This is a genomic window from Alteromonas sp. G4i35 (genome assembly GCF_054960375.1).
Map to the genome: position 1 here is coordinate 115,343 of NZ_JBHNZD010000001.1, position 115,343 is coordinate 230,685.

A 115,343-nucleotide genomic window follows, 5' to 3' on the forward strand; every position below is an offset into this window, starting at 1 on the left:
ACCTCAATTGGGCCTACCTGAAGTTAGCAGTATTGCAGACGCCAAACAGCAGTTAACGGATAAAGGGGTGACTTACCTTGATTTGTCTTATTTGCTGCCTGCGCTCGACACAATTATTAAGCTTCGTGAAGTGTTTGGTCTGCGCTCATGCGCAAACACCCTCGCAAGGTTGTTGAACCCTACTGCCGCACAATATTGTGTACAAGGTGTTTATCATATGCATCTTGACCACAAACACTGCCGCGTTAATGAAAATTATCCATCTATAGATGCGCTTTGCTTTCGTGGTGATGGCGGAGATCCTGAAGTTAATGGTGAACGGGAAACTGAGCTATTTATTACCCGAAATGGTGAGACCGAAGAAGTAATAATGCCGGTGGTTGCTGACAAATGGGCGCTTAAAGATAAAGACATGAACGTTAACGACATGCTTAATGTCTGGGCGGGTAACGCGAATAGCCTTTACGGTGAACAAGCCATCTTAAGCACACTTGCCAGCTATTTGGTACTGCTACAAAAGTGTGATGTTGCAGATGCCCTGTCCCAGGCAAGGCAGCTTTGGGCACAGCGCGATAAAAGCGCAACGCCGTTTTAATCGTTTGGTGCAATAACCGTTTAACTCCGTCAAAGATCACACGTCTCTTGTATTGGTCAGATAGCCCGTGTTAGCTGTCTAATAAATAGAAGCTTAACTGCGGGGCGCGTAAAACCCTCTTGATAGAGGAAAAATAGTCAATCGTCGCATTGACTTAATCATTGCTATACTTGTTAATAGTATTAACAAGTTTTCCTTAAGTGGTGTTATGCGAATCACCCAATGGCTTGTATTTTTAGCTAGCCTGTCGCTCTTATTTCGAGCAGGTTACGCTGTATCTGAAAATCGAGAACAGGTTACAACCTCTAGGGTAACTTTCGTTCTAACCGCAGATATGCCTAATATAAGTGATTCCCGCACAGGGCGTTAAGCAAATCTACAGACCCTCGTAAAACAGCAGCGGCAAAATAGTGATACCGTGTTTTTCATTTTCGGCGGCGGTTCAATTGGACCGAGCGCGCTATCCTCGTTTGACCGTGGCTCCCACATTATTGATATTCTCAATTCCCTTGAGCCAGATGTGATGGGGGTCACAAAAAGAGAATTTAGTTTCTATGAAGATGAACTGTCTCTTCGTTCTTATGAGGCTGCCTTTCCATTGGTCGCCAGCAACGTGATAGATAACCGGATGGGGCGCTCCCCTGACGGCCTGCACACTTCTGTGAGTGTAGAAAAAAGAAGAATTAACTCTTGGTGTTATATCAGTTCTACATGAGAGAGTGATAGAAGAGTACCAATTATCTGATACTGTTATAACGCCTCCTCAAAAGGCCATCATGGAGGAGTCTTAAAGATTGCGACAGCAAGGCGCAGATATTATTTTGCTGCACTATTCCTACCCGTTCCCTTTTATTAATACCATGCTGAACAAACGTATTATTCTGCGTTTAATTGCTTTAACCAACTTGGTTGAAAAAAATAGTGAAGAAGTAGCAAGCTTTGAAGGCAGTGACGAGATATCTCGCCTGGCTAAAACCTTCGCACTGTATTTTGAGAGAGTAAAGAGCCAAGAAACCGAATTGATTCGTTTGTCACTTAGCGATCCCCTTACTAATATTCCAAATCGACGGGCGTTCAAAATGGAAATGGAAAAAGCGATAGCCATGTCAAAACGGTATGACTGGCCGTTGACGGTAGTTATCTTGGATGTCGATAGTTTCAAACTTTACAATGACAACTATGGTCACCCTAAAGGGGATGAATGCCTGAAAAACGTCGCTATTGGGCTTAATGAAGTCATTACCCGTAACACTGATTTTTGTGCTCGATACGGTGGTGAGGAGTTCGTAGCGATTTTGCCCAATACCGATGAGAAAGGCGCGAAGGTGAAAGCTGAAGAGATTCGAGATGCGATAGAATCATTAGGGATAGAGCACAGCAAGAGCACAGTTTCACCCGTAATTACCGCAAGTTTGGGCGTTGCAACGGTCAATTTCGTTAATCACCACAACTGGACGTTAACTTCGATCCTGAATACCGCTGATAAAGCTTTGTACGGCGCCAAAACGGGCGGCCGGAATCGCTGCGTGTTTTCATCGCTGCCTTGAGTATTTTTGTATAGCAAAAAGAAGCGCGTTTATGCCAATCCCCAAACTGGGCTATCTTTAATCTTTATTGAACAAAAAAACTTCAGTTTTATTTGTGTGAAACATCAATAAACTTCATTTCCTCTGCTATCTTTAATCAAAACCAATAAAAACTAGCTTATCGTTTCAGACAACTAACCGTATTTCAGTGTGATACGCCAGTGCCTATTTTGTCAGGGGGGCTTCGTTATGAGCTAAGTCGGCTGATAAATAATGCGTGAAACGAAGTTAATTAGGAGCGCAGGATGTTTTTCAAAAATAAAGAGTTGATAGCCGAAAACCAACGTTTGGAAAAGGAACTGGCGGCATATCAAACGGTTAAGGAAGAGCTTCGTGAAGAAATGTTGTACATTGAGTTGAATGCAGACGGACGTATACATGCAATTAATGATCTATGTACTCAAGCAACAGGATTTAAGATTTCAGAGCTAGAAGGGAAGTCCCTTGAAAGCCTAATGGACCCGAAATCGCTTAAGAAATCGGACGTTCAAGATATGCTAGGCGCTGTTAAAAATCATCGTCATTGGCATGGCGCAGTTAGCTTCAATAATGCAAAAGGCCATGAGATTTGGGTAAGAGGCATCGTACAGCCCATCGACGACGCTTATGGAAACGTAAAATGCATTGCTTTCTATATGGCTGAGCAAACCCGCAATATTTCCTATAGCAACGAACTTAGAGACATGCTTGCCGGACTTAATCGCTCTTCCGCAGTCATAGAGTTCAATCTAGATGGGAGCATAATTAAAGCCAATGAAAACTTTTTGAAAGCAATGGGCTATAAGTTGGAGCAAATAGTTGGAAAGCATCATAGGATCTTTTGCACGGAACAAGAAGCGAACTCTGAAGAGTACAAGCAGTTTTGGCGTGGACTAGCGCAAGGACAATTAGAGTCGGGGCGTTATAAGCGTATCGACAGTCGAGGGAACGAAGTTTGGCTTGAAGCGTCGTATAACCCCATACGAAATGAGGATGGCAACCTTTATAAAGTGGTTAAGTTTGCAACCGTAATCACTGAGCAAATGAAGCGGGAGTTCGCCATTTCCGAAGCCGCCAACGTTGCATTCAACATTTCGCAAGAAACTGGAGAGCAAGCTCGTAAGGGAAATCAAGTGCTCGATTCTACGGTTAAGGCGATGAACGAATTAACGAAACAGATGGGCAATGCGAGTGAAGGTATAAAGGACCTAGATGAGCAATCCCAAAAAGTTGCGGACTTGGTTAAAAGTATTAGCGGAATTGCCGATCAAACTAATTTATTGGCGCTTAACGCTGCTATTGAAGCTGCACGTGCAGGCGATCAAGGGCGTGGTTTCGCGGTGGTTGCCGATGAAGTCAGGCAGCTAGCGTCGCGAACCAGTAGCGCAACTGAAGAAATCGTAAACGTCGTCGTAGAAAACAGAAAGTTAACAGAAAATGCAGTTCAGTTAATTGAAGCGGGTCAGGAAAAAGCGCGCGAAGCCTTAGAGTATTCAACGCAGTCAGGCAAAGCAATGAGCGAAATCCAAAGCGGTGCCAATGAAGTGGTAAACGCTATCGGGCAATTTACTAAACGCCTCTAGAAAATTAGCGACACAATCAGACGGCTTTAGTCATTGGCCATATTTGTTCAACCTTGGTATCTGCTTTCGCGCACCAAGGTTGAACACCCCCCCTGTTTTGGTGCACCAAAACGAATTCATTCTCACTTTTCTCTTACCTCAATAGTGTAAATGTTCATAAATTTTAATGGCTTACATTTCTGGCACGATGGGTGCTAATTAATCCGTGCAACAGCAACGTTGCTGTACAAAGCAACGGGTGCAAACACAAATGCGATGGCAGAGTGGAGTGCACAACACTTACCATAGGGTAAACAAATAGGATTCAGCGGAGAACGGTAAGGAAGCATCATCATCTCCGGCATTTATGGCAAGTGCATAATAATAAAAAATAAAGATGGTTTTATAAGCTAAAGCTTTTAATAAACCTCCCTTAAAGATGAGGTGTGTGAGCGGGAATTCCTGACTTACCATTAACAACTTGATGCGTTTGTAAGAACTCCGATATTACAAACACGGCAACGAAGCCCACCATGCTCGACGGTTAAACGTCGTACGCTGGTGGGTTTTTTTTTGGCTACGAGGAACACGTATGACTGGGTTAAAGACAACATCACTGCTAAAACGCTTTCGAACGGCGAGTGCTGGAGTATGTGCAGCACTTGCCGTCTCTGTAGCAAGTTTTTCTGCGAGTGTGGCAGCACAAGCGCCAGCGGTAGGCTGGCCTGAGAAGGAAGAACTTAAGTTTGGTTTTATCAAGCTCACTGATATGGCACCGCTTGCTGTGGCGTACGAAAAAGGCTTTTTTGAAGATGAGGGCCTCTACGTTACATTGGAAGCGCAAGCTAACTGGAAAGTGCTGCTTGATCGCGTAATCGACGGCCAATTAGATGGCGCTCATATGCTGGCTGGCCAGCCCCTTGGTGCAACCATTGGCTTCGGCACGGAATCGCATGTGGTAACAGCGTTCAGTATGGATCTCAATGGTAATGGAATTACCGTTTCTAATGAAATTTGGGACAAAATGAAGGCCCATATTCCACAGGAAAATGGCAAGCCAGTTCATCCTATTAAAGCTGATTATTTAAAGCCAGTGGTTGATGAATACCGCAATGCTGGAAAGCCGTTCAACATGGGAATGGTATTTCCAGTTTCTACACACAACTACGAGTTACGCTATTGGCTTGCAGCAGGTGGAATTCACCCTGGATATTATGCGCCGCATAAAGGTGATACTGCGGGCCAAATAGACGCTCAGGCACTGCTGTCAGTCACCCCCCCACCGCAAATGCCAGCGACGATGGAAGCCGGCACCATCTATGGCTACTGCGTAGGCGAGCCATGGAATCAACAGGCTGTGTTTAAAGGTATTGGTGTACCTGTGATCACCGACTACGAAATTTGGAAAAATAACCCTGAAAAAGTGTTCGGCGTAAGCCAAGGCTGGGCTGACAAATACCCAAATACGCACATTCGCGTGGTTAAAGCCCTCATTCGTGCGGCAATGTGGCTGGATGAGAATGACAATGCTAACCGCCCTGAAGCGGTAAAGATTCTTGCCAAGAGTAACTACGTAGGTGCGGATGAAAACGTACTGGCTAACAGCATGACAGGTACTTTCGAATACGAGAAAGGTGACAAGCGCGACGTACCCGACTTTAATGTGTTCTTCCGCTACAACGCTACCTACCCCTATTACAGCGACGCTATCTGGTATCTCACACAAATGCGCCGCTGGGGCCAGATTTCAGAAGCAAAGTCTGACGATTGGTATAAAGAAACAGCTAAAAAAGTCTACAAACCTGAGGTTTATGCTCAGGCAGCTAAAGCACTAATTGCCGAAGGTAAAGCTAAAGCGTCTGATTTCCCTGAGTTTGGAACGGAAACAGGCTACAAACCGCCTCAGAGCGAATTCATTGATGGCGTGACGTTTGATGGAAGCAAGCCTAACGCTTATTTAGAGCAATTTAAGATAGGACTTAAGGGCGACACTGTACTGTAAGTGTCAGGTTCAATGGCCCCGACTTCAGTTCTAACTAGGGCGGGGCATAAACCGCGCAATAGCGCACATCATGTGTCAGGAGCAAGCAATGAGCAAGATGACAACCATTCTTCGCCTTCCATCGTCGCCGTCAAACGCCAACTCTTTGTTGAGCCGTTTATATCAATCCACGCCTGCGTTGCTGTTGCCTGTTATCGGCTTGCTAATGTTCTTGGCGATTTGGAATGGTGTTGCAAAAAGTATCGACACGTCGCTGGGGCAGTTCCCAGGGCCAGCACAAGTTTTTGAGCAGGCCGGTGCGTTAATTGACGAGCATATTGCACAGCGTGAAAAGGCGGATGCATTCTATCAACGTCAAGAAGCAAGAAATGCAGCGCGTGTAGCGCAAGACCCCACTTATCAGCCAAAAATCAGAGAGTTCACCGGTGCGCCCACCTTCTTTGACCAAATTTGGACAAGCCTTTACACCGTCATGGTGGGGTTCCTTATTGCATCGGTTATAGCGGTTCCTGTGGGAATATTATGTGGTTTAAGTAAATCTGCCTACACTGCAATAAATCCGCTCATCCAGTTGTTCAAGCCAGTTTCACCACTAGCGTGGCTGCCGCTGGTGACTATGGTAGTAAGTGCCCTTTATGTCAGCGATGACCCAGCGTTTTCTAAATCATTTGTCACCTCGGCCTTTACGGTTTCGCTTTGTTGTTTATGGCCAACTCTTATTAACACCGCTGTAGGCGTTTCTAATATTGATAAAGACCTAATCAACGTAAGTAAAGTATTGCGTCTTACGCCCTTTGCTCATCTCACCAAAATAGTACTTCCATCTTCTATTCCCATGATTTTTACGGGACTTAGATTGTCGCTGGGTATTGGCTGGATGGTACTGATTGCAGCAGAAATGCTTGCCCAAAACCCGGGTCTAGGAAAGTTTGTGTGGGATGAATTTCAAAACGGTAGTTCGGAGTCGCTAGCGAGGATCATGGTCGCAGTGCTCACTATTGGCGCTATTGGCTTTGTACTAGACCGCTTAATGTTATCAATTCAGCGCGCTGTAAGCTGGGACAAGTCGAGCGTACTACGCTAATTTTGAGGAGAATTTTATGCACACTAAACACTTAGAGTTAGAGCAGGTGGGTATCGACTTCCCCACACCGAAGGGGCCATTTACTGCGCTTCAAGATGTGAATCTTAAAATCAGTAAAGGTGAATTTGTGTCGTTAATTGGCCATTCGGGCTGCGGTAAATCAACGGTGTTGAATATCGTCGCAGGTCTACATCAAGCTACTACCGGCGGCGTAATTTTAGATGGCGCAGAAGTGAAGCAGCCTGGACCTGAGCGCGCAGTAGTCTTTCAAAACCACTCTTTATTACCTTGGCTTACGGTATACAAAAATGTTGAACTGGCCGTGAAATCCACCATGCGGGGCAAGAGTAAAACCGAGATGCGTGACTGGATCATGCACAACCTAGAGCTTGTGCACATGACCCACGCCCTTGATAAATTACCCAGTGAAATATCAGGTGGTATGAAACAGCGAGTAGGCATTGCGCGCGCATTGGCAATGGAACCAAAAGTGCTGCTAATGGACGAACCGTTCGGTGCGCTAGACGCCCTGACTCGCGCTCACCTTCAAGACTCGCTCATGGAAATTCACGCTGACTTGGGCAACACGGTTATTATGATTACCCACGATGTGGATGAGGCGGTATTGCTATCTGACCGCATTGTTATGATGAATAACGGCCCAGCGGCCACCATTGGCGAAATTCTAGATATTGAGTTGCCGCGTCCACGAGATAGATTAGCTCTTGCAGATAACAAGCAGTACAACCACTACAGACATGAAGTCTTAACCTTTCTTTACGACAAACAAAAGAAGGTTGAAACCGTTTCGTCACGCGCAAACCAAGCGCCAACTACTAACAAACAATCGCAACAACAAGCAAAACCCAGCGGGGTGTCATCTGAAAAAAAAGACGCTAAGAAATCAGATGCCGCCTAGCTTTATCGGCACCTGACTAGGGCGGAAGCCTTTTCCGCCACCAACCAAAACCAGTACTTTTCAACCGGCATTCTAATGCTGGCTGGGTAAGTGTTGACTAATAAAAACCAATACCGATAGGGAATACACATGAACACGTTACAAAACTTTGGCATCAAGATGCTGGCGGCTTCTGTTATGACAGTACTAGGCGGCAGCGTAATGGCTGCCGATATTCACGCCGCCCTTAGTGATTCAAAAGCATGGGCGGACCTGAATTTACGCTACGAATCTGTTGATCAAGACAATGCATTAGAAGATGCAAGTGCACTGACGTTGCGCACCCGTTTAGGATTTAGCTCGGGTAGTGTTAATGGCTTCTCGTTTACCGCCGAGGTTGAAGATAGCCGCATTGTATTGGGGCAAGATGAGTTTACCGTAGGGCCAACGGGCTTTAACGTGGGTGAGTACTCGGTCATTGCCGACCCTGAAACTACCGAAGTTGACCAAGCTTTTATTCAATATAAGACGGATAATTTTACCGCCAGAGTAGGACGCCAAGTAATTACACTTGATGACCATCGATTTGTAGGCCACGTTGGCTGGCGACAAGACCGCCAGACCTTCGATGCAGTAAGCGCAAAATATGCGGCGACCGACAATCTAGCGCTATTTTATAGCTATCTGTACAAACGCAACCGTATTTTCGCAGAAGCGGCAGATTTAGATTCTAAAGATCATATTCTTCATGCCACCTATACATCTAAAATCGGCAAATTTGTGGCTTATGCATACCTATTAGAGGTGGACAACGACACGGATAACGCGTTGGACACGTATGGCGTGAGCTACGATGGAAAGATGAAAGGTGAGAGCGTGAGTTGGGCTTACGGTGGTGAGTTTGCCACGCAATCAAGCGAAGCTGGCGCGGGCGAAACGGCCACCGACTTTGACGCCTCTTATTTAAATGCGTATGTCGCAGCCACGTTTTCTGGCGTGACGGCTAAGGTCGATTACGAAATACTAGGTTCTGACGATGGGTTGTACGGGTTTGCAACGCCGCTAGCTACGCTACACAAATTCAACGGTTGGACTGATCAGTTCTTGGGCACGCCAGCACAGGGCTTAAAAGATCTTAAGTTATCTCTATCAGGTGGGCTAGCCGGTGGTAAATGGCTTTTGGCTTACCACGATTTCAGCGCTGACGACAGCAGTAACGGTGCTGACGACTTAGGCAGCGAAATTAATGTACAGTATACGAAGAAGTTTGCAGGTAAGTACAATTTTGGCATTAAGTACGGTACTTACGATGCGGGAGATATAAAGGTGGATACCAATCGCTTCTGGATGTGGATTGGTACACGCTTCTAATTACAACGTCCTATTACACCGTTGTGGTGTGATAGATACCTTAGGTCTGGCTGAGTCGTTATTGACTTAGCCAGCCTTTTTCAACAGCCACATCAAGCTGCTGCATAACGTAGTCCCACAGCGCCGGTGCGCAAGACTTTAAGTGGGCATTACGCTTTTCAATTTTCTCTCTTGCAATACCGTGGCGTTTCCAGCTTCCCCCGTTGTCCTTCATATTTTGAAAAACGGGAAGTACGCGGTCCATTGATTTGGCAAATTCCGCATCAGCGGTTTCTGCAGCTTCAAATTCAAGCCATAGCTCGAGCATTTCATTATCAAGTGGACTCGGCAATAAACCAAAAATGCGCTTTGCAGCGGCTACTTCTTTTTCGGCTTGTGCGTCATGGTCGTTTGGATGATTGAAAGCAAACATATCGCCTGCATCGATCTCCACAATATCGTGAATAAGGATCATGCGAATGACGCGTGTCACATCGATGGGTTTTACCGCGTACTCGCTTAACATATTGGCCATTAGCGCAACATGCCAGCTGTGCTCTGCGGAGTTTTCTTGTCGATAGTTATCACAGGGAAGGGTGATTTGACGTTTTACCGCTTTTAGTTGGTCAAGTTCACAAATAAAGTCAGCGAACTCGCTTACAGCATACATTGGGGATTCTCCAAGGCGTAAAAATGGGCGCCTGAGCGCCCATTTAATTATTCAAAGTATAATGAGTGGCTAAATTATTAACCAAATTATTTCTGTTCAGATAACCACACGATTAGATCTGCGATATCGTCAAAGGTCATGTCAGCGGTAAATGTAGGTTGATATTTACCGTTGATGATGAAGCTTGGCACACCAGTTAAGTGCTCACGATACTCATCAATTTGCTGTTGATTCTTACGTACCATGCTATTTACGCCAAAGCTTTTAGCCATTTTATCAAACTCTTCACCGTCTACACCGTTCACAACGAAGATATTGCGAAGGTCTTTCAAACCGGTGATAGATGCACGTTGCTTGTGGATATAGTTAAAGATTGCTGCATTCATTGCGTCTTCTTGCTTCATCGCGCGAGCAATTAGCATGGCTTTAGTCGCATCGTCCTGAACTTCAGGTCCAGTGAAGCGCATAAAGTTAACGTGTACTTTATTGAATTTAGTACCGTCGCTTTTCTTTTCTTTAATTTGTGCAACGATTGGCTCGAACTGGAAGCAGTGAGGGCACCAAAATGAGAAATATTCTGTAATTACTGGCTTATCTGTAGCTTCTTTATCAAGCACAGTATAGTGAGTACCTTCTTTCCATTTGGACGCCGGCTCTTGAGCGCAGGCTGTTAGTGGCAAAAGCATTGCCATGACAAACATTACTGCAAACTTTTTCATGGAATATAATCCTATGTTCAAAAAACTATTATCGATAATGAGATTATCACAGGCTTGTTCGCTTAACTAGGACCTGTTCTACTTCAATGCCTTACTACGCGATAAGCTCACTAAAAAACACGATTCAATGGCAAGGTAACCCATCGTGTAAATGCAGTACTGTAAATACGGCATGATGAACAGAATCTGAATCAACAAACCCTAACAGAAGCCTAACAAAAAGGGCTATACCCATGTATAGCCCTTCATTGTTTGTTGATTGCACGTTGAGTTTTGCCTTTAAGCAACGCTCAACAGAAGGTTCATTAATGTTACATCACTTACATGCTGTAGTTAACAAGAAGCAGAGCTCGGCGCTCTTGACCAGCATAACCCACGATGTCTTCGTAATCGGTATCAAACACATTGTCGACTTTCAACGAAACCTGCCACTGCTTATCTATCTGATAGCCCAAATTAACGGTTGCAAGCGTATAGGCTGATAGCGCCAATGTCTGAGACGGTTCAGGGTAAGGAGAGAAGAAGGTGTCGTAATGGCTTCCTGTGTAAGCTAGCTTGGTATAGAAGCTGAACTTCTGGGTTCCAAAGTCAGTGTTATAGGTTAATGACCCTTGGTGTCGGGCACGACGCAGTTCAGTGGTGGTTATACCATTGTCGGTTTGTTCCGCATCAAGATAACTATACGCTGCGGTAAAATCGCCGTAGCCACTGTCCCAGCTAAGCTCCACATCAATACCTTCTCGAGAGCTGTCGCCATCAATATTGTCTGCGCTATACGCGCCCAAATCTGACACATAAACAAAGCCATTGATTTCGTCTTCAAGGTCGGTTGTGTAGGCACTGATTTGTGCTGACAGTGACTTCCAGTTTGCTTTAACGCCTACTTCCCACTCTTCACTGGTTTCAGGCTCTAAGTTTGGATTACCGATGAAGCTTGCAGGGAAGTAGCCAAAGCGCTCGGTGAAGGTGGGTGTTTTAACGGCTTTGCCATAGCTGGTAAAAACTGCGTAGTAATCGTTAAGCTGCCAAGTAAGGCCGCCGCGATAACTAACGGCATTGTCAAACTCACTGTTATTGTCGAATCGTGCGCTTAGTGTTGCGGTTAGTGATTCGGTTAACTGTCCGTTTGTTTCGGCAAATACACTATAAGTGTTGTCGTGCTGTTTCTGGTTCGGATCGCCAAACGCAATTGGACCACGTTGGTTAAAAAGGCGTTGGAGATATTCAACACCACCAGCGAAATCCCAGTTGTCGATAGTGTAGAAAGCTGTCCAGTTTAACTCTATACGTTCACCGGTAGTGCCACCTGTATCTGCACCAGACTCTGTGTTGTCGCTTTCGTCTTTACGATAATGCGCACTTAGCGCAGCGCGATAACCGGTATTTTCTGGGGCAAACTCCCATCTTAATTTAGCACTAAGTTGTGAGCCATCCGTCACGTTGTTTGAATCAGCGGGGAGGCCTGTCGTAACAAAGTCAGTGCCGTCGTAGTCATTCTCGTATTGAACCGTGCGAAGGTTAGCAATTAACGTATGTTCAGACGTTGCAGCATAATTAATATTAATGCCAGCGGTCATGTTGTCGTAGCCATCATCTTCGTTACCTACACGAGATACGTTGTCGCCGTCGGTGCGAATGTAGCTGGCGTATGCTGAAACACCCACGTTATCGCTTTGCGAACGCGCGTTCATGCTGCCCTGTAGCGTACCTTGTGTGCCAACGCCTGCAGAGAAGTCTACGTGTGATGCATTATCGGTAAACTGACCAGATTTGGTGGTAATGCTTAATACACCACCGATAGCACCACTGCCCCATCTAGCGCTTTGCGGGCCACGCAAAAGTTCAATGCGCACCACGTTGGCGCTAGTTAGATGAGCAAGGTCAACAAGGCTTCCTTGACCTACATCGTTGGCGACAACGCCATCAATTAAAACAAGCAGGTGGTTTGTTTCACCGCCGCGCACGCGCAGCTCTGTTAAGCCACCAGGGCTGCCTGACTGAGACAAGCTTACGCCAGGTAAGCCGCGAATTAAATCGGTAAGTTGAAGTGCGCCCGAAGCTTTAATGTCGCTTTCAGTTAGCACCGATACTGAGCCAGGAAGTTTAGTTAACGAAATAGGCAAACGCGTGCCTGTTACCGTTAAAGTTTCAATGTCTTGGTCAGAGTTTTGGGCAAAGGTAGCTGTGCTTATGCACGAGATAACTGCAGCGCTTAGGGCTGCTTTAGTAAAATGTGTACGCATGGTTTTTATGTTGTCTTTGATGCGCTCCACCCGAGCACATGATTAGGGAAAGTGTACGTTTTTTGCTTATTTTCGAATGTGAGTAAGCAAACGACACCATGAAGTACAGGCCGGTATCCGGGCTTACTCACCACTACCAAGTATGTAATGGCTCTTTTGCCTTCCCATCTATTGGTGTTTAGTTACGCAGGAGCGCGCATAAACGTATAAAAGACAGTGGCGTATGAAAAGAAAACGACAATGCGTTGAGTTTACCGTTGCGGGGGCAGCATCAGCTTTTCACTGATTTCCCGTTTAACCCTTGTCACCGTAGTTAATATGGCGTTAGACAAGAGCACCTACACGCCATCGATTATATCGAAGTTAAAAAGTGATAGCGAATACGGTTTCTTATACCTTACGCTTTTTCGTAGTTACTATATGGTTATCGAAATCGGTCATCGATGCCGATTGTGGAAAAAGCGTAAGGTTTTAGGTGTAGAGGTCGACTCAATAGCCCAATTTCAGTGGAGGCTCTTGAAGTGCAGACAGTTGCTCTTTTAAGGCAAGAATTTGACCTTCCCAGTATTTGTCTTCAGCAAACCAGGGGAATGCACGTGGAAAAGCAGGGTCTTCCCAACGGCGGGAAAGCCACGCCATATAGTGCACCATTCTCATTGCGCGAAGGGGTTCAATAAGCGGCAGTTGTGCAGTATCAAACGAGTGAAACTCCTCGTAAGCTTCAACCAGAGTATCGAGCTGTAATAGCTGTTGCTGACGGTCACCGCTTAACATCATCCACAAATCTTGAATAGCGGGCCCCATGCGGCAATCATCAAGATCAACGAAGGTCGGACCGTCGCGCCATAGTATATTGCCTGGGTGGCAGTCGCCGTGAAGTCGAATACTCGATGTTGGCTTGTAAGCTTTTTGGGTGGCTTCAATCACAGGATTAAGTATGGCGAAAAAAGCTGTTTTTAAATGCTCTGGCAATAGTGTGCTTTGAGCAAGAACTTGCTTTGGCTCGTTGAGATAACTTTCAATATCAATCGAAGGGCGGTGCGTAAAACCTTTCGCTGATGCAACGCGATGAATACGGCCAATAAAGCGTCCCATCCATTCAAGTTGATCAAGGTTGTCATTTTCGAATTGTCTGCCGCCGACCGACGGGAACAACGCAAATCGGTAGTCAGTCTCAGCTACGGTGTGATGGTGCAGCGTGTTACCGTTTATGACCATAGGGGCAGCCAACGGGATTTCGTTTTCAATTAGCTCGGCGGCAAATTCATGTTCCTCAAGAATTTGAGCATCTGTCCATCGCCCAGGACGATAGAATTTTGCCACATAGCGTTGACCGTCTTCAGCCAAAAATTGGTAAACGCGGTTTTCATAGCTATTCAAGGCAAGTAGACCGCTTTGAAGAAAAATGCCCTGGCTTTCCAGGGCATCTAATATGGTGTCTGGACTAAGCCCAGAGAAAGAAAAATCTGTCATCGATAAAGGAACTTGGTTGGTTCATCAACAGTAACCGTTTCTCCATCAATAGTGGTCGTTACGCTGATAAAAATATCGGTAACCGTATCTTCCAGATTATAGGCGTCGGTTGCAACCGAAATTGGTGTGCTGTATACCGCACCGCCTTCAACCGTCACTGTTTGTTCACCAATGTACTTGTAGTCAGGCAGACCTTTTACAGCAATTGTGTAGGTTTGTGCTTGCTGTGTTTTGTTAAGCACTTTTATCGTATAAACGTTCTCAATTAGGCCTTCGTTGGTTTCACGATACAGTGAGTTTCTATCGCGAATAATGTCTACTTCAGTGGGGCTGCGCATCCAAATATTGGCAAACAGTAAGCCAATCATGACCACTAAAACCACAAAGTAACCAATTAATTTTGGACGTAAAATGTGAGTCTTACCGCCAGCAAGTTCTTCTTCCGAAGTAAAGCTTATCAGGCCTTTAGGGTAACCCATCTTATCCATAACGCCGTTACAAGCATCAACACAGGCACCGCAGTTTATACATTCGTATTGTAAGCCGTTTCGAATGTCAATTCCGGTTGGGCATACCTGAACACATAAATTACAGTCGATGCAGTCGCCCAATCCCTTTTCCTGCACTTGTTCGTGACTGAGTTTACGCGGGCGTGGGCCGCGTTGTTCACCACGTTTTGCATCGTACGATACAGTAAAGGTGTCTTTGTCGAACATGGCAGACTGAAAGCGAGCATAGGGACAAATGTGCGTACACATGATTTCACGCATGTAGCCAGCGTTTCCGTAGGTACATACGGCAAAGAAAATCACAGAAAATCCTGCCCAGAAGCTGGTGTCGAATGTCACGAAATCAATAAACAGGGCATCAATGGGTGTGAAGTAACCAACAAAGGTTAAAGCGGTGAGCAGTGCTACCAATACCCACGCAGTGTGTTTAGCGGTCTTTCGCAGGAATTTATCTGCATCCATTTTACGTGCGTCTAGCGCTATACGTTTATTTCTGGGGCCTTCGAATTTCTCTTCGAACCACGTATAAATGTATACCCACGTTGTTTGAGGGCACATAAAGCCACACCACACACGACCTGCGAAAGTGGTGACAAAGAACAAAGCAAAGGCAGATACAATAAATATGTAAGCCAGCAGCGTAAGATCTTGAGGCCACAATGTCAGTGAGAAAATGGTGAATCGCTGTTCACCAATATCGAGTAACACCGCCTGATGGCCGTTGTACTGAATCCATGGAATGATGGCAAAGAGGCCCAAAAAGAAAAGGCCAAACATTCGCCTGAACGTCTCTAGAGGACCTTGCACAGCTCTCACATAAATACGGCTACGAGAGTCGTAGCGCTTACCCTCAGGACTGCCTTTGGGTTTATGTACTTTTACCGGCGTAACGGTCTTAACCGGTATTTGTTCATTCATAGCTTAACCTTATGTGACATTTCAAACTGCCTGTGCAGTATAACTGCGTTCAAAACGTCATATTTAATGTAGATCAATAATGCGGCGTATGGTGTATCTTTTTAAAGTTTCAGTCAATACTGAAACTTCAGAACATTAATTGTTTTTTGCTTTTTCCCCTTTATTTTAAGCAAGTCTGTAAATAGTTAAATACAGATACATGAATAACGAGGATTAGTATGACGGACACTTACTATTCGACGTTCAACAACGGTGATTAAGCTTTATCTACTATACATGAGTATAGTTTGCTGTATTTACAGATAAACTGAAATCACACTACTATCATCGATAATAATGTGGTCAATTGCCGTTTAAATCGTGTACAGTGAGCATTGTGAAAATGTAGATTGGCAACGGTAGTTGAGCACGTGCGGTAAAAGCGCTTAAACACTTGGCGCTATCTGTTGTAAACGTCTGTCGAAGTTAGCTGAGAAGTCATGTTAAGGTTTTTTATCATCGCTGCTGAAATTATTGTTCTGGTAATTGTGTTGCGATCTCCCTTTGTTCAGTATCTCTTTGAAGATATCCAAAACTCTGTGTCGGAATGGCTAGTTTCAATTGCAACCTTGCCCGAACGAGAAGAACTGAGTAGTTTACAAGACACAATTAATATTCAATTAAGCCCTTTAAAGCCTTACCAGCAGGCGTATGTTCAGCAAATCACCGCTGACAGTGCAAGCGTTAAACGTTTTTATCACACCTATTGTGAAAAGGACGATATAAACCCGAACTTTACGGGAACTAAACGCGCTCAACTATGCCTAATCATTAAGCAGTCGCCAGTTATGCAAATAGCAAGGCGAGACTAACCGATTCTATCTGATTAGGTTAAAGCTAAACGGTCGGTATTTGCCATACGCAATAGCGTTCCAATGTCTCGCAAAATCCACTGTTAAAACGGCTGTATTTAGGAGCATAAAAGTGAATAAATTACGTACTTTTTCTTGTTTAGGTTGTGCCACTGCGGTAGGACTTCTTGCTGTTTTCGCTCCCACCCACGCGGCAGAGGTAAAGATTACTTGGGAAGAACCTGAAACGTATAGCGATGTTAAGCCAACTAATGAGTCTCGCAAACGCTTTCGCGAACGTACATTAGAAGATCTGGAACAGCACATTGTCGAGTTAGCCAGTGATTTACCTGAATCACAAGTGCTTTCAATGACCGTAACTAATGTGGATTTGGCAGGGCAGGTATGGCCTAGTCAGTTTGTCGGGTTCGGATCAGGTGGTGGAAGTGATGTCCGCATTATCAAGCGCATCGATATTCCTCGAATGACGTTTAGTTACTCTTTGACCAACGCTGATGGACAAGTCATTTTAAGTGGCGAAGATGTAAAACTTAAAGATATGGACTTTATGGATTCGACAATTCGCCGCAACAGAACTGAGTCGCTGACTTATGAAAAGGCGATGTTGAACGATTGGTTTGCTGATACGTTTTCGGCGCAGGTAGCGGTGAACAATTAATGCCATTGTTCATGAAATACTAATAAAAAAGGTCACGTGTAGTGACCTTTTTTGTTTTAGCCCCACTGCTGTGGGCTGTGACGATGAATTACTTACAAGTAATCGAACTCGTTGCCTGATATAGCAAGGGTGCTTTCAGGGCCAGCTTTGTAAGCTGCTTTGTGTGCATCGCGACGCACTAGGATACGTTCGATGTAAAAGTCGCGTGTCTTCATCTTAGACGCTGCAAGTACTGCGTTACCTGAAGTTTGGGCTTTGTCAGCCATGCTATACCACAGTACCCCAATCAGTGAATAGGCGCTGTACGCCAAATAATCACAGGCAGCTGCCGCAGCAGTGGTTGCATCCATACCTAGACAGTCAGCTGAAGAGGCACGCCAGTCATCAAGAATACCCTGCGCCAGGCCTTTAGCTTCACCATCTTGAATGTCGCTAACTAAGGCGTTAAACGCATTGTACGTAGCTTCCATCATTTGTCCGCCATCACGGGTAAGCTTTCGGCCAATAAGGTCCAGCGCCTGAATGCCGTTGGTGCCTTCGTACAGCATGGCAATACGCACATCGCGCATTAGCTGTTCCATACCCCATTCGCGAATAAAGCCGTGACCGCCAAACACTTGCACGCCTAAGCTGGTGGTTTCAAGGCCCATATCAGTCATAAAGGCTTTGCAGATTGGGGTTAAAAACTGAAGTACCTTGTCGGCATCTTCTTTTTCTTGACCTTCACCTAGCTTCTCTACATCCATAAATTTGGCGTAGAAAAGCGAGAGTGCACGGCAGCCTTCAATCAATGATTTTTGCGTAAGTAACATACGCGCTACGTCAGGTTGAAATACAATTGGGTCTGCTTTGCCTTCAGGGTTTTGAATACCCTGAGGTGCGCGAGACTGAACGCGTTCACGAGCATAGGTCAGCGCGCCTTGGTAAGAGGCTTCTGCCGCTCCTAAACCTTGCAGGCCTACTTGGAAGCGTGCATCGTTCATCATGGTGAACATACATGCTAGGCCTTGATTTTCTTCACCTACGAGGTAACCCGTTGCGCCATCAAAATTCATCACACAAGTCGGGCTCGCTTTGATCCCCATTTTGTGTTCGATGCTTCCCACTGACAGACTGTTTGCCTCACCAGGCTCATTGTTGGCATCTGGAAGGAACTTAGGCACTAAGAATAAGCTTATTCCCTTCACGCCTTTAGGTGCATCTGGCAAGCGAGCTAGCACAAGGTGAATAACGTTCGAGCTCCAGTCCTGATCACCAGCGGTAATAAATATCTTGTTACCTGTTACTTTGTAACTACCGTCACCTTGTGGCTCTGCTTTGGTGCTAAGTAAGCTCAAATCGGTTCCCGCATGAGGTTCGGTCAGGTTCATAGTACCTGTCCACTCACCACTAATTAGCTTGGCAAGATAGATATCTTTTAATTCTTTACTGGCGTGCTTAGTAACCGCAAGTGTCGCGCTTTCTGTAAGCATGGTGGTTAAACGCCAGCTTAAGTTTGCCGCGTTTAGCATTTCGTGAACAGGCACAGCCATGGTATACGGCAAGTCTTGCCCGTCGTACTCGGCAGTACCTAACATCGCATTCCAGCCGTTTGCCACGTACTCCTGATAGGCATCAGCAAAGCCTTTAGGCGTGGTAATTTTGCCGTCTTTTAGCGTACAGCCTTCTTCATCACCTTCACGGTTAAGTGGTGCAACCACGTCCAGAGCAAACTTTGCGCCCTGTGCAATAATTTCATTAGCCAGTTCGCTATCAAAGTCGCTGATACCGAGCTTTTCGTAGTGAGCATCAAGTCCAAGCCAGTCTTTTAATAAAAACTGAAAATCAGTTGTAGGGGCGTGGTACAGAGGCATGGATGACTCCTTTTTCAAACAAGTGTTTTAATTTTGCCTATTATAGTCACAAAAAGCGTAGTCCGAATAGTCCGTTAAAGGAAAGTTAATAATAAATTTGGGTGATGTATTCACTGTAACTGGCTGGGAAAGGTGAGTGGGCTATTAGCTAAAAAGCGTGTGAGTGTGAAGCAAGTTCCTTGCAATTCAAATTCTCACTGGCATGCTTAGCCCTAAATGAGTTAACGCATAAACTAACGCTTTTATAGCGCGGTACCTAACAACATGAATTCAGATAGCTTAAATAATAACGACGGGGTCACAAGTGACAAAGCGCAGCGTCCAGTTTGCATTGTAACGGGCGGAAGCTTGGGCATTGGTTTTGCGGTTTGCAAGCTGTTCAGTCAAAACGGCTACCAAGTGGTTAATCTTGATATCAGAGACTTTGAAGAAGCCATTGATAATGCCGTCTGGAAGCCTTGCGATGTGAGTGTGGTAAAAAATATTGAGGCTGCGCTTAATGAGGTTGTAGCCTCATATCAAAGAATAGATGCTTTAGTGTGTAACGCGGGCATACACGTTTCAGCGACTATTGAAGATACCGATGAGGCGCTGCTTGATAAGGTTCTAAACCTGAACGTAAAAGGAGCGTATGGCGCAATAAAATCTTGCCTTCCAATCATGAAAGAGCAGGGTAGTGGTGCCATTGTGGTAATGGGCTCAGATCAGTCATTTATCGGTAAGCGCAATTCGTTTGCCTATGGTGTCAGCAAAGGTGCGTTGGCGTCTATGGCGAAAACTACCGCGCTTGATTACGCGCCCTATAATATCCGCGTTAATGCAGTTTGCCCCGGTACCATAGAAACGCCGTTATTTCATAATGCGATTGATAACTACGTTGCTCGCTCTGGGGCAGATAAAAGTGAAGTGGTTGCCGAAGAAGCCGCTGCACAACCTATCGGACGCCTTGGTCAGCCAGAAGACGTAGCTGAACTGACTTATTTCTTGTGCAGCAGCAAAGCGTCGTTCATCACGGGCAGCTTGTATGCGGTTGATGGGGGCTATACAGCGCAATAGATGGGTCTTAATAGATAAGCGCAATAGAGGACGCAATGGAAAGGCAGCCATAATTGCGCTATTCGCTGGTACATAAGTCAAGGTTCGACAAGTAAAAATGAAAAAATATTCAGGTGCTTGGATAGACTCTCATATTCATTTCTTTGCCTTAAGTGAAGGGCGTTACGATTGGCTAAAACCAGCCAATGCGCCTTTTTGGCCAGACAAAAAGGTGATTGCAAAACATACTACAGAGCACATGCTCTACCGCGCTTCATTAGGCCGGTTAGGTGGGTTTGTTCACGTTGAAGCGGGTTTCGATAACGAAAGACCATGGCGGGAAATTGCTTTCTTGGAGCGCCATTGTACGCTGCCATTTCGTTCAATTGGGTGTATCGACTTAACCGGAAATCATGTTGGCAGTCATATCGACAAGCTCAATAATTACCGTTCAGTACGGGGGCTTCGTCATATATTAGATGACGAGGCTGAAGCACTTTTACGTACCCCTAAGGTTAAATGGGGGCTACATCATATGGCGTCGCAAGGCTTATCTTTTGAGGCGCAGTTAAATCTTGCAGATAGCAATGCCGTACGTGCGCTGCTAACGGTATTAGAACAAACGCCTACGTTAAACGTAGCTATCAACCATGCCGCTATAGCGCCGATTGAGGTAAATAGTTTTGCGTTTAAAACATGGCGACAGAATATCTGCGATTTGAATGAAACTAAGCAAGTTACGTTTAAGTTTTCGGGATTAGAAATGCAAGACCGCTGTTGGCAGTGGCAGCGAGCGTCTTATATTTTCGAAGCCTTGACGGAATCAATTGGCGCAGATCGCATTATGTTTGCCAGCAATTACCCACTGTGTCAGTGGCGAATGCCTTATGCAGCACTGTGGCAAGGGTTCAGCAATATGATAACGCCGCTTTCTGAAGAACAAAAAGCGGCGCTGCTGTATGGTAATGCGAAGCAATGGTACGGCATCGCATAAAACGGGTTTAGCTTAAGGGGTTTATTGTTTTTCAATAAACCCCTTAAGCTTCTACATTATTTTAGTGCAGTGACCGTCATGTGTGGAGAGCGGTAAACCACCTCATCATTTAAATCGATACCAATCCCCGGTGTGTCAGGTGCTTCAATAAAGCCGTTTACCGGCTGAGGGTCTTGGATACAAAGTTCACGGTTCCAGTCTTTAATGGCGTAAGTGTGGTGCTCGTGAATTAAGAAGTTTGGAATGGCCGTTTCTAAATGTAGGCTTGCCGCTGTTGCAACAGGGCCACCGCAAACGTGAGCCTGAATACGTACATCGTAAATGTCGGCATAGTCACACACTTTTTTCGCTTCGGTGAAACCACCACAAAGGCCAACGTCAGGCTGAAGTACATCAATTGATTGGTCTTCAAGGTAAGGGCGCACATCCCAGCGGTGGTACAAGCGCTCACCACCCGCAATAGGCACGTTGACGTTTTTCGCCACTTTGTCATGAAGCTTCGAGTTAAGGTAGTTAACAGGCTCTTCATAATACAAGCAGCCGATTTCCTCAACGATGTCGCCCAATTGAATAGCCGTTGATGCACCTAATAAGCTGTGACATTCAAAGATTATGTCGCCGTCTTCGCCCATGGTGTCTCTAATTGCCTGAAGGCGGGCTTTGAACAGTTTAAGCTCTGGCTTAGTGAAGAGCTTGGTTCTGTCGAAGTGCGTGTTACCGTCTTTATCGTAAACGATAGGGTCAACTTTAACCGCATCGTAACCATCTTTAAGTGCTTTTTCAGTGGCGCGAGCATAGTCAGCGGGGTCGTTAAGCTTGGTTACTTCTTTGTCCCAGTCAAACTGTAGCTGACTAGCGTAGCTACGAAGCTTGCCATTGGTCTTGCCGCCAAGTAATTCGTACACAGGCAAACCAAGTGCTTTGCCTTTAATATCCCAAAGTGCAGTATCAATGGCGCTCATCGCTGCATAAATTACAGGGCCGCCGCCTAATCCCCAGAAACCTTCGCGCAGCATTCTCGACCAGAGCAGTTCCGTGTGGAAAGGGTTAAAGCCAATTAGCATGGCTTCGGCGATTTCTTTAATCATGTGAGCTGCAGCGCTATGGCCCCAGTCATAAGCAAGCCCTGCTTCACCTACTCCAGTAATGCCTTCATCGGTGTAAACGCGCACGAAAACAGGGTTCCACTGAGGGCGCTTAGGGCATTCGATATCGAAAATTTCTACTTTGGTGACTTTCATAATGTTTAAACAATTCCTGTTTGAAATAAGTTGGCGTTTAGCTGGCTAAGCTAAATTATTCGCAGAAGCCTGGGTCCAGATTGTAGGCTTTACGCAGCATGGCTGGCCAAGCTTTCTGGCCACCTGTTTCGCCGCTGTGAACAACGCTTGCTTGCGCGTATATGCCGTCAATAATACTCTGCGGTATTTCGATAACCTCTTCGTTAGACTGCATTAGGGCAAGCTGAATTTCGCACGCGCGCTGCAAATCGTAAAAGCGCATAAAGGCGTCGCCAACGGTTGGGCCAAGAGTTAGGCCCCCATGGTTAGGTAAAAGCATGTGGTTCGTGTCGCCAAGGTCATCTTGTAAGCGTTTCTTTTCACTATCATCAACGGCTAGACCTTCGTAGCTGTGATATGAAAGTGACGGTAATGAAAACATCGAATACTGGCTCCACGGCTTCAGCCCGCCTTTAACAGACGCGACTGAAATGGTGGCTAGGGTATGCAGGTGAATCACGCATTGGGCATCGTGGCGCACTTCGTGGATAGCACTGTGAATGGTAAAGCCGGCGGGGTTTATGCCGTAAGGCGTGTCATCAAGGATGTTTCCCTCTAAATCGACTTTTACCAGATTAGAGGCGGTAACCTCGTCAAATGTCAGGCCAAAGGCGTTAACCAGATAATGTTCAGTGCCTGGTACTTTGGCAGAAATATGCGTGTAAATAAGATCGCCCCATCGCATGTCTGCGACCAAGCGGTAGCACGCAGCTAAATCGACACGTGTTTGCCATTCTTGTTCAGATACTTTGCCTTTAAGACTTAAGGTTGGCAGTGAAAACAAGCCACTTCTCCTGTTTTTTTATTGGGGACAATTTACCAATACCCGCAACAATGAACAATGCTTTGTCAGGGCTGCTTTATAACGAATTGGGTAAAGCCATCGCGCAAGGGAATAAGATCGTCAGCGAAACGCATCGATTCGTGGTCGAGCTTAAATGGGTCAACTTTTACAAGTTTTATGACTTCCAGTTTTGCCCATGGGGGCGCATCAAAAGTGTCTGGCAGGGTCTCAACGCCAGCATCTAGATCACAGCCAAATATAACCAAACCATTGGGCGTGGTGGATAAATACTGCGTAACTTCAACATTAAACCCTGTTTCTTCCCATGTTTCTCTATGCGCAGTACACGCGACCGTTTCATTTTCCTGCAAGCCTCCTCCCGGGAAGTCTAACTTTCCAGAAAGTCGGTGTTTAACTAATAACACCTTATCGTTCGCTTTTATAAGGCAGGCGGCTGCAATGGGAGTGATTTTACCTTCTACATCAGACCCGACCTTTTGAGCTAAAAGCGCATCGGATACACGACACATTGGCGCGCTGGGTGAAGACTGTGAACATGCAAAAAGCGTTAAAACAGCGAATATAGCTGATAAGCGAAATAAGATGACCATCGATTTGGGTAAAATACTCAAGAAGCTGTTTGTGATTGTTGTAAAAATAATCAATATTAAGAGACAGACTCTACGCAAAAATAAAAATAACACAACTAATACCAGTCCGCGTAGATCATTACCCACTCAGCGAGAGTTAAAATGTTCGTAATCGCGGCGTGTTACCGCAGGTGTAGTGGCTCCACATCAAGGTGACACAACAAAGAGTACGGACATTTTAAACTTGCCTTCTGAGAGGGCAATGATCTGTGCGGATTGGTATAAAAATAATAACGCGGTACACAAACTTAACGTATAGCGGAGCTTGCGAAGAATCGTAAGCGGATTTTGTGTGCTTGGGTATCCTTTTTACAAGTTGATAATGCGCAATGGGATACTTTTTTACCTATAGGAAAGGTTATGTCTTCACGATTATCTTTATCGCCTTTGTTGCTTGGCGTAGTGTTACTCGCGGGCGTTGTCGTATATCTCAATATGCCGCAGGAAGAGAGCGCGAGTAACAGCAGTGTAAGAGCAACGCCGGTAAAAACCGCCATAGTATCATCACAGGTATTCCCCATTACGATTGAGTCGCTTGGTATGGCTATCGCCAATGAGTCGGTAAACATTACCGCACAGGTTACAGATGCTGTGAAAGCGATTAATTTTGAAGACGGCGATAAAGTCATAGAGGGTGAACTACTCGTTCAGTTAAATAACACAGAAGAACGTGCCAGAGTAGAAGAACTCAAGGCGAATATCGATGAGGCTAAACGCCAGTTTACGCGCATAGCAGACTTACGCCAGTCTAACGCTACTTCTGAACAACTGCTGGACGAACAGCAAGCACGGGTAAAAGCCTTGCAGGCACAGCTAGATATTGCCCTGGCACAGCTTAATGACTTACAGATTCGCGCGCCATTTAGCGGGTTGTTAGGCAACCGTGAAATCAGTATTGGCTCGCTGGTTCAGCCTGGTGACACTATTACTACCTTAGATGACATTAGCCTAATCAAAGTTGACTTCAGTATTGCTGAAAATCACCTTGCAAGCGTGGCGAAAGGGCAGACATTAAGTGCATCATCGGTGGCTTACCCTGGAGAAGAATTCACAGGGAAAATTACCAACATTGATACGCGCCTTGACCCAATTAGCCGCTCTATTCGTGTGCGTGCCACAATTGACAATAAAGACAATCGCCTGCGCCCCGGTATGCTGCTTACTGTGGTGGTAGAAAAGCGCGTGCTTAACACCTTAGTGCTTCCGGAAAAGGCACTGGTACCTGTACAAGACAAACAATACGTGTATGTGGTTAACGATAACGTTGCACAGCAAACCGAAGTGGTGATTGGAGAGCGTCGTCCTGGGCTAGTACAAATTGTGAGTGGGCTAAACGAAGGCGACGAAGTCATTACCGAAGGCACACTTCGGGTGCGCGACCAATCTCCGGTTAATGTGTTAAACCGCTAAGGGAGCTTACCGTCATGTTACTGTCAGACGTTTCTGTAAAGCGCCCCGTTTTTGCAACGGTTATCAATTTACTGCTGATCATTTTTGGCGTTGTCGCTTTCACCATGTTGAGTTTGCGAGAATACCCAGATATCGACCCACCTATTGTCTCGGTAAGTACCACCTACACAGGTGCATCTGCGAATATAGTGGAAACCCGAATTACCCAGCTATTAGAAGATAGAATATCCGGTATCGAGGGCATAAAAAACGTAACCTCGACCTCCCGCAATGGTCGTTCCGATATAACCATTGAGTTTAAGCTTTCTCGCGATATTGACGCCGCGGCGAATGACGTACGCGAACGAGTAAGTCGCGCGCTCAATAACTTGCCCGACCAAGCTGATCCACCTGAAGTGTCTAAAGCGAACTCAGATGAAAGCGCCGTGGTGTGGTACAACCTTCGAAGCAGTAACCTTAATACTATGGAATTGACCGACTACGCCGAGCGTGTATTAGTGGATAGGCTTTCAATTGTCGATGGTGTTGCCCGAGTCCAAATCGGTGGCGGAAGACGATATGCCATGAAGGTATTCTTAGACCGCAATGCAATGGCGGCAAGAGGCATTACGGTTAACGATGTCGAGCAAGTTATTCGCGCCGAGAATGTGGAATTACCGGCTGGTGAAGTGGAAAGTACTGACCGTAACTTTGAAGTACGCGTTGCGCGAACCTTTCTTACGCCTGACGATTTTGCCGCACTAACAGTCGCGATTGGAGACAACGGCTACCTTGTACGCCTTGGTGAAATCGCTCATGTTGAGTTAACCGCCGAAGATGACGAAACCGAGTTTCGTGGCGATGGCGTGAACATGATTGGACTGGGTATCGTTAAACAGTCCAAAGCCAATACGCTCGACGTTGCCCGTGCAGCAAAAGCGCAAATTGAAAAAATAGAAGCCACCCTTCCTGACAATATCTTTATTGTACCCAGCTACGATTCATCGGTGTTTATCGAAGCGTCGATTGATGAAGTGTATGAAACATTGGGGATCGCCATGCTAATGGTGGTGATCGTTATTTACCTTTTCCTCGGAAATATTCGCGCCACGTTGATTCCGGCAGTTACCGTACCCGTCTCTATTATTGCCGCTTTCATTGTGATGTATGCGCTGGGCTTCTCAATCAACTTACTCACGCTACTCGCTATGGTGTTAGCCATTGGCCTAGTGGTGGACGACGCTATTGTTGTGCTGGAGAACATCTATCGACGCATAGAGATGGGCGAACCGCCTATTTTGGCCGCCTACCGCGGCGCGAAAGAAGTCGGGTTTGCAGTTATTGCAACCACGCTGGTGCTAATTTCTGTATTTGTACCGCTGGTTTTCCTTGAGGGAAACATCGGAAGGTTATTCACTGAATTCGCGCTGGCTATTGCCGCAGCTGTAGCATTCTCAAGCTTCACCGCGTTAACGTTGTCGCCCATGATGGCGTCAAAAATTCTTAAGAAACGCACCCGCTCATCTGGCTTCGGAGGCTGGATGGATAAGCAATTCTCAAAACTGGAAAACGGTTATTTCAATACGCTAGGTAAAACTCTGCACCAGCCTATTCTTATGCTGTTAATGCTTATTATTGCTGTGGTTGCACTGGTGCAGCTTTCTGAGAAAGTACCAAGCGAGTTTGTACCTAAAGAAGACAGAGGTAACTTCTTTATATTGATGAACGCGCAGGAAGGGGCGAGCTTTGAAAGTAATGCGAAGAACCTTGAAAAGATCGAAAGTATCTTAATGCCCTACCGTGAAAGTGGTGAAATCAATCGTCTTCTAGTTCGAACACCTGGTTTCGGAGGTAATGCAGGTATTGCTATCGTGGGCTCCGCTGACTGGGACGAGCGAGATTTCAGCACGTTTTCACTAATGGATGAAATCAGCGCGAAATTAAACAATGTACCTGACGTACGTGCTTTTGCCATTATGCGCAGCGGTATCTCTGGCGGAGGGCTGGGTCGTCCTGTTCAGTTTGTATTACAAGGCGATACTTATGAAAACCTTGTTGAATGGCGTGACATCGTTTTACAAAAAGCGGCGCAGAACCCAAGGTTAATTCGCTTAGATTCAGATTATAAAGAAACCTCGCCACAGTTACTGGTAAATATTAATCGCGATAGGGCGGCAGATCTTGGCGTGTCCATCAGCGATATTGGCGGCACGTTGGAAGTAATGTTAGGACAGCGCAGAGTGTCGACTTTCCTTGATAGGGGCGAAGAATACGATGTCATTATGGAAGGCAAAGAGGAAGACTTTAGAAGTCCTAACAGCATAGAAAATTTATATGTACGCTCGTCTCGTACGGGCGAACTCATTCCGATGGACAATTTACTAACCTTTGAAGAACAAGCCACATCGGCACAGCTTAACCGCTACAACAGAATGCGCGCTGTGACTATTTCTGCCAATTTAGCGGATGGCTATACACTGGGGCAAGCGCTTGAATATTTGGAAAATATTGTTAAAACGGAGCTGCCTGACAACGTATCGATAGACTATAAAGGCGAGTCTCAGTTGTATCAAGAAGCGGGCAACTCATTTGTGTATGTATTTATGCTGGCACTTGCCGTGACTTACCTAATATTGGCTGCACAATTTGAAAGCTGGGTACACCCGCTTGTGATTATGCTTACCGTGCCGCTGGCTCTCGTTGGTGCTTTTATCGGGCTGTTCTTTAGCGATATGACGATCAATATATACAGTCAAATTGGTCTGGTAATGCTAATTGGGCTTGCTGCTAAAAACGGTATTTTAATTGTTGAGTTTGCCAACCAGTTACGCGATGCCGGTATGGAGTTTGAGTATGCACTTAAACGTGCAGCTGCTCAGCGATTGCGTCCTATCGTAATGACGGGCTTCACTACCGTATTTAGCTCACTGCCACTTGTGTTAGCGTCTGGACCTGGGGCGGAAAGCAGGATGGTCATTGGTATGGTCATTTTCTCTGGCGTACTTGTGTCTGCTTTTATGACGCTTTACGTGGTTCCCACTGCATATAGCTGGCTAGCGAGAAACACTGGCTCTCCACTTCAGCGAACCATGGAAATAGAAAAGCTGGAGCAGGCTATTCCCTACAAAAAAGGCGAATCGTAATATTAAGCGGGGCTAACGCCCCGCTAGCCTTTTGTTCCTTTCGTAATAAACCTTTAGGACGCTGTTTGCCTGCGATTTCCATGGCGTTGTCCGCTTTCTCTCTAAAACCCTAATAGATTCTCAAACAGAATATTGAGCTTAAATCACACTTAAGCTGCTGTAAAAATGTACAAAAGAGCGTTGAGTATCGGAACATTTTCGTATGTTTTTATATACGTTAATATTGGCGTTCATTACTAATTAATTTACTGCGTGATTATTTAACTAATTGAAATGTTTGAATTAATATTCATTTTCATGCTTTCATCACATTTTGTTATCGGCAGCTATAAAGTGCAAAGGTATGTATTAGACATTTGTATAGTTGCTTAAGTTATAACTTCATCTACACTTCGCGACAAATTCAAACGCTTGTATAAGTCATTAATTTTTAAACGCTAAAATTTTTACGCTTAAATTGGCGAATATGGTAATTGTGACCAATACTTACCCCGTTGTAATGAGTATGAGCACACAAGCACGTGTTTGTCTCAAACCGTTTAAAAGCTCCACTTACTGTGCCAAACGGGTTAGCAAGAAAGTTAAAAACGAAGAGCAAGCATTCAACAGACTCTAGAGGACATATCATGAAGAAATGGATACTTGCAGCAGGATTGTGCTGTAACGTAGCTTTTGCCGATGTAGCAGTTATTGTTCATCCAAGTAACGCTGACACCCTCGACAAAGAAAGCATTAGCCGTTTGTTTCTTAACAAAGCAAAGGCGTTTCCTAGCGGCACACAGGCAGAACCTGTTGCGCTAGCAGAAGGGCAAGCCGCCACTGATGAATTTAACGGAAAAGTATTAAACAAAACTGCAGCACAGCTTACTGCGTTTTGGTCAAAGCTCGTATTTACCGGTAAAGGTCAACCACCAAAAGCATTAGGTAGCGACGCAGAAGTGATATCTGCTGTAGCAGGTAATCCTGGCGCTATTGGTTACGTCGACGCAGGCGCTGTTAACGACAGCGTACGAGTAGTCGCTACCTTTTAACTGACCGTTTATACAAAGAATTTAAGGAACACGCATGAAAACCAAACTTGCTATCTTATCTATAGCCGGCCTGTTAGCTACTCCGGCACTGGCTGATATTCAAATTAACGGCTTTGCAAATCTTATTGGTGGTATGACACTAGACGATGACGAGTCAGTATACGACTACGACAGCGACTTTAACTTCGACCCTGCTAGTGTATTTGGACTTCAGGTGCGCGGCGATGTAAGCGACAAGCTTTCTGCTACTGCTCAGCTAGTTGGCCGTGGCAGTGAAGATTACGACGCTGATTTCGAATGGGCGTACATGACCTACGCGTTGAACAATAATTTCAACATTAGTGCGGGTCGTCTTCGTATGCCGCTATTTAAATACTCTGCGTCATTAGATATCGGTTATTCATACCACTGGCTAACACCTCCAGATGCTGTTTACGGTATTGACTTTAACAACATTGACGGTGTGCGCGTTGACTATATGAATTACTCAGGTGACTGGGAATACGGCGCACAGCTTACTGTAGGGCGTGTAGAGGCTGATACTACCATTTCTGGTACGCCAGCTGCGCTAGAGTTAGAGAACGTTGTTGCTGTTTCTTTCGAAGCCACGCGCGATTGGTTCAGTGCGCGTACTCTGTTAGGGCGTAGTAAAACCAGCGCTGCCAACGCTGACTTTGATAACTTCCTAGCTGGCATGGCGCAGTTCGGGCCTATCATTCCAACTGCAGCTTCAGTTGCTGACGATTTTAATGTAAACGAAGATACAGGTACTTTCTTTGAAGTAGCCGTTGATATCGACAAATATGATTGGTTTGTTGGTGCGGAGTTTACTCAAACAGAAGTAGATGGTTCTGTAATTGCTGATAACAAAGCGTGGTATGTAACTGCTGGTATGCGCTTTGGTAAGTTTACTCCACACATTACTTATGAAGTTGAAGAAGCAGATAACGCCACTCAATTAGGTCTGGTTGCTTCACTACCTTCATCAATCTCTACGGGTGATGCGGTAACGGATGGAACATGGGCTGCAATTTACCAAGGTGCTGCTGGTATCGCGGCGCAGCAGAAGCTAGATGTATCTGCAGTAACTGTTGGCCTTCGCTACGATGTTGAACCGGGCTTTGCTCTGAAAACAGATGTAACTTGGTACTCAGATGATCTAAATGATCTAAATGATGCAACACTGCTTAAAGTAGGCGTAAACTATACGTTCTAACTACCTGTTATGGCCTCGCACTAGGTGCGAGGCCATAATTTCATTAAAGATTTTCGCTATCAGGTAGATAAATTAGGATATGACGTGTTTTCAGGTAACACTGAAACGTAGTTAAGCGATTATAAAAAACAGTGGGATAGCTGATGAACTTTCTAAAAAAAATGCCAATTGCGACTAAGATTTTCCTTATACCAGGGATCGCAGCGCTAAGTTTTGTTATTTACTTGCTTATCACTGTTTATACCGCACTCAATAACGGTGCAACGCTAGAGAAAGTTCAGAAAGTTCAATTTCCAGCTCTTCAATTATCAGCATCAACGTTAGTTGATATGCAAAAGGTTCGCGATACCCTTGCAAGTGCAGTGACAACGGGCGATCAAGATACCCTGACTATGGCGCAAGAACTTGCTGAAGAAGCAAAAAGCGGCCTAAACCAAATTGCTTCTATTAGCCCGGATTTTCGTGGTGATATTTCTCGTATTTCTTCAGGGTTTGACAGTTACTTTGATGTTGCCTACGACGTTTCACAGTCTATGGTTAACGGCACTGCCGACTTTAGCCGTCTAGGCGAACTCTCTGCCAAAATGAATCAGTCTTATGACGGGGCTATCGCTTCAATGTCTCAATTTCGCGATGCTCAGCAAGCGGCGTTTGAGGAAGCATTCAAAAACACAGACAGTGCTAACACCTCGTTAATTAGCACGGGTGTAATTCTAGCCGTAGTTGTGACTATATTGCTGTTTGGAACCGCAGTTCCTATTGTTCGCGGCATTAAACAAAGCATTGATGACGTGGTTCGTTCGCTTAAAGATATTGCCCAAGAAAATGGCGACCTAACGGTTCGTATAGAAACCAAAAGCGAAGATGAAATTGGTGAATTGGTGTATTGGTTCAACCAATTCATGGACAAACTACAAGGCGTAGTGCGTGATGTGGTAGAAGCGAGTTTACCTTTGTCAAACTTGGCGCAGAATTTACGCGGGGTGACGGAAGAGACTCAGCGTACTATTGATGTTCAGCAAAAGTCTGCAACCAACGCAAAGCGTGCAGTAGACACCATGAGTGGTTCTGTTGATGGTGTTGCCCACAGCGCTGCACAGGCGGCAAGCGACGCAAACGAAGCCACTACAGCGGCGAGTGAAGGTCGTCAAATCGTACAGCAAACGGTTACGAGTATTCAGCAGCTTGCTGAGAACGTACGTGAAACCGCTGACGTTATAGCTCGTCTAGAGTCTGACTCTAATAAAGTTGGCTCGGTGCTAGATGTGATTAAAGGCATTGCAGAGCAAACTAACTTATTGGCACTTAACGCCGCTATCGAGGCTGCAAGGGCGGGTGAACAAGGTAGAGGCTTTGCAGTGGTAGCTGATGAAGTAAGAACGCTAGCGTCGCGCACACAGCAGTCTACGGAAGAAATTCAAAGCACTATCGAACAGCTTCAGAACGCAGCACATTCAGCGGTAGAGGTGATGTCTAGAGGTACTGAACAGGCAACAAACAGTGTGGAAACGGCCAATAAAGCGGGAAGTAGCTTAGAAACCATCACCAGTACTATTGGACGTATTAATCAAATGAACGAGCAAATTGCTCACAATACCGAAGACCAGCGCACTGTAGCGGTTGATATTGTACGTCACGTTGATGAAATTCATCAGCGCACCGAGCAGACAGCTAGCCGTTCGGGTGAACTAGGCAGCATGTGTAATGAGCTTGCAGACCTTGCACAACACCTAGAATCAATTGCGAAGCAATTTAGAGTGTAACCGATAGCTTATCAATAAACATGAATTGAAAGCCTCCGTATGGAGGCTTTTTTGTGGGTTTAGCTAACAGATCAAAGGCTGTGTTTTCTGTTACCTAAAGATAAAAGAAAGGCAAAAAAAAATCCCCAGCTAAGGCCGGGGATTTTAATTTAAAGTAATGCTTTTTCTATTCGTCTAAAAAGCTACGTAGCTGCTCAGAACGGCTAGGGTGGCGAAGTTTGCGAAGTGCTTTCGCTTCAATCTGACGAATACGCTCACGGGTTACGTCAAACTGCTTGCCTACTTCTTCAAGCGTGTGGTCAGTATTCATGTCGATACCGAAACGCATGCGAAGTACCTTTGCTTCACGTGCTGTTAGGCCTGCTAATACTTCCTGCGTTGCATCTTTCAAGCTACCGCCAGTTGCTGAATCGAGGGGCTGAATAATCGTGCTGTCCTCGATAAAGTCGCCAAGATGTGAATCTTCATCATCACCGATGGGCGTTTCCATCGAGATTGGCTCTTTAGCAATTTTAAGTACCTTACGAATTTTGTCTTCAGGCATTAACATGCGCTCTGACAACTCTTCAGGTGTAGGCTCACGCCCCATTTCCTGAAGCATTTGACGAGAGATACGGTTAAGCTTGTTGATCGTCTCAATCATGTGAACAGGGATACGGATAGTACGCGCTTGGTCAGCAATTGAGCGGGTAATTGCCTGACGAATCCACCACGTTGCATAAGTTGAGAACTTATAACCACGACGGTATTCGAACTTATCCACCGCCTTCATTAGACCAATGTTACCTTCTTGGATAAGGTCAAGGAATTGAAGACCACGGTTGGTGTACTTCTTAGCAATTGAGATAACAAGACGTAGGTTAGCTTCAACCATTTCTTTCTTCGCACGGCGTGCTTTCGCTTCACCGATTGACATACGACGGTTGATGTCTTTGATATCTGCGATTACCAAGCCAGTTTCCTGTTCAACTTGGTTCATCTTGCTAATGCAGCGCTCAATCTCTTCCTGATTTACAGCAAGGTCAGCGGCGTATGGTGCACCTGATTTAACTACTTCATGTAACCATGCATTAGACGTTTCGTTACCTGCAAAAGCTTTAATAAAGTCTTTCTTAGGCATTTTGGCGTTAACCACGCAGAACTTCATCACAAGGCGCTCTTGAATACGCACTTTATCCATCATCTCACGCATGTTTTTAACCATGCGATCGAATTGCTTTGGAACCAGGCGGAATTCTTTGAACACATCGCTTAATGCGTTGATTTGTGCGCGAGAGTCAGCATGAGCACGACCTTTCTTCTCGATGACTTCACGAGTTTTTAGGTATTGTTCACGTAGCTCAGTGAAGCGTTCACGGGCAAGCTCTGGGTCTACACCGCTATCGTCTTCATCGCTGTCTTCATCATCTTCATCGTCGTCTTCATCATCTAATTCTTCTTCAGATAACTCAGAGCCAACGTGGGTAGCTGTTGGAGCAAGATCTTGGTCATCATTAGGATCAACAAAACCAGAGATGATGTCGCTTAAGCGAATCTCTTCTGCTTCGTAAAGATCCCACTGGTCTAATAGATAAGTGATGGCTTCTGGGTATTCAGCAACTGAACATTGTACCTGGTTGATACCATCTTCAATTCGCTTAGCGATTTCAATTTCGCCTTCACGAGTTAGAAGTTCAACCGTACCCATTTCACGCATATACATGCGAACCGGGTCAGTCGTACGGCCAATTTCACTTTCTACAGTAGCTAGTGCCTGAGCTGCCGCTTCTGCAGCATCTTCGTCAGCATTCGCTTCTTGCATGAGAAGTTCATCTGCATCAGGAGCTGATTCAGAAACTTGAATTCCCATGTCGTTAATCATGCGGATTATGTCTTCGATTTGATCAGAATCGACAATATCTTGCGGCAGGTGGTCGTTTACTTCTGCAAAGGTTAAGTAACCTTGCTCTTTACCTTTTGCAATCAGGAGTTTAATCTGAGACTGCTTGCTTTGCGCCATATAACCTACACTTCTCACATTCAATTAGTTTGCAATAGAAAAGACAACATACGACTAGGTATGTTCCCTGTTCTGCTGTAGTACTGCTTTTGTATCAAGGCCGTTAATGCTCGATGCCACGCTGGTCTTAACCATTATGTTGCGATGCACATCTGCTCGGGTTTGGATCTGCCCGTTATGTTCGGCTATATCTTTGCTACTCGTGCTGCTGCAATTTTGTTCACTTCAAAGTGAACGAAGCACTTATATCTGTGCCTGCAGCGAATTAGCCAGTATAGCAGATTTCGCGGTGGTTTTACCAGATTCACGGCCGATTTTTTAGCCAGTAATATTTACAAGAGCATTAGCCCCAACCATTGGAGGTTAGCGATGCTTAATAACTTCAGATCAGGTTAACTCTTCTGTCTTTCCTTCATAAGCAGATTCAGTTCCTGTTTTTCCGCTTGAGTTAGCGGCTGAACCCGCGAGCGTGAAATTAAGGTTTCAATGCGGCTATCGAAATGCCCGTCTAGTAAGCGAGCGAAGCAGTCGTTATAAACCCGTTCAGCATCCTCGTCTTTAACCAAGTGTTCTTGTAACAATAATTTCGCGATAGTAGAAGAATGGGGATGGTCGCGGAAATTTTCAACAAGCTGAGCGGTTTTTGCTTGAGGGTGACTTACGCAATAGCGATGAACATCGCGTAATAAATCCATGCCAGCAGCGTTGCTACCCGCAAAAATATCAATTTGAACGTCTTCACATAGTGTGGCTAGTTCAGGTTTATCTAACAGTAAACGAATTAACATGCGAAGTGGCGATAGCTTAGGCTTATTCACTTGGTTGCGATTCGGCGAGTAAGCCTGCTTCGAACCTTGATTGGCTTTGGTGATATCTAGCTGAAGTTTAAACCGATCGAACTCGCCAGTGTGCTTGGCTAATTCTTCCAGCAGCATTTGCTTTTGATCATCACCTAATGTGCTCTCGATAAGCGGCATTGCCGCTTTCTTAAAGGCAATTTTACCTTCCGGCGTGCCCACATTGTGCGTCTTTAATAAGTTTTCAAAGAAAAAGCGGGATAAAGGCATGGCGTCATTTAGCATCTCCATAAACGCATCTTTCCCCACCTGACGCACCATAGTGTCAGGGTCTTCGCCATCGGGTAAGAATAAAAACGAAATACGTACGCCGTCTTTTAATGCGGGTAGGGCGTTTTCTAAAGCGCGCCATGCGGCCTCACGTCCAGCGCGGTCACCGTCGTAACAACACACAATGTGAGAAGTGGCGCGAACCAGCATTTGAATATGTTCAGGCGTGGTGGCCGTACCTAACGCAGCAGTAGCAATATTAATATCGAACTGACTTAGTGCCACTACGTCCATGTAGCCCTCTACAATAACCACCGTATCTAGGCTACGGCTTTTTTGTCTGGCTGAGTAGAAACCGAAAAGCTCACTGCCTTTGTGGAAGATACGCGTTTCCGGCGAGTTTAAGTATTTAGGGCCGCCGTCATCTAATACTCGGCCACCAAAACCCACCACACGACCTCGTTTGTCCCGGATAGGAAACATAATGCGGTCGCGGAAGAAGTCGTAGGTACGTCCTTGGTCATTCTTATTTACCAGCTTTAAATCGACCAGCTGTTTGATGCGCTGTGGATCTTTGCCAAAGGTATTTAGCAGTGCGTCCCAGCTGTCTGGGGCGTAGCCAATTTCCCATTGCTTAACGATATCGCCGCTTAGCCCACGATTTTTCAAATAGTCGATGGCCTTTTTGCTGTTGCCGTTTTGACGTAACTGGTGCTGGAAGAAGCGCGCAACTTGCTCCATGACTGCATAATCGTCTTGCTGTTGCTGCTTTTTCTCTTCGCTCATGGCAGGGCGACTGCCCTTTTCACGGGGGACTTCAAGCCCGTGATAGCGCGCTAGCTCTTCTATCGCCTCGACAAATTCTAAGCGGTCGAATTCCATAATAAACGAGATTGCGTTACCGTGAGCGCCACAGCCGAAACAGTGGTAAAACTGTTTGTCTTGACTAACAGTGAAAGATGGCGACTTTTCGTTATGAAAAGGGCAGCACGCTTGGTAGTTTTTACCTGCTTTTTTAAGTTTAACTCGGCTATCTACCACTTCTACCACATCGGTACGTGACAGCAGGTCGTCTATAAAATCGCGAGGTATCTTTCCAGCCATGAGGGTACTTTCAAAAAGGGTTAGTTAAAAAAGATCTAGTTCAAAAAGAATGAGAAAAGCACAAGTCGTAACTGCGCTTCAAGCGACAGGCTACAACATTATGAAAACAGTAATCTACTTTAACAGGGAAGTGTAAAAATGAGAACAATGAAGGTGTGACAATGCACACCTTCTACACGCTTCTCTTTTACGAAAGGGCAGAGTTTAAGCGTTCAAACGCGCCTTAATTTTTGCACTCAAAGCACCCATGTCGGTGCGGCCTTGAACCTTAGGTTTCAAGGCGCCCATTACTTTACCCATATCCTGCATACCCGATGCGCCGGTCGCTGCCATGGTTTCGTCGATAAGTGCATTTAGCTCATCGTCAGTCAAAGGCTGGGGTAAGAAATCTTCAATGTACGTGATTTCTTCACGCTCTTTGCTAGCAAGGTCGTCGCGATTGGCTGCGTCGTATTGCGCGGCGGCGTCTTGGCGCTGCTTAACCATTTTGGTTAGTACCGCTAAGATTGCACTGTCGTCTAGTGTAATTTGCTCATCGATTTCTTTTTGTTTAATGGCAGCCATTGCCATACGAATAGTACCAAGACGTACTTTTTCTTTTGCACGCATCGCATCTTTTTGCGCAGCTTTTAAATCATCAATTAGTGCCATGATGTTTCCTGATTTTTTATTAGTAGAGTTTATACCAATCCGCATAGATCATTGCCCACTCAGAAGGCGCTGGCAAGTTTCCTAGCGAAGCGTGGGAATGCAGGAATGGCTGTTCCCTTTCAAATTCCCAGAATGAAGCTAGGAAGCTTGCCAGACCTTCCCGAAGGGCGAGTTTAAAATGTCCGTACTCTTTGTTGTGTCACCTTGATGTAGAACCACTATACCTGCGGTAACACGCCGCGATTACGAACATTTTAAATCTCGCTGAGTGGATAATCATCTATGCGGACTGGTATTATTAAGCCCCAGGTTGAAAATCAAATGCAACCATTTGAAAAGGAAAAAATGGAGTCGTTAAGAATAAGGCCAAAAAATAGAGGCCCAGAAACGCGAAAGGTGCTGCAATTGCAACACCTTTCAGACTCGTTACTTAACCCTATATTAGTAGAGTTTTACGCGACGTGCGTTTTCACGAGCTAGCTTCTTAAGATGACGCTTCTTAGCGGCAGCTTTCTTGCGCTTGCGTTCCCAAGTTGGCTTTTCGAAGAATTCACGACGACGAACTTCAGAAAGAACACCTGCTTTTTCACAAGAACGCTTAAAACGACGCAGCGCCACATCAAACGGCTCGTTTTCTCTAACTTTAACGATAGGCATTAAACACTCACCTCAAAACTTTTACTGTGTAAATCCGGGTAAAATTGTGCGCTAAAAAGGCCACCCGGGTTAAAAATGGTGCGAAATTCTAATCATATCTACAGAGAAAGTAAAGGATGAATTGCCAAAAAATAGCCAATATTGTGCATTTACCGTTCATTTACCTGTTCACTGGCATTTCATGAATGCAGGATTAAAGGTAAACTCTGCGCTCGTTAAGCACCGGGTTGTTTAACTCGGCTCGTAGTAAGCGCCCTTTTCAGAATGTTTTCTTGCTCAATTTCCTTTTGAAAGACGATTGTGATCAAAAGTGTGAAATTGGATGGTCCTGACTAGGGTAGTATTATGATCGCGGCGGGATCATAAAGATGATCGCGCCAGATCGCCAGAATTATTTACTCAGTTTTTGGTATTCGCGTTAACAATGTGGTTTGCAACAACGGTACGAAGACCTTTTGTATTAAGCAGACTGTAGCAAATCCAAAAACTAGGCATTGAAGTTAGTAGTAAAAGGGTTACTCCCCATGCGTATTTTAGGAATAGAAACATCTTGTGACGAAACTGGCATCGCGATTTATGACGATGAAAAGGGGTTGCTGTCGCACGAGCTATACAGCCAAGTTAAGCTGCACGCCGACTATGGTGGCGTAGTACCTGAACTTGCCTCACGGGATCACGTGAGAAAGATCATTCCTTTAATTAAAAAGGCTATGGAAGACGCCGACACACAACCGTCAGACATTGACGGTGTTGCTTTTACCCAAGGCCCAGGTTTAGTAGGGGCATTGTTAGTGGGTTCGTCTGTCGGGCGTTCATTGGCCTATGCGTGGAATGTGCCTGCGGTGGGTGTTCATCATATGGAAGGGCATTTGTTAGCGCCTATGCTTGAAGACGACGCACCTGAATTTCCTTTCGTTGCTTTATTGGTTTCAGGTGGCCACTCAATGCTGGTTAAGGTAGAAGGCATTGGTCAATATGAAGTACTTGGTGAGTCTATCGATGACGCTGCTGGTGAAGCCTTTGATAAAACCGCCAAATTACTTGGTCTTGATTATCCCGGTGGTCCTCTTTTAGCAAAATTGGCCGAAAAGGGAGAAGCGGGACACTATAAGTTTCCTCGCCCTATGACCGACAGACCAGGACTAGATTTTAGTTTCAGTGGTTTAAAGACCTTTGCGGCGAACACTATTCGCGATGCTGACCTAACCGGTGAAAATGCTGAGCAGATTAAAGCGAATATTGCGTATGCGTTCCAAGAAGCCGTCGTTGATACGCTTATTATAAAATGTAAGCGAGCATTAAAGCAGACTGGCATGAAACGCTTGGTTATTGCTGGCGGTGTAAGTGCGAATACTATGCTGCGCAGTGAGATGAAAGCCCTGATGAAAGAGCTAAAAGGAGAGGTGTTTTATCCTAGCTTAGCGTATTGTACAGACAATGGTGCCATGATTGCCTATGCGGGCATGCAGCGTTTGAAAGCTGGGGAAACCTTGGCCTTGTCTTCACAAGCCAAGCCGCGCTGGCCCCTTGATACTTTATCGGCGATTTAGGTATTCATAAAAAACCGGTAATTAGGCGCCACACCTCGTTGTAAACGCTACTATGTCTTCCCTAAGTTCACTGGGAAATATTGAGCATAGCAAGCAGGTAAAACAAAAAAGCATAAATAAAAGGCAATGGGAGCGCATTCCATTGCCTTTTGTTTTACTAAAATGAACATTGAGTAAGGACGTTAAACACCATGCGCTTAGCAACAGACGGAACAAAACAAAATGCACCGCTATTCTATTTAGCATTGTCGTTATTTATTTCGCTTACCTTTGCAGCGCTCACTGCGTCCAATGCATTTGCATCAAGCAAAGCACCCCTGAATGACTTTGTAAAAGGCCTGAAGCAAGAGCAGCAAGATCAGTATGTCGTGCTCATTTCTCTTGATGGATTTCGCCACGACTATATCGAATTACACAACGCGCAACACCTTGGTGCTATTGCAAAGAAAGGGGTAAGAGCGTCGTCTATGACCCCTGTTTATCCTTCAAATACCTTTCCCAACCATATTTCACTTATCACTGGGTTATTACCGAAACACCACGGCATCGTGAACAATCGATTTTTTGATAAGTCTCGCCCAACGAAAGAAGGCTACGCGCAGTACAAGCTGGGCTACGGCGGCATGGACAGCACGTGGATTACGGCAACGCCGCTATGGAACTTAGTGGAATATCATGGCATGAAGGCAGCTACCTTCTTCTGGCCAGAGTCTGATTCACGCATATCAGGTACCTTGCCTAGCTACTTCTATCACTACTCTAAATACGCCGATTACCAGCAGCGGGTAGATCAAATTATAACTTGGTTGAAACTGCCTGAGGTGTCGCGCCCTCGCTTTATTGCGGGTTATTTCTCGCTTACCGATTCGGTTGGACATGATGAAGGACCTTTTGCCGACAAAACCAATGATGCGGTGCAAGAAGTGGATGCGCTTATTGGTCAACTTTATGAACGCATTAACGCATTAGATTTGCCGGTAAACTTGGTAGTGGTGTCGGATCACGGCATGACACCCATTGATGAAAGTCAGCTTATAGAAGTTGAGTCTTTATCTATACCTGATAGCTTCATTATTGAAAATGAGGGAGCGCAAGTTCATCTTTACGCCAAAGTGGGCGTGAACGATAAACAAATCACCGAAGAAACAGAACGTCTTACCCATATAGCCGAAAACCGTTACATTGTGCTTAACGATACCCAGCGCTCTGAGCGACATATGGAAGTGGGAAATAGAACCGGCGATATTATTATTGAGATAGCCCCGCCAGCACGCTTTAAAAACGCCAACAGCATGCATATTAGTAAAGGTGGGCATGGCTACATGAACACGCTGCCTGATATGGGGGCGACGTTTGTAGCAGTGGGACCTGCGTTTAAAACGAATACCACCCTACCTGTGTTTAGCAACTTGGAGGTTTATCCTGCGTTGGCCAAAATACTTGGCATTGCGCCGGTTACGCCGATAGATGGTAAGTTAGATGTGCTGGAAAAGGCGCTTACTCTTTAACTTTTCCCTTATCCCATACTTTACTTTCATTGCCCGCTAAAAGACGGGCAATGTTGTCTTTGTGGCGTAGAATGATAAGCAGCGAAAGCATTGCCACGGGCACGGTATATAAAGGCTTAATCAAAAATGTAAATAACGGCGCAAGAGATACTGCGATAAGCGCGCCCAATGAAGAATAGCCCGTAAGAAACACCACTACTACCCAACTCAAAATAAGCAAACCTGCTAAATCGAGGCCTATTGGGAGCATAGCGCCAAACGCAGTGGCGACGGCTTTTCCACCTTTGAAACCAAAATAGAGCGGAAAGATATGCCCCAAGCACGCGAAAATAGCAATGACGCCTAACATGATTGGCTCTATGCCCAGAAAGTAACTGCCGTAAACGGGAATAGTGCCTTTTAGTATGTCCATGACAAGCACGAGGAGTGCTGGAACACGACCGCCCAGTCGATACACATTGGTAGCACCTGGGTTTTTAGAGCCGGCGGTTCGTGGGTCTGGTAAACCAAACAGCTGGCTTATAACCACAGCACTTGAAAGTGAACCGAAAAGATAGGCAACAGCGATCATCAAAAGAGTTAGCGAAATCATTTTGTCATTCTAATTATTAAAAATATTGCCTTTTATTACGTTAAATTTGGTGTGTGCAAGTTCAATGGGCTTTAGTCGTATTAAATTGTGAAACCTTGGTTGCTCCCAGTTGTCATACAGCGGTATAGTTGTGCCACACAAGCGTAAAGCTACTCCATCCAAACGCGATATACCACCGTTTACCAGCAATATGTGGGTGAAAGCGCAGTAGTAAGACCAGTAGTAGGGCTAATAAAAACGGCGATAAACTGGTTTGATAACAGTACAAGATGAAAAATTCCATGGGAAAAATTTATATAACAGGGCTTGAAGTAGACACCCTGATTGGTGTTTATGATTGGGAGCGAGTAAGAACCACCCAGCTACTTCTTGATGTAACACTTGATGTTGATTTAAGCGCTGCGATGCAAAGCGACGATGTTGCAGACACTGTAGACTATGCAAAAGTGGCAGAGTGTATTGTAGAAGTAGGCAAAGAAAGCACATTTGAGCTACTTGAAGCTCTAGGTAATAAAGTGATGGACGCCGTTCTTGATAATTTCACCGTTGCGTCAATAACGCTTAAAATTGTTAAGCCTAATATCCTTCCCAATGCGCAAACGGTCGCTGTTGAAATGCGTAAAGAGCGCAATTGATGTCACAACACACCATCTTAATCAGCATTGGCTCTAATATTGAGCGCGAGCATTACACTAAGCAATCTTTGGTTGCCCTGAAACAACACTTCTCTGATGTTACAGTGTCTTCGGTTTACGAAAGCGAAGCGGTGGGCTTTAACGGCAGCCCTTTTTATAATGCTGCTGCCCGTGCGACGACGTCAAAAAGTATTAAGGAAGTGTGCGCAATTCTTAAAGCCATTGAAAAAGACAATGGCAGGGTGCATACAGACAAAAAATTCTGTGCCAGAACCCTTGATCTCGACTTGCTTACCTATGATAGTAAGGTGACCACAACCCCTGTGGTTTTACCTCGCGAAGAGATTTGCTACAACGCGTTTGTGCTTTGGCCGTTAGCTGAACTTGTTCCCAACGACATTCACCCTGAAACGCAAGAAACCTATGCCAAAATGTGGCAAAACTTTGATAAACAGAAACAGCAATTATGGCCGATTGACTTTACTTGGAGTTAAGCAAAGGAATGACACTTTTTGAAATTATTATTTTAGCAATTATTCAGGGCGTTACTGAATTTCTTCCTATCAGTAGCTCTGGACACTTGTTGCTGCCCGCTGAACTTTTTGGTTGGGTAAGTCAGGGCTTAGCGTTTGATGTCGCCGTTCATGTGGGAAGCCTGCTTGCGGTTATGATCTATTTTCGTCAAGAAATCGCTCAGATGACCGTAGCTTGGGTAACACAAGGGTTTAGCAAGCAACAATCTACCGACAGTAAACTTGCTTGGTACGTAATTGTGGCAACTATTCCAGCGGTTATTATTGGCTTTTTAATGAAAGGCTGGATAGAAGAAAACGCACGTACGGCGCTGGTAATAGCAGGTACCACTATTATTTTTGGTTTGCTGCTATGGTACGCCGATGCCACTGCAAAACGCGAACAAGAGCTAGAAGGACTGACACTTAAGCAAGCCATCTATATCGGGTTAGCCCAAGTATTGGCACTCATTCCTGGTACATCTCGCTCAGGTATTACGATGACCGCAGGTTTGATGTTAGGCCTTAAGCGCGAAGCGTGTGCACGCTTTTCCTTTTTGCTGTCTATTCCAGTTATTTTAGGCGCGGGGCTTTTGGCCACTCTCGACCTGCTTAATGCCAACGAAGCGGTAGACTGGTATGCGCTGCTTTATGGCGCGGCGTTTTCATTCGTAAGCGCCTACCTTTGTATCTATTTGTTCCTAAGCTGGATATCGCGTATCGGCATGCTGCCTTTTGTTATCTATCGCTTGGCGTTGGGCGTAATACTACTGTGGTTTGTTTTCGCTTAAATAAAGAAAAAGGGCGCTATTCTTCGTATGAGGGGTCTTCGTATGAGGGGGCTATTCGCATGAGATGCCCCTGCGCCGCACAATAGCACTTAATTTTTAATTATGTTCGCAGGCAAATGTTTTAACACTGCTAACATAATTGGTAATCACCTAATTGGTAAGGGAAGTGAGATATGGCAGAAACAATATTTGATAAAATCATCAGCAAGGAAATTCCAGCGGACATATTGTACGAAGATGAATTGGCGCTGGCGTTTAAAGATATAAACCCTCAGGCACCGACTCACTTTCTGGTTATTCCAAAAAAGCAAATTGCAACGGTAAACGATATAGCCGAAGAAGATCGCGAAGTGGTGGGGCACTTGTCATTTGTTGCAGCAAAAATTGCAAAGGAGCAAGGGTTTGCTGACCAAGGCTTTCGTACGGTAATGAACTGTAATGAATACGGTGGTCAAACGGTGTATCACATTCATCTTCACGTGTTGGCAGGCAAACCGCTAGGCTGGCCTCCGTATACTGAAAATATGAAGCAACACGTAGAGTAGCGTGGAAAGATAAGAACACAAAAATGCCGCCCTTGATAGTTATCTCAGGGCGGCATTTTTATTTAATGAGTACAGTGCTTACTTAGTTAGCAAGCCCCAGTACTTTCTTACCTTGGTTGAAGTGAATATCAACTGGAATGCTCGCTGCCTCTAGGCGCGCTAAATCTGAAGCAAGATCGGGTTTTATTACACCCATAGTTTCTACTAGCTTCGCTACGCCATCGTAATCGCCGTCACCTTGTAATGTAAGGATTAGTTCAGATAGTGCTTCTACTGCGGCGCCCATCTTCTCCATATTTACGCGATACATGCCGTCTTCTGTTTTCTCGAAGGCGCCTTGCTGGGCAAAGAAGTTAAAGCGGATCATGTTCGCTTTTCCGTGTGCAGAACTTGCGCCGAAACGCACAGAACGGAAAATGCCAGCCATAAAGGTAACGTAATAATCTTCTAGTGTTCCTTCAGTGATTTCACCTTTTTCAAGAAGACTTTGTACCATGTACAAACCTAGAATATCCGCTTTGCCTTCTTCAAGAGCTGACGCATGCTCTTTAAGTGCTCCGCGCACAGTCCCTGAACCATCTAGAGTATTCTTAATCCCTAAACCGTGTGCCACTTCATGAAACATGGTGTTCGCGAAAAAGGCGTCAAACGTAATGTGTTCACGTTGCTCTGGTACAATTAACGTATCCGCAATAGGCACCAAAATAGTATCGAACTTTGCACGCATTGCGTTTTTAAGCTGCAGACGGCGGGTACCTTTTTCTAGCTGTACTCGCTCGTCATTGGGCAAGTTAATTGCAATGGTCTTACTGCCAGCATTAGAGTGGCCTGCATAATAAATAACATCATAAGCGTTAAGGTCTGCATCAGAACCTGGCATTTCCGCTTTATATGCCTCAGCAACCGGAAGACCTTGCTGTAATTCAGGTAAGAAGGCCGCGTATTTAGCTAGCTTTTCACTCCATGCTAAGTCTTTAATAAGTACATAGGCTTCAAACGCTGCGCGATAGCCAAAGAGTTGATCTTCGTAGCTTTCGATAGGTCCAATAACCAGCTCAACAGGATTGGTCTTCATATCCATCCACGCCATGTCAGAAGCCAGGTAGTCGTTTGATAGTAGGGCTTCAGAACGCAGCTGCAAATATTGTTTAAAGCTCTCATCTTCAGCAAGCTCTGACGCTTTTTTAAGTAAGTCAGACGCCTTCATTAATTCGCTTTTAAAGGCTTCAGAATAAGGCACCGAATAAAGGTTGCCCGCTTCATCGCGCTTCACCATGGAATAAAGGCCTTGTTTGTCGCCAAAATCTGCCGTGGCAAATTCCTCTTTTTCCATATCATGGGGGTAGAACTCAGCGCCCAGCGCTTTGTCTTCATAGCCACTTAAAAAAGGCGTATCGCCATTTAAGCGATCCCAAGGGCCATAGTTGATCGCTGCAAAGTGACGGACCTTTTCGTCGCTAATTGATGAAAGAAATGCATCTTTATCTTCAAAGAACGCTTGTTTCCAGAACAAGTCGTCCATGATTTTCGATGCATCAATTAACAGTGAAAGCATTTTGTGTTGATTGTCACTAAGGTGTGACAAATCGCTGGTAAGATCTACGCCGTGATAAATAGACAAGCGAGACTCATCAACAAGTAAGGTTTGCTCGGAAGCGGTTTCAGGCTTTGCTGTCTGAGTTGGTGTTGTATCGGCGCTTTTGCTGCACGCGGTCAGCATAAATAAACCCGCTACTGCAGCTGCAATAGGAGAATAAGTTGTAATTGTTTTTTTCATAATGACTCTTACCGTGTGGTTTAACCGCATTGATTTACAGTATGCGGGGCGGTGAATAGATAGCTCACTATAGCTATGCTTTTGATTTAATACAAAAGTATGAAAAATATTTGCTTAATATCAATAGTGGTTTGCTACCAGTTGACTATACTTTAAAAAAGCTCTGGTGGTTCTACCGTTGCTAATAATTCGCATCGACACTGTATTTTTTTAGTTGGTCGAAACTAAAGAGCTACTATAGTATGGTGATAGAAATACCATAATAAAACAATAAACGGTTTGTATTTTAGCGTGAAGCATAGAGGCCTATGTAAGTTAACGCACGGAATGCAACGCACAAACATCGAATCTATTTTAGTCATCAGTTTTGCTGGTGGTCGAGATGATTAACTGGTAAAGCAACCTATCGCCTTCACGAGGCTATTTGGAACTTTCTAAGGGTAGAAATATGTCTACACAGAACGCGCTTTCAACCATTTTGGTTGAAAAAATTAACAATGACACACTCGTCCTTCCCACGCTTCCTGCTATTGCATTGAAAGTCCGCAAAGCGGCAGACGATCCCGACATTAATTTAAACGCGATGGGAGATGTGATTGGTCAAGATCCATCACTTAGCGCAAGAATGATCAAAATTGCGAACAGTGCTTATATGGGACGTAGCGTAAAAGTTACTTCTATCAGCCAAGCGGTTACACGAATTGGTTTACGCCAAATTAAAAACATCTCTACTGCACTCGCTATGGAGCAATTATTCGTCTCTAAAAACGATGTAGTTGCACGCTATTTACAACAAGAGTGGGCAAATACAGTTAATATCGTGGCTAACTCTATGGCGGTGCTTCAGCTTTACATAGCGCGTACCAAAAAGCGTGAAATGAGCATGGATACCATGACACTAGCGGCACTGGTTCACAACATTGGTGTTCTGCCTATTTTGACCGAGGCTGAGCGTCACCCTGAAGTCTTTGCGAACCCTTCATTCCTTGAAGTGGCAATCGATAAATTAGCTGGCCGTATTGGTGCAAGCATTATGACAGAGTGGGGCTTCGGAGAAACCTTCGTTAATGTTTCAAAAAATTGGAAAGACCTAAGCTACATGCCAGAAGAGTTAACCTACATTGATTTCGTTCGTGTTGGCGCTGCAGTTTCAGGTGCGGTAGACAGTCAAAAAGATGCGATCTTAAACTTAGCTATTCAGCGCGGTGTGGTTGAAGATATGGGCGAGCTTCACTCTGATGAGTTTGAAGAGCTTGCAAGCGCAGCGAAGCAGATCTTCTTGTAAGTGTTTTAAGCGACAAAATACTGCAAAGGCCGGTACTGAAGCATAACTTCAGTACCGGCCTTTTCGTTATGGAAAGCTGACAATGAAACAGCACAAAGCAAACAAATGCCGCTACGCGCTAACAGGCTTCTTTTGAACGTAAAGCAGTAATAAACCTAACCCCAATCCCCACACCGCTGAAGTCATGGAATATAAACTAAATCCTGACGCTGTACACAGCATGGTAAGCAACGCAGGAGCCCTGTGGTGCTCTACTTCCATGGCGCGAACCACTGCTCCTTGCAGCGTAGCTAATAGGGCTAGTCCAGCAAGCAGATGAATAATGATACTGGGCATACTCACAAATAGCGCAACGACCACAGACGCTAATAATCCCATGAACAAATACGCCACCCCCGCTGCTATAGCGGCTTTATAGCGCTGCGACTTTTCATTATCCGCTTGCTCGCCCATGCATAGCGCTGCCGTTATCGCCGCTAAGTTAAAGGTAAAACCACCGAAAGGTGCTAATAAGGCTTGAACAATGGCAATGCCTGACAAAATGGGTTTGTGGTCGGGCGTATAGCCATGGGCGTGATGAATAGCTATGCCTGGCAAGTTTTGAGAAAGCGTGGTGATAAGAAAAAGGGGAAATGCTAATCCAATGGCAGCACTCAGTGAGAAAGTGGGCGTTACCCAAATAGGCTCGGGCAGGGTGATTATTGATGGCAGCCCTGGTGAGTCGCTTGATAGAGCAACCACACCATCTGCACTACTCATAAACAAGCTAATGGTCACCGACATGATCAGCAACAACAGCATAAGATAGCGGGGAAATAGTCGGCTTCCTACTAAATAAGCCGCGATAAATAACGCAACTAAGTACGGTGCGTCATTAACATCACTGAATATCGCAAGGCATATAGGTAAGAGAATGCCGGCCAAAAGCGCCGATGAGATTGCAGGGGGAATCCGACTTATTTGTTTAAGCAGGCTACGGCTTTGCGCAGTTACAAGAGAAAGCAAGGCACATAGTATAAATGCACCAATGGCTTCACTTAAACGGTAGTCACCGATACTGGTTAACAAAAAGGCCGCGCCAGGGGTAGACCAAGCGGTAACAACGGGCAGTTTGGATAGCCACGAGAACAGAATGCAGGTAATGCCCATACCGAGCCCAAGCGCCAACAACCAACTCACTACCATGTCGTCGCTGGCGCCGGCTTTACGCGCTACATCAATGATAATGACAACAGAACTACTGTAACCTACTGTAACCGCGGTTAGCCCTGCGCTGATATGACTTAACTTCCACTTGCTCATGAAAACCCTCGTGATGGAATTTCGATTTGGAATCGACCGAGCGATGAAACACGCTTTTAGCGTCTATCGAATGTGCTACTCTACCTTTTTGTGCGCTATAACGTACAATAGTTAACTTAACATCTGTGCGTTATAGCGCACAACTGCTTTATTAAACTCAGCGTCAAAATAAAAGGCCTTCATTACATGACAAAAGCAAATGCGCAGCCTTCTGCTATTTCAAGAGGTATTGCACACCACCTGCAGTCTGTTCGTAAAGCTCGGGGGCTTTCCCTTGATAAAACCGCGCAGTTGACGGGAGTGTCTAAAGCCATGTTGGGGCAAATAGAACGAGGCGAGTCTAGCCCCACAATCGCTACCTTGTGGAAGATAGCAACCGGTCTTGCGTGTTCTTTTTCTTCTTTCTTGTCAGGTGATGAAACCGCACCTACGTCCCAACATGCCGACAACAAGTTCGCTAACGACCCAAACGTAACCATAAAAACGCTATTTCCGTTTAACTCAGCCACCCAGTTTGAAATGTTTGAACTATGCTTAACGGACTTTCATGAGCAGCACTCTTCGGCGCATCAAATAGGCGTCACCGAACATATTCACGTACTACAAGGAAAGTTAGGGGTTTTGCAAGATGGTCAATGGCAAACTTATCAAGCGCAAGAGCAGTGTATATTACGCGCAGACCAGCCCCACGGTTATCGAGATGAAGTAGGAGAAACGCGCTTTATTGTGGTTATTCACTATCCAACTTAAAGCGGTTGGGCAACTTTCTTGCAAAAGCTAGGAAAAGGCTAGGAGAAAGGCTAGGAAAAAAGCTAAGAAGTATTTGCGCTAAATGACGGTTGCCAGTTCAAACAAGCAAGTTAATTAACAGGACCTAATAAAAAGCCTAACTACCCCAAGGTGATTAGGCTTTTCGATAGCGCTAGGCTATCTTTTTCATCGGCTTAATATTTATTTGCCATAAGTTTATAAACTATCGTCGTTAAGATTAAGCGCACCACGAAGGAAGTTAAGCAGTGTACAAATTTCGGCTGACATAAGCGCGAACTCTGCATCAAGGCGCGCTTCAACCTGATCTTTTGGCACATCGTCAGTTTCTTCTTTAATGCGATCGGTGAACTTAACACGTTTAATGGCGCCATCCTCACACATAATAGCCGTCAACGTCTCTGCATATTCGAATGCAACCTTTTGAACCAGCTTACCGGCATTCAAATGAATACTAATCTCTTCGCTGTCTAGCGGCTGGTTCTTACAACGAATAACGCTGCCAGTGTCATCGGTAGATTTAAGCTCAGCTTCTTCAAGTAGACCTACACCTTCTGGGGTTGACTCAGTAACCCAGTGCGTAAGCTCGCTTTGAAGGCTTCTGCGCGTAAATGGCACTACTGGAAGTGAGCCTATGGCTTTTCTTACCATGGCCAAAAAGGCTTCGGCTTTGCCATCAGATGATGCGTCAACTACGACTAAGTTGTCAGCAAGCGAAATAAAGCCGTGAGTGTAGGTGTTTTTTGTAAATGCCTGGGGCAACAAGCGGGTTTGAATTTCTTGTTTAAGATCTGCTTTGGCTTTTTTACCAACCGGCGAACCGGTTTCCATTTCAATTTTGGCCACCATTTCGTCAAGCTCGGCATTTACCACTGCGCCGGGCAAGATCTTTTCTTGTTTCTTTAGGGTTATCCAAAAACGCTGTTGAACAACATGGAACATGGTGCCTTGCTTACCCGCCTGAGAAAACGGAGAGGCGAACCCCATGGTTGCTAAGTCCTGGCTACCGCACGGGCGAAAAGCGTGTTCGTTAAGGGCACGTTCTAAATCGCCCTCGTCTAGCGATAACGGCTGAGTAATTTGATAGGCTTTTACATTTTTAAACCACATAGTGTAAGCATTCTCTTGATAAAAATAGGGCGCAAGCCTACCAACGTAAGACTCGCGGTGCAATTGAATAAAAGGCCCTAGAAAGCGGGCACCTTAGATTGATAGTGGCAAGAAAGGTTAAGCACTCTTTTTCGGAAAACGAATGGTGTACTGTAAGCCGTTGCCAAGCGTACTGTCGGCCTCTATATGTCCATGCAGTGACTGTGTAACTAGGTTGTACATAATATGTGTGCCTAGACCGCTACCACCTTCTCCGCGTTTGGTAGTAAAGAAGGCATCAAACAACTTACTGAGCTCTTCTTCGCTTAAACCTTTTCCGTCATCTTGGTAGTGGATCACAACATTATCACCATCTTCTTTTACATCGAGTGTTACAGAGCCGGCCGCTTTGCCTTCAAAGCCGTGCGTAATTGAGTTAACCACCATATTGGTAACGATTTGAGCGATGGCGCCAGGTGCACAGGTCACAACTAAATTATCGGGGCAGGATACGTTAATTTGATGTTCAGTATGCTTAAAACTTGGCTTAAGTGACTGAATAATTTCGTTAATATAGTCGCCCAACACAAATTCACGCTCGGTTTCACTGGTCTGGTCAACGGCCACCTGTTTAAAGCTGGCGATAAGATCAGATGCGCGTTCTAGGTTACTTAAAAGTAGTAGCGCAGTTTGTTCTGCTTCATCGATGAAGCTTGCCATGTTCTTACTGGTCAGGCTTTTATCTTCGAAGTCGGTTTTTAAATTGTTAAGTCGCTCTTGTAGAAAGCTGGCTGCGGTCACACTCACGCCCAATGGCGTGTTTACGTCATGCGCGATACCGGCCACAAGACCGCCAAGCGACGCCATGCGCTCCGACTCGACTAATTGCTCTTGCGCTTGATGAAGTGTATCCATCGAACTGGCTAGCTCTTGGTTACGTTTGCGCAGTTCGGCTTCTATATACTGACGATTTTCGTTTTCTTGGCGAAGCTCTCGCTGGTGGGCAATAAGCTCGTCTTTTTGCTGCTCTAAGTCGAGCATGATCTGAGACAACGACGCTGTTTTCTTTGCCACTTCTTGTTCTAAAATCAGGTTTTGGTCGTCTAGCTTCTTGTTGGCAAGAGTGAGTTCATTCTGCGCGTCTTTCAGCTTATTGTTTGAAATAATCAGGTCGTCAATAACGTGGTTGTAAGATTCCTTAAGCTGTAATAGCTCGTTGTCATCATCGAGCTTTATGCTGAGTTTGCTCTCTTCTGGGTGTTGAGGATCGAAATTACCCATTTGCTCGGTAATGGTTTGCAGCGGTTCAGAAAGCATGGTGCGAAATGCGGTCATGAACAAGAAGACCAGAAAGGTGGTTTTTACTAACGCATTACCGATAAGAAAAAATACACCTACTTCAATACGGCTAAAAATAGTATCAAAGCTAGAATACAAGGTAACGTCGCCAACCGTAGATTCGCGACCTGAGAATTTAAATACTAGTGGGAAGCTGTAGCTAAATACGCCGCCGGGATGATCTTCAATTATTTCACGGTCAACCGGAGCAGGAGAGCGCTGAGCACGGATGCCGTACTCGGCAATGTAGTTACCGTTTTCACCACGAACTTGAAGCCCTTCAACAATAGGCAATGACATAAGGCCTTCGGCGATGGCACGCACTTGGTCGTGGTTAAGTTCCCACAAAGCGCGGGTCAGGCTAGAAGAAAAGGTGTTTTTTAGCGTTTGAAGCTCGCCTTCAACGTGATTTTTCGTGCTGAGGTATTCTGTAAAGATCTGTCCTACCGTCACTAGCAGCGTGAGAGAAAAGTACACTGACAACACTCTGGCTAAGAGTTTCCTTGATAACCCTGTCTTGACCGCAGCCATCGATAAACACACCCCTGTTACATCAGACCTTTTAAATCACCGACAACGCTTGGTAGTTGCTCACCTTTGCAACAATAACAGTCGGTTTTATGTAATTTCAAGAATATGCGTAATCGTATGAATAAACAAGATTATGTATTTAAACTTTGGAACAAGCTTGTATTAAACTTGACACATAAATGTAATCGTTTTAATAAAACTGTCACAGACCACATTAATAATAACGGCGTTTAAAAATGAGCAGGAATATTACGATGTCTCGTACAGTGTTGGTGGTTGAGGACGAAGCGCCTATCCGTGAAATGCTTAAGTTTGTGCTTGAGCAATCTGGTTTTAACATTATTGAAGCCGAAGATTTCGACATCGCGCAAGAAAAAATTTGCGAACCTTACCCAGATTTAATCTTATTAGATTGGATGTTGCCGGGAGGAAGCGGTGTACAGCTAGCTAAAAGTTTAAAGCAGCACGAGTTTACTCGTGACATTCCCGTCATCATGCTTACAGCCCGTGGCGAGGAAGAAGACAAAATTCGCGGCCTGGATGCAGGTGCTGATGACTACGTTACTAAACCATTCTCGCCGAAAGAGCTTGTGGCAAGAATAAAAGCAGTGATGCGAAGAGTTACGCCTACATCAAGCGAAGAGCCTATTGAATTTAATGGTCTTAAACTTGAACCGGTATCACATCGCGTAATGGCGAATGAAGAACCGTTAGACATGGGGCCGACTGAATTTAAGTTGTTGCACTTCTTTATGACGCACCCAGAACGTGTCTATAGCCGAGAGCTACTGCTAGATAATGTTTGGGGAACCAATGTTTATGTAGAAGACAGAACGGTAGATGTACATATTCGACGTCTACGCAAAGCTATCTCTCGCCACGGACATGATGCTATGATCCAAACAGTACGCGGCGCGGGTTACCGTTTTTCTACTAAGCTGTAATAAATGTAGTGTTTAGGGAGTAACATAGTGTTATTCCCTTGATGCCGCTGCGCCATCTGGGCATGCGCCCAATTCCACCTTTAACAACGCGAGCTATTTCATGTATTACCCGTTCTCTTGGTTGAGAAGTACATTGCGCTTAGTGCTATTCCTTGTGGTTTTTGCGCTAGTCGGGTGGTATCTAGATGATATGTTATTCGCCGTTGCTATTGGCGCAACCCTGCTACTGCTATTTAACTACTGGCATCTTTACAAGCTAAATCGCTGGTTATGGCATAGTCGTAAAATGTCTCCACCTACCGTGCGTGGCGTGTGGGAACATATTTATGAAGGGATTTACTACCTTCAGCGTCGTAACCGCAATAAGCGCAAAGAGCTTGGTGAATTGGTAAAGCGCTTTAGAGAAGGTTCTGAAGCCTTGCCTGATGCGGCGGTAGTGGTTGATGCTAAGGCCTGCATTATTTGGTGTAACCGCCTTGCTCGCTTGGATTTAGGGCTTAAATGGCCGCAAGACTCTGGGCGTCGAATCGACAACTTGTTGCGCCATCCGGAGTTTATTCAGTACTTTCATGCAGGGAATTATAAATACCCCATTGAAGTACCGTCGCCTACTAACCCCAACAAAACCTTTGAATACCGGATTATGCCGTATGGCGATGAACATCTACTGCTGATTGCCCGTGACATAACGCGGGTGTCCCAGCTTGAAGAGATGCGTAAGGACTTTGTGGCAAATGTGTCTCATGAATTGCGTACACCGCTAACGGTCATTAACGGATACCTTGAAATTCTTCCTATTGATGAAGACTCCGATCCTTTCATGCAAAAAGCGATGAAAGAAATGACATCGCAAACCCACCGTATGCAAAACTTGATAGAAGACTTGCTGGTGTTGTCGCGCATTGAAGCAAGCTCGGAACGCATCTACGAAAATGTTGTGAATATTCCTGTGGTCCTTGCGCAAGTGGAAAGAGAAGCGCAGGCGCTTAATAAAGAGAAAAACCACACAATAAACTTCCACATCGACAAAGAACTCTATGTTTTCGGCGTTGAGACCGAGCTTCGAAGTGCTTGCTCAAACCTAGTGTTCAATGCGGTGCACTACACACCTGCCGGTGGCGAAATTAATGTGTACTGGCGACGTAAACCCAATGGCGCGCAATTTTCTGTGGTAGATAACGGTGATGGTATTGAGCCAAATCATCTAAACCGCCTTACCGAGCGCTTTTATCGCGTGGATAAAGCGCGCTCTCGCAAAACCGGTGGCTCTGGCTTAGGTCTTTCCATTGTAAAACATGTACTAAGTCATCATAATTCTCGTTTAGATATAACCAGTACATTGGGTGAGGGCAGTAATTTCTCGTTTGTGCTGGATAACGAGTTGATTGCAGAGCAACTGTAACCCTGAGAGGCGAGAAGTGTTGGTGAGCAAAAAGCATGACAAGATGAAAGAGCAACGCTATCGCCTTTCAACGTTACTTTTAGTAATAGGCTTATTGTTACCATTTGGAACCCTGGCTGATTCTCAAAATACTCAAAGCTCGTCATCTGCTTCTGGTAGCTATCAAGTACCTGCCTATGAACGTAAGCCTGGGGTGGCAGGAAAAATATCCTCTGTGGGCTCAGACACGCTGGCAAACTTAATGACCTTTTGGTCACAGGAGTTCAAAACTCTTTATCCCCAGGTCGGCTTTCAAATACAGGCGTCTGGTTCATCCACCGCTCCGCCCGCACTTATTGAAGGTACAGCTACCATTGGCCCTATGAGCCGGGAATTAAAGCCCAGTGAAATACGGGATTTTACGCGAACCCACGGTTACCCGCCTACGGTATTAAAAGTGGCAATGGATGCCATCGCCATTTTTGTGGATAGACGCAATCCGCTGCCGGGTATGACCCTTGAGCAAGTTGACGCGGTGTTTTCTGAAACCCAGTTTTGTGGCAGCAATACCGCCATTACCAATTGGTCTCAGCTCGGCGTTGACGATATAGGCTATCGTTCTCCTATCAGGCTGTACGGTCGAAATTCAGTATCGGGTACTTACGGCTTGTTTAAAGTGATGGCGCTGTGCGATGGTGACTTTAAGAATACGGTAAACGAACAACCTGGCTCTGCATCTGTAGTATTGTCCGTGGCCAGCGGTACAGGTGCGATTGGCTATGCCGCTTACGGCTATAAAACCGCAGGAGTTCGCGCTCTGCCTTTAGGTGAGTCGCTAGATAGCTTAATCCCTCTTTCTATTGATACGGTGCGCAACGAAACGTATCCGTTTGCCCGTTTTCTTTATTTAGTGATAAATAAAAAGCCTGGTGAGCCTTTACCTACTCTGGAAAGGGAGTTTTTGCGCTATATCTTGTCACAGGAAGGGCAGCAGCAGGTGTTAAGAGACGGATATTTTCCCATTCGTGAAGACGTACTGGTACGCCAGCGCCGACTGCTTGACGAATAATAAGTACCATTCAGAACAACGCTAACCACTCTAATGCCGTTGAACAAATCAACAAGTTTTTTAGGTGGAAGCCTTTTTAAAGTCTACTTCACTCTACCTGCTATGTCATAATTGCGTCACAAATCAAAAGAGTATATTGACGAAAAACTGACTAATTGGGATTGAAAGAAGGGGCGGTTGACAATAAATAGAGTCTACGTTCGGTCAAAAATTTCATATTTTTACCAATTAAGTTTTGGAAAAATATACAAAAAACAAATCCCCAGTTGCCAAAGTAAGTCTTCTAAACGTTTTTTTAGCCCAAAATTGAACTTTTTCTATGAAACTTTTGTTACAGCGACTTAATGTAACAAATGTGTCATCTACCTCAGTTAAAGTTTCCGCGTTTTCAAAATCCATAACTATACCGTACCTGGAGAAACACATGGAACTTAAGCAACTTTTCAAGGCTTCAGCTATTGCTACTGCACTTGTTCTAGCAGGCTGTGGCGGCGATATTAATATCAGTGAAGGTGATATTGATAACAGCGTAACTAATAATAACGGTGGAAACACTGGTGGCGATACTGGTGGCGATACTGGTTCAGATGATACAGCTCCAGGTGAAGTAAGCTCTTTCCTAAGTGGTGAAGTTTCTGATGCGTTCGGCCAGTCGGTTGAAGTACGCGTTCTTTCTGGTCGTTTAACAGCTGATGATGCTGACGATCAAGGCGTTATCACGCTAACTAATGACACAGTGTGGGCACTTGAAGGTCCAGTATTTATTGGTAACGACAAAGCAGACAGCGTAACGCTAGCAATCGAAGAAGGTACAATCATCTTTGGTCGCACTGGTGCAGATTACCTTGTAGTTAGCCGTGACTCTCAAATTGAAGCAGAAGGTACAGCATCTTCTCCAATCATCATGACATCTTTCAACGACGTTGTAGGTGACGAAGTTGGAGCAGGCCAATGGGGTGGTGTGGTTATCCTTGGTAACGGTACTTCAACTAAATGCCCGCAAGACGGCTCTGACTGTGCGCTTCAGGTTGAAGGTGCAGAAGAGGGTGCAGTATTTGGTGGTACGGACGATACAGACAGCTCTGGTATCCTTAAATACGTAGTAGTGAAATACGCTGGTTTTGAAATTGCGCCAGACAACGAACTTAACGGTATTACATTTGGTGGTGTTGGTTCAGGTACAGAAGTTGACTATGTACAAGTACACAGCAACGCTGATGACGGTGTAGAATTCTTCGGTGGCGCGGTAAACGCGAAACACTTAGTTTTAACAGCTAACCAAGATGATTCAGTAGACTGGGACAACGGTTACAAAGGTAAGCTTCAGTACGTTTACGTTCAGCACGCTGCTGACAACTCTGACGCAAACCGCGGTATTGAAGGTGACGGCGACGGTGGTGACGGTCTAGAATTCTCTAAGCCAATGATCGCTAACATGACAGTTATCGGTAACACTTTCGACACAGCTGACGCTGACTCTGAAGGTCTTCTGCTTCGCGACCAAACTGGCGCAAACCTAATGAACTTCCTAATTACTGGTCCAGAAGCAATGGGCGAGTGTTTAGAAATGGACACAGACGAAACGGTTCAAGCTAACCTTTCTGACGGTGACCTAACTATGACTTACTCAGCTATTGCCTGTTCTGAGCCGTTCAACACACCTGAAGGTGCAGTTGATCTAGAAGCTTGGTTTACAGGTCAAGAAGGCAATCAGCTAATCGCGTTTGAAGACCGTGCAAACCTTGGTCTTAACCCAGACGGTACACTTACAGCAGAAAGTGCGCTTCTTACTGCTGGTGGCGACGCATCTACATTGCTTGATACTTTCTTTGAAGCAAACACATTCATCGGTGCGATTGGTGAAGATGACTGGCGTCAAGGTTGGGCTTTTGGTTTTGGTGGCGGTAACATCGAACTAGCACAATCTGCTTCTGGCTGTCCATCAGGTACGACTTCTATCACGCCAGTAGACGGTTCAACTACTACGTGTGAAGTGTCTGGTACTATCACGTCTGACCTAACGCTTACAGAAGGTAACTTCTACGCGCTTTCAGGTGCAGTATTCGTGGGTGGTGATAAAGAAAACAGCGCAACCCTTACTGTTGAGCCAGGCGTAACTGTTTATGGCGCATCTGGTAACGACTACCTAGTAATTAGCCGTGACTCAGAAATTAATGCAAACGGTACTGCTGAAAACCCAATTACTTTCACATCACGTGACCACGTTGTTGGCGGTCTTGAAGCGGGTGAAGCTGGTCAATGGGGCGGCATGATCGTTCTAGGTAACGGCGAATCTACTAAGTGCCCTCAAGACGGTACCGACTGCTCACTTCAAGTTGAAGGTGCACAAGAAGGTGCAGTGTTCGGCGGAACTGACAACACAGATAGCTCTGGTACGCTTCGCTACGTTCGCGTAATGCACGGTGGTTTCGAAATCGCTCCAGATAACGAACTAAACGGTATCACGTTTGGCGGTGTAGGTTCTGGTACTACTGTTGAGTACGTACAAGTTCACAAAAACGCGGATGATGGTGTTGAGTTCTTCGGTGGTGCAGTAAACGTTAAGTACCTTACGTTAACAGGCATTCAAGATGACTCTGTAGACTGGGATAACGGCTACGTAGGTAAGCTTCAGTTCGTACTAGTTAAGCACGCTGAAGACAACTCTGATGCTAACCGCGCAATTGAAGGTGACGGTGACGGCGGTGACGGTACTGCGTTCTCTAACCCAATGGTTGCTAACATGACTATCATTGGTAACGAGTTCGACACTGCTGATGCTGATTCTGAAGGTGTTCTACTTCGCGACCAAACTAATGCACAACTTTACAACTTTGTTGTAACTGGTCCAGCGGGTATGGGTGAGTGTTTTGAAGCTGACCTAAGCGATGGCGACACTACGCTACTTGCTAACATGGACGGAACTAACACGCCTCAGCTTACTTTTGAAACATCTGTACTAGCGTGTGCGGAAAACATCAAAGACTCTGGCGACTTTAGTCAAGAAGATTGGTTCACTGCGCAGACAGGTAACAGCCTACTTGATAACACTGCAACAGTACTTAACGGTATTTACACAGTAGATGCAACAGTAGCGACTGACGTATCGACGCTAGACAGCTTCTTCTCTTCAGTAGACTTTATCGGCGCAGTTAAAGACGCTGATAACGACTGGACTGCGGGATGGACTGTTGGTCTTGAATAAGACTCAGTTCGCATAGCTAAAAACAAGCAAGTGCGTTGCAAAAGTGGCGCACTTGCTTTTAAGTTTGTAAAACACGAATAATTTTCGTGAAAGTATTCCTTTCTAAAGAGGTTCATCATGAACAGACCTGCTAACAGGTTTCTTCTAAAGCCCATTAGCTTAGCCGTTGCAGCAAGCATTTTGTTTCCAACGACTATAGCCAACGCTCAATCAAACGAAGAAGAAGTGATTGAGGAAGTTGTCGCTACCGGTACGCGCTTAAAAGGTACCGCGACAGCAGTAATGGAAGAACGTAAAAATCAAGCCTTCGTAGCTGATATCATGGGTGCTGAGCAGATTGCTCGTACTGGTGACAGTGATGCTGCGGGTGCACTTCGCCGTGTAACTGGTCTAACGCTGGTAGATGGTCGTTTCATCTACGTACGTGGTCTTGGTGAGCGTTACTCATCAACACAATTAAACGGCGCAATCGTGCCAAGCCCAGATCCAACGCGTAATGTAATCCCTCTCGACTTGTTCCCGTCGAGCATTATCGAAAGCCTTGCGGTTCAGAAATCGTATTCACCGTCTATGCCTGCTGCTTTCGGTGGTGGTAACGTAAATATCCGATTGAAATCTATACCTACACAGCGTGTTTTCAACGTATCAGCTGCGGTTGGTATCGATACGGAAAACTCTGGTGACGTGTTAGATTATGCTGGTGGTGGTCGCGATTGGACAGGTGAAGACGACGGTACACGCGCCGCTTCTGCTGCTATTCAAGAACGTTGGGATTCAAAGAACTTTCTAGACGACCTAGAGCCCGAGGAAGCGCTAGAGTTGTTCAAGGGCGTTAACAGAGAATATGGGCTTGAGAGAGAATCAGCTGACCCTGATATGCGCGTTAACGTTACCTATGGTGACAGTTATGACTACGATGAAGACTGGCGCTTCGGCTTCCTAGTGACTTCACGTTACTCAGCACAAACCCGTTCATCAGAAGAATACGAACTACAAGATCCTGACTTAGTCGGCGATGACATTATCAATGTACGCTTCTTTGACGATATTCAGGGTACTGAGCAAACGGTAACTTGGTCTTCACTATTAACACTAGGCGTAGACTATAATCGTCAACATCGTATTGATTACAGCCTTATCGTATTAAACGATACCCGTGATGAAATTCGCGAAATGTTTGGTAATACTGAAAACTTGAACCAAGCAGAAGGCTTGCGTATCCGCGATATCGACGTTCAGTACGAAGAGCGATCGCTTTATACCAATCAGCTTAAAGGCCAGCATACAATCCCAGAGCTTAATTTCATGGGGATTGATTGGACTTACTCGTTGGGGCGCTCTGTACGTCACGCACCGGGCAACTTCAACGCGCGTTTCGTAATGGAAGACGTGAACCAAGACGGCATCTTTGACGATGAAAACGAAATCTTCTTATCAGATGCACAGACTGCGGCACGTTACACCTTCCAAGATCTTCACGATCGTTTGGAAAACTTTGGCTATAACGTCACTTACCCAATGTCTTTTGGTAAGTGGGAAACCGAGTACAAAGTAGGTGCAAGCTTCGTAACCAAAACACGTACTGCCGAAAACCGCCGCTTTGACATTAATACACTTGGTGTTGAAGACCGTTCAATCCTAGACGGTAACGACTTTAGCGAAATCTTCAGTGACGATGTGTTAGACACGCTATCATTGTCTAGTCGCCCACTGATTCGTGATACAACCATTGCGGGTGATGATTACGTAGCAGGTCAAAAAATCGATGCTTACTATTTAGAAGCTGATTTCTTCTATGACAACAAGTGGCGTTTCACTGGTGGTGCACGTTATGAAGACTTCCGTCAAGTAGTGGCGCCATTAGATCCTCGTACTAACCAGTTCGATTTGAGCGACGAGGCTGACCGTTCTCAATTGGCGTTTCAAGAAGATGGATTTTATCCAGCGCTAGCTGTGACTTACTTCTTAGAAGACGACATGCAGCTAAGAGCGAGCATTGGCCAAACGGTAGTTCGCCCTGATCTTCGTGAAGTATCATCAGCGACTTACCTAGACCCACTAACTAACTTCCCAATCGCGGGCACGCCGGGTGTAAGTACAACGGATATCATTAACTATGATTTACGTTGGGAATGGTATCGTGAAGCAGGCAATAACCTATCGGTAGGCTTATTCTACAAAGACATGGAAGCGCCAATCGAATCGGTACAGTCTCCGGCTCAGGATGGCCCTCCGCTTATTCGTATTGCAAATGCTGAGTCTGGTGAAGTTTACGGTGTTGAAGTTGAATTCCTACAAGACTTAGCCTTCATTGGCGATGGTATTTGGGACAACTTGTTTACCACAGGTAACATCACTGTCAGTGATTCTGAAATCGTATTAGATCGTCAGAATATCGTTGAGCAAACTGGTGTTTCTGCGGCAATTACTAATGTTGAGCGCCGAATGACCGGCCACTCTCAGTATGTACTTAACATGCAGTTGGGTTACGACTCAGATAACGGTGAACACTCTGCGTCACTTGTCTATAACGTGTTCGGAGAGCGTATTCTAATTCCGGGTATTGACGGTTTCGATGATAACTTCGAGCAACCATTTCATTCACTTGATATGGTTTACAAGTACTATCCAGACTTTAATAGCACTGTCACATTACGTGTTCAGAATATCCTAGGCGAAGATCGTGAAATTGAGTTTAACGATACGCTGCTTAGGTCAGAAACAAGGGGTACAGGTATAAGGTTGTCATTCAAATACGACTTCTAAACCTGAACTTATTTGAAAGGCCGCTAATCAGCGGCCTTTTTTATGCGATAAAGATGACACTTTTGGTCTATTTATGACAGTTCCGTAATAAAACTGTCACAGAAAACTCCTATCCTACGCGCAGAAATTTATAGTCGGATACAACCGATTTCTTTTAACTTTAAAGGTTTGAATGTATGAAGCTTATCAATGCCTTGCTTGTGGCAGGTGCGCTAGCAGCGACACCCGTGCTTGCACAAGACGATGAAGTCTTAAAACCCGTTGTCGATGAGGCAGCGAAAATAAACGAGTCAGCGGCGAAATCGCAAGAAAAGATTAACGGTATTACCGACCAAATTGACAGCAAACTTCAACAGTTCAAAACATTGATGAAAGAAATCGAAGGCCTTGAGGTTTATAACACTCAGCTTCGTAAGCAAATCAATAACCAAGAACAAGAAATGGCAGACCTAAATGCTGCTATCGATGAAGTGTCTGTCGTCGAGCGTCAAATCACGCCACTAATGATGCGCATGATTGACGGCCTAGAGCAGTTTGTTGCGCTAGACGTACCATTCCTTCCAGAAGAGCGCGCAAATCGCGTTGCAGACCTTCGCGCTATGATGGACCGTGCCGACGTTGCTGCGTCTGAGAAATTCCGCCGCGTAATGGAAGCGTATCAAGTAGAGATGGACTACGGCCGCACTATGGAAGCGTACAGCGGTATTCATTCAATTAACGGTCAAGAGCGTGACGTTGAATTCCTACGCCTTGGTCGCACAGCGCTAATTTATCAAACACGTGATGCAAGCATGCAGGGTGTTTGGAACAAGCAAACTCGTCAGTGGGAAGAGCTTGATAGCAGCTACCGTACACAAATTACAAAAGGTCTGCGCATGGCGAAGAAGCAACTTGCACCAGACTTGCTAATGCTGCCAGTGGCAATTACAGACTAAGAGGTTGATGAGAATGTTTAACACAGTAAAACGTATCGCTGTTGGTCTAGCAGCCCTTAGCATCAGCGTTGGTGCTTTCGCACAAAGCGACCGTGCCATGGACTTAGACGCACTTCTTAAGCAACTAGAAGAAGGTCAGTTCGCACAGTCACAGCAAAACAAACAGCGCGAGCGTGATTTCCAAGCGCAACGTGCAGAGCAAGATCGCATTCTTCGCGAAACGCGTGAAAAGCGCGATCAAATGCTTGCACAATCAGAGCAGCTTGAAACTCAGTTCGAAGAAAACGAATTCAAACTGGCTGACTTAAACGGTGCACTAGACACGCGTCTAGGTTCATTAAAAGAGCTATTCGGTGTGCTGCAGCAAATCGCTGGCGACACCAAAAACAAATTCTATAACTCGGTTATTTCTGCTCAAATTCAAGGCCGTTCAGAGTTCCTTGACCAAATGGCACAAGATATGGGTTCAAGCTCAAAACTTGCTTCAATTGAAGAGATTGAGCGCGTGTGGTTTGAAATGCAGCGTGAAATGACTGAATCAGGCAAGGTGACTACCTTTACCACTGACGTTGTTGAAGCAGGCGGCGAGAAAGTGAACAAGTCTGTTGTACGTGTAGGTCCGTTCGCGCTAGTTGCCGACGGTAAATACCTAGACTACAACGGCGTGACCGGCACAGTGTCTGAACTAGTACGTCAGCCTGCTGACCGTTACAACGATTCTGCGGCAGAGCTTCAAGCATCAAATGGCGAGTTAGTTCAATTCGGTATCGATCCAACAGGTGGTTCTATCCTAGGTCTTCTTGTTCAAGCGCCTAATCTTAAAGAGCGTGTAGAGCAGGGCGGTGTTGTAGGTTATATCATTCTTATCGTTGGTGCATTCGGTCTTCTACTTGCCCTTGAGCGTCTTGTAACGCTGACGCTTATTCGCATGAAAGTGAACAAACAGCTTAAGAGCAAAGAAGTAAACACAAACAACCCGCTTGGCCGTGTACTTAAAGTACGTGACGAGCACCCAGACGCCGACGTTGAAGCACTTGAACTTCACCTTACAGAAGCGATTTTGGGCGAAGTGCCTAAGTTAGGTCGTAACCTAACTATCATTAAGATTATCTCTGTTGTAGCACCGCTTATGGGTCTGCTAGGTACGGTAACCGGTATGATCAACACCTTCCAGGCTATCACCTTGTTTGGTACGGGTGACCCGAAACTGATGGCAGGTGGTATTTCAACAGCACTTGTAACAACAGTACTAGGTCTAGTTGTAGCGATTCCAATGACACTGCTTTATGCAATGCTTAACACACGTTCTAAGAACATTGTGTATATCCTACAAGAACAGGCGTCTGGCGTAATTGCAGAGCGCGCTGAGCGAGGCTAATCATGATCGAGTTTCTAGAAGCAATTCGCGATTTCACAGAAACAGGTGGCCAGGTTCTCCTGGTCATCGGTCTGCTGATATTCGTTATGTGGCTTTTGATCCTCGAGCGTGCGATGTATCTGATGGTTTGGCACAAGCAAGCCAAGAAAGAAGCGATAGCAATGTGGACAGCACGTGCCGATCGCTCTTCTTGGTTCGCTGAGCAAGTTCGTCAGAAAACGATTTCACAGTTAACCATGCGCCTAAACGGCAGCATCCCAATTATCCAGTCACTGGTTGCGCTTTGTCCGCTGCTAGGCTTGATGGGAACGGTTACCGGTATGATTGAAGTGTTCGATGTAATGGCGATTGCGGGCTCAGGTAATGCTCGTTCAATGGCGTCAGGTGTATCGAAAGCCACTATCCCCACAATGGCGGGCATGGTTGGCGCACTTTCAGGCGTATTCGCCGCTACCTGGTTAACTCGTATGGTGAAATCAGAACGCACGCATCTTGAGGATGCATTGATTATTCAACGTTAATGCTAGCTAAGCGTTAAGGTAAGGTATTTATTATGAAGCAGCACTTTCAAAACTTAGTCGATGAAGAAGAAGCAGCCATCGACATGACGCCCATGCTGGACGTTGTATTTATCATGTTGATCTTCTTCATTGTGACTGCGTCATTTGTGAAAGAAGCGGGTATCGATGTTAACCGTCCAGAAGCAGCAACTGCTGTGAAAAAGGACCGCGCTAATATCCTTATCGCTATTTCAGATAAAGGCGAAATTTGGATTAACAAACGCCGCATTGACGTTCGCGCTGTGCAAGCGAACATTGAGCGCTTACACGCTGAAAACCCTCAGGGTACTGTTGTGATTCAGGCCGATAAGAAGGCTACAACAGAAACCTTGATTAAGGTTATGGACGCGTCGCGAGCCGCTGGCGTTTACGATGTTTCGATTGCAGCCCAAGAGCAATAAATCATGCCACGATATTTAATCGCATTTGTTATTTCCCTTGCGATCACGTTAGGCCTATTCTTCTTGATGCAATCGCTTATCAAGATGGGTGGCAGCGCACTAACTGAGCCGCCTAAGGGAAGCGTGCTTGACTTCGTAAGGGTTAAGCAGGATGAACAGGTTGAGAAAAAAGATCGTAAGCCGAAGAAACCACCTAAGCCTGAAGAGCCGCCACCGCAAATGGAGCAACCTCAAATGGACTCACCTTCTCCAGATGCAGAAGGTACGTCGATGGACTTTGGTGCTGAAGTCGGAGACGACATCTCGCTAGAAGGCGGGTTGGCCCTCGAATCCGGTGACGGTGAATATCTTCCTATTGTTAAGGTTGCGCCAGTGTATCCACGACGTGCACTTCAACGGGGTATTGAAGGTTTCGTTATTGTTGAATTTACAGTAACTAAACAAGGTGCAGTACGCGACCCAATTGTTGTTGAAGCTAACCCTTCAGGTATTTTTGAACAAGCGGCTATTGATGCGGCAATGAAGTTCAAATATAAGCCTCGAGTGGTAAATGGCGAAGCAACGGAAGTGTCTGGTGTACAAAACCGTATTACGTTCCAAATTGACGGGTAACAGAACATGATGAGAAAACAGACGAATACATTGCTTAGTGCACTGGCGTTTGCATTTGCATCGGCCACAGTATCTGTACCTACTATGTTCATTGCTTCTAACGCTACAGCGCAAGAGGCTGAGCAGCAAGATGGACAAGAGATAAAAGCTAGTGATAAGCAAACCCGTCGCGTGCCTACGCTTCGCGGTAAAGTCTACGAGCAGCTAGCCCGTGCACAAACGGCAGCTGATGAAGCGGGCAATGTAGAAGAAGCTATTTCCATTTTGAAAGAAGTGGAAGATAAGTCTCATTCTATGAACGCCTACGAAAAAGCGATGATGTACAACTTTTTCGGCTTCATTTATTACAACAACGAAGACTATGCAAAAGCGTTGGAGTCGTTTGCCAAGGTAGTAGAGCAACAGCCTATTCCTGAAAAGTTCGAAATGACTACACTTTTCAGTTTGGCGCAGCTTAACCTTATGCAGGGTAATTACGACGATACCATCACTTACTTAGAGCGTTGGGAAAGTCTTAATGCGGGCCCTGTGCCGGTGAAAAACAAAGTCATCAAGGCTCAAGCGTACTATCAGAATAAACAGTACGAGCAAGCCGCAACGTGGATTTCTGAAGCCGTTGCCGATCACGAAGCGGAAGGCATGATCCCTGACGAAGGTTGGTTAATACTACAGCGTGCTATTTTCTATGAACTCAAGCAGCCTCAAAAGGTTAAAGACGTTCTGGTTAAAATGGTGAAGCTATTTGACGAGCCTAAGTATTGGATCCAGCTAGCGGGTATGTACGGTGAGCTAGGAGAAGAGCGCAAGCAGTTGGCTATTATGGAAACCGCCTATCAGCGCGGGTTCGTTAATACATCCGCTGATGTGTTTAACATGGCGCAGCTTTATTACTATCATCGCGTACCTTACAAAGGTGCTAAGTTGATGGAGCAGGCGATGAACGACGGCGTGCTAGAGAAAAACTTGCGCAACCTTAAGTTCTTAGGCCAAAGCTGGTCACTTGCTAAAGAGCAAGACAAAGCCATTCCCGTTATGATGCAAGCGGCTGAACTGTCTGAAGACGGTGAGTTAGATGCACAGTTAGCGCAAATTCTTCTTAATGAAGAGCGTTTCGACGATGCAATTGCTGCGGCAGACCGAGCGGTTGAAAAGGGCGATTTGAGAAACCCTGGTTTGGTTTACCTGATTAAAGGCATGGCACTTTACAACAAGAAGCAATATGCCCTTGCGCTTAATCAGCTAGCTGAAGCAGAAAAGCATCAGAAAAGTCGAGCCATGGCACAGCAATGGAAGCAGTTTGTGCAGGGCGAAAAGCGTCAGGCAGACGCCATTGCAGCTGAGCTAGGTACAAGTTAAGTATCGTACTTTCGTTAATACATCATTTAAAAGGGTCGAATAATATTCGACCCTTTTTTATGCGCTAGGGAAAAGTACTTGAGGCAATAAGTCAGACACCGAGGCCATCTTTCCTTCTGCCTCTAACTGGTTCCAATAGCGTTTGGTTTCTAAAACCTCTTCCTTTATTGAAAGAAAGCAGTCGACCAATACGGGATCAAAGTGCTGGCCTGAACCTCGTTTAAGATGATCAAAAGCATCATCGTCAGCCCACGCTTTTTTATAAGGCCTTTTCATTGTAAGGGCGTCGAAAACATCGGCGATAGCTACTATACGTGCACTTTCAGGTATCGCCTCTTCCTTTAATCCTTGTGGGTAGCCTGTGCCATCCCACTTTTCGTGATGACATAAAGCAATCTCGGCTGCGAGGTTAAAGAGCGGGGTATCACATTGAGACAGTATTCTGTGCCCTATTTCAGCATGGGAGCGCATAACCTCCATTTCGCTCAAAGATAATCGCCGAGGTGCTTTTAATATTGCGTCTGCAATACCTATTTTGCCTGTGTCATGCATTGGAGCAGCTTGCGCGAGCAGGCACGCTTTTTCGAAAGGCCAACCGTGAGCCAGAGCAAGACATTGGCTGTAAGCTGCCATCCGCCAAATATGATGACCGGTGTCGGTATCATTGTAATGACCAGCGGCAGCTAGCATGCTGATTGCACTTTGTTGGCTTTTACTTAGTTCCTTAGTACGCGCCGCTACAAGGTTTTCAGCCGTCCGCATTTGATGGGCTAAACTAATGTGGGTTTTAACGCGAGCGAGGGTGATACTAGGTGATACGGGTTTGGTTATGTAGTCTACTGCACCAAGTTTGAAACCTTTTTCTTCGTCCTCTCCTTGAGTTAAGGCTGTAACGAAAATAACAGGTATATGGCTAAGCGCCTCGTTAGCTTTGAGTTTTTTACATACCTCAAACCCGTCCATACCGGGCATCATTATATCTAACAATATAAGGTCGGGAGTAAACTGCTGGGTAATCTTAAGTGCTATTGTTCCCGAAGGCGCAACCTTTACATCATAGTAAGGGCCTAAAATGCCTAATAGAATATCGATATTTGCGGGCTCATCATCAACCACTAATATGCTAAACCTATGTGCTTCATTACGTTGATTATTCATCGGTAATATCGCCTATCAGTTGCGTAATAACCGCTTGAGCACTTTCGAAATCGTAAATGGTAGCAAGCTGTTTCAATCGGTTAATCTTATGTGCATAGACCGACTCGCTGTAATTGGCTGCCAATACGTTGATGTATTCAACCGCTTTCGCGTCATAAGATTGAAGCGCCTGCTCAACGTTGCGTAGGGTCGATAGCATGGAGGATTTATCGAAGTTAGTACCGTTTTGATGGATATTGTCGGTGTCGTTCTTATCGATAGTGTGAGCAATTAGGCGTAGCGTTGCATCTAGCTGAAACGATAAGTTTGTTACGTGTCTTGCATTAACAGCTTCATTTCTCTCTTGTGCTTCTATAAGAGGAAGCAGGCTTTGCTCAAGCGTTGTGGCGCCAATAAGCTGAGCATCTTCAAGCAGAGAGGTTAACAATTTCGACGTGTACGTCTGTGTATGAAAAATATCGAGCAAGTCAGACATAACACCACGCTGGCTGTAGGTTTTATAAAATGTTAGCAGCGACGAGATAAACTGGCTCATTTCGTCCGGAGGGTTTATTTCAATGTAACCTGAATGTATGTGAATATCGATGGTATGAACGATTTCATCCGCGGTTGCGGGTTTGACTAAGTGTTGACACATACCGGCGGTAAGCGCGCTTTCAGAAGCCTCCCGAGACTCATCGGCACTAAGCGCAATAATTGGCGTATACCAATCTTTTTTCTGGGTAAGTTGTTCTGCAACTTCATAGCCCGATATGCCGGGTAAGTAGCAATCCAAGAGTATAGCGTCAAATTTGCTCATTTCGCATAACGCAAGTGCCTGCTCACCCGATGAAGCAACAGCAACATTAATACCTAGATCAGAAAGTATTTGCTGGCTAATCTCTACACTAATTGCGTCGTCATCTACCACAAGCACATGTTTGTTTAAAAGGCGCCTGGTTCGCCATTTTCGACTTTCAAGGCCTTCTAGTGTCCGTTTACTGAGTGATAGTTGAGCTGGAGATAGTGTTGAAATAAGTTCTGTGTCGGTAAACGGAAGCTCAATGATATTTATATTTTGAACAAGGGCACTTCCCATTCGCTTTTGCACGTCTTGCTTGTTGAGGGGACTGATTAATGTAGTAAGGTTTAACGACTGATATTCACCAAACTGCATGTGTTTAATGAAGCTATTCCAGCTTTGCTCGTCATCCGGTAAAAAAGCGATAGTTTGAGAGGCTTTACTCGGCAATAGCCCTTCAACCTGGTCGATTATTTGGCAGTGAATGTTATGTCTGTTCAATGTTGCCGCAAGTATTTCGCATCCTTGGCTCACGCTTTCGTGTGTTTGAATGCACAGTACATTGTCGGGAACCGATACGGGAAGTTGAGGGCCTGTACCAGGGCCTTCATCAGAACAGACAGGCAATGCAAAAGAAAAACAGCTTCCCTTGTCTACCTCGCTTTCCAAGGTTAAGTCACCACCCATCAGTTCAACCAGACGCTTACATATCGCAAGGCCAAGGCCGGTTCCCCCATACTCTCTGGAAATGGATGCATCAGCCTGAACAAAGGCTTTGAAAAGTTTTGATTTTACATGCTCACTGATACCCATACCGGTATCGGAAACACTGAATGCTAATTGATTTTCGCGCTTTTCAACCGTCAGTATTATGTGGCCGCTGGCGGTAAATTTTATAGCATTACTTAAAAGGTTGAGCAGTACTTGGTATATCTTTTCGCTGTCGCCACGGCATTGCAAATTAGTATGGCACCGAATATCAAAAAGCAACTGAAGCTGTTTTTGTTGCGCCTTTACTTGAAAGACTTGAGCGAGTTTATCGATGGTTTTTGTTAAGGTGAAGGGCTCATCAACTATCTCTATTTTATCTGCTTCCACTTTAGAAAAATCGAGAATGCTATTCATCAGGTCTAACAATGCTGTAGAGCTACGCTGCACTTTTTCTAAATATTGCTGACGTTGCTCATTGTCGGTGGATTCTAGGGCAAGGTGAGTGAGGCCGATAATGGCGTTCATCGGTGTTCTTATTTCATGGCTCATTGTGGCAAGGAAGTCGCTTTTTGCCTTGTTAGCACTTTGGGCTTCGTCATAAGCCTTTTGGAGTTTTTGTTCAATGGCTTTTTGACCGCTTATGTCGTTAAATACGCCCACGTGTCCATCGGGCTTTCCTTCTTTATCGAGCAGAGGAACCGCAACAATAGATATGGGAAAAAGGCGGCCCCGTTTATCGGTGAAGAAGTCTTCATAAGACGTGTAAGACTGACCGCTTCGGATAGTGAGGTTAACTGGACATTGCTCTCTAGGAAGGAGAGTTCCATCCCCTTTTTGATAATGGACCGTGTCGTGGAAACGTCGGCCTTGTAATTCGTCAAGCGACCACCCTAATAATCGCGAGGCAGCGGGATTGAGAAACTGTGTTGTACCTTCACCGTTTACGGCATACACACCCTCGCCGATGCTATCAGTGATACTTCGATAGAACGCGCGCCCTTCGGAAAGTCTCGTCTCTAATCGCTTTTGTTCTGATATATCGGTGGCAATAGCAATTAGGTGGTCTACCCGCGGCGGTGACTTAATGACGGGAACCAGAGTGGCAAATACGTACCAAGGTTCGCCCAACTTAGTCAGACTATGTACTTCGCCTTGCCAGGTTTGGCCTTGAGATAGCGAAACAAAAATATCTGATTTTTCCTGCTCGGACATATTGGTAATATCGAATGCGGAGATATTTTCCCCAATTATCTCGTCAATTGAAAAACCAGATAGTTGGCTGCACTTGTCATTAGCGCTTAGAATTTTACCGTTTACGTCCATTGTCGCAACAATGCCGTGTTTATCCATGGCCTGCCGCTGTAAAAGCTGCGCGCTCATGTGAACTCTCCTACAACAATGTTGAATTGCAGGACAGAACGACGGCTAGTTTTGACAGACAATGTCATAAATTGCATATGTGCAACAAAAGTGAATGGGGTATAGATAAGTTATAGTCTGTACCGCGCTTATTTCCAATGAAATCAGATTATCCTTTGGTAGCAATAACCTGATTTTTCAATGGAAAACGCGTAAAACTAGGTATTAAGCGCCGCGCTGAATGTGCGGCGCAAGTGGGGGAGTCATTAGGCCGAACGAAGCTCTCTACGTAGAATTTTTCCGACGGTAGATTTTGGTAGCTCGTCAAGTATCGTGATCGACTTAGGGATCTTGTAATTTGTGAGGTGCTGTTTACAAAAATCAATGACGTCTTGTGTCGATACATCGCTTGAAACAGTAATAAATGCACACACTCGCTCACCGGTCTTTTCATCGGGTTTACCCACAACTGCGGCTTCCATCACGCTAGGGTGAGTTGTAAGTACATCTTCAATCTCGTTCGGATAGACATTAAAGCCAGAGACAATAATCATATCTTTTAAACGATCTACAATTTTAATTGCCCCAGATTCGGTGCGAATGCCAATGTCCCCGGTTTTAAAGAAGCCATCTTGGGTCATGACTTTGGCAGTTTCGTCGTCTCGGTTCCAATAACCCAGCATAACCTGAGGTCCGCGAACTGCAATTTGCCCCGACTCACCATCGGCCACCGGCTTATCATGGCTATCCAGTAACGCAACTTCAGTGCCTTCTAGTTCGTGCCCCACCGTGCCGATCTCTTCTTTACCTGGAATGTTAAAAGATACAACTGGCGCAGTTTCTGATAGCCCATAGCCCTCGGTGATGGTGTTCCCGGTTACGTCTCGCCAAATAGATACTGCGGCTTGAGTAAGTGCGGTGCCGCCAGACATTGTGAGGTGTAATTTAGAAAAGTCTAACTTTGCAAATTCAGGGTGTCTCCCAAGACCAACAAACAAGGTGTTGATCCCCATGAATGCTGAAATTTTATGGGGCTTGAGTGTTTGAATGAAACCGTCGATATCCCGTGGATTGGGTATAAGAATTATCTGAGTACCTTTGGCAAAGAGCGCCATCATTCCAACCGTAAATGCATAAATATGATAAAGCGGTAATGGGCATACCAACACTTCTTCACCATCTTTGAAGCCCTCACCAATACGGTCGAGCATTTGGATGCAGTTAGCTAAAACGTTTTTATTACTTAAGGCTGCGCCCTTCGATACCCCTGTAGTACCACCGGTGTATTGCAACATGGCGAGTTCATCTAGAGCAATAGAAGGACGTTCAAATGCAGGCAGTGTATTGCCTAGCTCCACTGCTTGTGTGAATGAAACCGTACCATCGAGATTTGGTGCAGTGTTAGGGTCTAAAAGCTCTGTTGCCGATGTGGTGATAACGGTTTCGATACTAGTATCATCTTTTATGCTTGTGAATTTGGGGAGCAAATCACCCAGAATAACCAGAGCTTTCGCGCCACTATCAGTGAACTGGTGCTTCATCTCGCGTTCGGTATAAAGCGGGTTTGTATTTACTACAACAAGGCCTGCGCGTAAGGCAGCATAAACAACAATAGGGTTTTGAATTAAATTAGGAAGTTGTATGGCGACTTTGGTACCAGGAGACAATTTAGCTTCGTGAACAAAGTAGCGGGCTAACGCTGATGACTTACGGTCTATCTCGGCAAATGTAAGTGTTTGTCCAAGCGCCGTATACGCTGGCCTGTCGGCAAATTTTTGCAAAACGCTTTCAATATAATCGGCTAAGCAGGTCACGTTATCAGGATAAGTTATCATGTTGCTTGTTCCTAGTAGGGCAAAGTAAGTAGGGTGTTTATGCCTTACAGTAGCAAACTTAACTTTTCATTTACATCAGGGTTGGGTTATTTAGTATTATAATTTTTAGTTATCAATTGTTTGTAGAACTATTACTTAAGTAACTATATAGCCCACCAGCACAGATGCCTGCCATGCATTGTGCGGCAAGTCCTAAGGTAGTGCGAGCGCCTGCAATTAGGGTCACATTCAATATGGGCTGCATGGCAATGAGCATTAATAAGAACGACAGGCCTCCCGCTATTGTGAAAAGAATAAATCGGGTACGGTTGGAAGAGCCACTAGCATTTTGATTAAGACGTCTAACAATGAAATGTGTCGCCAAGAATGCCAACAATAAGGTAACGGCAATAATCACGCCGTAAGTAGGCAAAAGGCCTAGTGCATCTTGCCATATCATGAAAAACCAATCGCTTGGATTCATATCGACATCAATTCGAATGAGTCCGATTAAAACGGCACACGAGTGAAACGTACTTGCTAGTAGAAAGCCGACGGCCCATGATGGTAAAAAATGGAAAATAGTGCGTCGTATTAGGTTGTTCATTTTTGTAGTCCAAGATTTGTCGCACAGTGCATTAGAACAAAACTCAACAGGCCTCAAATGGTTTGAGCGTGGCAATAGGGTATACCATAGTATGTTAAGTAAAAGAGGACAATCACAATGAAGTTATGGCGTACGATGATCGGTTTACTGGCTTTTTCTTTATTGGGAGCTGCTTTAGCTCCTGCTTTTGCCGTAACTACTGCCACTGAACTCACTCAAAAGCACGCATCTAATTCTGAGCAACATGAAGCAGGTAGCTCAAATCTAACGGCTTATGAAAATTTTGACCAGCATGTCGTGACAAAAGATATCGCTACCTCACTGGCGTTTCCCAAGGCCTTAACGACGGTTATCGATAAGGCTCAGGCAAGCACCCATATATTGATAGTAACGCGAGATGGTGAGCTGGTAATTATTGACAATAAGGGGGAAAGTGCGCGGTTTTCTTTAATGCTCGATGACTTGTACACTAAAGGGCAAGGAGGCGTACTCGATCTTCTTATACCCTCGCAATTCCCTGAAGACAGAACCGTGTTGCTGAGTTATTCCAAGGGGAGCGATAGTGCAAACCGTCTTGCCATAGTAAAAGGACAGCTTTCCCTTACTTCTGGCATTACTAACATTCAGCCAGTGTTAGCACTGGCACAAGCCAAAGACACGCCTGTGCACTACGGTGGGAAACTGCTTCAACTAGAGGGCAGTGCTTTAAACACAAAACAGGGCTTTTTGGTTACGACAGGAGATGGCTTTGATTATCGCGAGCAAGCGCAAGTTATCAGTTCACAACTAGGAAAAGTGCTAGGGTTCACAATAGACGGCAAGCCGTTGGCCAACCCTCCTTTTCCTGATAACCCCTTTATTTTTAGTATTGGACACCGCAATCCCCAAGGACTTGTAAAGGGGAGTGACGGCAACCTATTTTTGCATGAGCACGGCCCAGATGGCGGTGATGAAGTAAACCTTTTACAACAAGGCGCAAATTATGGTTGGCCAGTTGTTACACTAGGCAAAGACTATTCCGGCGCTAGAATTTCGCCTTTTTCGACCTATCCGGGTATGACTGGCCCCATTGTAGACTGGACACCTTCTATAGCGCCATCCTCCATGATCTACTATTCCCATGGGCGTTTCCCGATGCTAGCTAATACGTTACTTGTTACCAGTTTGAAAGCCAAAGCTTTGTATGCAGTTAGAGCCGTATCGAACGAATATATCTCTACAAAAATTTTTGAGGGACCTGGGGAACGGCTGCGGGATATTGCGCTTGATCATCAAGGTAACCTGCTTCTTTTGACCGATGGTGAAAATGGAAGAGTGATCGAGGTATCGCCAAGAGGAAATTAGGCACAGAAAACATTAATAAATGAAATTTTGTTTCAAAATTGATGGTAATTTGTACTGGTAGCACCATAAATAAAATGAATGTCTGTCATAAGTGCAACACTATTATTTATCTTTATTGGTCAAACCATTCAAGCTAAATATCGTCATTGATTTCAAATGGTTTGCTTCTAACTGCATGAAATTATTGGCTTAATTTTGCTTTTAATTAAAATTCGTTTTTCTAGTAAAAATGTAAGTGCTTTAACACAACGACAGTTTAGGCGGGTGAATACCTAACTGTTTACTTTCAGTCATTACGTAACCGCTAAAAATCGGTTAAAATATCCCTCATTTTTATATGCGTATAGCTAAGACCGACTTAACACTACGCCCAAGTAAAACTAAGACCGAGAGAACTATATGAGTTTGTATTCAGAATATCTGGCAGAGATCGAAACCCGTAAAACGGAACTAGGTCTTAACCCTAAGCCAATCGACAGTGCAGATCTGCTGTCTGAAATTATTGCTCAAATTAAAGATACAACAAACGAGCATCGCGAAGACTCTCTAAAATTCTTTATCTATAACACGCTTCCAGGTACTACACCTGCGGCGGGTGTTAAAGCACAATTCCTAAAAGAAATTGTACTTGGCGAAGAAAAAGTAGAAGAAATTACCCCTGAGTTTGCGCTTGAACTACTTTCACACATGAAAGGTGGTCCGTCTGTAGAAGTACTACTAGACCTAGCACTTTCTGATGACGAAGCGGTTGCTAAGCCTGCGGCAGAAGTATTGAAGACTCAAGTTTATCTATACGAAGCTGACACTGAGCGTCTTGAAAATGCATTCAAAGCTGGCAATGCTATTGCTAAAGACGTACTAGAAAGCTACGCAAAAGCTGAATTCTTTACCAAGCTTCCTGATGTTCCAGAGAAAATTGAAGTTGTGACTTACATCGCCGCTGAAGGTGATATCTCAACTGACCTTCTTTCTCCAGGTAACCAAGCGCACTCACGTGCCGACCGTGAACTTCATGGCCAGTGCATGATCTCTCCTGAAGCGCAGCAAGAAATTGTTGAACTTGGTAAGAAGCACCCGAATGCTAAAGTGATGCTTATCGCTGAAAAAGGCACAATGGGTGTAGGTTCATCTCGTATGTCTGGTGTGAACAACGTTGCACTATGGGCAGGTGAGCCAACAAGCCCTTACATTCCATTTGTAAACAAAGCGCCAATTGTTGCTGGTACTAACGGTATTGCGCCAATCTTCCTTACTACTGTTGACGTAACCGGTGGTATTGGTCTTGACCTTAAGAACTGGGTTAAGAAAACTGATGAAAACGGTGAAATCGTTCGCGATGCAAACGGTGACCCAGTACTTGAAGAAGCTTACTCAGTAGCAACTGGTACTGTACTAACTATCGATACTAAGGCGAAGAAGCTTTACAACGGTTCAGAAGAACTTGCTGACGTATCTGCATCATTTACTCCTCAAAAAATGGAGTTCATGAAAGCCGGTGGTTCTTACGCAGTTGTATTCGGTAAGCAGCTACAGTCTTTCGCAGCACGTACTCTAGGTACAAAAGCGCCAGCCGTATATGCAGCGTCGAAAGAAGTGTCTCACGAAGGCCAAGGCCTAACAGCGGTTGAAAAAATCTTTAACCGTAATGCAGTTGGCGTAAATTCAGATGCTCCGCTTCACGCTGGTTCTGACGTGCGCGTTAAAGTAAACATTGTAGGTTCTCAGGATACGACTGGCCCAATGACGTGCCAAGAGCTTGAGTCAATGGCCGCTTCAACGATTTCTCCTGTTGTAGATGGTGCTTACCAGTCTGGTTGTCACACGGCATCAGTATGGGACAAAAAAGCACAAGCTAACATCCCTAAGCTTATGTCGTTCATGAACAACTTTGGTGTAATCACTGCACGTGATCCTAAAGGCGTTTACCATGCAATGACTGACGTTATTCACAAAGTGCTTAACGACATTACAGTAGACGATCGTGCCATTATCATCGGTGGTGACTCGCACACGCGTATGTCTAAAGGTGTAGCATTCGGTGCCGACTCAGGTACGGTAGCACTAGCACTTGCAACGGGTGAAGCGGCAATGCCAATCCCTGAGTCTGTGAAAGTTACTTTTAAAGGTAGCATGAAAGAGCACATGGACTTCCGTGACGTGGTTCACGCGACTCAAGCGCAAATGCTTAAGCAATTCTCTGGCGAGAACGTGTTCCAAGGTCGTGTAATTGAAGTTCAAATCGGTACTCTATTGGCTGACCAAGCATTCACATTCACTGACTGGTCTGCAGAAATGAAGGCGAAAGCATCAATCTGTATCTCAAATGACGAGACAATGATTGCGTCGCTTGAACTTGCTAAGAGCCGTATCCAAATCATGATCGACAAGGGCATGGACAACGAAGCGAACATGCTTCAAGGCCTAATTGACCTAGCTGATAAGCGTATTGCTGAAATCAAGTCTGGTGAAGAGCCAGCGCTTGCGCCAGATGACAACGCGAAGTACTACGCAGAAGTGGTTATCGATCTAGATCAAATCGACGAGCCAATGATTGCTGACCCAGACGTAAACAACGAAGACGTATCTAAGCGTTATACCCACGACGTTATCCGTCCAGTTTCTTACTATGATGGTAAGCCAGTAGACCTAGGTTTCGTTGGTTCTTGTATGGTGCACAAAGGCGACATGCAAATCATCGCACAAATGCTGCGTAACCTAGAAAAGCTTAACGGTTCTGTTGAATTCAAAGCGCCACTAGTTGTAGCTCCACCTACATATAACATCGTTGACGAGCTAAAAGCGGAAGGCGATTGGGACGTTCTAGCGAAATATGCAGGCTTCCAGTTCGATGATGCTAAGCCTAAAGAAGCGGCGCGTACTAAGTACGACAACATTCTTTACCTAGAGCGTCCTGGATGTAACCTATGTATGGGTAACCAAGAAAAGGCTGAGCCAGGCGATACAGTTATCGCGACATCTACACGTCTTTTCCAAGGTCGTGTTGTAGCTGACTCTGCTGAGAAGAAAGGTGAATCACTACTAGGCTCTACGCCGCTAGTAGTACTTTCAACGGTTCTTGGTCGTTTCCCAACGACAGAAGAGTACAAGCAAGCAGTTGCAGGCATTGACCTAACTAAGTTTGCTCCACCTTCTGAAGACTTGGCAGTTAAGCCTAAGTTCGAAGCAGATGTAGCCGTAAAGCGCGTATAAGTACTTAACGCTTTCAAACGCATTAAAAGCCCCAACCTCGGTTGGGGCTTTTTTGTACCCGAAATAATGGGGTCAGAGTACATTAGTACGGTAATAGAGCTAGCGGTAAACAGCTAGAAAAGTACTCTGACCCCATTATTTTTATGCAGAGTTGTTGTTTGGTACTTATACTGAGTTATTAGTCATTTAATAATACTTAGAAACCCTAATGCCAAAGCAGTACTCTACAAAGCCTGAATCATTTGGCGAAGTTACATCGGCCTTGCAAAAAGCTGGCTTCAAAATTCTGCTGGTTTTTTCTTTACTCATCTTAGCGGTAATCGTCATAGCCCAACCCCAAAATGTGTATGTGGCAGTATTTTTCGGCCTGTCTTGGTGTGCAATTTCGGTAGCGGGAATTATCTTTTCTAACTACAAAGAACCTTTGGCGAAATTGTGGGCAATACTCACCATTCCCGTCGCGCCTTACCTTGTAATAAGCAATGGGCTCATGCCCGCAACCTTAGTTCCAATTGCTACTATTTTTCCCATTTTACTGCTTTCTAATGGTTGGCGAATAAGTGCAATGGTAGTACTCGCATGCTGTACTTTTCTTGTGCCGTTTTACGAAGGGGATTATGACAAGGGCCTTTGGCTAAGGCTTTGTGTGACCAACCTTGTTGTGTCCCTTCTTATCTATGCTCTAGCGAGCCAATTAGAGAAAGCCCTTGTAGAGAGTAAAAACAAAACTCTTGAGCTAAACAGGGCGCTTGCAAGCGAAAAGCAAGCGTCGGCTGCACAATCACGATTCCTCGCCACTATGTCACACGAGATTCGCACGCCATTAAACGGTATTTTGGGATTGACTGATGTAGTGCTTTCTCATGATATTTCGGAAAGTGCACGGCCTAACCTCGAGAAGATTCAGCGTTCAGGATTCTCGCTAAACCGTATTTTGAACGACATATTAGATCTCTCCAAACTGAATGCGGGAAAACTTGCGCTGGAGATCATTCCCTTTGACCTAAAAAGTACTGCCAAAGATTGCGTGGCGTTTTATGCACAATTGGCGCAGAACAAAGGTATCTCACTGAGAATAGAAGTAGATAAAACATTAAATACTTGTGTTGTAGGGGACGCAACGCGCCTTTCTCAAGTGTTAAACAACCTAGTGAGCAACGCGATAAAGTTTACGCATCAGGGCAGTGTCACTTTAGGGCTATCGAAAGGTGAAGCGTCAAAGACCCATCAATTTGTCAGATTTTCAGTTAAGGATACGGGGGACGGGATTGATGCTTCTGAACAAGAGCGCGTATTCGATGCATTTACACAAGCCAACAGCAGCATTAATCGAATGCACGGGGGAACGGGACTTGGTTTACAGATAGTAAAAAGCTTGGTTGAAGCTATGGGCGGCACGGTTTATCTGAAAAGCGCGGTAGGTCAGGGGAGTGAATTTTATTTCGAGCTACCGTTTGAAATTGCAGATAGTGTAATTGGCGCTAAAGAACAGGAAAGCACACCGTCGTTCCCAAACCTTACTGTTTTGGTTGCAGAAGATAACGACATTAACCAGGTCGTAGCAAAATCATTGTTAGAAGACACAGGATTGAAAGTTGCGCTTGCTAATAACGGTAACGAAGCAGTAGAGATTGCACTAAAGCAGCATTTCGACCTTATATTGATGGACTTACACATGCCTGAAATGAACGGCTCTGAAGCCGCTTTAGCGTTGCGAAAAGCTAACATCACTATTCCTATTATCGCGTTCACTGCTGCGGTGGTTGCCGAAGAAATAGATAAAGCGTTAGCATCCGGGATGAATGGATATCTCACAAAACCAGTCAATAAAACGGAACTACACGTTGTGCTAACTAAATACTTGGGCGGAGAAATGTCTACAGAAAGTTCCTGTATTGCTAAAGGGGAATATACAGAGTAATGTGGCTATGAAATTGTCATTAATCCGAATAAACCCCTGTTATACAATAGATAATAATAAAAGTTCGCTTGGCCCAATCAAGTAAATAGTATTACTGCGAAAAGCAAAGCGTCTTATAAAAGGATTTAAGTTTGAAGTCACAAATACATATTATAATTGCCCTGCTATTTCTTGCTTTCACGAGCCTTCCGGCTAACAGCGAAACAGGCAGCGACAGCCAGCGTTACGAATTGAAAGTAGAGAAACTCCAGTCTAAAGTGCTAAACGAGCAACGAGAAGTGGTTGTTCAGCTTCCAAAAGGCTACGCCGAAAACCCCGACAAGAAATACCCCGTTATTTATCGTCTAGATGGTGCGGGAAATCTTACTATGATGAATGCAGTGCTAGAATCGCTGCAATCTCAGAATGCTGCTCCGGAAGTCATCATAGTCGCCATTGAAAATACCGACCGACTTCGCGATTTATATCCCACGGCAAATGAAGATCCAAACGGGCCTGTAGGCTATGGCGGTGGCGGTGCAAACTTTCTTTCCTTTATAACCACTGAGCTTATGCCGATGGTAGAGAAGAAATATCGCGTGCATGACTTTCGAGTGATAGAGGGTGCATCAGCCGGAGGCGTATTCGCGTTGTACGCACTTACCCAGAAGCCTGAGCTTTTTAACGCCGCGCTGACTTACAGTGCTGCGGTGTGGTGGAACTATGGCGCATCTGCAAAAAGTACGGTTGCATTCTTAAAATCTGCCAATCAATTAGACCACTTCATTTACACGTCTATCGGCAATGAAGGCGCGCCCATGCGCCCGTATTATAACGATATGATTTCTGGAATGCGGGCAAATCAACCTGCCGGATTAAGATGGGAGAACGAAGCCTACGAGGGAGTTACCCACAATTTGGTCTCAGCTGCGTCAACTTTCAGCGCTTACCATCATTTGTTCTTATCAGCTTATTTAAGGCCACAGCAGTTCAGTGGAGATATTAAAAGTATTAAAGACTATTACGCCCGTGTTTCAAAGCAGCGAGGCGAGAAACTCGACGCGCCGGAATGGGTTATTCGCGAGTTAGGTTATCACTATGTGGGTGAACAAAATTACGACAAAGCCATCGCCTTGTTTAAATACGGTATTGCTGAGTATCCTAAAACGCCAGACGCTTATAATGGCTTAGCTTATGGTTATGAGCAGATGGGCGAGTACAAAAAAGCGCTGGAAAGCGTGAACCAAGCTTTAGCACTTTCCACGTCTGAGCACGATGGCCATCAGGTTTATGTTAATAGACAAAAACGCTTGCAGTCTTTATTGAAGGATTAAGTTATCTTGAACCATAAAAGCACATTTAAACACGTAAATTGGATCGCCACTGCGGTTTTTATGGTTGGAATGGCCTTGGGAACGAGCGGGTGCAGTACCGTCACGACAGGCCAAACCGATCGCTGTATTGAGCAAGCTAACAACGCAGATGTTCATGGGGTGTACACCGCCGACGAGCAGCTAAATGCTTGCCTGGAGACTTACAAACTGCGACGTGATAAAGAAAGAACGGCAGGTGAAGCGTTTGCTGAAGACGTGCTGATCTCAGTTATTGATATTATTACCGACTAGAGCAGCTTCGATTAAGTGAAAAAACCTTCCTACGTACAGTTATAAAAGCAAAGAAGGCAGAGTAATTTACTCTGCCTTCTTTGTTTTTGCTTCTCTATTAAAAGCATTAAAGCAAGCAAAGGTTAACACGTTATAGGAAGAGCCGATGCGAAATTTTTTGACTGCTGTATATGTACTTTCAATCACCGCCATAGCTAACGTTAATGCTAATCACATGCTCGATACTGTCGAAGGGCTGCAGCTTGCTAAGCAATACGATCAAAGTCGCACTGATATCAACGTAGCTGACTATTGGGTTAGTGAGAAGCTAGACGGTATTCGCGCAAGATGGAACGGTACTGAATTACTTACCCGCAATGGGAACAAGATATTCGCGCCAACATGGTTCACCGCTAACTGGCCAGAAACCACTATTGACGGCGAACTTTGGATAGGAAGAGGGGAGTTTGAACGTACAGCTTCTATTGTGCTTTCAACGCTGACAAACATCGAGCCGCATTCTGTCGCTAACGCTTCATCTAGCAAAGTGTCTTCAGCAGACACTATTGCCGCAGCCAATTCTCTATCTGCAAAACGCTGGGCCAAAGTTAGATTTATGGCCTTTGACATGCCTATGATGGGTGAGCCCTTTGGTCGGCGACTCAACAGGCTTAACAGCCTAAGTAAATCTACACCTAATCCAACGTTTGCAGTTATCCCTCAATTTAAGCTTACGTCTATTGCTTCACTTGATGAAAAGCTGAAGCAAGTAACCCAGGAAGGCGGAGAAGGGTTAATGCTTCATCATGAACAAGCGCTGTACACATCCGGGCGAAGTGACAAGTTACTCAAAGTAAAACGCTTTGAAGATGCAGAAGGGAAAGTACTGGCATTGCTTCCGGGAAAAGGACGATTTAAGGGAATGATGGGCTCGCTTCTTGTAGAAACGCGAGAAGGCATTCAATTTAAATTAGGAACGGGCTTTTCAGAAAATGAGCGCCAATCTCCGCCTGCTATCGGCAGCTGGGTAACCTTTAAGTACTACGGTTTAACCAAAAATGGAAAGCCAAAGTTTGCAAGCTATCTTCGCACTAGACCTCAGACAGACTTGCCCAATTAACAATTATTTACTGCCAGTATAGTCACAATGAACTGCCTCTCACTTACTGTTGTTAATCGTTTACGGTTTGCTTCAATTGAAGAAGCATTGTGTACAGCTAACCCCTTGTCTTTAAGTCATAAAGCCCTATAACTTTACTACATGTTAATTGCTAAAATAACTTTGCTTATTTCTTTTTAATCGCTTTTGTCGTTTAAAAGTAATGGTATGAATAGCGATTATAAGTGAATTAAAAGGGCGCTAAATTTAAAAAATGAGCCCGTGAAGTTATACTGTTGATGATTTATTAAACACACCTTGCGTCAAGTGCGTACAAGACCGTTTACTCCCATTGCGCAAGCTAACTTAGAGGAAGAGACTGTGTTACAAGACTATCGCAATCACGTTGAAGAACGTGCCGCTCAAAATATTCCACCTAAACCGCTTAACGCTGAACAGGTAGCTGGCCTGGTTGATTTATTAAAGAACCCGCCAGCAGGCGAAGGGGACTTTCTTTTAGAACTGCTGTCAGAACGTGTACCGCCTGGGGTTGATGAGGCAGCTTACGTTAAAGCTGGGTTTTTAAGTGCAATCGCAAAAGGTGAAGACAGTTGTGAGCTTATCTCTAAAGAGAAAGCCGTTGAACTGCTAGGAAATATGCACGGTGGCTACAACATTGCCACTTTAGTGGAGCTACTTGATGATAAAACGCTTGCGCCGTTGGCAGCGAAAGAGCTGAAACATACCCTTTTAATGTTTGACGCTTATCACGATGTGGAAGAAAAGCACAAAGCGGGTAATGAGTACGCCACTGACATCATTAAATCTTGGGCGGAAGGTGAGTGGTTCACGTCGCGTAAGTTAATGGACGATAAAATCACTTATACCGTATTTAAGGTGACCGGTGAAACCAATACTGATGATTTGTCGCCAGCCCCAGACGCATGGTCTCGCCCAGATATTCCTCTGCACGCCCTGGCAGCTTACAAGATGCCCCGCGAAGGTTTAGAGCCAGAAGAACCTGGTGTTAAAGGCCCAATGGCGCAAATAGAAGAAGTCAAAAGTAAGGGGTATCCCGTAGCGTTTGTCGGTGATGTAGTTGGAACCGGCTCGTCACGCAAGTCGGCAACTAACTCTGTATTGTGGTTCTTTGGTGAAGACTTACCGGGTGTGCCTAATAAACGAGGCGGTGGTGTGTGCATTGGTTCAAAAGTCGCGCCTATCTTCTTTAACACCATGGAAGATGCCGGTGCATTGGTGTTTGAAGCCGATGTGGAAAAAATGGACATGGGTGATGTGATAGACATCTATCCGTTTGAAGGCAAAATCACCAACCATGAAACCGGTGAACTTCTTGCAGAATACAGCTATAAGTCGAAGGTGATTCTGGATGAAGTGCGCGCAGGTGGACGTATCAACCTGATTATTGGCCGTGGCCTTACCGAGAAGGCGCGTGAGACACTAGGTTTAGGCCCAACGGATTTATTCCGTACGCCTGAACAGCCAAAAGACAGCGGCGCGGGTTTCTCGCTAGCGCAGAAAATGGTGGGTAAGGCGTGCGGTGTCGACGGTATTCGCCCAGGCACCTACTGCGAACCTAAAATGACAACCGTGGGCTCGCAAGATACCACAGGGCCAATGACCCGCGATGAGCTTAAAGACCTAGCCTGTCTTGGCTTTACTGCCGATTTAACCATGCAGTCATTCTGTCACACCGCCGCTTACCCAAAGCCGGTGGATATAGAAACGCAGCACACGCTGCCTGATTTTATAATGAACCGCGGTGGCGTATCGCTTCGTCCTGGTGACGGCATTATACACAGCTGGTTAAACCGCATGCTGCTGCCTGACACAGTAGGCACGGGTGGTGACTCGCATACTCGTTTCCCATTGGGTATTTCATTTCCTGCGGGTTCTGGCCTAGTCGCGTTCGCTGCGGCTACTGGCGTTATGCCGCTAGATATGCCCGAGTCGGTGTTGGTGCGATTTAAGGGAGAAATGCAGCCGGGCATTACGCTACGCGACCTAGTACACGCCATTCCGCTATACGCCATCAAACAAGGGCTGTTAACGGTAGAGAAAAAAGGCAAGATCAACGCCTTCTCTGGCCGTATTTTAGAAATCGAAGGACTAGAGAACTTAACCGTAGAACAGGCGTTCGAGCTTTCTGACGCATCGGCGGAGCGTTCAGCAGCCGGTTGTACTATCAACTTATCTGAAGCGTCGATTGCTGAATACCTGCGTTCAAACATTACCATGCTACGCTGGATGATTAACGAAGGTTATGGCGACCCACGTACCTTAGAGCGTCGCGCGCAGAAAATGGAAGAATGGTTAGCTAACCCAGAGTTGATGCGCGCCGATGCAGATGCTGAGTACGCTGAGATAATCGAAATCGATCTTAACGAAATTAAAGAGCCAATTGTGTGCTGCCCTAACGATCCTGACGATGCGAAAACCTTATCTGACGTTGCAGGTGATAAGGTAGACGAGGTCTTCATTGGTTCATGTATGACAAACATTGGCCATTTCCGTGCAGCCGGTAAGCTACTTGAGCAGTACAACAAAACACTGCCAACCCGTTTATGGATGTCACCACCGACTAAGATGGACAAAGCCCAATTAATGGAAGAGGGCTATTACAACATTTATGGTCGCGTAGGCGTACGTACAGAAATGCCCGGTTGCTCACTATGTATGGGTAACCAAGCACGGGTGGATGCGGGAGCAACCGTACTTTCAACGTCTACTCGTAACTTCCCTAACCGCCTGGGCGATGGGGCGAATGTATATTTGACCTCAGCAGAGCTTGCTGCAGTGGGGGCCATTGTTGGGCGCATTCCAACTGCTGAAGAGTACATGGAATACGCTAGCAAAATTAACGCAATGTCGGGTGAAGTATTCCGCTACTTAAACTTCGACAAAATGCCTAGCTTTAAAAAGGCTGAGGAAGAAGCAAAAGCGCGCATTATTCCAACATTGAATGTTGCTTAAAATAGTGTATAAACTACAAAGCCGGTGACCGTTAAGGTGACCGGCTTTTTTTATGGCGAAAAGGAATGTCTAATGGGAAAATCTTTCTTTATTGTTGCTGCACTTGTATTAACCTTAGGGTGTGCAAAAGCGCAGGTTGACCCTGTATCGTCGCTGAATTTAGTGGACTTTGAATCCATTACACTTGAGATTGGCGGCAAGCACTATGAAGTTGAGTATGCCAAAACCTTTGAACAACGCGCGCAGGGTCTTATGTTTCGTAAAGCCTTGTGTGAAGACTGCGGTATGTTTTTTAAGTTTTCTAGCTTAAAGTTTGCGGGCATGTGGATGAAAAATACCTTTGTTCCTCTAGACGTAGCATTTATCGACAGAAAAGGCGTAATAACGGATATAAAACCTCTCACTCCGCATAGTTTGGAGTCGGTCGGATCATCGAAAGAGGTACTTTACGCGTTGGAAATGAACCAAGGGTGGTTTGCCGAGAATAATATAAAAGTAGGCGACCAAATAACGATTGATTAACCGCGCAAAAGGCGCGGTTGCTGCTAGCGAAATGCTAGTTTTATTCTGGAGTTAAATATAGTGACAAATGCCTTATCGATAGCTAAGTTCGGTGGAACTAGCGTTGCGAATTACGAAGTAATGCAAAACTGCGCCCGAATTGTTGCCGGTAATGACAAAACGCGCATTGTGGTAGTGAGCGCTGCGGCAGGTGTAACCAATCACCTGGTAAGCTTAGCGCACACACCTATGACGCAACAGCAAATTGAAGAGACCTGTCAGGCCATTATCAATATTGAGCTTGCCATTCTTAACAAGTTGAAAGATAAAGACGCGGTTGAGCCAAAACTCAACGACTTGTTAGATGAAATGCGAAGCTTAGCGTTTCATGAAGAAATCCTTCACCGCGATGATTTAAAAGATCAGCTGCTTTCAATGGGGGAGCGGATGTCATCGCTGATGTTCTCTTCAGTGCTTGCAGAGCAGGGCGTAAAAACCATGAACTTTGACGTACGTAAGGTGTTACGTACGGACAGTGAGTTTGGAGAAGGTGTGCCGCAAATCGAAGAAATCGAAAAGCTGTCTAAACAATTGCTGGCACCTGAAATTAAAGACGCGATAGTGGTTACTCAAGGCTTTGTTGGTGCTGACGAGGAAGGCCGTACTACAACGCTGGGTCGTGGTGGTTCTGATTTTACGGCGGCGCTACTTGCTGAAGCGCTTGATGCCGAATCGTGTGAGATTTGGACTGACGTAACAGGGGTGTACACAACTGACCCGCGCATCACGCCAGCTGCTCATCCGTTACCTGAACTCAGCTTCGAAGAAGCGGCGGAAATGGCCACCTTTGGTGCCAAGGTACTACATCCTGCCACTATGGAGCCTGCACTTCGCAAAGACATAAAGGTGTTTGTAGGTTCAAGCAAAGAGCCAGAAAAGGGCGGTACATGGATTGTGCGTGATTGTGAGCACGAACCACCGTACCGTGCTATTACTCGCCGTAAAGAGCAAGTAATGGTGACAGTGAAAACACCGAAGATGATGTACGCGCAAGGTTTCCTACAGCAGGTATTTGCCATCATCGCCAAGCACAAGCTAAGTGTTGATTTGGTTACCACGTCAGAAATCTCGGTATCTTTTACCCTTGATAACCCTGCAAACTCTGTGGCTCAGCGACTAAACAAAGAAACCATTGCTGAACTTGAAACTATCTGTGATGTGAAAGTAGAAAAAGGTTACGACCTTGTCACGGTTGTAGGTAACAACATGCAAACCGCTGTTGGTGTTTCTAGCAAGATTTTAGCTGCGGTTTCAGATTTCAACCTGCGTATGATTTGCTTTGGCGCCAACCCGCACAACCTATCGTTCTTGGTTAACGAGACCGACAGTGACGACGTGGTTCGCAAGCTTCACACGGCGTTATTTGAATAAGCACCTACTGTGCTGAATGACCCCAAAAAACGGTCGCCTTAAAAGCGGCCGTTTTTATTTCACATCAGTTTGTAGATGATTTCAAAATGTCGACCGGTACAATGATTTCGTGACGTTTATTCCACGGTAGGGTGAAAGGCGAGTCGTAGCCCATATAGCTAGGTTCACCATCAAGCTCAATATTATTGTCCCTAAGGGCTTTAAGCAGTTTATTCGTATACTGCTTCTTATCGCTGTCCTTGTTGAAACCTGAATAACGAATAGCGGCTACCGTTCTCGCTGGTACAGTAACCAGCGATACATCTTTGTGCGTAGGCACAGGAGCGCTTTTAATGTCATATTTGCTGGGCAAGAAAAACATCATTGTTTCTGAAGATGAGACTTCGACAGGAGAGGTCATTGCAATTTCTTGAGAGCGCTTTCCAACTTCTACGGGGGACGTCATTGACACATTGCTACTGGATGTATTCTCACCAGAGATATAATTAAAGAGTAGTTGAAATGCTCCGTTATCTTCATTCCCACTAGACATTACGCCTAACGCTTCATTGTAATGCCTCACTTCAATATCTTCATCAAGGGTCTCGATAATGGAATAGGGAAGGGTTTCTGTATCTTTGTAATATGATGGCTCAGCCTGGATCATTGTTGACGCCAATAAAGTAGTAATGAAAAGAGGCAAGCGAAAACGGGAAAATATCATTCTTTTTTAGTGGTTTGTTACGAATAGTCCTTATACGAATTAAAGCCGATTAATGCTCAGTTAAACTGTTCTAAAGTAACTATCTATGCATTCCTAAAGTGTGCCAGATTAATTGTCGGACACGAAAAAGGGGCTAAAAGCCCCTTCTTAAAACAGGTTTGTAAAAAGCGTTACACTTTAAACTGTCTGATAGACTGTTGTAACTCTTCAGCAAGTCGAGCCACTTCATGGCTAGACTCAGACGTTTGCTGTGCTCCAGCTGTCGTCTCTTCAGCGATACCGACAATAGTTTCAAGCTTTTCGCTGATCTCTTGTGATACCGTATTCTGTTCACGGGCAGACTGCTCAATTTGAGAGCTCACGTCATGGGCTTTGTGAACGGCGTCAGAGATGATATCCAATGCCTGTGTAGCCTTTTCAGTTTGTGCCACACACGCCGCAGTTTGCTCTTTACCTTGATTCATCACCGATACCGCTTTTTCAGCACCCGCTTGAAGCACTTCAATCATTGCGTTGATTTCTTGTGTCGATTCTTGAGTTCGGCTGGCGAGGGTTCTTACTTCATCAGCAACAACCGCAAAGCCTCGACCTTGTTCACCAGCACGCGCTGCCTCAATAGCAGCATTCAAGGCGAGCAGGTTGGTTTGATCTGCAACACCACGGATAACGTCTAAGATGCCACCAATGCTTGCGCTGTCTTGATGAAGCTTATTGATAACGTCTGCCGCTTCTTGAACGTCACGAGATAAGATCTCAATGGTGTTCTTATTCTCTAGTGAGATTTGGCGCACGTTCTCAGCCTCAGCATCCGCATGGCGAATTTGACTTAGTGTATCTTCAGCGTTTTGCACAACCAGTTGAGACGTAGAGTGCATTTCTGTGGTTGCTGTTGCTACTTGGCCAATTTGTGATTTCTGATCCTGAATTGAATGCGTCGTTTGCGCCGTCACTGCAGACGTTTGTTCTGAGGCGGCTGCCAGCTGTTCAGCACGAACGTTAATGGCTGTAATGAGCTCCTTCAGGTTTCCAATTAGCGTATTGCAGTTTCGGGCTAAAAGACCAAATTCGTCTTGCGCCGAATCGTCTAGACGGTGAGTAAGGTCACCCGATGAAGCCACCGTCAGAAGTTCATTTACACGATAAAGCGGACGTGTGATTGCGCGAACGGTCACGTAGCCAATAAATGCTGCTACTGCAATCGAGATAATAACAACCACAATAACGAACGTGTTGCCCGTCGCAATGGCGCCGTTAACCTGACTTTCTACATGTGACGCTTTCTTGTCTGCAAGATTGAGCAGGTTTTCTAGAGCGACAACCGCTTGCGCGATATTTGAGTCTGAAGCGTTAAGCGCTTTTTCAGCATCATTTCTGCGCTCTAGACGATCAACATGAAGCTGAACCACGCCATCGTTAGCTTTAATCGCATTGATTGCGTTGTTAACCAAGTCGTTAATATCATCAAGAGTACCAGAATCATCGCGGCCGCCCGCAGTTTGCATCATGTCGCTTAATTGCGTGACCACTTTCTCGACAACCAAATCAACTTCGTTGCCTAGCGTTTGTGAACGAACCAGTGTCTCTGTTTTAATGTACTCGTATGAAACCGTTAGCAAAGAAAGCAGCGACGTCTCAAGTTGACTGCCGATTTCTGCCGCACGTCGTAGGTTAGGGTCGCGCTGAACAGCATCTAAGTCTGAGAAGTCTAGAAGGTAGGTAGATGCATCGTCTGCGTTGTCTTCAGCGTCACCCAGTCTGTCTTGAATTGTGTTGCGTATATCAAGATACATTTGGTGATTTTTGTACATCGCTTCAACATTGGTGATATATGCTTCATATGACTCACGTACAGTATTCAGCGTGCTCTTTAGTTCAGGCTCGTTATTAACGGCCTGCGCCAGTTTCTTATATTCACTCTCAAAGGTGTCTTTGGCAGAGTTAAAAGACGCTCGTTTGTCTTTTAAGCCATTTAGATCTTCTTCGATGTAGCTCTCGAAGGTAAGTCGGCCCATATTGAGAAAGCTGGCTTTAAGTGCATTGCTGCCTGCTACTGTGGGTAATGCAACGTCATTTACTTCTTCCGTTGCTGAGCCTATTGAGTTGAGGTTATAAAGTGAAACAACACTAATGACGATCAGAAGTGCGCTAATCGCTACAAATCCCCCGATTACGCGTGTGGCTACCGTTATTTTCATCGGAACTCCTGGATGAGTGTTTTTTATTTTTATCCCTAACGATATTACCCGTCTCAGCAAACAAAATATAGCGATTAAAGAAGCTAGTTTGCTTAATTACTGAGTAGATAATGAGACATTATCGTTACTATCGTAAGTAAGTGTATCGGCTACAATAACTTAATGTTTATTTTATTTAGCACTTAAGTGTAGAAAGTTTAACTGGTAATACCAGTTGGTGCTTAAAATTATACACGTAAATATGTGAGAATTGGATAATTGCGGAGCCAGTAAACTCTGGTTTTAGGCAGAAACACTCACAAGCGAAGCGGAGTTCAGGTTTAGCAAAGTCATGCTTTGCCCCCAAACATAGCCTGTATCTAAGCCGATAAATTGATGACTGTTCGTTTGGCCCGACAGAGCTGCCCAATGCCCAAATACCACTCGTTGATCGTCACCGAGCTTTTTATTCTCTACTTCAAACCATGGTTTTAACGTGCTACTAGTGCTGTGGGATACTGCGCTGGGATGAGATTTGTTATCAAAATCGAGTGTGCCATCGGTATGAACAAAACGCATGCGCGTACACGCATTCACAATAAAACGCAGTCGCTCATCACCCTTAAGTTTATCTGACCAGTTGTTGGGTTTATTACCATACATTTCTGAAAGAAAAGCAGCGTAATTGTCGGATTTTAGGATGTTGCTAACTTCGTCACTAAGTGAAACGCACTCATCGATAGACCATTTAGGATAGAGTCCAGCATGCACCATTACTGATTGCTCATCTAACTTCATTGCCAACGGGAACTGACGCAACCAGTCAATAAGTTCGGCCAAGTCTGAAGCATTAAGTAGAGGCTCTAATTTGTCGGATTTTTTTGCTTTGCGGATGCCGTTTACAACGGCAAGTAAGTGAAGGTCGTGGTTTCCTAAAACACTGCTAAACTGGCTGCCGAGAGACTTTAAAAAGCGCAATGTGCTCAAAGAATCTTCTCCTCGAGCAACTAAATCACCTACTGCGAGTAGCGTATCGTTTTCTTCGTCGAATTTTACTTTATCTAACGCGCGACGAAGACCATCGTAACAGCCTTGTATATCACCAATGACGTACGTGTTACCTTGCGACATAGAAACCTTAATGAAGAATACTTGGAATGGCTAATCGGAAAACGTCGATAGGAACGCGAAAACGCTCGCCGCTCTCTAATTCCATTACATAGTAGCCTTCCATATTCCCAACCGGTGTGTCAATGACAGCGCCACTGGTATAGTCAAAATGCTCGCCCGCTTTCATGATAGGTTGCTTGCCTACAACCCCATCACCTTCAACTTCTGATGTCTTGCCATTTGCATCGGTAATTTTCCAGTAGCGACTGAGTAATTGCACCGTATGGTCGCTATTGTTCTCAATCGTAATGTGGTACGCGAAGGCAAATTGCTTTGAATCTGACGGAAGGTGGTCGGGAAGGTGACGGGTTTTCACCCGCACCTTAATATCAAGTACATCCATAGAGAACTTACTGCTCTTGTTGGTGCTCTTTTGCCGACACAGCGTTTGCTATTGTGGCAAAATCGTTAAGTGATAATACTTCTGCGCGAGAGGTAGGATCGATACCTAGCTCACGGATCTCCTCTTCACTTAAACTGTCTTTCAGCGAGTTGCGAATGGTTTTTCGGCGCTGGTTGAACGCTTGTGCACAGACGCGCTCAAGCGTATTTACAGACTCAACGTCTACTGGCGGAGCCTGATGCGGCACTAGCTTCACTACTGCAGAATCAACCTTCGGGGGTGGCTTAAAGGCACCCGGCGGAACATTGAGTACCGGAATGACGTGGCAGTAATACTGCGCCATAACGGAAAGCCTGCCGTAATTCTTAGAACCTGGTCCTGCTGCCAAGCGGTTTACCACTTCTTTTTGAAGCATAAAATGCATATCTTCTATGCAGTGAGCATGATCAAAAAGGTGAAACATTAGTGGTGTCGAAATGTTGTAGGGCAAGTTACCAAATACGCGAAGCTTTTTGTCTTTGACTGGCATTTCTTTGCACAAAGCACCGAAATCCATTGTCATTGCATCTTGTTCAATAACCGTTAGCTTATTGCCGTTAAATGGATGGTGTCTCAATCGCTTAGCAAGATCTCTGTCTAGCTCAATGACTGTGAGTGCATCTACTTCTTCACAAACAGGATCTGTTAATGCGCCTAAACCGGGTCCAATTTCTACCAGGTTTTGTTCATTTTTTGGCGCGATGGCCGCAACAATCTTGCCTATCACGTAATCATCGTGAAGGAAGTTTTGTCCGAATCGCTTTCTGGCCGTATGGCCTAAGTGTGTTTTACTCATTGTTGATGATGTGCAAGCTCGATGGCTTTTTCCAATGCTTTTCTGAAACTACCGGCGTCGGCTTCACCTGTTCCTGCTAAGTCTAATGCAGTACCGTGATCTACCGATGTACGAACGAAAGGTAACCCTAGCGTGATATTCACTGAAGCCCCAAAACCCTTATATTTTAGCACGGGTAAGCCTTGGTCGTGATACATAGCCAGCACTACGTCAGCATTTTCCAGATATTTGGGTTGAAATATGGTGTCTGCAGGTAGAGGGCCTGTGATCTTTAAGCCTTCTTCTCTTAGTTCGTTAAGCGCCGGAATGATGGTATGAATTTCTTCAGTGCCAATGTGACCATCTTCACCCGCGTGAGGGTTCAAGCCACACACATAAATGTGAGGTTCTTTAACGCCAAACTTCAATTTAAGGTCGGTGTTGATGATATGAATGACCTTATGAAGACGCTCTCGGGTGATAGCTTTCGCTACATACTCAAGGGGAATATGCGTGGTGGCAAGCGCTACATTAAGACCTTCAGTTGCCAGAAGCATAACCACATCAATGGTATTGGACTGATACGCAAAAAACTCAGTATGACCGCTGAATGATACCCCTGCTTTGTTGATAATGCCTTTGTGTACGGGGCCGGTAACGACGGCGTCGAAGTCGCCATCCATATTTGCCTGACACGCCTGGCGCAGAGTTTCTACTACGTATAACCCGTTTTCGCTATCAAGTTCGCCTGGCGTAACGTCAACGGATTTATCTATTTGCTTTATAAACAACGAACCCGCATCTTGAATTTGCGGGTTAGTGGCATCGTAATCGATTAGCGTTAATGGCAGCCCCAAGGCGCTTGCTCGTGCTTTGAGCATTTCGCCATCGGCAAACACGACAAGCTGCGCTTGCCATGCTTCCTGGGCCAGTTTTATGATCAAATCTGGCCCGATACCTGCCGGTTCTCCCGGCGTTATTGCTATTTTAATTGGTGTACTCATGAATAACTTATTGTTACGAGTCGACAACTTCTACGTAAGCGGCATCACGCATCTCACGTAACCAGTTCTCGGTTTCCTCTGAAAATTTACGGTTGAAGATAAGCTGGTAAGCTTTATCTTCTTTGCGCTTATCGGTAGCGTCATCAATACGACGTTCAATAAGCTGAATTAAATGCCAGCCGTGCACGGTACGAACAGGTTCACTAAATTCTCCAGGCTCAAGCTGTGCAAGTGCGTCTTTAAACTCAGGCACGTAATTATTTGGATCCGACCAGCCAAGCTCGCCACCGCGAAGGGCTGAACCAGGATCTTCTGAATGCTCTTTAGCTAGCTCTGCAAAATCAGCTTCACCATTTTTCACCTCTTCCTTGAAGCGGTTTAGCATGGCTTTAGCTTTGTCTTCGCTAAGAATGATTGACGGCTTAACAAGAATGTGGCGAGAGTTTACTTCTTCCACCGTGACTTTCTCAATACCGCGCGTATCTAATACTTTTAGGATATGAAAGCCTGCACCGCTTCGAATAGGACCAACAAGAGCATCTTTGTCTTTGTTTTGAATAGCTTCAGCAAAAAGCGTCGGCATGGCGTTAATGTTAAGCCAGCCCATGTCACCGCCTTCGAGCGCTTCGTTACCTGATGATGACGCAATGGCGATTTTAGCAAAATCAGAGCCTGACTCTAATAGTGAAATGACTTTGTCTGCACGCTCACGTGCCGATTGAATATCATCATCTGTAGGCTCTGGCGGGAAACCAATAAGAATGTGACCTAAGCGATATTCAGCTTGAGTAGCGCCCTGCTGTTCCATCAGGTCAATCAAGGTTTCAATTTCTTGAGGTGTAATATAAACACGGCGACGTACGTTAGCACGACGAACTTCACCCATGATAACTTCTTCGCGAATGTCTTCGCGGTAATCATCGTATGCAATACCTTCTGCCGCTAATTGGGCACGAAGTTCTTCAATCGTTGCATTTTGATTCGCTGCAATGTTGCTAATGGTCTGCTCTAGCTGTGGGTCGCTAATGCGAATACCCATACGCTCTGCCATTTGAAGCTGGAGGCTCTTAGTGATTAAACGCTCAATGGCCTGTGTACGAAGCGCACGATCTGACGGTAGCTGTTGATTATTAGCTTCTGCGTTGCGTTTAACGTCTTGTATTAGCGCATCGATTTCACTTTCAAGTATTACGCCTTGGTCAACAATTACAGCCACGCGGTCAAGCATGACCTCTTGCGCAACACTGTTAAACGAGAGTAGGGCACCTAACATCAATGCACGGATAATGAACTTCATACACACTCTTTTATTATTGGTTGATTGCATTTAAGCGCTGTAAAGCGCTCAACTGCGGGTTAATTTAAACTATAAGGCTGACGATAGCCAAACATACCGTCTTGAAGCATGCTTCTTTGGGTACCAGATGACCCGATGCCTTTGAAAATAAATTGTAGCGATATTCCAGAATCAAAATCGTCTGTTGTCTGCTCGCCGCTAGCATTGTAACGGTTGTTCAGGCTGCGCTGTGCAACTAATCGCACCGCCCAACAGCATGATTCATACTGGATACCTGCATAGGTTTCTACACTTCTATTGCGTTCAAGATCTCGGTAAGTACGGCCAACCCACTGCCAATTTTCAGATATAGGCCAGCTTGCCGAAATACCAATTTGATCTATGGTTTCACCACTGAGATCGCGAACATAGCGATGACTTAATTGAATAAAGCGCGAATCATCTTTGCGGTATTCAATACCCACGCTGCTTAAGTCAACTTTGTCTGTGTCAGTGGTCACTTGCACATCAGAATGGAAGAACCAGTTTTTATTAAAGCGCCAATCCACTTCAGCGGCGAGCGCTGAACGATCTTGATTCTTGGTTGCCGCAATGACTTTGTTATCTTCAAGGTAGAATATCTGACCCACACTAAGAACAAATTGTTCCCGATTGTTTTTATCCAACATGCGTGTGGTCGCGCCAAGGGTGATTTGGTTGTTATCGCTTATCCTATCAAGACCAGTAAACTCCTGACCTCTAAACAACCCTTCAACGTCGGTTAACAGCGGCGTTGAGTCATAGAATCCAATCGCAGTTTGGTCTTCATACGATGTATAAAGATATTGAATCTTTGGCTCTAAAGTCATCGACATATCGTCGCTGAACCACGATTTATCCCTTTCAAAGTATAATGCGCCATAAAGGCGAGCTTGTCCTAATGTGCGTTCAACATCTTCTTTTAAGTCAGTTCCTTCAACATTGTCTTGTTGATAAACCGTTTGAAAAAGCGTGGTTTCTGCGACAAGTTCACCCCATGCTGCGCGAAGCGGCACCGCTAAAGTAGGTGCAACGTGAAAACGAGTAGCCGTTGGAGCGGTATCGAGAGTATTGTCAAAGTGTGCGACTTCTGAGTCTAGGTTGAACTCTAGATATTCACCTAACGCTTTGTTGTAGTTGATTTTGATCTCAGGTACGGCGCGATAGCTATCTGCAGTATTACCCAGTACTTCAAAATCTTTTATCTGCATATTTACGGATAGATTTTGCGAGTAGTAACTTAATCCAACGCTACGATATAGGTGGGTGTCAGCGCGACTATAATAATCTGAACCAAGGTCAACTAAATAGTTGTCGTCACTTAATCCGTTGAAATCAACGTTTAGTAACCAGTTGTCAGCTATAAGCCCTTGATGCTCCAAGCGATAAAAATATCGGTCAGGGTTCCCACTAATATCTGAGTCGCTCGGCAAGTACTCCACGTACGCTTTGCCTTGGCTACGCTCCGTTAGATAACGGAACTCAGTATTCAGCTGAAGACCGCGAAGGGTCATCAATCGCGGTGAGATGGTCATGTCATAGTTGGGGGCAATGTTCCAGTAAAAAGGCTGCGTATAGTCGACGCCCGTTCTGCTTGAACTGGTTAACTCTGGAAACAATAAGCCCGTTTGGCGCTCGTTGCTAACAGGGAACGCAAAATACGGTAAATAAAACACTGGAACATCGGCAATGTAGAAGCGTGTGTGTTTGGCTTGGCCCCATACGGTCCCTTTTTCCAAACTAATTTCACTGGCGCGTATTAGCCAGTCTTCATCGCCTTCAGGACACGTAGTGAAGCTAACTTCTTTGAGCACAATTCCCGTGTCTGTATCTAATACAATATCTTTTGCGGCTCCCTGACCCACAAAACCCGTCAGCTGATAGCGGGTATTTTGCATTTCTAAGCGCTCTTCTTCAGAGCGAAGGGTCACGGCATCACTTTCTACTTTTAACTGCGAGTCTTGATACGTTACGTCGCCTTTCGCAATAAGGTCTCTGCCACTTCCGTTAATTTGTGCTTGAGATGCACTAATTACCGCAGTATCTGACGTGATATCAACATTACCAGAAAACAGCGCTACGGTATCTTGGATAATTTCAGTACGGTTAGCTTCAACTTTAACGTGGCCTTTGGGCATTAATGCCTGGCTACTGAAAGTAACAGGTTCGACTGAGCAGAATGCAAGAGGGGCTGCATCTGACGTTGGTTTAGAATTTGAAGCTGTCGTTTCCTGTGCAAACGCGACTGTAGGCAAAAGAGTCGCGGAAACAAGCATGGCGCAGGTGTTTTTCATGCGTTAATGGGCGGCCTGTTTTGTTGTATGTTGCTTTTAAACCCAAGTAAGACGACGTCCGTCTCGGTTAGTTCGACATAACGTTTAAAAAAACAGTGATAATGCACATTACTTCTTGGCAAAGAGTTAATGTAGCTTTCACTCGCTATTACTATTTATATAAGCGCTCAATTCTAAGCACTTCTGTCGTAATTACCAACCATTCAGACAAAAAAATGCACTTTTATATGCACAACACATCAAAGACGAAGGCAATTAGTGGCAGTAAGCTTGATTTCAAGCTGCACAAGCCCTAGTTAATTAACTTATGTATTTGATATGATGATTGGTATAACGCGCTCTGCACGGCGTGATTTCACTACAGTAACATCAACTTTCTAAACAGTGCACCAACGGAGTATGACGCGATGTCAATTTGGGGAAAAATCCTCGGCGCCTTGTTCGGCTTTATGTTTCTTAAAATACCTGGGGCGATCTTAGGGCTGTTAGTCGGGCACTTTTTTGATAAAGCCTATCGCCAAGACTTCAATCAGCTAGGTGGCTTTGGGCGCTTTTTTACCGATCAGGACAATCTGAAGCAGCAAGCTATTTTCTTTCATAGTTTGTTTAGTGCGTTAGGCCATCTTGCTAAGTCTGACGGCAAAGTAACGGACAGAGAAATTCAAATCGCCACAGCATTAATGGACGAGATGCGTTTAACTGGGGATGCCCGTCGTGAAGCTCAGGATGCATTTAGAGAAGGCAAAGCGCGAGACTTTCCTTTAGTCGATACGTTGAAAGGTTTTTACGACGCCAGCCACGGTAGACGGGATATTCTTCAAGTATTCTTAGAGATTCTTATTCAAGCCGCTTTCGCCGACGGTCAGCTTTCACAGGAAGAATACAACGTACTTGAAAAAGTAGCGAAGCCACTAGGCTTTAGGCGTCGTGATTTAGATTATCTAATTTCAATGTATGAAGCTGAAATACGCTTTAGGCAGCGGTCTAACTCTGGCTCAGGACAACGCACTCATTCAGGTCAACGTCAGCACAGCCAATCAGCCTATTCAGAACAGCAAAGTTTAGATGATGCCTATCACATATTAGGTGTGGCAGCATCCGACGATGAAAAGACAATAAAGCGCGCCTACAGAAAGCGCATGTCTGAGCATCACCCCGATAAGCTGGTGTCTAAAGGGCTACCTGAACAGGCAATGGAAATTGCGAAAAAGAAAGCGCAAGATATTCAATCAGCCTACGAGCTGATTAAGCAAAAGCGTGGCTTTTAGATGGCAAAAACTCAACGTGAGTTAACTTATGTGCCGGCAGCGAGTCAGGCGCATATCGATGGTTTTATCGAGATGCTTTGGCTTGAGAAAGGATTGTCTGATCATACTCAGCAGAGCTATCGCACCGACCTTACTAAGCTTGCTATCTTCAGCAACAATCAAGGCGTAAAAGATATCGCTGTGCTGACCACTGAGCAGCTTCAGGATTATTTAGCCTATCGTCACGACAAGGGGCTGTCCACACGCAGCACCCAACGTGCGCTTAGCGCTATCCGGGCGTTTTTCGTATTCCTAATTAGTAAGCAGGTTCGCGTTGATAGCCCAGTTTCCGCGCTGTCTAATCCGAAAACACCCAAAGCTTTGCCTTCTTCACTCAGTGAGCAACAAGTTGAAGATTTGCTAAATGCCCCCCTTACCGACGACCCTATTGAATGTCGGGACAAGAGCATGCTTGAAGTGCTTTACGCGACCGGCCTTCGTGTAAGTGAGCTTATTGGGTTAACAATGGATCAAATAAGCCTTCAGCAAGGCGTAGTTAGGGTTGTGGGTAAAGGGAATAAAGAGCGCTTAGTGCCCCTTGGTGAAGATGCAATAGAATGGCTGCTGACCTATATTAAAACAGCAAGACCGATACTCGCCAGTAAAGCTTCTGATGTGGTATTTCTGAGCAAGCGTGGACAGAAAATGACGCGCCAAACATTTTGGCATCGCATTAAATACTATGCGGTGAAAGCGGGAATTGAGCAGCACCTTTCTCCCCACACGTTGCGTCATGCCTTTGCGACACACCTTTTGAATCACGGTGCTGATTTACGTGTGGTACAAATGCTATTGGGGCACAGCGATTTGTCAACGACTCAAATATACACCCATGTAGCAACAGAGCGACTTCAAACTTTAATCCACAGTCATCACCCACGTGGCTAAATATTCAAATAAAGAATGCTATAAATTGGGGGCTGTATACGACGAGGCTCAGTGACGACGTATATAAAATAAAAAGGTCTATGGTAGGATACGAGCCATGCAAAACGTTTAGAACATACATTTTCCGTTAGTGCTGTAACGCGAGTGAGTTTAAATGTTGACGTTAAATGTACTGAGGTTAAAAGAAAATTAGCGTTTAACGTGCAATTTTTTGCTAAGTTTTACGGTCTGAACGTTATGAATGTAAAAATTTTTAGCAATTGCTTTAAATGGAAAGATACCGATTCAAGCAGTTGCATGTTAAGCCAGTAAGTACAAGCGAACTTAAATGGCAAAATGGAGAGTATTTAGTGAAAGCAGTAAAGAAAGTATTGTTAGCCAGTGTAGTTGCGGCGGGATCATTACTGGGTCTTAGCGCGCAGGCAGCTGACGAAGCCGCTATCCGCAACAAGTTATCGTCAATGTTAGGGTTGGATGTAGAAACCATTGCCGACTCTCCAGTATCTGGCTTGGTCCAAGTATCAACAAACCGCGGTTTGTTTTACGTAAGTGAAAACGGGCAGTATCTGCTTCAGGCCCGTGTTTTCAACATTGATGAAGAGATGCGTAACGAAACAGAACTGGCACTTTCTGGGCTGCGCAAAGAGGGCGTAAAAGAGATGGAATCATCGTCTATTACGTTTAAGGCCAAGAACGAAAAGCATGAAATAAGCGTATTTACTGATATTACGTGTGGCTATTGCCGTAAATTTCACAACGAGATTGATGAACTCAACGATGCGGGCATCACCGTACACTACCTTGCGTTTCCACGTTCTGGGTTAAACAGTGAAAACTACAACGATATGGTGTCGGTGTGGTGTGCGAAAGATCCGCAAAAAGCGTTAACTAAAGCTAAAGCGGGTAACGACGTAGCTAGCGCAAGCTGTAAAAATAAAGTGGCAGAGCAGTACATGTTAGGTCAAAAATTAGGCGTGAATGGCACGCCAAATATCGTACTGCCAGACGGTTCATTGATTCCTGGTTATCAGCCAGCTGCGTTGCTTGCTAAAGCATTGGAGGAAGCTGAATAGCGATTCAGTCCTTAACCTTAAATATGATAAAAACGCACGCTTTGTGCGTTTTTTTGTTTTCTGCGGTATTATTCGTCCTCATATTTTCTAGCGTTTTTTCGTACAGTTTTGCTTTGCAGCTCACACGGGCGTTTACTTGGAATCTGCACTAATTATCAAGTGTCCCGACTCCAGTCTTTTTAATTAAAGCCTATTTGAACTGGCATCGACAACTGCATTTACAGTTTTGGTTAGTGGTATTTCATGATTTTGCCTATTGTTCGCCGTGAGGTTACCGGCGCCTCGCTTAGTTCCGACTTACATCCTGTTATCGATAGAATTTATCGCGGTCGTAATATTGCGAATTTAGATGACTTGGAGAATGGTCTAAAAGGACTAACCCATTTCAATGTCTTGAAGGGCATGCCGCAGGCCGCGCAAATTCTCGCTGATGCTGTTGTACAAAATAAACGTATTATTATTGTGGGCGATTTTGATGCCGACGGAGCAACCAGTACATCGGTATGCATATTGGCGCTTCGAGCCATGGGCTATCACAACGTTGATTTTCTTGTACCTAACCGCTTTGACTTCGGTTACGGACTTAGCGTGCCTATTGTGGATGAAGCTGCCAAACAGGGGGCAGAGGTTATTGTCACAGTGGACAATGGCATTTCCTGTATTGACGGTGTAACCCATGCAAAGTCGTTGGGAATGCAGGTTGTTGTTACCGATCACCATTTGCCAGGCGATGTTCTACCTCCTGCTGATGCGATAGTAAATCCTAACCAACCTGGCTGTGAATTCCCTTCTAAAAATTTGGCTGGGGTTGGCGTTGCCTTTTACATCATGCTAGCACTTAAAGCCGAGTTACAGCAGCAAGGGCATTTTGAAAAAGCGGGAGTAGCGCCACCAAATCTAGCGTCGCTACTTGATATTGTTGCGGTTGGCACCGTGGCCGATGTAGTAGTGCTTGATAAAAACAACCGAATTTTAGTTCATCAAGGCCTTCAGCGGATTCGGGCAGGTAAGTGTCGACCTGGCATTAAAGCATTGGTCGAAGTAGCGAATCGCGATTGCGCTCACTTAACCTCAACTGACTTAGGCTTTGTGGTTGGGCCAAGGCTTAATGCCGCGGGTCGATTAGACGATATGTCCCAAGGCATTGCGTGCTTATTAGAAGATGAAACCATTCAAGCGCGAATGATCGCTGCGGAACTCGATGCGCTTAATAAAGAACGCCGTGAGATTGAGACCGGCATGAAAGCACAAGCGGAAACCGTACTAGAGCAAATGGCGCTGAATGAAGGCGATATGCCAAGCGCACTGGTGGTTTATCGCGAAGACTTTCACCAAGGGGTTATTGGTATTGTAGCAGGGCGTTTGAAAGAGAAGTACCTTAAGCCTGTTATCGCTTTTGCCCATCAAGACGACGAGATCATTAAAGGTTCTGCACGCTCAATTCCTGGCGTGCACATTCGCGATGTACTTGATGAAGTTAATACGCGCTACCCTGGCGTTATCGAAAAATTTGGCGGGCACGCCATGGCCGCTGGATTAAGCTTGCCCGTAGCTAAGCTTCAAGACTTCGAGCAGGCTTTTGTTGATATTGCGCGAGCGCACATGGCAAAGCTTGATGGAAATCATGCTTTACTTTCCGACGGTGACTTGTCATCGAAAGAGCTGTGTTTACCCTTTGCGCATTTACTGCGTCAAGCAGGTCCGTTTGGACAGGGCTTTGAATCACCGCTATTCGATGGTGAATTTGCACTACTTGACCAGCGCTTAGTTGGCCAAAAGCACTTAAAAATGGTGTTAAAAAGTGACGGTGCTAACGAGGTCGATGCTATTGCGTTTAACGTTGATTTAAAATCATGGCCGGATGCCATGGTCAAACGCGTGCATATTGCCTATCGACTTGATATCAACGTATTTCGCGGTCAGGAAACCGTGCAACTTATTGTAGAGCAAATAGAAGCGCGTTAGCAGGAGCGAGTTCACACGCAGACGGGTGGCTAATAAACCTAACGAGCAATAAGCGTAAAGTTGTGGAAAGAAGGGACAAAGGTGAAAAGCGAAAGACAAAAGCTGGTGGATAAGCATAGTCAGCTGAATCAAACCGACAATGCTAAAGTGATTTCTCACGTTCAACGAGAAGAGAAAGACAGCGACTGGATTCGCCACACCATTATGCTAGAAGGTATTGATGTCCCTTTTATCTACCGGCGCAAACAGCAATACCAAAGCTTAAAAGGCGCGCGGGTGAACTTAACCTATTATCGCCACGTTGAAGAGGTGGCTGGCATTGAGTTTGAAACCATGAAAGTGGTACGGATTAAACGCAGCTAATATTAACACTGCCACAGGCACCCCTTCGGCAACAACTAACACAGTGAGCAACAATGAATAATGAATGGTTAAATGCCTATGTACTGCATAGACGCCCTTACAGGGAGACCAGCTATATTGTTGACTTTTTTACCCTAGAAGAAGGGCGTGTTAGTGCGGTAGCGAAAGGGGTGAAGAATAGTAAATCTGACAAGAAAAGCCTGCTTCAACCTTTTCAGCATCTTCGTTTACAGTTAAGCGGTAAGTCAGTGTTAAAAAACTTACGTCACGTTGAAAGCGTTTCGCCTTCCATCAACCTTGTGGGCACGGCGTTATTTTGTGCCATGTACGTTAACGAGCTAACTAATCGCGTTATGCCGGCAGGGCTTGCCAGCGATGGCGTTCACAATGCTTATGAAAATGCGCTGCTGTCTCTTCGAGATGAAAGCGACATAGAAGTGACCTTACGTCAGTTTGAATTTGCATTACTTGATGAAATGGGGCTGTTACCCGATTTTACTACCGACGTCGAATACGAAATGCCTATAGAAGAAAGTGGTAGCTACCACTTTCAGATAGACGCGGGCTTTGTGCGCCTGCCTGACGATATGGCGGGGACCCGCGGAATGCGAGGCTTTCCCGGACAAGCGCTGCTTAGCTTGTCACAGGGGGAATTTACGCCGCTCAGTAAAAAAGTGGCTAAGGTGCTTTGCCGGGACTTGCTGAAACCGCTAATTGGTGAAAAGCCACTTAAAAGCCGCGAGCTTTTTATGCCCAAGCCGCGGTAATAGCATTAAATTATTTTCTCTTAACTCAAACGCTTAATAAGCACGTTCTACAAAAAAATTTGCTACAATTGCGACTTTCCTTAAACGGGTATTTTTACCCTTAAAGCAACGTATTAAACAGGAAGAGCAGACCTCTTCTATCGCTCTTACAGGCTAGGTGGTGAAATGAGCACGATTTTATTAGGCGTTAACATCGACCATATTGCAACGCTACGCAATGCGCGCGGTACGCATTACCCAGATCCAGTGCACGCAGCGGATATTGCCGAGCGTGCAGGTGCAGACGGCATTACGGTTCATTTACGTGAAGACCGCCGTCACATTAAAGACCGCGATGTACGCATTTTAGCGCAAACCATTAATACCCGACTTAATTTGGAAATGGCGGTAACCGATGAAATGCTGGCAATTGCTGAAGAAGTGAAGCCTGTTTTTTGTTGCTTAGTACCAGAAAAGCGCGAAGAGCTGACTACCGAAGGTGGTCTTGATGTGGCTGGGAATTTTGAGAACATCAAAGCGGCGTGTGAGCGACTCGCTAATGCGAACATTTTGGTGTCGTTATTTATTGATGCAGACAAAGCGCAAATTGACGCGGCAGCAGCATGTAACGCTCCTTACATCGAAATTCATACAGGCCAATATGCAGAAGCCACCAGCGAAGAAGAGCAGCATAAAGAGCTAGCGCGTTTAGTTGAAGGTATCGAGTACGCCGATAGCTTAGGGCTTAAAGTGAATGCCGGTCATGGCTTGCACTATCACAATGTTAAGCCTATCGCGGCTATCCCTCAGCTAATCGAACTTAATATTGGTCACGCTATCATTGCCCGTGCTGCCTTCGATGGCCTTCACACGGCAGTAGCTGATATGCGAAAGCTTATGCTTGAAGCGCGAGCGGGCATTTAACCTTAAATTCAAAAGGGTGCAGATAACGTGGCGATTGCAGGGCTAGGTACTGACATTGTAGAGATAGCGCGACTTGGTAAGGGCGACGGTGCTAATGAGCGTTTGGCCAAGCGAGTACTTACGCCTGCCGAGTGGCAGCAGTTCAGCGAACACGGTACGCCAGTTCGCTTCTTAGCCAAACGTTTTGCCGCCAAGGAAGCGGCAGTGAAGGCCCTTGGTACAGGGATTGGAAACGGGATCAGCTGGCAGCATATAGAAGTGCGCAATAACGATTTAGGTGCGCCAGAGCTTCATTTTTCTGGCGAGTTTGCTGCAATGTGCAAAAACCGAGGTATCACCCGAAGCGTGGTCAGTATTTCAGATGAGCAGCATTATGCTGTCGCCACCGTTATACTAGAGTCTGAATAGAGCAACTGCCCCTAACCCACGTAGGCGACTTCTATTTGGTGAGCGCGCGCAAAAATCTCTACTAACATCAAACCACGTAAAGCAAGTAACCGGAGTCACACTTGGCAAACCTTTTTAAACAATCTCGCAGCAAGCAAAAAGGCAAAACGTCGCTTACTGAGCGTGGCGCTTCAAAAAAAGGGAATGCCAGAGCCAACGCGCAGGTCGCAGGACTTCGATTTGGGAAAAGCAAAAATGCAGCGGATACCAGTGAAAGTCAAAACCCTAACACGGTCACCATTGAAGATTTAGACTGGATGGGCAATGGCGTAGTGCGCGGCAATCCGATGGTATTTGTTGAAGGTGCCCTTGTAGGAGAAACCTGCGACATAGAGGTGGTATCTAGCAAAAAGAAAGTCATTAACGCCAGGGCGACAAACATTCACTCGCCAAGTGATGAAAGACAAGCGCCTTTTTGCCCTGTGTTTGATGTATGTGGTGGGTGTCAGCTACAGCACATAAAGCCTGACGCTGCCCTTGAGCAACGTGACCGTGCTCTTAAAGTGATGATGGAACGTCACCTTGCAATGAAGCCACACGTTTGGCAAGCACCTTTAGCAGGGCCTCGCCCTCAATATCGCAGAAAAGCAAGGCTGGCTATAGATGCCCGCAACCCCAATCAAATTAAGTTAGGCTTTCGTGAAGCAAATAGCAGTAACGTTATCAATGTAGAAACCTGCCCAATACTGGTTGACCCGCTATCTAAACTTATTGGCCCTTTACGGGATGCACTTACAGGGTTCGAGTCAGCGCGTCATATTGGGCATATCAGCCTTATTGCTGGCGATAATACCTCGCATCTTGTTATTAAACACACCAAAGCCCTTGAAGCTGAGCTGATTGATGCAGTGAGCGAATTGGTGAACACGAGTTCATCGGTTGGTGACTACGGTATTGAATTAAAGCTTGAAAATAAGCAGGGGCAAATTCGCAGTGTGGGTCGTGGTACTGATATGGTTATGAACACGGTAAGTGGCTGCTCAATTTCACCCAGTGCCAACGATTTTGTTCAAATAAATAAAGTGGTTAACGAAAAAATGATTAATCAGGCAGTAGGTTGGCTAAACCCAGAGCCCAACGAACGTATCGCTGATTGGTTTAGCGGGCTGGGCAATTTTACTTTACCTATTGCTAAGTTAGGTGCAAAGGTTCAGGCGGTAGAAGGTGTGGCAGAGATGGTGCGCCGCGCCAAAGACAATGCACAGCAACAGGGCATTGAAAATGTAGAGTGGCTGCATTTAGATTTGGATGATAAGACCAACGTCGAGGCTTCATTACAGCTGGGCTTTGATAAGGTACTACTCGACCCCTCAAGAGAAGGGGCGTTGACCGTTTGTCATGCGCTTGTAAAAGCACTACCAAAAACGATAGTGTATGTTTCTTGCAACCCAAGTACGTTTTCTAGAGACGCGAAGGTGTTGATAGACGGAGGTTATGAAATGGAAAAAGCGGGCGTAGCAGAAATGTTCCCCTTCACCCATCACATGGAAATGATGGCCTTGTTTACGCGAAAGCAGCAGTAACGAGTAAAGGATATGGTATCGACAAGAAAGGTCCACCAAGCCGACCGACCACCCTTTGAAGCGTGGTTAGATAGCCTTGAGTTAAGTGCAGAAACAAAAGAAAAACTAAGTGCAGTGTCATCTATTCCCGAGCGACTGTTGGTTGGTCAGGAAATGGTTGAGATTTTGTGTCAGCTCAATATGGATGACGCAACGCTTCAGGCAGCCTTGGTTTTTCCATATTGCGAACAGCACGCCTTAAGTGAAGACGATATTTATGAAGAATTCGGCGGGGAAATACGCGACCTGATCGTTGGCGTGCGCCGAATGGATGCCATCAAGTCGTTACATGCGCGTAAAGTAAAAGGCTCTGGCTTTGCAGAAAAGTCGGACGAACAGCACATAGACAGTATTCGTCGTATGCTGCTGGCGATGGTAGAAGACGTGCGTGCCGTTGTGATCAAAATGGCAGAACGCATTTGTGCATTGCAACAGGTTAAAAAAGCCGACGAAGAAACCCGCGTTATGGTGGCCCGCGAATGCGCTAGCATCTATGCACCACTGGCAAACCGTTTGGGCATTGGTCAGTTAAAGTGGGAGCTTGAAGACCTTGCGTTTCGCTATCTACACCCCATTACCTACAAGCAAATAGCTCATCAGCTTGACGGCAAGCGCCGAGAGCGTGCCGAGTACATAGAAACCATAGTAGGCGACTTGCAAGGCTTGCTTGATAGCGAAGAAATTCGCGCAGAGGTTTACGGCCGTCCTAAGCACATATTCAGCATTTGGAAAAAAATGCAGAAAAAGCGCCTTACGTTTGAGCAGCTTTTTGATATTCGTGCGGTGCGTATTATTGCCGAGCGACTTCAAGACTGTTACGCCGCGCTTGGTACGGTTCACGCCAGCTATAAGCACCTACCGAACGAATTCGACGACTACATTGCAACCCCTAAACCTAACGGTTACCAGTCTATTCACACGGTTATCGTGGGGCCTGGAGGGAAGTCGGTAGAGATTCAAATTCGCACGCAGAAAATGCATCAGGATGCAGAGCTGGGTGTGGCTGCTCACTGGAAATATAAAGAGGGCAGTACGGGCAAGCAGTCAGGCTATGACGAGCGTATAAACTGGCTTCGTCGCATATTAGCGTGGCAAGAGGAAGTGGCCGAATCTGGCGATTTAGTTGAAGAACTTCGCAGCCAGGTGTTTGACGATAGGGTGTATGTGTTCACACCCAAAGGCGATGTTATTGACCTTCCCCAAGGCGCTACACCGCTTGATTTTGCTTACTATATTCACAGCAATGTGGGACATCGCTGCATTGGCGCAAAAGTGAATGGGAGAATAGTCCCTTTCACTTATTTACTGCAAAGTGGCGATCAGATAGAAGTACTTACCGGAAAAGAGCCAAACCCAAGCCGCGACTGGATGCACCCAGGTCTTGGCTATGTGCATTCATCACGGGCGCGTGCCACTATCCATTCCTTCTTTAAAAAGCAGGACAGAGACAAAAACCTTGCTGCCGGTAAAGAGCTGCTAGAACGCGAACTTCAGCGTGCCCACTTGCCTGCCAAAGTACCTAATGAGGCATTTGAGAAGTTTAACTTACAAACCCTCGATGACTTGTACACTGCGGTAGGTGCCGGTGATGTGCGCGTTATGCAGGTGATTAACTTTATTCATCACTTGCAGGAGCCGCCAGCCCCAGAGCCCGAAATTAGCCCTAAGGTTAAAACGCGCAAAACTGCGGCTGGGACGGGTAAAAAAGATGCGGTGGTGGTGCAGGGTGTGGGTCACTTAATGAGCCAGTTGGCAAATTGCTGTAAGCCAGTACCAGGCGAAGCTATTTTAGGCTATATCACACAAGGCCGTGGTGTAAGCGTTCATAAAGAAAGCTGCGACCAGCTGCAACACTTGTTGTCACAGCACCCTGAGCGTCAGATAGAAGTGAATTGGTCACAAGAGCTTAAAGTAGGTTTTGAGACGGGTATTGATATATTTTGTCACGATAGAACTGGCCTGTTGCGCGATATTACTACGGTATTGGCGAATGAAAACGTGCCTCTTCTAGGCGTGAACAGCCTAAGTGATAAAAATAGACAGACGGCGCTTATCACTATTTCGATAGAGGTTCAGGACCTCGATACGGTGTCTAAAGTGTTAACCCGATTGCGACAGCTTAAAGGCGTGACCGATGCAAAACGCAAACAAAGCTAAGCTTAGCGAAATGCAGCGGCTGCTTAAAATTATGGCGCAGCTGCGCGACCCGCAATCTGGGTGCCCGTGGGATGTAAAACAAACCATGGAAAGTCTAACTCGCTACACCATAGAAGAAGCCTACGAAGTGGCCGATGCTATTGCCAATGGTGATATGCACGACATTAAAGATGAGTTGGGTGATTTGCTGTTTCAAGTGGTGTTCTACGCACAGATAGCCAGTGAATCGCGTGCATTTTCTTTTGACGATGTGGCGAAAAGCATTAGTGATAAGCTCGTGCGTCGCCACCCTCATGTGTTTGCGAACGCGCTTGCATCTGAAGGTGTCAGCGATACAAATGAAAACGTCACGGTCGAACGTACCCTATTGAGTGACAGTGCTTTAAACGCGCAGTGGGATGCTATCAAAGCCCAGGAAAAGCAGCTTAAAAAGCAGCGTTTAAAGCAAGACAGCGAAGCAACAGAAAACAGTATTCTAGATAATGTGCCTAAAGGTATGCCAGCACTTATGTACGCGCAAAAGCTGCAGAAAGCCTGTGCAAAGGTAGGATTTGATTGGTCTGATGCCGCACCTGTCATAGATAAAGTACGTGAGGAAGTGGAAGAGATTCAGCAAGAGCTGGATTTCAAACAGCGAGCACAAGGGGCACTGAAGACTGGTGTTGTACCTTTAAACAGTGGCGTGCCCGACAACCAACAAGCCATTGAAGAAGAAATTGGTGATGCACTTTTTGCCATGGTTAACTTGGCAAGACATTGCAAGGTAGATGCTGATACCGCACTTAGAAACGCCAGTAACAAGTTTGCTAACCGTTTTAAAGGCGTAGAGCGCTTAGCGGCTGAACAGGGCGACAAGCTCGACGCATTGACGCTTGATGAAATGGAAGCGCTGTGGCAGCAGGTCAAGCAGTCGTCTTCTTCCAACATTGAATAAATGGTGTACGCTGTGACCTTAAAACGTTCCCAATTATTAATCTTACCGTCAACTTTGTGAGCTGAAGGTGCGCGGCTAATTTTTGAGTTGCGTTAAGCTTGGCCCGTAAAATTAGACCAATGTAGATGGAAACTTCATTATTTTGGCGTATGGTTATAGAGTAGGTTTGATTTACGACAAGGCAATGTAGATCCACTTTATCTAATATCTGAGTATAAATTTGGCATATTGGAAGGGTGTGTCGCTGGTGTTAAGTCATGACACTTACCAAGGAGTTGGACTGAATTGGGCGTTGGTATTTCATGAAAAAAGTACTGTATTTATCACTCGGGTTGTTTTTTACCCTTCTAGGTATTATTGGCGCATTCTTGCCGGTAATGCCAACAACTGTTTTTTTGATAGGTGCGCTTTTTTGTTTTACTCAATCTTCACCGCGCCTTGAAAGCTGGTTACTTCAACACCCTAAATATGGCCCCAGTCTTGTTGCGTGGCGAAAACATGGTGCAATTTCGAAAAAAGTGAAATGCATAGCGTGTTGCAGTATGTTGGTGAGCTTTATTCTTGTTTGCCTGTTCGCATCAATGCCTATTCCAGCGTACATAGGTATAGCTCTATTTATGGGAATAGGCGCGTACTTTGTTGTTACGCGCCCCAGCATGCCTGCTGTATAATTTCTCTATACAGAATTTACTCACCTTCGGCAGTAGCGCACAGTTTATTCGAACTACATTGCTAAGCGTTAGGTGACAGATATAAAAACCTTTAACGGTTTCTACCCAGTCGCTCGTGACTGCTTACCCATTCGTCTGCGACGACTGCAGAACCCAGCGACAGATCGCCACACAATACGGTCGCAGCGACAATTTCCGCAAACTTATTTACGCTGCCCCTTTCTGTGCAGCCAAGTACGCTTAAACATTCGTTTTGTGTAGCTAAACCGGTTCCACCACCGTATGTAGCAACGATTAACGATGGAATAGTCACAGAGAAGTAGTAGTCTCCATTTGGCATAATTTCAGCGTAGGTAAACCCCGCAGACGACTCCGCCACATTAGCGACATCTTGCCCGCAAGCGATGAACATGGCGGTAATGCCGTTAGCGAAATGCGCACCATTGTTAACGCTGCCTGCCATCAATGCGCCCATATTTGAATATTGGCGCTGTTTAAACAAAGCCTCTGGCGGGCAATGCATAATCTCCGTCATAAGTTGTTTTGGCAGGGTGATTTCTGCTACAACGCGCTTTCCGCGGGTATGCAGCGAGTTTAAGTGCGAGTGCTTTTTATCGGTATCAAGGTTTGCTGCCAGTACAAAGTGTTCAATAGGGCCCGAATAGTTTGCCTGTATCCACTCGCAGCCTGCCTTCGTGGCTTTACTTACCATGTTTTGCCCAGCTGCATCACCGCAGGTGAAGTTGAACCTAAGCCAACGAAGCTTAGAGGCAGCATACTGCTCAATATCCCTGAGCTTGCCCACGCTGGTGGTACTATCACAGGCTTGTTTAATGGCTTCAAAGTTTTGCTCGACCCACCTGCCAAATGCGAGTGCTTCACGTGCATCGGAAAACGCAAACATGGGCGCTCGCTGCATAGCGTCGTCAATAACGGTGGTCGTTATACCGCCTGCTTCTCTTGTTAGACGCATGCCTCTGCTGTAGCTGGCTGTTAGCGTACCTTCTGTTGTGGCCATTGGAACGTAGAATTCGCCTTTTGCGTGTTCTCCGTTCACTAGCATCGGGCCTGCAAAGCCGATAGGAACCTGTGCAACGCCTGCGAAGTTTTCTATGTTTCCCGACAAGGTTTCGGGCGGTATGGAATAGTGTCCTAAGTGGTTTAGCTGAGTGCCGGTTTCGCGCGCAATAAACTCGCGGCGTGTTCGGCTCATCTCTTGGGTATAGTCGTTGTCTGAGGAACGTGGGATTTTAGGCATTGGGCCACTCCTTTTTTCTTTCATAATAGGAGTGCTGATACCGAATGAGAACTGTTTACAATTTATACATGAGGATAAGTGCCACCTATGTATGCGCTTTTTATGTAGAAAGGCGTTAAATTCACCTTTCTACACGCAAAAAGCGGGGGGGTTGCTTATTTCGAACTCATAAGCGACGCGCAATAGCCCCGCATAAAGCAAATGATACTATGCTTTTTTATCCAATTTTGCCTGAAGTATAGCAATCTCTTCTCTACGTTTTTTATCGGCTAGAGGGCGGTTGGCTTTTTCAGGCGCGTTTTGAGCACGGATTAAGAACCCTTGGGCTTCTTCGTATTCACCATCGTCGAAAAGAAACTCAGCATAAAAGAAGTTTTGGTCCATACCTTCTGGGTTAATTTCTAATGCACGCTTAAATAATTGTTTTGCCTTCTTATCGCTTCCAAAGCTAACTGGCCAGCTTGGTACTTTATGATAAAGTGCCGCTAATACAGTGAGTGCCGTCCCCTCTAATACCGCTTCCTCTTTTTCAATGGCACGTTCTAAATTTTCCTTCGCACTTTCAGCAAAGTCCAGGGCACCTAAACCGCCTTTCGCACTTGCAGTACTTGATTGAGAGATAGCTAGCCAGGTCAGTGCTTCAGCGCTATTTTCTGATTGCTCGACTAACACTTTCGCCTGCGCAATCAGTGTAGAAAATGCCTCTAATTGGGCTTCACCTTCAAGCTCATAGTTCGTTTTTGCCCACGCGTGTTGTAACGGTAGTAAATCAGGGGTGTTTGCATAAACCGTAGATATCGACAACGTAGTAATAAGGATGAATAGAAAAGGAGAGAAGAAATTCTTTTTCTGCATGAAAAGTCGCCTTTATAAGATAGAGGTAGTTAGGAATAAACGAGATAACTCGACAAAATTGTTAGTAATTTCATGAATTATCGTTGAATCGGCGGCTAATCTAACGGTATTTGTAGCGAAAATCTAATACTTGTTGAAAATGGAAAGGCAATAAGATCATTGCCTTTCCCTGTATACCTTCAGGGTGACTAACCTTTTCTCGCTATTTTCGCTTCCAATAAAGCGATCTCTCTTTTGCGACCTGAATCTGCAATAGGACGATCAGCGCGCGCTGGGGCGTCGAGCGCTTTCTTGGCAAACTTGAGCGCTTGCTCATATTTTCCATTATCGAACAAGTACTCGGCGTAGAAATAGTTGGGGTCTATCCCGTCAGGGTTTATTTCAAGTGCATGCTTCAGCAATTTCTCAGCTTTTTTGTCGTTACCAAAGCTAATAGGCCAACCCGGAAGCTTATGGTACAGCACGCCTAGACTGGTCATCGCTGAGCCCGAGAGTGCATTTTCATCTAGTCGCATTGCATGTTCGAAACTCTTACGCGCATCCTTTGCGTAGTCCAGAGCACCAAGTCCCCCCTTGGCACCAGCTGTACTGGATTGAATTATGCCTTGCCAAATCAATAACTCAGGGTTATTGGGTTCTGCCTTTACGAAAGATTTAGCGGTATTAATAAGGGCGACGAATGCTTTTTCCTTTTCTGCATCATCAAGTTCATAGTTAATATGTGCCCATTGATGCTGAAGTGTCCTTAAAGGGCTGGTAGCTGTTTCGCTTAAGGCTGATGTCAGCGCTGTACTTTCTGTGACTTCGTTAGCTTGAGCCATAGCAGTGTGACTTAATGCCAGACCGAGTCCCAGAATTACCGTGGTGCTAAGCATGGTTAATTTCTTCATAATAATGTCCTCGTGTTAAACCAGCTTGTTACCCAGGCGGGTATCGTTTTGAGCGCTGGTCGGTTTGTCTTGTGATTGCGTTTTTTGAAAGGCATAGCGTTTAATTGTTGGAAGTTTCTTTGCCAACGCATTGTCAACAACACTGGGAACTAGCGCGTTAAGCTTGGCAAAAAAGCGTTCAGCACGTCCGAGCGCGACCCTTGGCAAATTGTTTTCTAACTGTTTAATGAATGCTTGCGCTACTGTATCAGGCTCGTCTGTCTGGTTGCCCAATGCCTCATTTAGCGCATTAGCGCGATCGTCATTTATGTCGGTACGCGTTGCGCGTGGCGCTAGATAGTGAAATTTAATTTTGCTATCGCTGAATTCTCTGTGCATCGCTTCCGTCCAGCCTTTCAAAGCGAATTTAGTTGCGCAGTAGGTTCCGTGCGCAGCAAAACCTATGCTTCCAAAAGCTGAGCCTACATTCACGACGTGCGCAGACGGTCTACGTTCGAGTAACGGCAGTAGGCGTTGGGTTAGTAGCATCGGAGCCAGCATATTTGTCGACACAATTGACTCGATTGGGGTGCCCTCAAACTCGCCCACATAGGTAATGCCAGCATTGTTAACCAGAATACTTAAAGGAAGTCGTTGGCAGGCACTTACTACTCTATCTCTACCTTCATCTGACGTAATGTCAGCCACAATGGCAGTATGATGAAGGGTTAAATTTTGTTGCAGCTGTTCGAGCTTCGCCTTACTTCTGCCAGTTAGGATAATGTGCGCGCCTTTTTCATCAAGCGCCTTGGCTATTGCTTGACCAATACCGCCAGTTGCACCTGTAAGAAGTACCACTTGATTACGCCACTGAATATTCATTGTATTTACCTTAACGTGTTATCAATTTACCTCGGGGGATAAGCACCAGAGGTAAACCCTTGAATTCAAGCAACCTGTTCCAAGCCGTGTTCAGGTGTTAATTCGCGAAAGATATCTCCGTATAAGCGATAAAACATGTTCGCGCTGTGAATGATCATTTGCTGCTCTTTGGGGTCAGTAATTTTGTTCATAAGCCCTTCAAAGAAAACAATGTGCTCTTGGTCTAGCGCACCGTGAGAGGTAAGGTATTTAAACGCTGATTTAGGCAGAGATAACTTGTCTTTGATTTGTTTTGCAGCCGCGTCGGCAAGCGCTATACTTGTGCCCTCTAAAACGAATACCATGCCGAAGAAATACAGTGGGCTTTTGCGTGCTATTGCATCAAAAGCATAGGCAACCATTAATTCGGTGGCGGGTGCAGGCTGACTTATCCTCGCCTGTTCTTTATCAACGCCACAGGCTGCAAGGTCGTTAAGGATCCACTCTTGGTGACCCATTTCTTCTTCAATGTATTCACCAATTGCTTCTCTTAGCCATTCCTTATCTTCGTTGAGTTTGGCACCTGTAGCCATAAGCAGGGGAACAGTAAACTTAACGTGATGATAAGCCTGTTGAAGAAAGGCAATATAGTCGTTTAGGTTAAAATCACCGTTAAAGCAGCGTTGTATAATCGGCGCCTGTAAGAATGACTGTCTGGCATGTTCGGTGTTGCTTTGAAGTTGCTGATAGAAATTCATAAATTATTCCTTGATAACAAATTGAGAAGAAAATGCTGTTGTACTTTGAACGCTATACTGGTGTTGGTCTTGGCCCTGGTAGAGCGTGTCTAAGTCAGTCGCGTAGCGGGCAATTATTGCGTCACGTTTCAGTTTTCCCGTTGGGGTAAGCAGTTGGTTTTCTGGCGTACAAAGACCGATGGTGGCGAAATTAACAACTTGCGCATAGTCAGGTAACTGCTTATTGATAAGCGCCACGGTGCTTTGAATCTGTGTATTAGAAATAGTATTGGAAGCGGGTACGAGGAGCGCGACACAGTAGGGTTTAGCTTCGCAATACACCAAAGCCTGCCTGAACAGTCCTGTTCCCAGCAATAAAGACTCAATCCACTCTGGCGATACGTTTCTGCCAAAGCTGTTCACCATTATGTTTTTTATACGCCCATTCAGCGTAAGTGTGTTGTCAGAAAAGACGCCTAAATCGCCGGTTCTGACCTGGGTCGGATAAAATGAGGAAGGTTGATTCAGATAACCCAGAAAGTGGTTGCCTGTAACTACGACTTCACCCTCTTCGATGTGCAGTTGATTATGACCAAGCGTTTTTCCGGCACTGCCCATCGTATTGCAATTGGGCGTGTTCAATGTTGATACTGATACCGCTTCAGATAAGCCATAACCTTCAAATACTGGTAGTCCCTTCGCTTGAGCTTGCGCCAGCAAAGTGGGCGCTACATGTGCACCGCCAACAGCAATGAACATTAGTGATGAAGGTGGTGTCCAGCCCTGATTACATGCCTGTACTAGCACCATTAGCAAGTCGGGCACCAAGATCACAGACGTTGGTTGAACGCGG

92 protein-coding genes, 1 pseudogene and 1 riboswitch (2 of these 94 running past the window's edge) are annotated in these 115,343 nt (G+C 45.3%); of the genes and pseudogenes, 57 read left to right on the forward strand and 36 right to left on the reverse strand.

What is annotated here, in order from left to right:
• The 8 genes and pseudogenes from ACFI6L_RS00495 to ACFI6L_RS00530 form a co-directional block, all read left to right on the forward strand.
• Nucleotides 1-595 carry the 3' portion of a glycosyl transferase family protein gene (locus ACFI6L_RS00495; RefSeq protein ID WP_462573214.1) on the forward strand. 392 nt of this gene lie to the left of the window's left edge, so the window shows 595 of its 987 coding nt (coding positions 393-987); its start codon lies off the left edge, out of view; the stop codon is at nucleotides 593-595.
• A gap of 418 nt (nucleotides 596-1,013) precedes the next feature.
• Nucleotides 1,014-1,310, forward strand: coding sequence for a hypothetical protein (locus tag ACFI6L_RS00500; RefSeq protein ID WP_462573215.1), 297 nt, complete (start codon nucleotides 1,014-1,016; stop codon nucleotides 1,308-1,310).
• Nucleotides 1,311-1,464: 154 nt separating this feature from the next.
• Nucleotides 1,465-2,142: pseudogene (locus ACFI6L_RS00505) on the forward strand (GGDEF domain-containing protein); the annotation flags it as partial.
• A gap of 284 nt (nucleotides 2,143-2,426) precedes the next feature.
• Nucleotides 2,427-3,743 carry a methyl-accepting chemotaxis protein gene (locus tag ACFI6L_RS00510; protein WP_462573216.1) on the forward strand — a complete coding sequence of 439 codons (1,317 nt, stop codon included), beginning with the start codon at nucleotides 2,427-2,429 and terminating at the stop codon, nucleotides 3,741-3,743.
• Between the two features lie 571 nt (nucleotides 3,744-4,314).
• Entirely contained in the window at nucleotides 4,315-5,724 is a 1,410-nt protein-coding gene (locus ACFI6L_RS00515; RefSeq protein WP_069943741.1) for a CmpA/NrtA family ABC transporter substrate-binding protein, read from the forward strand.
• Between the two features lie 88 nt (nucleotides 5,725-5,812).
• Nucleotides 5,813-6,808 carry an ABC transporter permease gene (locus ACFI6L_RS00520; protein WP_239239795.1) on the forward strand — a complete coding sequence of 332 codons (996 nt, stop codon included), beginning with the start codon at nucleotides 5,813-5,815 and terminating at the stop codon, nucleotides 6,806-6,808.
• Between the two features lie 16 nt (nucleotides 6,809-6,824).
• Nucleotides 6,825-7,727 carry an ABC transporter ATP-binding protein gene (locus tag ACFI6L_RS00525; protein ID WP_168479411.1) on the forward strand — a complete coding sequence of 301 codons (903 nt, stop codon included), beginning with the start codon at nucleotides 6,825-6,827 and terminating at the stop codon, nucleotides 7,725-7,727.
• A 129-nt stretch (nucleotides 7,728-7,856) separates the two neighbouring features.
• The gene (locus tag ACFI6L_RS00530; RefSeq protein WP_462573217.1) at nucleotides 7,857-9,077 is read left to right on the forward strand and encodes an alginate export family protein; all 1,221 of its coding nucleotides are present in this window, start codon (nucleotides 7,857-7,859) and stop codon (nucleotides 9,075-9,077) included.
• A gap of 58 nt (nucleotides 9,078-9,135) precedes the next feature.
• Here ACFI6L_RS00530 and ACFI6L_RS00535 read toward each other — a convergent pair whose 3' ends face one another.
• The 5 genes from ACFI6L_RS00535 to ccoG form a co-directional block, all read right to left on the reverse strand.
• Complete coding sequence (locus ACFI6L_RS00535; protein WP_014997293.1) at nucleotides 9,136-9,726, reverse strand: HD domain-containing protein; 591 nt, start codon at nucleotides 9,724-9,726, stop codon at nucleotides 9,136-9,138.
• Nucleotides 9,727-9,812: 86 nt separating this feature from the next.
• A complete protein-coding gene (locus tag ACFI6L_RS00540; protein ID WP_014997294.1) occupies nucleotides 9,813-10,445 on the reverse strand; it encodes a thiol:disulfide interchange protein DsbA/DsbL in 633 nt (210 codons plus the stop codon).
• 320 nt (nucleotides 10,446-10,765) lie between these two features.
• Nucleotides 10,766-12,688, reverse strand: a complete 1,923-nt coding sequence (locus ACFI6L_RS00545; RefSeq protein ID WP_462573218.1) for a TonB-dependent receptor plug domain-containing protein — start codon at nucleotides 12,686-12,688, stop codon at nucleotides 10,766-10,768.
• A gap of 91 nt (nucleotides 12,689-12,779) precedes the next feature.
• Nucleotides 12,780-13,045, reverse strand: a riboswitch (cobalamin riboswitch).
• A 132-nt stretch (nucleotides 13,046-13,177) separates the two neighbouring features.
• Nucleotides 13,178-14,161 carry a serine/threonine protein kinase gene (locus tag ACFI6L_RS00550; protein ID WP_168479419.1) on the reverse strand — a complete coding sequence of 328 codons (984 nt, stop codon included), beginning with the start codon at nucleotides 14,159-14,161 and terminating at the stop codon, nucleotides 13,178-13,180.
• Nucleotides 14,158-15,588 (reverse strand): cytochrome c oxidase accessory protein CcoG, encoded by a 1,431-nt coding sequence (gene ccoG / locus ACFI6L_RS00555; RefSeq protein ID WP_014997297.1) that lies wholly within the window; start codon nucleotides 15,586-15,588, stop codon nucleotides 14,158-14,160. Before ccoG ends, ACFI6L_RS00550 begins: the two co-directional genes overlap by 4 nt.
• A gap of 479 nt (nucleotides 15,589-16,067) precedes the next feature.
• Between ccoG and ACFI6L_RS00560 the strand changes: the two genes are divergently transcribed.
• A complete protein-coding gene (locus tag ACFI6L_RS00560) occupies nucleotides 16,068-16,439 on the forward strand; it encodes a hypothetical protein (protein WP_462573219.1) in 372 nt (123 codons plus the stop codon).
• Nucleotides 16,440-16,551: 112 nt separating this feature from the next.
• On the forward strand, nucleotides 16,552-17,097 hold the full coding sequence (locus ACFI6L_RS00565; RefSeq protein ID WP_014997299.1) for a DUF3016 domain-containing protein: 546 nt from the start codon (nucleotides 16,552-16,554) through the stop codon (nucleotides 17,095-17,097).
• A 92-nt stretch (nucleotides 17,098-17,189) separates the two neighbouring features.
• Here the strand turns inward: ACFI6L_RS00565 and ACFI6L_RS00570 are convergent, their stop codons facing one another.
• Complete coding sequence (locus ACFI6L_RS00570; RefSeq protein ID WP_462573220.1) at nucleotides 17,190-18,950, reverse strand: acyl-CoA dehydrogenase family protein; 1,761 nt, start codon at nucleotides 18,948-18,950, stop codon at nucleotides 17,190-17,192.
• Between the two features lie 264 nt (nucleotides 18,951-19,214).
• On the opposite strand from ACFI6L_RS00570, the gene ACFI6L_RS00575 reads away from it, so the two are divergent.
• Together ACFI6L_RS00575 and ACFI6L_RS00580 are read left to right on the forward strand one after the other, a co-directional pair.
• Nucleotides 19,215-20,006: an SDR family NAD(P)-dependent oxidoreductase gene (locus ACFI6L_RS00575; protein ID WP_462573221.1), complete on the forward strand. Its 792-nt coding sequence runs from the start codon at nucleotides 19,215-19,217 to the stop codon at nucleotides 20,004-20,006.
• A gap of 97 nt (nucleotides 20,007-20,103) precedes the next feature.
• Nucleotides 20,104-20,979 (forward strand): amidohydrolase family protein, encoded by an 876-nt coding sequence (locus tag ACFI6L_RS00580; RefSeq protein ID WP_272968473.1) that lies wholly within the window; start codon nucleotides 20,104-20,106, stop codon nucleotides 20,977-20,979.
• Nucleotides 20,980-21,035: 56 nt separating this feature from the next.
• On the opposite strand, the gene ACFI6L_RS00585 is transcribed toward ACFI6L_RS00580, so the two are convergent.
• From ACFI6L_RS00585 to ACFI6L_RS00595, 3 genes are all read right to left on the reverse strand, one after another.
• Complete coding sequence (locus ACFI6L_RS00585; RefSeq protein ID WP_014975676.1) at nucleotides 21,036-22,220, reverse strand: mandelate racemase/muconate lactonizing enzyme family protein; 1,185 nt, start codon at nucleotides 22,218-22,220, stop codon at nucleotides 21,036-21,038.
• 55 nt (nucleotides 22,221-22,275) lie between these two features.
• Nucleotides 22,276-23,043: a class II aldolase/adducin family protein gene (locus ACFI6L_RS00590; protein WP_462573222.1), complete on the reverse strand. Its 768-nt coding sequence runs from the start codon at nucleotides 23,041-23,043 to the stop codon at nucleotides 22,276-22,278.
• 65 nt (nucleotides 23,044-23,108) lie between these two features.
• Nucleotides 23,109-23,675, reverse strand: a complete 567-nt coding sequence (locus ACFI6L_RS00595) for an NUDIX hydrolase (protein ID WP_462573223.1) — start codon at nucleotides 23,673-23,675, stop codon at nucleotides 23,109-23,111.
• 378 nt (nucleotides 23,676-24,053) lie between these two features.
• Between ACFI6L_RS00595 and ACFI6L_RS00600 the strand changes: the two genes are divergently transcribed.
• The 5 genes from ACFI6L_RS00600 (at nucleotide 24,054) to ACFI6L_RS00620 (ending at nucleotide 32,235) form a co-directional block, all read left to right on the forward strand.
• Entirely contained in the window at nucleotides 24,054-25,103 is a 1,050-nt protein-coding gene (locus ACFI6L_RS00600; protein ID WP_462573224.1) for an efflux RND transporter periplasmic adaptor subunit, read from the forward strand.
• A gap of 14 nt (nucleotides 25,104-25,117) precedes the next feature.
• Complete coding sequence (locus ACFI6L_RS00605) at nucleotides 25,118-28,225, forward strand: efflux RND transporter permease subunit (protein ID WP_168479433.1); 3,108 nt, start codon at nucleotides 25,118-25,120, stop codon at nucleotides 28,223-28,225.
• A gap of 626 nt (nucleotides 28,226-28,851) precedes the next feature.
• Complete coding sequence (locus tag ACFI6L_RS00610; protein WP_014997309.1) at nucleotides 28,852-29,256, forward strand: type 2 periplasmic-binding domain-containing protein; 405 nt, start codon at nucleotides 28,852-28,854, stop codon at nucleotides 29,254-29,256.
• A 34-nt stretch (nucleotides 29,257-29,290) separates the two neighbouring features.
• Nucleotides 29,291-30,472 carry a topoisomerase IV gene (locus ACFI6L_RS00615; protein WP_039219859.1) on the forward strand — a complete coding sequence of 394 codons (1,182 nt, stop codon included), beginning with the start codon at nucleotides 29,291-29,293 and terminating at the stop codon, nucleotides 30,470-30,472.
• Between the two features lie 143 nt (nucleotides 30,473-30,615).
• Nucleotides 30,616-32,235 (forward strand): methyl-accepting chemotaxis protein, encoded by a 1,620-nt coding sequence (locus ACFI6L_RS00620; protein WP_168479435.1) that lies wholly within the window; start codon nucleotides 30,616-30,618, stop codon nucleotides 32,233-32,235.
• Between the two features lie 166 nt (nucleotides 32,236-32,401).
• On the opposite strand, the gene rpoD is transcribed toward ACFI6L_RS00620, so the two are convergent.
• From rpoD to rpsU, 4 genes are all read right to left on the reverse strand, one after another.
• Nucleotides 32,402-34,234: an RNA polymerase sigma factor RpoD gene (gene rpoD, locus ACFI6L_RS00625; protein WP_168479437.1), complete on the reverse strand. Its 1,833-nt coding sequence runs from the start codon at nucleotides 34,232-34,234 to the stop codon at nucleotides 32,402-32,404.
• 392 nt (nucleotides 34,235-34,626) lie between these two features.
• Nucleotides 34,627-36,405 (reverse strand): DNA primase, encoded by a 1,779-nt coding sequence (dnaG, locus tag ACFI6L_RS00630; protein WP_462573225.1) that lies wholly within the window; start codon nucleotides 36,403-36,405, stop codon nucleotides 34,627-34,629.
• Between the two features lie 204 nt (nucleotides 36,406-36,609).
• Nucleotides 36,610-37,056 carry a GatB/YqeY domain-containing protein gene (locus tag ACFI6L_RS00635; protein WP_012517256.1) on the reverse strand — a complete coding sequence of 149 codons (447 nt, stop codon included), beginning with the start codon at nucleotides 37,054-37,056 and terminating at the stop codon, nucleotides 36,610-36,612.
• Between the two features lie 441 nt (nucleotides 37,057-37,497).
• Nucleotides 37,498-37,713 (reverse strand): 30S ribosomal protein S21, encoded by a 216-nt coding sequence (rpsU, locus tag ACFI6L_RS00640; protein ID WP_012517258.1) that lies wholly within the window; start codon nucleotides 37,711-37,713, stop codon nucleotides 37,498-37,500.
• Between the two features lie 524 nt (nucleotides 37,714-38,237).
• Here rpsU and tsaD point away from each other — a divergent pair.
• Nucleotides 38,238-39,263 (forward strand): tRNA (adenosine(37)-N6)-threonylcarbamoyltransferase complex transferase subunit TsaD, encoded by a 1,026-nt coding sequence (tsaD, locus tag ACFI6L_RS00645; protein ID WP_462573226.1) that lies wholly within the window; start codon nucleotides 38,238-38,240, stop codon nucleotides 39,261-39,263.
• A 191-nt stretch (nucleotides 39,264-39,454) separates the two neighbouring features.
• Nucleotides 39,455-40,771, forward strand: coding sequence for an alkaline phosphatase family protein (locus tag ACFI6L_RS00650; protein WP_283626651.1), 1,317 nt, complete (start codon nucleotides 39,455-39,457; stop codon nucleotides 40,769-40,771).
• Here ACFI6L_RS00650 and plsY read toward each other — a convergent pair.
• Nucleotides 40,761-41,363 (reverse strand): glycerol-3-phosphate 1-O-acyltransferase PlsY, encoded by a 603-nt coding sequence (gene plsY, locus ACFI6L_RS00655; protein ID WP_014948270.1) that lies wholly within the window; start codon nucleotides 41,361-41,363, stop codon nucleotides 40,761-40,763. The two genes, ACFI6L_RS00650 and plsY, sit on opposite strands and share 11 nt — an antisense overlap.
• 281 nt (nucleotides 41,364-41,644) lie before the next feature.
• Here plsY and folB point away from each other — a divergent pair, with 281 nt between their 5' ends.
• The 4 genes from folB (at nucleotide 41,645) to ACFI6L_RS00675 (ending at nucleotide 43,846) form a co-directional block, all read left to right on the forward strand.
• Nucleotides 41,645-41,998 carry a dihydroneopterin aldolase gene (gene folB, locus ACFI6L_RS00660; protein WP_014948271.1) on the forward strand — a complete coding sequence of 118 codons (354 nt, stop codon included), beginning with the start codon at nucleotides 41,645-41,647 and terminating at the stop codon, nucleotides 41,996-41,998.
• Nucleotides 41,998-42,492: a 2-amino-4-hydroxy-6-hydroxymethyldihydropteridine diphosphokinase gene (gene folK, locus ACFI6L_RS00665; protein ID WP_101563487.1), complete on the forward strand. Its 495-nt coding sequence runs from the start codon at nucleotides 41,998-42,000 to the stop codon at nucleotides 42,490-42,492. The genes folB and folK overlap by 1 nt, the downstream gene beginning before the upstream one ends.
• Before the next feature lie 8 nt (nucleotides 42,493-42,500).
• Nucleotides 42,501-43,301, forward strand: a complete 801-nt coding sequence (locus tag ACFI6L_RS00670; protein ID WP_014948273.1) for an undecaprenyl-diphosphate phosphatase — start codon at nucleotides 42,501-42,503, stop codon at nucleotides 43,299-43,301.
• A 173-nt stretch (nucleotides 43,302-43,474) separates the two neighbouring features.
• Nucleotides 43,475-43,846 carry a histidine triad nucleotide-binding protein gene (locus ACFI6L_RS00675; protein ID WP_014948274.1) on the forward strand — a complete coding sequence of 124 codons (372 nt, stop codon included), beginning with the start codon at nucleotides 43,475-43,477 and terminating at the stop codon, nucleotides 43,844-43,846.
• An 82-nt stretch (nucleotides 43,847-43,928) separates the two neighbouring features.
• Here ACFI6L_RS00675 and ACFI6L_RS00680 read toward each other — a convergent pair whose 3' ends face one another.
• Nucleotides 43,929-45,623: a dipeptidyl-peptidase 3 family protein gene (locus ACFI6L_RS00680; protein ID WP_014948275.1), complete on the reverse strand. Its 1,695-nt coding sequence runs from the start codon at nucleotides 45,621-45,623 to the stop codon at nucleotides 43,929-43,931.
• Nucleotides 45,624-46,071: 448 nt separating this feature from the next.
• Here ACFI6L_RS00680 and ACFI6L_RS00685 point away from each other — a divergent pair, with 448 nt between their 5' ends.
• Nucleotides 46,072-46,908, forward strand: coding sequence for an HDOD domain-containing protein (locus ACFI6L_RS00685; RefSeq protein ID WP_014948276.1), 837 nt, complete (start codon nucleotides 46,072-46,074; stop codon nucleotides 46,906-46,908).
• 111 nt (nucleotides 46,909-47,019) lie between these two features.
• On the opposite strand, the gene ACFI6L_RS00690 is transcribed toward ACFI6L_RS00685, so the two are convergent.
• Entirely contained in the window at nucleotides 47,020-48,210 is a 1,191-nt protein-coding gene (locus ACFI6L_RS00690) for a benzoate/H(+) symporter BenE family transporter (protein WP_342325687.1), read from the reverse strand.
• A gap of 186 nt (nucleotides 48,211-48,396) precedes the next feature.
• Here ACFI6L_RS00690 and ACFI6L_RS00695 point away from each other — a divergent pair, with 186 nt between their 5' ends.
• On the forward strand, nucleotides 48,397-48,960 hold the full coding sequence (locus tag ACFI6L_RS00695; protein WP_462573227.1) for a helix-turn-helix domain-containing protein: 564 nt from the start codon (nucleotides 48,397-48,399) through the stop codon (nucleotides 48,958-48,960).
• 216 nt (nucleotides 48,961-49,176) lie between these two features.
• On the opposite strand, the gene rdgC is transcribed toward ACFI6L_RS00695, so the two are convergent.
• Both rdgC and ACFI6L_RS00705 read right to left on the reverse strand, forming a co-directional pair.
• Complete coding sequence (gene rdgC, locus ACFI6L_RS00700) at nucleotides 49,177-50,088, reverse strand: recombination-associated protein RdgC (RefSeq protein ID WP_462573228.1); 912 nt, start codon at nucleotides 50,086-50,088, stop codon at nucleotides 49,177-49,179.
• Between the two features lie 117 nt (nucleotides 50,089-50,205).
• Nucleotides 50,206-51,936, reverse strand: coding sequence for a sensor histidine kinase (locus ACFI6L_RS00705; RefSeq protein WP_039224522.1), 1,731 nt, complete (start codon nucleotides 51,934-51,936; stop codon nucleotides 50,206-50,208).
• 254 nt (nucleotides 51,937-52,190) lie between these two features.
• Here ACFI6L_RS00705 and phoB point away from each other — a divergent pair, with 254 nt between their 5' ends.
• The 11 genes from phoB (at nucleotide 52,191) to ACFI6L_RS00760 (ending at nucleotide 66,543) form a co-directional block, all read left to right on the forward strand.
• Complete coding sequence (phoB, locus tag ACFI6L_RS00710; RefSeq protein WP_014948281.1) at nucleotides 52,191-52,880, forward strand: phosphate regulon transcriptional regulator PhoB; 690 nt, start codon at nucleotides 52,191-52,193, stop codon at nucleotides 52,878-52,880.
• A 100-nt stretch (nucleotides 52,881-52,980) separates the two neighbouring features.
• Complete coding sequence (phoR, locus tag ACFI6L_RS00715) at nucleotides 52,981-54,282, forward strand: phosphate regulon sensor histidine kinase PhoR (RefSeq protein WP_014948282.1); 1,302 nt, start codon at nucleotides 52,981-52,983, stop codon at nucleotides 54,280-54,282.
• A 16-nt stretch (nucleotides 54,283-54,298) separates the two neighbouring features.
• Nucleotides 54,299-55,330, forward strand: a complete 1,032-nt coding sequence (locus tag ACFI6L_RS00720) for a PstS family phosphate ABC transporter substrate-binding protein (protein ID WP_156085938.1) — start codon at nucleotides 54,299-54,301, stop codon at nucleotides 55,328-55,330.
• A 424-nt stretch (nucleotides 55,331-55,754) separates the two neighbouring features.
• Complete coding sequence (locus ACFI6L_RS00725; RefSeq protein ID WP_462573229.1) at nucleotides 55,755-58,535, forward strand: hypothetical protein; 2,781 nt, start codon at nucleotides 55,755-55,757, stop codon at nucleotides 58,533-58,535.
• A gap of 117 nt (nucleotides 58,536-58,652) precedes the next feature.
• Nucleotides 58,653-61,301, forward strand: coding sequence for a TonB-dependent receptor domain-containing protein (locus ACFI6L_RS00730; RefSeq protein ID WP_462573230.1), 2,649 nt, complete (start codon nucleotides 58,653-58,655; stop codon nucleotides 61,299-61,301).
• Nucleotides 61,302-61,477: 176 nt separating this feature from the next.
• The gene (locus ACFI6L_RS00735) at nucleotides 61,478-62,236 is read left to right on the forward strand and encodes a DUF3450 domain-containing protein (RefSeq protein ID WP_014948287.1); all 759 of its coding nucleotides are present in this window, start codon (nucleotides 61,478-61,480) and stop codon (nucleotides 62,234-62,236) included.
• A 13-nt stretch (nucleotides 62,237-62,249) separates the two neighbouring features.
• The gene (locus tag ACFI6L_RS00740) at nucleotides 62,250-63,614 is read left to right on the forward strand and encodes a MotA/TolQ/ExbB proton channel family protein (protein ID WP_462573231.1); all 1,365 of its coding nucleotides are present in this window, start codon (nucleotides 62,250-62,252) and stop codon (nucleotides 63,612-63,614) included.
• Nucleotides 63,615-63,616: 2 nt separating this feature from the next.
• The gene (locus ACFI6L_RS00745) at nucleotides 63,617-64,135 is read left to right on the forward strand and encodes a MotA/TolQ/ExbB proton channel family protein (protein ID WP_012517279.1); all 519 of its coding nucleotides are present in this window, start codon (nucleotides 63,617-63,619) and stop codon (nucleotides 64,133-64,135) included.
• A gap of 32 nt (nucleotides 64,136-64,167) precedes the next feature.
• Complete coding sequence (locus tag ACFI6L_RS00750; RefSeq protein ID WP_071817097.1) at nucleotides 64,168-64,575, forward strand: ExbD/TolR family protein; 408 nt, start codon at nucleotides 64,168-64,170, stop codon at nucleotides 64,573-64,575.
• 3 nt (nucleotides 64,576-64,578) lie between these two features.
• Entirely contained in the window at nucleotides 64,579-65,187 is a 609-nt protein-coding gene (locus ACFI6L_RS00755; protein WP_014948290.1) for an energy transducer TonB, read from the forward strand.
• A 6-nt stretch (nucleotides 65,188-65,193) separates the two neighbouring features.
• Nucleotides 65,194-66,543 (forward strand): tetratricopeptide repeat protein, encoded by a 1,350-nt coding sequence (locus ACFI6L_RS00760; RefSeq protein WP_014948291.1) that lies wholly within the window; start codon nucleotides 65,194-65,196, stop codon nucleotides 66,541-66,543.
• A 57-nt stretch (nucleotides 66,544-66,600) separates the two neighbouring features.
• Here the strand turns inward: ACFI6L_RS00760 and ACFI6L_RS00765 are convergent, their stop codons facing one another.
• From ACFI6L_RS00765 to ACFI6L_RS00780, 4 genes are all read right to left on the reverse strand, one after another.
• The gene (locus tag ACFI6L_RS00765; RefSeq protein WP_014997336.1) at nucleotides 66,601-67,701 is read right to left on the reverse strand and encodes a response regulator; all 1,101 of its coding nucleotides are present in this window, start codon (nucleotides 67,699-67,701) and stop codon (nucleotides 66,601-66,603) included.
• Nucleotides 67,694-70,573 (reverse strand): ATP-binding protein, encoded by a 2,880-nt coding sequence (locus tag ACFI6L_RS00770; protein WP_462573232.1) that lies wholly within the window; start codon nucleotides 70,571-70,573, stop codon nucleotides 67,694-67,696. Before ACFI6L_RS00770 ends, ACFI6L_RS00765 begins: the two co-directional genes overlap by 8 nt.
• Before the next feature lie 245 nt (nucleotides 70,574-70,818).
• Nucleotides 70,819-72,387, reverse strand: coding sequence for an AMP-binding protein (locus ACFI6L_RS00775; protein WP_014948293.1), 1,569 nt, complete (start codon nucleotides 72,385-72,387; stop codon nucleotides 70,819-70,821).
• Nucleotides 72,388-72,499: 112 nt separating this feature from the next.
• Complete coding sequence (locus tag ACFI6L_RS00780; protein ID WP_462573233.1) at nucleotides 72,500-72,973, reverse strand: hypothetical protein; 474 nt, start codon at nucleotides 72,971-72,973, stop codon at nucleotides 72,500-72,502.
• Nucleotides 72,974-73,090: 117 nt separating this feature from the next.
• Here ACFI6L_RS00780 and ACFI6L_RS00785 point away from each other — a divergent pair, with 117 nt between their 5' ends.
• From ACFI6L_RS00785 to lysC, 9 genes are all read left to right on the forward strand, one after another.
• Nucleotides 73,091-74,317, forward strand: a complete 1,227-nt coding sequence (locus ACFI6L_RS00785; protein ID WP_374960421.1) for a PQQ-dependent sugar dehydrogenase — start codon at nucleotides 73,091-73,093, stop codon at nucleotides 74,315-74,317.
• Nucleotides 74,318-74,716: 399 nt separating this feature from the next.
• Complete coding sequence (locus tag ACFI6L_RS00790) at nucleotides 74,717-77,527, forward strand: bifunctional aconitate hydratase 2/2-methylisocitrate dehydratase (RefSeq protein ID WP_014948296.1); 2,811 nt, start codon at nucleotides 74,717-74,719, stop codon at nucleotides 77,525-77,527.
• 208 nt (nucleotides 77,528-77,735) lie between these two features.
• Nucleotides 77,736-79,448, forward strand: coding sequence for an ATP-binding protein (locus tag ACFI6L_RS00795; protein ID WP_462573234.1), 1,713 nt, complete (start codon nucleotides 77,736-77,738; stop codon nucleotides 79,446-79,448).
• Between the two features lie 131 nt (nucleotides 79,449-79,579).
• Nucleotides 79,580-80,761 (forward strand): alpha/beta hydrolase, encoded by a 1,182-nt coding sequence (locus ACFI6L_RS00800; RefSeq protein ID WP_462573235.1) that lies wholly within the window; start codon nucleotides 79,580-79,582, stop codon nucleotides 80,759-80,761.
• 6 nt (nucleotides 80,762-80,767) lie between these two features.
• Nucleotides 80,768-81,052, forward strand: a complete 285-nt coding sequence (locus ACFI6L_RS00805) for a DNA ligase (protein ID WP_318486308.1) — start codon at nucleotides 80,768-80,770, stop codon at nucleotides 81,050-81,052.
• Between the two features lie 145 nt (nucleotides 81,053-81,197).
• Entirely contained in the window at nucleotides 81,198-82,151 is a 954-nt protein-coding gene (locus ACFI6L_RS00810) for a DNA ligase (RefSeq protein WP_462573236.1), read from the forward strand.
• A gap of 360 nt (nucleotides 82,152-82,511) precedes the next feature.
• On the forward strand, nucleotides 82,512-85,124 hold the full coding sequence (gene acnB, locus ACFI6L_RS00815) for a bifunctional aconitate hydratase 2/2-methylisocitrate dehydratase (RefSeq protein WP_462573237.1): 2,613 nt from the start codon (nucleotides 82,512-82,514) through the stop codon (nucleotides 85,122-85,124).
• 72 nt (nucleotides 85,125-85,196) lie between these two features.
• The gene (locus ACFI6L_RS00820) at nucleotides 85,197-85,646 is read left to right on the forward strand and encodes a DUF192 domain-containing protein (protein WP_342313295.1); all 450 of its coding nucleotides are present in this window, start codon (nucleotides 85,197-85,199) and stop codon (nucleotides 85,644-85,646) included.
• A gap of 60 nt (nucleotides 85,647-85,706) precedes the next feature.
• Nucleotides 85,707-87,056, forward strand: coding sequence for a lysine-sensitive aspartokinase 3 (gene lysC, locus ACFI6L_RS00825; RefSeq protein WP_049586124.1), 1,350 nt, complete (start codon nucleotides 85,707-85,709; stop codon nucleotides 87,054-87,056).
• Nucleotides 87,057-87,120: 64 nt separating this feature from the next.
• Here lysC and ACFI6L_RS00830 read toward each other — a convergent pair whose 3' ends face one another.
• The 8 genes from ACFI6L_RS00830 to lptD form a co-directional block, all read right to left on the reverse strand.
• Nucleotides 87,121-87,702 carry an SOUL family heme-binding protein gene (locus ACFI6L_RS00830; protein WP_014975692.1) on the reverse strand — a complete coding sequence of 194 codons (582 nt, stop codon included), beginning with the start codon at nucleotides 87,700-87,702 and terminating at the stop codon, nucleotides 87,121-87,123.
• 227 nt (nucleotides 87,703-87,929) lie between these two features.
• Nucleotides 87,930-89,954 carry a HAMP domain-containing methyl-accepting chemotaxis protein gene (locus ACFI6L_RS00835; RefSeq protein ID WP_014948305.1) on the reverse strand — a complete coding sequence of 675 codons (2,025 nt, stop codon included), beginning with the start codon at nucleotides 89,952-89,954 and terminating at the stop codon, nucleotides 87,930-87,932.
• A gap of 282 nt (nucleotides 89,955-90,236) precedes the next feature.
• Nucleotides 90,237-91,064, reverse strand: coding sequence for a symmetrical bis(5'-nucleosyl)-tetraphosphatase (locus ACFI6L_RS00840; protein ID WP_156085947.1), 828 nt, complete (start codon nucleotides 91,062-91,064; stop codon nucleotides 90,237-90,239).
• Between the two features lie 7 nt (nucleotides 91,065-91,071).
• Nucleotides 91,072-91,446, reverse strand: coding sequence for a Co2+/Mg2+ efflux protein ApaG (gene apaG / locus ACFI6L_RS00845; protein WP_014948307.1), 375 nt, complete (start codon nucleotides 91,444-91,446; stop codon nucleotides 91,072-91,074).
• 7 nt (nucleotides 91,447-91,453) lie between these two features.
• On the reverse strand, nucleotides 91,454-92,281 hold the full coding sequence (gene rsmA, locus ACFI6L_RS00850) for a 16S rRNA (adenine(1518)-N(6)/adenine(1519)-N(6))-dimethyltransferase RsmA (protein WP_039235837.1): 828 nt from the start codon (nucleotides 92,279-92,281) through the stop codon (nucleotides 91,454-91,456).
• A complete protein-coding gene (gene pdxA / locus ACFI6L_RS00855; protein WP_014975694.1) occupies nucleotides 92,278-93,264 on the reverse strand; it encodes a 4-hydroxythreonine-4-phosphate dehydrogenase PdxA in 987 nt (328 codons plus the stop codon). The genes rsmA and pdxA overlap by 4 nt, the downstream gene beginning before the upstream one ends.
• A 13-nt stretch (nucleotides 93,265-93,277) precedes the next feature.
• Entirely contained in the window at nucleotides 93,278-94,591 is a 1,314-nt protein-coding gene (gene surA, locus ACFI6L_RS00860) for a peptidylprolyl isomerase SurA (protein WP_289617973.1), read from the reverse strand.
• Between the two features lie 29 nt (nucleotides 94,592-94,620).
• Complete coding sequence (gene lptD / locus ACFI6L_RS00865; RefSeq protein ID WP_014975696.1) at nucleotides 94,621-96,873, reverse strand: LPS assembly protein LptD; 2,253 nt, start codon at nucleotides 96,871-96,873, stop codon at nucleotides 94,621-94,623.
• Nucleotides 96,874-97,280: 407 nt separating this feature from the next.
• Between lptD and djlA the strand changes: the two genes are divergently transcribed.
• The 12 genes from djlA (at nucleotide 97,281) to ACFI6L_RS00925 (ending at nucleotide 109,910) form a co-directional block, all read left to right on the forward strand.
• Nucleotides 97,281-98,141, forward strand: a complete 861-nt coding sequence (gene djlA, locus ACFI6L_RS00870) for a co-chaperone DjlA (protein ID WP_014948312.1) — start codon at nucleotides 97,281-97,283, stop codon at nucleotides 98,139-98,141.
• A complete protein-coding gene (gene xerD / locus ACFI6L_RS00875) occupies nucleotides 98,142-99,068 on the forward strand; it encodes a site-specific tyrosine recombinase XerD (protein ID WP_014975697.1) in 927 nt (308 codons plus the stop codon). It begins immediately after the preceding gene.
• Between the two features lie 350 nt (nucleotides 99,069-99,418).
• Complete coding sequence (gene dsbC, locus ACFI6L_RS00880) at nucleotides 99,419-100,141, forward strand: bifunctional protein-disulfide isomerase/oxidoreductase DsbC (protein ID WP_196494333.1); 723 nt, start codon at nucleotides 99,419-99,421, stop codon at nucleotides 100,139-100,141.
• A 243-nt stretch (nucleotides 100,142-100,384) separates the two neighbouring features.
• Nucleotides 100,385-102,106 carry a single-stranded-DNA-specific exonuclease RecJ gene (recJ, locus tag ACFI6L_RS00885; RefSeq protein WP_462573238.1) on the forward strand — a complete coding sequence of 574 codons (1,722 nt, stop codon included), beginning with the start codon at nucleotides 100,385-100,387 and terminating at the stop codon, nucleotides 102,104-102,106.
• Nucleotides 102,107-102,187: 81 nt separating this feature from the next.
• Entirely contained in the window at nucleotides 102,188-102,469 is a 282-nt protein-coding gene (locus ACFI6L_RS00890) for a hypothetical protein (RefSeq protein WP_462573239.1), read from the forward strand.
• Between the two features lie 53 nt (nucleotides 102,470-102,522).
• Nucleotides 102,523-103,236 (forward strand): DNA repair protein RecO, encoded by a 714-nt coding sequence (gene recO / locus ACFI6L_RS00895; protein ID WP_458724464.1) that lies wholly within the window; start codon nucleotides 102,523-102,525, stop codon nucleotides 103,234-103,236.
• 165 nt (nucleotides 103,237-103,401) lie between these two features.
• On the forward strand, nucleotides 103,402-104,139 hold the full coding sequence (gene pdxJ / locus ACFI6L_RS00900) for a pyridoxine 5'-phosphate synthase (protein ID WP_014975702.1): 738 nt from the start codon (nucleotides 103,402-103,404) through the stop codon (nucleotides 104,137-104,139).
• 27 nt (nucleotides 104,140-104,166) lie between these two features.
• Nucleotides 104,167-104,547 (forward strand): holo-ACP synthase, encoded by a 381-nt coding sequence (gene acpS / locus ACFI6L_RS00905; RefSeq protein WP_014948318.1) that lies wholly within the window; start codon nucleotides 104,167-104,169, stop codon nucleotides 104,545-104,547.
• 101 nt (nucleotides 104,548-104,648) lie between these two features.
• Nucleotides 104,649-106,109, forward strand: a complete 1,461-nt coding sequence (gene rlmD / locus ACFI6L_RS00910) for a 23S rRNA (uracil(1939)-C(5))-methyltransferase RlmD (RefSeq protein WP_462573240.1) — start codon at nucleotides 104,649-104,651, stop codon at nucleotides 106,107-106,109.
• Nucleotides 106,110-106,121: 12 nt separating this feature from the next.
• Nucleotides 106,122-108,305, forward strand: coding sequence for a GTP diphosphokinase (gene relA, locus ACFI6L_RS00915; RefSeq protein ID WP_014975705.1), 2,184 nt, complete (start codon nucleotides 106,122-106,124; stop codon nucleotides 108,303-108,305).
• A complete protein-coding gene (gene mazG, locus ACFI6L_RS00920; protein ID WP_049586139.1) occupies nucleotides 108,283-109,239 on the forward strand; it encodes a nucleoside triphosphate pyrophosphohydrolase in 957 nt (318 codons plus the stop codon). Before relA ends, mazG begins: the two co-directional genes overlap by 23 nt.
• Nucleotides 109,240-109,541: 302 nt before the next feature.
• The gene (locus ACFI6L_RS00925) at nucleotides 109,542-109,910 is read left to right on the forward strand and encodes a YbaN family protein (RefSeq protein WP_049586141.1); all 369 of its coding nucleotides are present in this window, start codon (nucleotides 109,542-109,544) and stop codon (nucleotides 109,908-109,910) included.
• Between the two features lie 91 nt (nucleotides 109,911-110,001).
• Here the strand turns inward: ACFI6L_RS00925 and ACFI6L_RS00930 are convergent, their stop codons facing one another.
• From ACFI6L_RS00930 to ACFI6L_RS00955, 6 genes are all read right to left on the reverse strand, one after another.
• Nucleotides 110,002-111,168: a hydroxymethylglutaryl-CoA reductase gene (locus ACFI6L_RS00930; RefSeq protein ID WP_371342893.1), complete on the reverse strand. Its 1,167-nt coding sequence runs from the start codon at nucleotides 111,166-111,168 to the stop codon at nucleotides 110,002-110,004.
• 207 nt (nucleotides 111,169-111,375) lie between these two features.
• The gene (locus ACFI6L_RS00935; protein ID WP_462573241.1) at nucleotides 111,376-112,023 is read right to left on the reverse strand and encodes a tetratricopeptide repeat protein; all 648 of its coding nucleotides are present in this window, start codon (nucleotides 112,021-112,023) and stop codon (nucleotides 111,376-111,378) included.
• A gap of 188 nt (nucleotides 112,024-112,211) precedes the next feature.
• The gene (locus tag ACFI6L_RS00940) at nucleotides 112,212-112,913 is read right to left on the reverse strand and encodes a tetratricopeptide repeat protein (protein WP_462573242.1); all 702 of its coding nucleotides are present in this window, start codon (nucleotides 112,911-112,913) and stop codon (nucleotides 112,212-112,214) included.
• 15 nt (nucleotides 112,914-112,928) lie between these two features.
• Nucleotides 112,929-113,774 (reverse strand): SDR family oxidoreductase, encoded by an 846-nt coding sequence (locus ACFI6L_RS00945; RefSeq protein WP_462573243.1) that lies wholly within the window; start codon nucleotides 113,772-113,774, stop codon nucleotides 112,929-112,931.
• Nucleotides 113,775-113,839: 65 nt separating this feature from the next.
• Nucleotides 113,840-114,511, reverse strand: a complete 672-nt coding sequence (locus tag ACFI6L_RS00950; RefSeq protein WP_014975712.1) for a TenA family transcriptional regulator — start codon at nucleotides 114,509-114,511, stop codon at nucleotides 113,840-113,842.
• Between the two features lie 3 nt (nucleotides 114,512-114,514).
• On the reverse strand, nucleotides 114,515-115,343 hold the 3' portion of the coding sequence (locus tag ACFI6L_RS00955; protein WP_168533653.1) for an AMP-binding protein. It continues 686 nt past the right edge of the window; only the last 829 of its 1,515 coding nucleotides appear in the window; its start codon lies off the right edge, out of view; its stop codon occupies nucleotides 114,515-114,517.

What these genes read in the sequence shown, in the direction of transcription:
- ACFI6L_RS00510 (WP_462573216.1), top strand. Translation starts at nt 2,427, where the DNA reads ATGTTTTTCAAAAATAAAGAGTTGATAGCCGAAAACCAACGTTTGGAA.
- ACFI6L_RS00515 (WP_069943741.1), top strand. Translation starts at nt 4,315, where the DNA reads ATGACTGGGTTAAAGACAACATCACTGCTAAAACGCTTTCGAACGGCG.
- ACFI6L_RS00520 (WP_239239795.1), top strand. Translation starts at nt 5,813, where the DNA reads ATGAGCAAGATGACAACCATTCTTCGCCTTCCATCGTCGCCGTCAAAC.
- ACFI6L_RS00525 (WP_168479411.1), top strand. Translation starts at nt 6,825, where the DNA reads ATGCACACTAAACACTTAGAGTTAGAGCAGGTGGGTATCGACTTCCCC.
- ACFI6L_RS00530 (WP_462573217.1), top strand. Translation starts at nt 7,857, where the DNA reads ATGAACACGTTACAAAACTTTGGCATCAAGATGCTGGCGGCTTCTGTT.
- ACFI6L_RS00535 (WP_014997293.1), bottom strand. Translation starts at nt 9,726, where the DNA reads ATGTATGCTGTAAGCGAGTTCGCTGACTTTATTTGTGAACTTGACCAA.
- ACFI6L_RS00540 (WP_014997294.1), bottom strand. Translation starts at nt 10,445, where the DNA reads ATGAAAAAGTTTGCAGTAATGTTTGTCATGGCAATGCTTTTGCCACTA.
- ACFI6L_RS00545 (WP_462573218.1), bottom strand. Translation starts at nt 12,688, where the DNA reads ATGCGTACACATTTTACTAAAGCAGCCCTAAGCGCTGCAGTTATCTCG.
- ACFI6L_RS00550 (WP_168479419.1), bottom strand. Translation starts at nt 14,161, where the DNA reads ATGACAGATTTTTCTTTCTCTGGGCTTAGTCCAGACACCATATTAGAT.
- ccoG (WP_014997297.1), bottom strand. Translation starts at nt 15,588, where the DNA reads ATGAATGAACAAATACCGGTTAAGACCGTTACGCCGGTAAAAGTACAT.
- ACFI6L_RS00560 (WP_462573219.1), top strand. Translation starts at nt 16,068, where the DNA reads ATGTTAAGGTTTTTTATCATCGCTGCTGAAATTATTGTTCTGGTAATT.
- ACFI6L_RS00570 (WP_462573220.1), bottom strand. Translation starts at nt 18,950, where the DNA reads ATGCCTCTGTACCACGCCCCTACAACTGATTTTCAGTTTTTATTAAAA.
- ACFI6L_RS00575 (WP_462573221.1), top strand. Translation starts at nt 19,215, where the DNA reads ATGAATTCAGATAGCTTAAATAATAACGACGGGGTCACAAGTGACAAA.
- ACFI6L_RS00580 (WP_272968473.1), top strand. Translation starts at nt 20,104, where the DNA reads ATGAAAAAATATTCAGGTGCTTGGATAGACTCTCATATTCATTTCTTT.
- ACFI6L_RS00585 (WP_014975676.1), bottom strand. Translation starts at nt 22,220, where the DNA reads ATGAAAGTCACCAAAGTAGAAATTTTCGATATCGAATGCCCTAAGCGC.
- ACFI6L_RS00600 (WP_462573224.1), top strand. Translation starts at nt 24,054, where the DNA reads ATGTCTTCACGATTATCTTTATCGCCTTTGTTGCTTGGCGTAGTGTTA.
- ACFI6L_RS00605 (WP_168479433.1), top strand. Translation starts at nt 25,118, where the DNA reads ATGTTACTGTCAGACGTTTCTGTAAAGCGCCCCGTTTTTGCAACGGTT.
- ACFI6L_RS00610 (WP_014997309.1), top strand. Translation starts at nt 28,852, where the DNA reads ATGAAGAAATGGATACTTGCAGCAGGATTGTGCTGTAACGTAGCTTTT.
- ACFI6L_RS00615 (WP_039219859.1), top strand. Translation starts at nt 29,291, where the DNA reads ATGAAAACCAAACTTGCTATCTTATCTATAGCCGGCCTGTTAGCTACT.
- ACFI6L_RS00620 (WP_168479435.1), top strand. Translation starts at nt 30,616, where the DNA reads ATGAACTTTCTAAAAAAAATGCCAATTGCGACTAAGATTTTCCTTATA.
- rpoD (WP_168479437.1), bottom strand. Translation starts at nt 34,234, where the DNA reads ATGGCGCAAAGCAAGCAGTCTCAGATTAAACTCCTGATTGCAAAAGGT.
- dnaG (WP_462573225.1), bottom strand. Translation starts at nt 36,405, where the DNA reads ATGGCTGGAAAGATACCTCGCGATTTTATAGACGACCTGCTGTCACGT.
- ACFI6L_RS00635 (WP_012517256.1), bottom strand. Translation starts at nt 37,056, where the DNA reads ATGGCACTAATTGATGATTTAAAAGCTGCGCAAAAAGATGCGATGCGT.
- rpsU (WP_012517258.1), bottom strand. Translation starts at nt 37,713, where the DNA reads ATGCCTATCGTTAAAGTTAGAGAAAACGAGCCGTTTGATGTGGCGCTG.
- tsaD (WP_462573226.1), top strand. Translation starts at nt 38,238, where the DNA reads ATGCGTATTTTAGGAATAGAAACATCTTGTGACGAAACTGGCATCGCG.
- ACFI6L_RS00650 (WP_283626651.1), top strand. Translation starts at nt 39,455, where the DNA reads ATGCGCTTAGCAACAGACGGAACAAAACAAAATGCACCGCTATTCTAT.
- plsY (WP_014948270.1), bottom strand. Translation starts at nt 41,363, where the DNA reads ATGATTTCGCTAACTCTTTTGATGATCGCTGTTGCCTATCTTTTCGGT.
- folB (WP_014948271.1), top strand. Translation starts at nt 41,645, where the DNA reads ATGGGAAAAATTTATATAACAGGGCTTGAAGTAGACACCCTGATTGGT.
- folK (WP_101563487.1), top strand. Translation starts at nt 41,998, where the DNA reads ATGTCACAACACACCATCTTAATCAGCATTGGCTCTAATATTGAGCGC.
- ACFI6L_RS00670 (WP_014948273.1), top strand. Translation starts at nt 42,501, where the DNA reads ATGACACTTTTTGAAATTATTATTTTAGCAATTATTCAGGGCGTTACT.
- ACFI6L_RS00675 (WP_014948274.1), top strand. Translation starts at nt 43,475, where the DNA reads ATGGCAGAAACAATATTTGATAAAATCATCAGCAAGGAAATTCCAGCG.
- ACFI6L_RS00680 (WP_014948275.1), bottom strand. Translation starts at nt 45,623, where the DNA reads ATGAAAAAAACAATTACAACTTATTCTCCTATTGCAGCTGCAGTAGCG.
- ACFI6L_RS00685 (WP_014948276.1), top strand. Translation starts at nt 46,072, where the DNA reads ATGTCTACACAGAACGCGCTTTCAACCATTTTGGTTGAAAAAATTAAC.
- ACFI6L_RS00690 (WP_342325687.1), bottom strand. Translation starts at nt 48,210, where the DNA reads ATGAGCAAGTGGAAGTTAAGTCATATCAGCGCAGGGCTAACCGCGGTT.
- ACFI6L_RS00695 (WP_462573227.1), top strand. Translation starts at nt 48,397, where the DNA reads ATGACAAAAGCAAATGCGCAGCCTTCTGCTATTTCAAGAGGTATTGCA.
- rdgC (WP_462573228.1), bottom strand. Translation starts at nt 50,088, where the DNA reads ATGTGGTTTAAAAATGTAAAAGCCTATCAAATTACTCAGCCGTTATCG.
- ACFI6L_RS00705 (WP_039224522.1), bottom strand. Translation starts at nt 51,936, where the DNA reads ATGGCTGCGGTCAAGACAGGGTTATCAAGGAAACTCTTAGCCAGAGTG.
- phoB (WP_014948281.1), top strand. Translation starts at nt 52,191, where the DNA reads ATGTCTCGTACAGTGTTGGTGGTTGAGGACGAAGCGCCTATCCGTGAA.
- phoR (WP_014948282.1), top strand. Translation starts at nt 52,981, where the DNA reads ATGTATTACCCGTTCTCTTGGTTGAGAAGTACATTGCGCTTAGTGCTA.
- ACFI6L_RS00725 (WP_462573229.1), top strand. Translation starts at nt 55,755, where the DNA reads ATGGAACTTAAGCAACTTTTCAAGGCTTCAGCTATTGCTACTGCACTT.
- ACFI6L_RS00730 (WP_462573230.1), top strand. Translation starts at nt 58,653, where the DNA reads ATGAACAGACCTGCTAACAGGTTTCTTCTAAAGCCCATTAGCTTAGCC.
- ACFI6L_RS00735 (WP_014948287.1), top strand. Translation starts at nt 61,478, where the DNA reads ATGAAGCTTATCAATGCCTTGCTTGTGGCAGGTGCGCTAGCAGCGACA.
- ACFI6L_RS00740 (WP_462573231.1), top strand. Translation starts at nt 62,250, where the DNA reads ATGTTTAACACAGTAAAACGTATCGCTGTTGGTCTAGCAGCCCTTAGC.
- ACFI6L_RS00745 (WP_012517279.1), top strand. Translation starts at nt 63,617, where the DNA reads ATGATCGAGTTTCTAGAAGCAATTCGCGATTTCACAGAAACAGGTGGC.
- ACFI6L_RS00750 (WP_071817097.1), top strand. Translation starts at nt 64,168, where the DNA reads ATGAAGCAGCACTTTCAAAACTTAGTCGATGAAGAAGAAGCAGCCATC.
- ACFI6L_RS00755 (WP_014948290.1), top strand. Translation starts at nt 64,579, where the DNA reads ATGCCACGATATTTAATCGCATTTGTTATTTCCCTTGCGATCACGTTA.
- ACFI6L_RS00760 (WP_014948291.1), top strand. Translation starts at nt 65,194, where the DNA reads ATGATGAGAAAACAGACGAATACATTGCTTAGTGCACTGGCGTTTGCA.
- ACFI6L_RS00765 (WP_014997336.1), bottom strand. Translation starts at nt 67,701, where the DNA reads ATGAATAATCAACGTAATGAAGCACATAGGTTTAGCATATTAGTGGTT.
- ACFI6L_RS00770 (WP_462573232.1), bottom strand. Translation starts at nt 70,573, where the DNA reads ATGAGCGCGCAGCTTTTACAGCGGCAGGCCATGGATAAACACGGCATT.
- ACFI6L_RS00775 (WP_014948293.1), bottom strand. Translation starts at nt 72,387, where the DNA reads ATGATAACTTATCCTGATAACGTGACCTGCTTAGCCGATTATATTGAA.
- ACFI6L_RS00780 (WP_462573233.1), bottom strand. Translation starts at nt 72,973, where the DNA reads ATGAACAACCTAATACGACGCACTATTTTCCATTTTTTACCATCATGG.
- ACFI6L_RS00785 (WP_374960421.1), top strand. Translation starts at nt 73,091, where the DNA reads ATGAAGTTATGGCGTACGATGATCGGTTTACTGGCTTTTTCTTTATTG.
- ACFI6L_RS00790 (WP_014948296.1), top strand. Translation starts at nt 74,717, where the DNA reads ATGAGTTTGTATTCAGAATATCTGGCAGAGATCGAAACCCGTAAAACG.
- ACFI6L_RS00795 (WP_462573234.1), top strand. Translation starts at nt 77,736, where the DNA reads ATGCCAAAGCAGTACTCTACAAAGCCTGAATCATTTGGCGAAGTTACA.
- ACFI6L_RS00810 (WP_462573236.1), top strand. Translation starts at nt 81,198, where the DNA reads ATGCGAAATTTTTTGACTGCTGTATATGTACTTTCAATCACCGCCATA.
- ACFI6L_RS00820 (WP_342313295.1), top strand. Translation starts at nt 85,197, where the DNA reads ATGGGAAAATCTTTCTTTATTGTTGCTGCACTTGTATTAACCTTAGGG.
- ACFI6L_RS00830 (WP_014975692.1), bottom strand. Translation starts at nt 87,702, where the DNA reads ATGATCCAGGCTGAGCCATCATATTACAAAGATACAGAAACCCTTCCC.
- ACFI6L_RS00835 (WP_014948305.1), bottom strand. Translation starts at nt 89,954, where the DNA reads ATGAAAATAACGGTAGCCACACGCGTAATCGGGGGATTTGTAGCGATT.
- ACFI6L_RS00840 (WP_156085947.1), bottom strand. Translation starts at nt 91,064, where the DNA reads ATGTCGCAAGGTAACACGTACGTCATTGGTGATATACAAGGCTGTTAC.
- apaG (WP_014948307.1), bottom strand. Translation starts at nt 91,446, where the DNA reads ATGGATGTACTTGATATTAAGGTGCGGGTGAAAACCCGTCACCTTCCC.
- rsmA (WP_039235837.1), bottom strand. Translation starts at nt 92,281, where the DNA reads ATGAGTAAAACACACTTAGGCCATACGGCCAGAAAGCGATTCGGACAA.
- pdxA (WP_014975694.1), bottom strand. Translation starts at nt 93,264, where the DNA reads ATGAGTACACCAATTAAAATAGCAATAACGCCGGGAGAACCGGCAGGT.
- surA (WP_289617973.1), bottom strand. Translation starts at nt 94,591, where the DNA reads ATGCAATCAACCAATAATAAAAGAGTGTGTATGAAGTTCATTATCCGT.
- lptD (WP_014975696.1), bottom strand. Translation starts at nt 96,873, where the DNA reads ATGAAAAACACCTGCGCCATGCTTGTTTCCGCGACTCTTTTGCCTACA.
- djlA (WP_014948312.1), top strand. Translation starts at nt 97,281, where the DNA reads ATGTCAATTTGGGGAAAAATCCTCGGCGCCTTGTTCGGCTTTATGTTT.
- xerD (WP_014975697.1), top strand. Translation starts at nt 98,142, where the DNA reads ATGGCAAAAACTCAACGTGAGTTAACTTATGTGCCGGCAGCGAGTCAG.
- recJ (WP_462573238.1), top strand. Translation starts at nt 100,385, where the DNA reads ATGATTTTGCCTATTGTTCGCCGTGAGGTTACCGGCGCCTCGCTTAGT.
- recO (WP_458724464.1), top strand. Translation starts at nt 102,523, where the DNA reads ATGAATAATGAATGGTTAAATGCCTATGTACTGCATAGACGCCCTTAC.
- pdxJ (WP_014975702.1), top strand. Translation starts at nt 103,402, where the DNA reads ATGAGCACGATTTTATTAGGCGTTAACATCGACCATATTGCAACGCTA.
- relA (WP_014975705.1), top strand. Translation starts at nt 106,122, where the DNA reads ATGGTATCGACAAGAAAGGTCCACCAAGCCGACCGACCACCCTTTGAA.
- mazG (WP_049586139.1), top strand. Translation starts at nt 108,283, where the DNA reads ATGCAAAACGCAAACAAAGCTAAGCTTAGCGAAATGCAGCGGCTGCTT.
- ACFI6L_RS00925 (WP_049586141.1), top strand. Translation starts at nt 109,542, where the DNA reads ATGAAAAAAGTACTGTATTTATCACTCGGGTTGTTTTTTACCCTTCTA.
- ACFI6L_RS00930 (WP_371342893.1), bottom strand. Translation starts at nt 111,168, where the DNA reads ATGCCTAAAATCCCACGTTCCTCAGACAACGACTATACCCAAGAGATG.
- ACFI6L_RS00935 (WP_462573241.1), bottom strand. Translation starts at nt 112,023, where the DNA reads ATGCAGAAAAAGAATTTCTTCTCTCCTTTTCTATTCATCCTTATTACT.
- ACFI6L_RS00940 (WP_462573242.1), bottom strand. Translation starts at nt 112,913, where the DNA reads ATGAAGAAATTAACCATGCTTAGCACCACGGTAATTCTGGGACTCGGT.
- ACFI6L_RS00945 (WP_462573243.1), bottom strand. Translation starts at nt 113,774, where the DNA reads ATGAATATTCAGTGGCGTAATCAAGTGGTACTTCTTACAGGTGCAACT.
- ACFI6L_RS00950 (WP_014975712.1), bottom strand. Translation starts at nt 114,511, where the DNA reads ATGAATTTCTATCAGCAACTTCAAAGCAACACCGAACATGCCAGACAG.